Origin of the sequence: Agrobacterium sp. Ap1 (assembly GCF_017313375.1) — a bacterium.
Taxonomy (GTDB): domain Bacteria; phylum Pseudomonadota; class Alphaproteobacteria; order Rhizobiales; family Rhizobiaceae; genus Neorhizobium; species Neorhizobium cellulosilyticum.
Window position 1 is genome coordinate 224,923 of record NZ_JAFLMY010000006.1, and the last position, 110,475, is coordinate 335,397.

117 protein-coding genes, 1 tRNA gene and 1 pseudogene (1 of these 119 only partly in view) are annotated in these 110,475 nt (G+C 59.5%); 70 read left to right on the forward strand and 49 right to left on the reverse strand.

Going from position 1 to position 110,475, the window contains the following annotated elements:
* Nucleotides 1–13 precede the first annotated feature (13 nt).
* The 5 genes from radA to JZX87_RS14685 all read left to right on the forward strand — a co-directional run bounded on the left by radA (nucleotide 14) and on the right by JZX87_RS14685 (nucleotide 5,313).
* Nucleotides 14–1,429 carry a DNA repair protein RadA gene (radA, locus tag JZX87_RS14665; RefSeq protein ID WP_206826424.1) on the forward strand — a complete coding sequence of 472 codons (1,416 nt, stop codon included), beginning with the start codon at nucleotides 14–16 and terminating at the stop codon, nucleotides 1,427–1,429.
* A gap of 114 nt (nucleotides 1,430–1,543) precedes the next feature.
* The gene (locus JZX87_RS14670; protein WP_148145417.1) at nucleotides 1,544–2,131 is read left to right on the forward strand and encodes a CvpA family protein; all 588 of its coding nucleotides are present in this window, start codon (nucleotides 1,544–1,546) and stop codon (nucleotides 2,129–2,131) included.
* Between the two features lie 138 nt (nucleotides 2,132–2,269).
* Nucleotides 2,270–3,772, forward strand: coding sequence for an amidophosphoribosyltransferase (gene purF / locus JZX87_RS14675; RefSeq protein WP_206826426.1), 1,503 nt, complete (start codon nucleotides 2,270–2,272; stop codon nucleotides 3,770–3,772).
* 110 nt (nucleotides 3,773–3,882) lie between these two features.
* Nucleotides 3,883–4,623, forward strand: coding sequence for an SDR family NAD(P)-dependent oxidoreductase (locus JZX87_RS14680; protein WP_206826428.1), 741 nt, complete (start codon nucleotides 3,883–3,885; stop codon nucleotides 4,621–4,623).
* Between the two features lie 99 nt (nucleotides 4,624–4,722).
* Nucleotides 4,723–5,313: a DedA family protein gene (locus JZX87_RS14685; protein ID WP_286194651.1), complete on the forward strand. Its 591-nt coding sequence runs from the start codon at nucleotides 4,723–4,725 to the stop codon at nucleotides 5,311–5,313.
* A gap of 18 nt (nucleotides 5,314–5,331) precedes the next feature.
* On the opposite strand, the gene JZX87_RS14690 is transcribed toward JZX87_RS14685, so the two are convergent.
* A complete protein-coding gene (locus JZX87_RS14690; protein WP_206826430.1) occupies nucleotides 5,332–5,946 on the reverse strand; it encodes a TetR/AcrR family transcriptional regulator in 615 nt (204 codons plus the stop codon).
* Between the two features lie 158 nt (nucleotides 5,947–6,104).
* On the opposite strand from JZX87_RS14690, the gene JZX87_RS14695 reads away from it, so the two are divergent.
* The 10 genes from JZX87_RS14695 (at nucleotide 6,105) to cimA (ending at nucleotide 14,379) form a co-directional block, all read left to right on the forward strand.
* Complete coding sequence (locus JZX87_RS14695) at nucleotides 6,105–6,662, forward strand: hydrolase (RefSeq protein WP_206826431.1); 558 nt, start codon at nucleotides 6,105–6,107, stop codon at nucleotides 6,660–6,662.
* Nucleotides 6,655–7,767 carry an AbrB family transcriptional regulator gene (locus JZX87_RS14700; RefSeq protein ID WP_286194655.1) on the forward strand — a complete coding sequence of 371 codons (1,113 nt, stop codon included), beginning with the start codon at nucleotides 6,655–6,657 and terminating at the stop codon, nucleotides 7,765–7,767. The genes JZX87_RS14695 and JZX87_RS14700 overlap by 8 nt, the downstream gene beginning before the upstream one ends.
* A 204-nt stretch (nucleotides 7,768–7,971) precedes the next feature.
* Nucleotides 7,972–9,369 (forward strand): cysteine--tRNA ligase, encoded by a 1,398-nt coding sequence (gene cysS / locus JZX87_RS14705; RefSeq protein ID WP_206826432.1) that lies wholly within the window; start codon nucleotides 7,972–7,974, stop codon nucleotides 9,367–9,369.
* Nucleotides 9,370–9,427: 58 nt separating this feature from the next.
* On the forward strand, nucleotides 9,428–9,685 hold the full coding sequence (locus JZX87_RS14710; RefSeq protein ID WP_206826433.1) for an antitoxin: 258 nt from the start codon (nucleotides 9,428–9,430) through the stop codon (nucleotides 9,683–9,685).
* On the forward strand, nucleotides 9,682–10,101 hold the full coding sequence (locus tag JZX87_RS14715; protein ID WP_206826434.1) for a type II toxin-antitoxin system VapC family toxin: 420 nt from the start codon (nucleotides 9,682–9,684) through the stop codon (nucleotides 10,099–10,101). The genes JZX87_RS14710 and JZX87_RS14715 overlap by 4 nt, the downstream gene beginning before the upstream one ends.
* Nucleotides 10,098–10,589, forward strand: coding sequence for a GFA family protein (locus JZX87_RS14720; RefSeq protein WP_206826435.1), 492 nt, complete (start codon nucleotides 10,098–10,100; stop codon nucleotides 10,587–10,589). The genes JZX87_RS14715 and JZX87_RS14720 overlap by 4 nt, the downstream gene beginning before the upstream one ends.
* Nucleotides 10,586–11,098 carry a GFA family protein gene (locus JZX87_RS14725; protein ID WP_286194659.1) on the forward strand — a complete coding sequence of 171 codons (513 nt, stop codon included), beginning with the start codon at nucleotides 10,586–10,588 and terminating at the stop codon, nucleotides 11,096–11,098. Before JZX87_RS14720 ends, JZX87_RS14725 begins: the two co-directional genes overlap by 4 nt.
* Nucleotides 11,095–11,586, forward strand: a complete 492-nt coding sequence (locus JZX87_RS14730) for a GFA family protein (RefSeq protein ID WP_206826436.1) — start codon at nucleotides 11,095–11,097, stop codon at nucleotides 11,584–11,586. The genes JZX87_RS14725 and JZX87_RS14730 overlap by 4 nt, the downstream gene beginning before the upstream one ends.
* On the forward strand, nucleotides 11,583–12,542 hold the full coding sequence (pip, locus tag JZX87_RS14735; RefSeq protein ID WP_206826438.1) for a prolyl aminopeptidase: 960 nt from the start codon (nucleotides 11,583–11,585) through the stop codon (nucleotides 12,540–12,542). The genes JZX87_RS14730 and pip overlap by 4 nt, the downstream gene beginning before the upstream one ends.
* A gap of 217 nt (nucleotides 12,543–12,759) precedes the next feature.
* Nucleotides 12,760–14,379 carry a citramalate synthase gene (gene cimA / locus JZX87_RS14740; protein WP_206826440.1) on the forward strand — a complete coding sequence of 540 codons (1,620 nt, stop codon included), beginning with the start codon at nucleotides 12,760–12,762 and terminating at the stop codon, nucleotides 14,377–14,379.
* A gap of 3 nt (nucleotides 14,380–14,382) precedes the next feature.
* On the opposite strand, the gene JZX87_RS14745 is transcribed toward cimA, so the two are convergent.
* Together JZX87_RS14745 and JZX87_RS14750 are read right to left on the reverse strand one after the other, a co-directional pair.
* Nucleotides 14,383–14,964 (reverse strand): hypothetical protein, encoded by a 582-nt coding sequence (locus tag JZX87_RS14745; RefSeq protein ID WP_206826441.1) that lies wholly within the window; start codon nucleotides 14,962–14,964, stop codon nucleotides 14,383–14,385.
* Between the two features lie 143 nt (nucleotides 14,965–15,107).
* Nucleotides 15,108–16,076 carry an alpha/beta fold hydrolase gene (locus JZX87_RS14750; RefSeq protein ID WP_206826442.1) on the reverse strand — a complete coding sequence of 323 codons (969 nt, stop codon included), beginning with the start codon at nucleotides 16,074–16,076 and terminating at the stop codon, nucleotides 15,108–15,110.
* 106 nt (nucleotides 16,077–16,182) lie between these two features.
* On the opposite strand from JZX87_RS14750, the gene JZX87_RS14755 reads away from it, so the two are divergent.
* Nucleotides 16,183–17,091 carry a LysR family transcriptional regulator gene (locus JZX87_RS14755; RefSeq protein WP_206826443.1) on the forward strand — a complete coding sequence of 303 codons (909 nt, stop codon included), beginning with the start codon at nucleotides 16,183–16,185 and terminating at the stop codon, nucleotides 17,089–17,091.
* Here the strand turns inward: JZX87_RS14755 and JZX87_RS14760 are convergent.
* Together JZX87_RS14760 and JZX87_RS14765 are read right to left on the reverse strand one after the other, a co-directional pair.
* Entirely contained in the window at nucleotides 17,088–17,708 is a 621-nt protein-coding gene (locus tag JZX87_RS14760; RefSeq protein WP_206826444.1) for a pyridoxamine 5'-phosphate oxidase family protein, read from the reverse strand. The two genes, JZX87_RS14755 and JZX87_RS14760, sit on opposite strands and share 4 nt — an antisense overlap.
* A 137-nt stretch (nucleotides 17,709–17,845) precedes the next feature.
* On the reverse strand, nucleotides 17,846–18,721 hold the full coding sequence (locus tag JZX87_RS14765; protein WP_206826445.1) for a protein-L-isoaspartate O-methyltransferase family protein: 876 nt from the start codon (nucleotides 18,719–18,721) through the stop codon (nucleotides 17,846–17,848).
* Nucleotides 18,722–18,936: 215 nt separating this feature from the next.
* On the opposite strand from JZX87_RS14765, the gene rarD reads away from it, so the two are divergent.
* Both rarD and JZX87_RS14775 read left to right on the forward strand, forming a co-directional pair.
* Nucleotides 18,937–19,863: an EamA family transporter RarD gene (gene rarD / locus JZX87_RS14770; protein ID WP_148145434.1), complete on the forward strand. Its 927-nt coding sequence runs from the start codon at nucleotides 18,937–18,939 to the stop codon at nucleotides 19,861–19,863.
* A gap of 32 nt (nucleotides 19,864–19,895) precedes the next feature.
* The gene (locus tag JZX87_RS14775; RefSeq protein WP_148145435.1) at nucleotides 19,896–20,225 is read left to right on the forward strand and encodes a DHCW motif cupin fold protein; all 330 of its coding nucleotides are present in this window, start codon (nucleotides 19,896–19,898) and stop codon (nucleotides 20,223–20,225) included.
* A gap of 136 nt (nucleotides 20,226–20,361) precedes the next feature.
* On the opposite strand, the gene JZX87_RS14780 is transcribed toward JZX87_RS14775, so the two are convergent.
* Complete coding sequence (locus JZX87_RS14780) at nucleotides 20,362–20,979, reverse strand: LOG family protein (protein WP_148145436.1); 618 nt, start codon at nucleotides 20,977–20,979, stop codon at nucleotides 20,362–20,364.
* A 158-nt stretch (nucleotides 20,980–21,137) separates the two neighbouring features.
* Here JZX87_RS14780 and JZX87_RS14785 point away from each other — a divergent pair, with 158 nt between their 5' ends.
* The 3 genes from JZX87_RS14785 (at nucleotide 21,138) to JZX87_RS14795 (ending at nucleotide 24,597) form a co-directional block, all read left to right on the forward strand.
* Nucleotides 21,138–22,826 carry a LysM peptidoglycan-binding domain-containing protein gene (locus tag JZX87_RS14785; protein WP_206826446.1) on the forward strand — a complete coding sequence of 563 codons (1,689 nt, stop codon included), beginning with the start codon at nucleotides 21,138–21,140 and terminating at the stop codon, nucleotides 22,824–22,826.
* A gap of 609 nt (nucleotides 22,827–23,435) precedes the next feature.
* Nucleotides 23,436–24,074, forward strand: a complete 639-nt coding sequence (locus JZX87_RS14790; RefSeq protein WP_206826448.1) for a hypothetical protein — start codon at nucleotides 23,436–23,438, stop codon at nucleotides 24,072–24,074.
* 112 nt (nucleotides 24,075–24,186) lie between these two features.
* Nucleotides 24,187–24,597 carry a DUF5086 family protein gene (locus JZX87_RS14795; RefSeq protein WP_206826450.1) on the forward strand — a complete coding sequence of 137 codons (411 nt, stop codon included), beginning with the start codon at nucleotides 24,187–24,189 and terminating at the stop codon, nucleotides 24,595–24,597.
* Nucleotides 24,598–24,749: 152 nt separating this feature from the next.
* On the opposite strand, the gene JZX87_RS14800 is transcribed toward JZX87_RS14795, so the two are convergent.
* Together JZX87_RS14800 and JZX87_RS14805 are read right to left on the reverse strand one after the other, a co-directional pair.
* Entirely contained in the window at nucleotides 24,750–25,058 is a 309-nt protein-coding gene (locus tag JZX87_RS14800) for a hypothetical protein (protein WP_206826452.1), read from the reverse strand.
* A gap of 106 nt (nucleotides 25,059–25,164) precedes the next feature.
* Complete coding sequence (locus JZX87_RS14805) at nucleotides 25,165–25,407, reverse strand: hypothetical protein (RefSeq protein ID WP_148145442.1); 243 nt, start codon at nucleotides 25,405–25,407, stop codon at nucleotides 25,165–25,167.
* Nucleotides 25,408–25,731: 324 nt separating this feature from the next.
* Here JZX87_RS14805 and JZX87_RS14810 point away from each other — a divergent pair, with 324 nt between their 5' ends.
* Both JZX87_RS14810 and JZX87_RS31325 read left to right on the forward strand, forming a co-directional pair.
* Complete coding sequence (locus JZX87_RS14810; protein ID WP_206826453.1) at nucleotides 25,732–27,636, forward strand: ABCB family ABC transporter ATP-binding protein/permease; 1,905 nt, start codon at nucleotides 25,732–25,734, stop codon at nucleotides 27,634–27,636.
* Between the two features lie 42 nt (nucleotides 27,637–27,678).
* Nucleotides 27,679–27,813 carry a hypothetical protein gene (locus tag JZX87_RS31325; RefSeq protein WP_286194669.1) on the forward strand — a complete coding sequence of 45 codons (135 nt, stop codon included), beginning with the start codon at nucleotides 27,679–27,681 and terminating at the stop codon, nucleotides 27,811–27,813.
* Nucleotides 27,814–27,886: 73 nt separating this feature from the next.
* Here JZX87_RS31325 and JZX87_RS14815 read toward each other — a convergent pair whose 3' ends face one another.
* Complete coding sequence (locus tag JZX87_RS14815) at nucleotides 27,887–28,150, reverse strand: hypothetical protein (RefSeq protein ID WP_206826585.1); 264 nt, start codon at nucleotides 28,148–28,150, stop codon at nucleotides 27,887–27,889.
* Nucleotides 28,151–28,532: 382 nt separating this feature from the next.
* Nucleotides 28,533–28,658, reverse strand: coding sequence for a hypothetical protein (locus tag JZX87_RS31330; protein WP_286194671.1), 126 nt, complete (start codon nucleotides 28,656–28,658; stop codon nucleotides 28,533–28,535).
* Between the two features lie 336 nt (nucleotides 28,659–28,994).
* On the opposite strand from JZX87_RS31330, the gene JZX87_RS14820 reads away from it, so the two are divergent.
* From JZX87_RS14820 to JZX87_RS14830, 3 genes are all read left to right on the forward strand, one after another.
* Nucleotides 28,995–29,693: a phosphatidylserine decarboxylase gene (locus JZX87_RS14820; protein ID WP_183827538.1), complete on the forward strand. Its 699-nt coding sequence runs from the start codon at nucleotides 28,995–28,997 to the stop codon at nucleotides 29,691–29,693.
* A gap of 27 nt (nucleotides 29,694–29,720) precedes the next feature.
* Nucleotides 29,721–30,533 carry a CDP-alcohol phosphatidyltransferase family protein gene (locus tag JZX87_RS14825; protein WP_148145582.1) on the forward strand — a complete coding sequence of 271 codons (813 nt, stop codon included), beginning with the start codon at nucleotides 29,721–29,723 and terminating at the stop codon, nucleotides 30,531–30,533.
* A gap of 200 nt (nucleotides 30,534–30,733) precedes the next feature.
* Nucleotides 30,734–30,871 (forward strand): hypothetical protein, encoded by a 138-nt coding sequence (locus JZX87_RS14830; protein ID WP_183685015.1) that lies wholly within the window; start codon nucleotides 30,734–30,736, stop codon nucleotides 30,869–30,871.
* Between the two features lie 5 nt (nucleotides 30,872–30,876).
* Here the strand turns inward: JZX87_RS14830 and JZX87_RS14835 are convergent, their stop codons facing one another.
* Genes JZX87_RS14835 through JZX87_RS14845 form a run of 3 tightly spaced genes read right to left on the reverse strand, consistent with a single transcriptional unit; the run spans nucleotide 30,877 to nucleotide 32,693 of the window.
* Complete coding sequence (locus tag JZX87_RS14835; RefSeq protein WP_183827427.1) at nucleotides 30,877–31,500, reverse strand: LysE/ArgO family amino acid transporter; 624 nt, start codon at nucleotides 31,498–31,500, stop codon at nucleotides 30,877–30,879.
* Nucleotides 31,501–31,547: 47 nt separating this feature from the next.
* Nucleotides 31,548–32,312 carry an SOS response-associated peptidase gene (locus JZX87_RS14840; RefSeq protein ID WP_206826455.1) on the reverse strand — a complete coding sequence of 255 codons (765 nt, stop codon included), beginning with the start codon at nucleotides 32,310–32,312 and terminating at the stop codon, nucleotides 31,548–31,550.
* Between the two features lie 54 nt (nucleotides 32,313–32,366).
* A complete protein-coding gene (locus JZX87_RS14845) occupies nucleotides 32,367–32,693 on the reverse strand; it encodes a YnfA family protein (protein WP_183827433.1) in 327 nt (108 codons plus the stop codon).
* A 45-nt stretch (nucleotides 32,694–32,738) separates the two neighbouring features.
* On the opposite strand from JZX87_RS14845, the gene JZX87_RS14850 reads away from it, so the two are divergent.
* The 20 genes from JZX87_RS14850 to JZX87_RS14945 all read left to right on the forward strand — a co-directional run bounded on the left by JZX87_RS14850 (nucleotide 32,739) and on the right by JZX87_RS14945 (nucleotide 51,307).
* Nucleotides 32,739–33,038 carry a type II toxin-antitoxin system RelE/ParE family toxin gene (locus JZX87_RS14850; protein ID WP_206826457.1) on the forward strand — a complete coding sequence of 100 codons (300 nt, stop codon included), beginning with the start codon at nucleotides 32,739–32,741 and terminating at the stop codon, nucleotides 33,036–33,038.
* Nucleotides 33,035–33,331, forward strand: a complete 297-nt coding sequence (locus tag JZX87_RS14855) for an addiction module antidote protein (protein WP_206826458.1) — start codon at nucleotides 33,035–33,037, stop codon at nucleotides 33,329–33,331. Before JZX87_RS14850 ends, JZX87_RS14855 begins: the two co-directional genes overlap by 4 nt.
* 60 nt (nucleotides 33,332–33,391) lie before the next feature.
* The gene (locus JZX87_RS14860; RefSeq protein ID WP_206826576.1) at nucleotides 33,392–33,670 is read left to right on the forward strand and encodes a type II toxin-antitoxin system RelE/ParE family toxin; all 279 of its coding nucleotides are present in this window, start codon (nucleotides 33,392–33,394) and stop codon (nucleotides 33,668–33,670) included.
* 22 nt (nucleotides 33,671–33,692) lie between these two features.
* Complete coding sequence (locus JZX87_RS14865) at nucleotides 33,693–34,001, forward strand: HigA family addiction module antitoxin (RefSeq protein WP_206826578.1); 309 nt, start codon at nucleotides 33,693–33,695, stop codon at nucleotides 33,999–34,001.
* Nucleotides 34,002–34,017: 16 nt separating this feature from the next.
* Nucleotides 34,018–34,434, forward strand: coding sequence for an NUDIX hydrolase (locus JZX87_RS14870; RefSeq protein WP_148145450.1), 417 nt, complete (start codon nucleotides 34,018–34,020; stop codon nucleotides 34,432–34,434).
* A gap of 73 nt (nucleotides 34,435–34,507) precedes the next feature.
* Nucleotides 34,508–34,945, forward strand: coding sequence for a TIGR02301 family protein (locus JZX87_RS14875; protein ID WP_286194677.1), 438 nt, complete (start codon nucleotides 34,508–34,510; stop codon nucleotides 34,943–34,945).
* Between the two features lie 116 nt (nucleotides 34,946–35,061).
* Nucleotides 35,062–35,319 carry a hypothetical protein gene (locus JZX87_RS14880; protein WP_112457080.1) on the forward strand — a complete coding sequence of 86 codons (258 nt, stop codon included), beginning with the start codon at nucleotides 35,062–35,064 and terminating at the stop codon, nucleotides 35,317–35,319.
* A gap of 14 nt (nucleotides 35,320–35,333) precedes the next feature.
* On the forward strand, nucleotides 35,334–36,122 hold the full coding sequence (locus tag JZX87_RS14885) for a hypothetical protein (protein ID WP_206826459.1): 789 nt from the start codon (nucleotides 35,334–35,336) through the stop codon (nucleotides 36,120–36,122).
* Nucleotides 36,123–36,329: 207 nt separating this feature from the next.
* On the forward strand, nucleotides 36,330–38,045 hold the full coding sequence (locus JZX87_RS14890) for an ABC transporter ATP-binding protein (protein ID WP_206826460.1): 1,716 nt from the start codon (nucleotides 36,330–36,332) through the stop codon (nucleotides 38,043–38,045).
* A 121-nt stretch (nucleotides 38,046–38,166) separates the two neighbouring features.
* Nucleotides 38,167–39,051 carry an AraC family transcriptional regulator gene (locus JZX87_RS14895; RefSeq protein WP_206826461.1) on the forward strand — a complete coding sequence of 295 codons (885 nt, stop codon included), beginning with the start codon at nucleotides 38,167–38,169 and terminating at the stop codon, nucleotides 39,049–39,051.
* Between the two features lie 145 nt (nucleotides 39,052–39,196).
* Nucleotides 39,197–41,365 (forward strand): TonB-dependent siderophore receptor, encoded by a 2,169-nt coding sequence (locus JZX87_RS14900; RefSeq protein WP_286194680.1) that lies wholly within the window; start codon nucleotides 39,197–39,199, stop codon nucleotides 41,363–41,365.
* 112 nt (nucleotides 41,366–41,477) lie between these two features.
* Nucleotides 41,478–42,563: a DUF2218 domain-containing protein gene (locus tag JZX87_RS14905; RefSeq protein ID WP_353654198.1), complete on the forward strand. Its 1,086-nt coding sequence runs from the start codon at nucleotides 41,478–41,480 to the stop codon at nucleotides 42,561–42,563.
* Nucleotides 42,564–42,635: 72 nt separating this feature from the next.
* The gene (ygfZ, locus tag JZX87_RS14910; protein WP_206826462.1) at nucleotides 42,636–43,490 is read left to right on the forward strand and encodes a CAF17-like 4Fe-4S cluster assembly/insertion protein YgfZ; all 855 of its coding nucleotides are present in this window, start codon (nucleotides 42,636–42,638) and stop codon (nucleotides 43,488–43,490) included.
* Nucleotides 43,491–43,534: 44 nt separating this feature from the next.
* Nucleotides 43,535–44,116 (forward strand): YfbR-like 5'-deoxynucleotidase, encoded by a 582-nt coding sequence (locus JZX87_RS14915; RefSeq protein WP_206826582.1) that lies wholly within the window; start codon nucleotides 43,535–43,537, stop codon nucleotides 44,114–44,116.
* A complete protein-coding gene (locus tag JZX87_RS14920) occupies nucleotides 44,113–44,649 on the forward strand; it encodes a tyrosine phosphatase family protein (protein WP_206826463.1) in 537 nt (178 codons plus the stop codon). The genes JZX87_RS14915 and JZX87_RS14920 overlap by 4 nt, the downstream gene beginning before the upstream one ends.
* Before the next feature lie 107 nt (nucleotides 44,650–44,756).
* Nucleotides 44,757–45,590 carry a mechanosensitive ion channel family protein gene (locus tag JZX87_RS14925; RefSeq protein WP_206826465.1) on the forward strand — a complete coding sequence of 278 codons (834 nt, stop codon included), beginning with the start codon at nucleotides 44,757–44,759 and terminating at the stop codon, nucleotides 45,588–45,590.
* A gap of 357 nt (nucleotides 45,591–45,947) precedes the next feature.
* On the forward strand, nucleotides 45,948–48,668 hold the full coding sequence (locus JZX87_RS14930; RefSeq protein WP_210349059.1) for a DUF2339 domain-containing protein: 2,721 nt from the start codon (nucleotides 45,948–45,950) through the stop codon (nucleotides 48,666–48,668).
* Nucleotides 48,665–49,321, forward strand: a complete 657-nt coding sequence (locus JZX87_RS14935) for an HD domain-containing protein (protein WP_206826467.1) — start codon at nucleotides 48,665–48,667, stop codon at nucleotides 49,319–49,321. Before JZX87_RS14930 ends, JZX87_RS14935 begins: the two co-directional genes overlap by 4 nt.
* A 30-nt stretch (nucleotides 49,322–49,351) precedes the next feature.
* Nucleotides 49,352–50,200 carry an MOSC domain-containing protein gene (locus tag JZX87_RS14940; protein WP_206826469.1) on the forward strand — a complete coding sequence of 283 codons (849 nt, stop codon included), beginning with the start codon at nucleotides 49,352–49,354 and terminating at the stop codon, nucleotides 50,198–50,200.
* Nucleotides 50,201–50,410: 210 nt separating this feature from the next.
* Nucleotides 50,411–51,307, forward strand: coding sequence for a DMT family transporter (locus JZX87_RS14945; protein WP_148145458.1), 897 nt, complete (start codon nucleotides 50,411–50,413; stop codon nucleotides 51,305–51,307).
* A gap of 27 nt (nucleotides 51,308–51,334) precedes the next feature.
* Here JZX87_RS14945 and JZX87_RS14950 read toward each other — a convergent pair whose 3' ends face one another.
* Nucleotides 51,335–53,014 carry a flagellin N-terminal helical domain-containing protein gene (locus JZX87_RS14950; RefSeq protein WP_206826471.1) on the reverse strand — a complete coding sequence of 560 codons (1,680 nt, stop codon included), beginning with the start codon at nucleotides 53,012–53,014 and terminating at the stop codon, nucleotides 51,335–51,337.
* Here JZX87_RS14950 and JZX87_RS14955 point away from each other — a divergent pair.
* Both JZX87_RS14955 and JZX87_RS14960 read left to right on the forward strand, forming a co-directional pair.
* Nucleotides 53,013–53,279 (forward strand): hypothetical protein, encoded by a 267-nt coding sequence (locus JZX87_RS14955; protein ID WP_206826473.1) that lies wholly within the window; start codon nucleotides 53,013–53,015, stop codon nucleotides 53,277–53,279. The genes JZX87_RS14950 and JZX87_RS14955 overlap by 2 nt on opposite strands.
* 39 nt (nucleotides 53,280–53,318) lie before the next feature.
* Nucleotides 53,319–54,554 (forward strand): MFS transporter, encoded by a 1,236-nt coding sequence (locus JZX87_RS14960; protein ID WP_206826475.1) that lies wholly within the window; start codon nucleotides 53,319–53,321, stop codon nucleotides 54,552–54,554.
* Between the two features lie 6 nt (nucleotides 54,555–54,560).
* Here the strand turns inward: JZX87_RS14960 and recO are convergent, their stop codons facing one another.
* Nucleotides 54,561–55,316 carry a DNA repair protein RecO gene (gene recO, locus JZX87_RS14965; RefSeq protein ID WP_206826477.1) on the reverse strand — a complete coding sequence of 252 codons (756 nt, stop codon included), beginning with the start codon at nucleotides 55,314–55,316 and terminating at the stop codon, nucleotides 54,561–54,563.
* A gap of 178 nt (nucleotides 55,317–55,494) precedes the next feature.
* Between recO and JZX87_RS14970 the strand changes: the two genes are divergently transcribed.
* Nucleotides 55,495–55,878: a hypothetical protein gene (locus tag JZX87_RS14970; RefSeq protein WP_206826479.1), complete on the forward strand. Its 384-nt coding sequence runs from the start codon at nucleotides 55,495–55,497 to the stop codon at nucleotides 55,876–55,878.
* 56 nt (nucleotides 55,879–55,934) lie between these two features.
* Here JZX87_RS14970 and JZX87_RS14975 read toward each other — a convergent pair whose 3' ends face one another.
* From JZX87_RS14975 to JZX87_RS15020, 10 genes and pseudogenes are all read right to left on the reverse strand, one after another.
* Nucleotides 55,935–56,117: a hypothetical protein gene (locus tag JZX87_RS14975; RefSeq protein WP_206826481.1), complete on the reverse strand. Its 183-nt coding sequence runs from the start codon at nucleotides 56,115–56,117 to the stop codon at nucleotides 55,935–55,937.
* A gap of 27 nt (nucleotides 56,118–56,144) precedes the next feature.
* Nucleotides 56,145–56,450 (reverse strand): PAS domain-containing protein, encoded by a 306-nt coding sequence (locus JZX87_RS14980; protein ID WP_206826483.1) that lies wholly within the window; start codon nucleotides 56,448–56,450, stop codon nucleotides 56,145–56,147.
* A 229-nt stretch (nucleotides 56,451–56,679) separates the two neighbouring features.
* A complete protein-coding gene (gene era / locus JZX87_RS14985; RefSeq protein WP_148145463.1) occupies nucleotides 56,680–57,624 on the reverse strand; it encodes a GTPase Era in 945 nt (314 codons plus the stop codon).
* A gap of 10 nt (nucleotides 57,625–57,634) precedes the next feature.
* Entirely contained in the window at nucleotides 57,635–58,345 is a 711-nt protein-coding gene (gene rnc, locus JZX87_RS14990) for a ribonuclease III (RefSeq protein ID WP_183685013.1), read from the reverse strand.
* Nucleotides 58,345–59,094, reverse strand: a complete 750-nt coding sequence (gene lepB, locus JZX87_RS14995; RefSeq protein ID WP_183827463.1) for a signal peptidase I — start codon at nucleotides 59,092–59,094, stop codon at nucleotides 58,345–58,347. The genes rnc and lepB overlap by 1 nt, the downstream gene beginning before the upstream one ends.
* Nucleotides 59,095–59,219: 125 nt before the next feature.
* The gene (acpS, locus tag JZX87_RS15000) at nucleotides 59,220–59,624 is read right to left on the reverse strand and encodes a holo-ACP synthase (RefSeq protein ID WP_206826485.1); all 405 of its coding nucleotides are present in this window, start codon (nucleotides 59,622–59,624) and stop codon (nucleotides 59,220–59,222) included.
* A gap of 16 nt (nucleotides 59,625–59,640) precedes the next feature.
* A complete protein-coding gene (locus JZX87_RS15005; RefSeq protein WP_183685012.1) occupies nucleotides 59,641–60,165 on the reverse strand; it encodes a DUF2062 domain-containing protein in 525 nt (174 codons plus the stop codon).
* 276 nt (nucleotides 60,166–60,441) lie between these two features.
* A complete protein-coding gene (locus tag JZX87_RS15010) occupies nucleotides 60,442–60,597 on the reverse strand; it encodes a DUF3563 family protein (protein ID WP_206826487.1) in 156 nt (51 codons plus the stop codon).
* A 268-nt stretch (nucleotides 60,598–60,865) separates the two neighbouring features.
* Entirely contained in the window at nucleotides 60,866–62,809 is a 1,944-nt protein-coding gene (locus tag JZX87_RS15015; protein ID WP_206826489.1) for a methyl-accepting chemotaxis protein, read from the reverse strand.
* A gap of 454 nt (nucleotides 62,810–63,263) precedes the next feature.
* Nucleotides 63,264–64,520 (reverse strand): annotated as a pseudogene (locus tag JZX87_RS15020) (methyl-accepting chemotaxis protein); the annotation flags it as partial.
* A 1,047-nt stretch (nucleotides 64,521–65,567) separates the two neighbouring features.
* Between JZX87_RS15020 and JZX87_RS15025 the strand changes: the two are divergent.
* The 3 genes from JZX87_RS15025 to JZX87_RS15035 all read left to right on the forward strand — a co-directional run bounded on the left by JZX87_RS15025 (nucleotide 65,568) and on the right by JZX87_RS15035 (nucleotide 69,148).
* The gene (locus JZX87_RS15025) at nucleotides 65,568–66,611 is read left to right on the forward strand and encodes an SMP-30/gluconolactonase/LRE family protein (protein ID WP_206826493.1); all 1,044 of its coding nucleotides are present in this window, start codon (nucleotides 65,568–65,570) and stop codon (nucleotides 66,609–66,611) included.
* Nucleotides 66,612–67,066: 455 nt separating this feature from the next.
* Nucleotides 67,067–68,017 (forward strand): DUF3829 domain-containing protein, encoded by a 951-nt coding sequence (locus JZX87_RS15030; protein WP_206826495.1) that lies wholly within the window; start codon nucleotides 67,067–67,069, stop codon nucleotides 68,015–68,017.
* Between the two features lie 297 nt (nucleotides 68,018–68,314).
* On the forward strand, nucleotides 68,315–69,148 hold the full coding sequence (locus tag JZX87_RS15035) for an undecaprenyl-diphosphate phosphatase (protein ID WP_183822486.1): 834 nt from the start codon (nucleotides 68,315–68,317) through the stop codon (nucleotides 69,146–69,148).
* Nucleotides 69,149–69,274: 126 nt separating this feature from the next.
* On the opposite strand, the gene JZX87_RS15040 is transcribed toward JZX87_RS15035, so the two are convergent.
* From JZX87_RS15040 to rpoZ, 8 genes are all read right to left on the reverse strand, one after another.
* Nucleotides 69,275–69,472: a hypothetical protein gene (locus JZX87_RS15040; RefSeq protein ID WP_206826497.1), complete on the reverse strand. Its 198-nt coding sequence runs from the start codon at nucleotides 69,470–69,472 to the stop codon at nucleotides 69,275–69,277.
* 99 nt (nucleotides 69,473–69,571) lie between these two features.
* Nucleotides 69,572–69,817 (reverse strand): 30S ribosomal protein S21, encoded by a 246-nt coding sequence (gene rpsU, locus JZX87_RS15045; protein WP_148145475.1) that lies wholly within the window; start codon nucleotides 69,815–69,817, stop codon nucleotides 69,572–69,574.
* Between the two features lie 25 nt (nucleotides 69,818–69,842).
* The gene (locus JZX87_RS15050) at nucleotides 69,843–70,127 is read right to left on the reverse strand and encodes a cold-shock protein (RefSeq protein WP_206826498.1); all 285 of its coding nucleotides are present in this window, start codon (nucleotides 70,125–70,127) and stop codon (nucleotides 69,843–69,845) included.
* Nucleotides 70,128–70,238: 111 nt separating this feature from the next.
* Complete coding sequence (locus JZX87_RS15055; RefSeq protein ID WP_148145477.1) at nucleotides 70,239–70,448, reverse strand: cold-shock protein; 210 nt, start codon at nucleotides 70,446–70,448, stop codon at nucleotides 70,239–70,241.
* Between the two features lie 248 nt (nucleotides 70,449–70,696).
* On the reverse strand, nucleotides 70,697–71,179 hold the full coding sequence (locus JZX87_RS31795) for a DUF982 domain-containing protein (protein WP_353654200.1): 483 nt from the start codon (nucleotides 71,177–71,179) through the stop codon (nucleotides 70,697–70,699).
* Complete coding sequence (locus JZX87_RS15065) at nucleotides 71,136–71,444, reverse strand: hypothetical protein (RefSeq protein WP_206826502.1); 309 nt, start codon at nucleotides 71,442–71,444, stop codon at nucleotides 71,136–71,138. The genes JZX87_RS31795 and JZX87_RS15065 overlap by 44 nt, the downstream gene beginning before the upstream one ends.
* Before the next feature lie 143 nt (nucleotides 71,445–71,587).
* Nucleotides 71,588–73,846, reverse strand: a complete 2,259-nt coding sequence (locus tag JZX87_RS15070) for a RelA/SpoT family protein (RefSeq protein WP_206826504.1) — start codon at nucleotides 73,844–73,846, stop codon at nucleotides 71,588–71,590.
* A 219-nt stretch (nucleotides 73,847–74,065) separates the two neighbouring features.
* Nucleotides 74,066–74,470 carry a DNA-directed RNA polymerase subunit omega gene (gene rpoZ, locus JZX87_RS15075; RefSeq protein ID WP_148145480.1) on the reverse strand — a complete coding sequence of 135 codons (405 nt, stop codon included), beginning with the start codon at nucleotides 74,468–74,470 and terminating at the stop codon, nucleotides 74,066–74,068.
* A gap of 468 nt (nucleotides 74,471–74,938) precedes the next feature.
* Here rpoZ and JZX87_RS15080 point away from each other — a divergent pair, with 468 nt between their 5' ends.
* A complete protein-coding gene (locus tag JZX87_RS15080; protein ID WP_112511088.1) occupies nucleotides 74,939–75,514 on the forward strand; it encodes a LabA-like NYN domain-containing protein in 576 nt (191 codons plus the stop codon).
* Nucleotides 75,515–75,594: 80 nt separating this feature from the next.
* Nucleotides 75,595–76,695, forward strand: coding sequence for a bifunctional transcriptional activator/DNA repair enzyme AdaA (locus tag JZX87_RS15085; RefSeq protein WP_206826506.1), 1,101 nt, complete (start codon nucleotides 75,595–75,597; stop codon nucleotides 76,693–76,695).
* On the opposite strand, the gene JZX87_RS15090 is transcribed toward JZX87_RS15085, so the two are convergent.
* From JZX87_RS15090 to dapA, 3 genes are all read right to left on the reverse strand, one after another.
* Nucleotides 76,668–77,636, reverse strand: coding sequence for a lysylphosphatidylglycerol synthase transmembrane domain-containing protein (locus JZX87_RS15090; RefSeq protein WP_206826507.1), 969 nt, complete (start codon nucleotides 77,634–77,636; stop codon nucleotides 76,668–76,670). The genes JZX87_RS15085 and JZX87_RS15090 overlap by 28 nt on opposite strands.
* A gap of 243 nt (nucleotides 77,637–77,879) precedes the next feature.
* A complete protein-coding gene (gene smpB / locus JZX87_RS15095) occupies nucleotides 77,880–78,356 on the reverse strand; it encodes an SsrA-binding protein SmpB (RefSeq protein ID WP_148145483.1) in 477 nt (158 codons plus the stop codon).
* 234 nt (nucleotides 78,357–78,590) lie between these two features.
* Nucleotides 78,591–79,475, reverse strand: a complete 885-nt coding sequence (gene dapA, locus JZX87_RS15100; protein ID WP_148145484.1) for a 4-hydroxy-tetrahydrodipicolinate synthase — start codon at nucleotides 79,473–79,475, stop codon at nucleotides 78,591–78,593.
* Nucleotides 79,476–79,703: 228 nt separating this feature from the next.
* Here dapA and JZX87_RS15105 point away from each other — a divergent pair, with 228 nt between their 5' ends.
* Nucleotides 79,704–81,821, forward strand: coding sequence for a lytic transglycosylase domain-containing protein (locus JZX87_RS15105; RefSeq protein WP_206826509.1), 2,118 nt, complete (start codon nucleotides 79,704–79,706; stop codon nucleotides 81,819–81,821).
* Between the two features lie 113 nt (nucleotides 81,822–81,934).
* Here the strand turns inward: JZX87_RS15105 and JZX87_RS15110 are convergent, their stop codons facing one another.
* The 5 genes from JZX87_RS15110 to JZX87_RS15130 all read right to left on the reverse strand — a co-directional run bounded on the left by JZX87_RS15110 (nucleotide 81,935) and on the right by JZX87_RS15130 (nucleotide 87,933).
* Entirely contained in the window at nucleotides 81,935–83,047 is a 1,113-nt protein-coding gene (locus JZX87_RS15110; protein ID WP_206826511.1) for a porin, read from the reverse strand.
* A 211-nt stretch (nucleotides 83,048–83,258) separates the two neighbouring features.
* Nucleotides 83,259–84,335: a porin gene (locus tag JZX87_RS15115; RefSeq protein WP_206826513.1), complete on the reverse strand. Its 1,077-nt coding sequence runs from the start codon at nucleotides 84,333–84,335 to the stop codon at nucleotides 83,259–83,261.
* A gap of 283 nt (nucleotides 84,336–84,618) precedes the next feature.
* Entirely contained in the window at nucleotides 84,619–85,716 is a 1,098-nt protein-coding gene (locus JZX87_RS15120; RefSeq protein WP_206826515.1) for a porin, read from the reverse strand.
* A gap of 36 nt (nucleotides 85,717–85,752) precedes the next feature.
* Complete coding sequence (locus JZX87_RS15125) at nucleotides 85,753–86,706, reverse strand: tyrosine-type recombinase/integrase (RefSeq protein ID WP_206826518.1); 954 nt, start codon at nucleotides 86,704–86,706, stop codon at nucleotides 85,753–85,755.
* A gap of 159 nt (nucleotides 86,707–86,865) precedes the next feature.
* Nucleotides 86,866–87,933, reverse strand: coding sequence for a porin (locus JZX87_RS15130; protein WP_206826519.1), 1,068 nt, complete (start codon nucleotides 87,931–87,933; stop codon nucleotides 86,866–86,868).
* Between JZX87_RS15130 and JZX87_RS15135 the strand changes: the two genes are divergently transcribed.
* Nucleotides 87,926–88,177 carry a hypothetical protein gene (locus JZX87_RS15135; protein WP_206826521.1) on the forward strand — a complete coding sequence of 84 codons (252 nt, stop codon included), beginning with the start codon at nucleotides 87,926–87,928 and terminating at the stop codon, nucleotides 88,175–88,177. The two genes, JZX87_RS15130 and JZX87_RS15135, sit on opposite strands and share 8 nt — an antisense overlap.
* A 153-nt stretch (nucleotides 88,178–88,330) precedes the next feature.
* Here JZX87_RS15135 and JZX87_RS15140 read toward each other — a convergent pair.
* The 3 genes from JZX87_RS15140 to JZX87_RS15150 all read right to left on the reverse strand — a co-directional run bounded on the left by JZX87_RS15140 (nucleotide 88,331) and on the right by JZX87_RS15150 (nucleotide 90,631).
* A tRNA-Ser gene (locus JZX87_RS15140) sits at nucleotides 88,331–88,421 on the reverse strand.
* A gap of 133 nt (nucleotides 88,422–88,554) precedes the next feature.
* Nucleotides 88,555–89,355, reverse strand: a complete 801-nt coding sequence (locus JZX87_RS15145) for an aldolase/citrate lyase family protein (protein ID WP_206826523.1) — start codon at nucleotides 89,353–89,355, stop codon at nucleotides 88,555–88,557.
* Between the two features lie 58 nt (nucleotides 89,356–89,413).
* Complete coding sequence (locus JZX87_RS15150; RefSeq protein WP_206826524.1) at nucleotides 89,414–90,631, reverse strand: NAD(P)/FAD-dependent oxidoreductase; 1,218 nt, start codon at nucleotides 90,629–90,631, stop codon at nucleotides 89,414–89,416.
* Between the two features lie 223 nt (nucleotides 90,632–90,854).
* On the opposite strand from JZX87_RS15150, the gene JZX87_RS15155 reads away from it, so the two are divergent.
* Nucleotides 90,855–91,211, forward strand: a complete 357-nt coding sequence (locus JZX87_RS15155; RefSeq protein WP_246435909.1) for a hypothetical protein — start codon at nucleotides 90,855–90,857, stop codon at nucleotides 91,209–91,211.
* A gap of 42 nt (nucleotides 91,212–91,253) precedes the next feature.
* On the opposite strand, the gene JZX87_RS15160 is transcribed toward JZX87_RS15155, so the two are convergent.
* Nucleotides 91,254–91,535: a sunset domain-containing protein gene (locus JZX87_RS15160; protein WP_206826525.1), complete on the reverse strand. Its 282-nt coding sequence runs from the start codon at nucleotides 91,533–91,535 to the stop codon at nucleotides 91,254–91,256.
* Nucleotides 91,536–91,738: 203 nt separating this feature from the next.
* Here JZX87_RS15160 and JZX87_RS15165 point away from each other — a divergent pair, with 203 nt between their 5' ends.
* Nucleotides 91,739–92,860 carry a pyridoxal phosphate-dependent aminotransferase gene (locus JZX87_RS15165; RefSeq protein ID WP_206826526.1) on the forward strand — a complete coding sequence of 374 codons (1,122 nt, stop codon included), beginning with the start codon at nucleotides 91,739–91,741 and terminating at the stop codon, nucleotides 92,858–92,860.
* A gap of 104 nt (nucleotides 92,861–92,964) precedes the next feature.
* On the opposite strand, the gene JZX87_RS15170 is transcribed toward JZX87_RS15165, so the two are convergent.
* Entirely contained in the window at nucleotides 92,965–93,231 is a 267-nt protein-coding gene (locus JZX87_RS15170) for an SEL1-like repeat protein (RefSeq protein WP_148145493.1), read from the reverse strand.
* A gap of 497 nt (nucleotides 93,232–93,728) precedes the next feature.
* Here JZX87_RS15170 and JZX87_RS15175 point away from each other — a divergent pair, with 497 nt between their 5' ends.
* From JZX87_RS15175 to JZX87_RS15190, 4 genes are all read left to right on the forward strand, one after another.
* Nucleotides 93,729–94,067, forward strand: coding sequence for a DUF2147 domain-containing protein (locus JZX87_RS15175; RefSeq protein ID WP_206826527.1), 339 nt, complete (start codon nucleotides 93,729–93,731; stop codon nucleotides 94,065–94,067).
* A gap of 189 nt (nucleotides 94,068–94,256) precedes the next feature.
* The gene (locus tag JZX87_RS15180; RefSeq protein ID WP_206826528.1) at nucleotides 94,257–94,427 is read left to right on the forward strand and encodes a hypothetical protein; all 171 of its coding nucleotides are present in this window, start codon (nucleotides 94,257–94,259) and stop codon (nucleotides 94,425–94,427) included.
* Between the two features lie 74 nt (nucleotides 94,428–94,501).
* Nucleotides 94,502–96,004 (forward strand): AMP nucleosidase, encoded by a 1,503-nt coding sequence (locus JZX87_RS15185; RefSeq protein WP_183822512.1) that lies wholly within the window; start codon nucleotides 94,502–94,504, stop codon nucleotides 96,002–96,004.
* A 60-nt stretch (nucleotides 96,005–96,064) separates the two neighbouring features.
* Nucleotides 96,065–96,295 (forward strand): type II toxin-antitoxin system VapB family antitoxin, encoded by a 231-nt coding sequence (locus JZX87_RS15190; RefSeq protein WP_206826529.1) that lies wholly within the window; start codon nucleotides 96,065–96,067, stop codon nucleotides 96,293–96,295.
* A gap of 270 nt (nucleotides 96,296–96,565) precedes the next feature.
* Here JZX87_RS15190 and JZX87_RS15195 read toward each other — a convergent pair whose 3' ends face one another.
* Complete coding sequence (locus tag JZX87_RS15195; RefSeq protein WP_206826531.1) at nucleotides 96,566–97,522, reverse strand: lysylphosphatidylglycerol synthase domain-containing protein; 957 nt, start codon at nucleotides 97,520–97,522, stop codon at nucleotides 96,566–96,568.
* A 99-nt stretch (nucleotides 97,523–97,621) separates the two neighbouring features.
* Between JZX87_RS15195 and JZX87_RS15200 the strand changes: the two genes are divergently transcribed.
* Entirely contained in the window at nucleotides 97,622–98,641 is a 1,020-nt protein-coding gene (locus JZX87_RS15200; protein ID WP_206826533.1) for a glycosyltransferase family 2 protein, read from the forward strand.
* A gap of 71 nt (nucleotides 98,642–98,712) precedes the next feature.
* Complete coding sequence (locus JZX87_RS15205) at nucleotides 98,713–100,254, forward strand: glycosyltransferase family 39 protein (protein WP_206826535.1); 1,542 nt, start codon at nucleotides 98,713–98,715, stop codon at nucleotides 100,252–100,254.
* A gap of 3 nt (nucleotides 100,255–100,257) precedes the next feature.
* On the opposite strand, the gene JZX87_RS15210 is transcribed toward JZX87_RS15205, so the two are convergent.
* A complete protein-coding gene (locus JZX87_RS15210; protein WP_206826537.1) occupies nucleotides 100,258–101,640 on the reverse strand; it encodes an aspartate aminotransferase family protein in 1,383 nt (460 codons plus the stop codon).
* 79 nt (nucleotides 101,641–101,719) lie between these two features.
* On the opposite strand from JZX87_RS15210, the gene JZX87_RS15215 reads away from it, so the two are divergent.
* The 3 genes from JZX87_RS15215 to JZX87_RS15225 all read left to right on the forward strand — a co-directional run bounded on the left by JZX87_RS15215 (nucleotide 101,720) and on the right by JZX87_RS15225 (nucleotide 106,438).
* Entirely contained in the window at nucleotides 101,720–103,051 is a 1,332-nt protein-coding gene (locus tag JZX87_RS15215; RefSeq protein WP_206826540.1) for a glutamine synthetase family protein, read from the forward strand.
* A 180-nt stretch (nucleotides 103,052–103,231) separates the two neighbouring features.
* The gene (locus JZX87_RS15220) at nucleotides 103,232–103,978 is read left to right on the forward strand and encodes a GGDEF domain-containing protein (RefSeq protein WP_206826542.1); all 747 of its coding nucleotides are present in this window, start codon (nucleotides 103,232–103,234) and stop codon (nucleotides 103,976–103,978) included.
* Between the two features lie 111 nt (nucleotides 103,979–104,089).
* Nucleotides 104,090–106,438 carry a mechanosensitive ion channel family protein gene (locus JZX87_RS15225; RefSeq protein WP_206826543.1) on the forward strand — a complete coding sequence of 783 codons (2,349 nt, stop codon included), beginning with the start codon at nucleotides 104,090–104,092 and terminating at the stop codon, nucleotides 106,436–106,438.
* A 6-nt stretch (nucleotides 106,439–106,444) separates the two neighbouring features.
* On the opposite strand, the gene JZX87_RS15230 is transcribed toward JZX87_RS15225, so the two are convergent.
* Entirely contained in the window at nucleotides 106,445–107,383 is a 939-nt protein-coding gene (locus JZX87_RS15230) for a diacylglycerol/lipid kinase family protein (RefSeq protein WP_148145505.1), read from the reverse strand.
* 265 nt (nucleotides 107,384–107,648) lie between these two features.
* On the opposite strand from JZX87_RS15230, the gene JZX87_RS15235 reads away from it, so the two are divergent.
* The 3 genes from JZX87_RS15235 to JZX87_RS15245 all read left to right on the forward strand — a co-directional run.
* Nucleotides 107,649–108,872 (forward strand): MFS transporter, encoded by a 1,224-nt coding sequence (locus tag JZX87_RS15235; protein ID WP_183822545.1) that lies wholly within the window; start codon nucleotides 107,649–107,651, stop codon nucleotides 108,870–108,872.
* Nucleotides 108,873–108,985: 113 nt separating this feature from the next.
* Nucleotides 108,986–110,002, forward strand: a complete 1,017-nt coding sequence (locus tag JZX87_RS15240) for a zinc-binding alcohol dehydrogenase family protein (protein WP_206826544.1) — start codon at nucleotides 108,986–108,988, stop codon at nucleotides 110,000–110,002.
* Between the two features lie 92 nt (nucleotides 110,003–110,094).
* A protein-coding gene (locus tag JZX87_RS15245; RefSeq protein WP_206826545.1) for a DoxX family protein crosses the window boundary here: on the forward strand, nucleotides 110,095–110,475 show its 5' portion. Its footprint extends 45 nt past the window's final position; 381 of the gene's 426 nt are visible here — the first part of the coding sequence; its start codon is at nucleotides 110,095–110,097; the stop codon falls past the right edge of the window.

Here is a 110,475-nt window from a genome sequence, read left to right on the forward strand (position 1 = left end):
GGCGATCAAATCTATGGCAAAAACCAAAACCCAATTCGTGTGCCAGAACTGCGGCACGGTGCATAGCCGCTGGGCCGGCAAGTGCGACGGCTGCGGCGAGTGGAACACGATCGTCGAGGAAGACCCGATGGGCGGCATCGGCGGCGGCCCCGGCAAGGCGCCGAAAAAAGGCCGCGCAGTGGCGCTGACCACTCTGTCGGGCGAGACGGAACAGGCTCCGCGTATCTTTACCGGCATTTCCGAACTCGACCGCGCCACCGGTGGCGGTTTCGTGCGTGGGTCTGCGGTGCTGATCGGCGGCGACCCCGGCATCGGCAAGTCGACGCTGCTGATGCAGGCGGCAGCAGCACTTTCACGCCGCGGCCACCGGATCATCTATGTCTCGGGCGAAGAGGCGGTTGCCCAGGTGCGCCTGCGCGCCCAGCGCCTCGGTGCGGCGGATTCGGACGTGCTGCTTGCTGCGGAAACCAATGTGGAAGACATCCTTGCCACGATTTCCGAAGGCAAGCGCCCCGATCTTGTCATTATCGATTCCATCCAGACGCTGTGGAGCGATACGGCAGATTCGGCCCCCGGCACCGTCACCCAGGTGCGCACCGGCGTGCAGGCGATGATCCGCTTTGCAAAGCAGACGGGTGCCGCCATGGTTCTCGTCGGGCATGTGACGAAGGAAGGCCAGATCGCCGGTCCGCGCGTCGTCGAGCACATGGTCGATGCCGTGATTTATTTCGAGGGCGATCGCGGCCATCACTATCGCATCCTCAGAACGGTCAAGAACCGTTTCGGGCCGACCGACGAAATCGGCGTGTTCGAAATGTCCGATAACGGCTTGCGCGATGTTTCCAACCCGTCCGAACTGTTTCTCGGCGAGCGCAATGCCAAATCTCCGGGTGCCGCCGTCTTTGCCGGCATGGAAGGCACACGGCCGGTTCTGGTCGAGGTACAGGCGCTTGTAGCAGCCACTTCGCTCGGCACGCCGCGCCGCGCCGTGGTCGGCTGGGACAGTTCGCGTCTGGCAATGATCCTTGCCGTGCTCGAAGCCCATTGCGGGGTCAGGCTCGGCCAGCACGATGTCTATCTCAATGTCGCCGGCGGCTACCGTATTTCGGAACCGGCAGCCGACATGGCGATTGCATCGGCACTCGTTTCGTCGCTCGCCGGTGCGGCCCTGCCTGCCGATTGTGTTTTCTTCGGCGAAATCAGCCTTTCAGGCGCCGTACGCCCGGTGTCGCAGACATCCCAGCGCCTGAAGGAAGCGGAAAAACTCGGCTTTGCCGGCGCCATGCTGCCTGCCACCTCGGCGGAACTGCCGAAGAACGGCAGCGCCCGCTGGACGATGATCGAGGACCTTCCCGATCTTGTCGCCCGCATTGCCGGGTCCGCCAAGAAACTGGGGAAAGGCCATGAAAATGCCGGAGAAGATGATTGATCTTCCGTTAATGAGTTGGCTGATGTAAGACACTGCGCCCAATGCTGGAATGCCGGGCGAAAATGCCGGTTCCTCCGGCAGGTGTGGAACGGCAGGTTCTGGAGTAGAGTTTACATGCCCATTACGATCTTCGACGGTATTGTCATCGGCGTCACCCTGTTTTCTGCGGTGCTTGCCATGGTCCGCGGCTTTTCCCGCGAAGTGCTGTCGATCGCCAGCTGGGCCGGCTCGGTTGCCGCTGCCTATTATCTTTATCCGCTGGCTGTGCCTTATGCGGAAAAATACACGTCCGATCACCGTATCGCGATTGCCGCCTCTGCAGGCGTGATCTTTCTGATCGCGCTGATCGTGATCTCCTTCATCACGTCGCGGATCGCCGATTTCATCATCGACAGCCGCATCGGCGCGCTCGACCGCACGCTCGGCTTCCTTTTCGGCGCTGCCCGCGGCATCCTGCTGCTCGTCATCGCAACGGCCTTCTGGAACTGGCTGGTGCCGGTCAAGGCGCAGCCGACCTGGGTGGTGGACGCCAAGTCGAAGCCTTTCCTCGATACGCTTGTCGGCCGTCTTGAAGCCGTATTGCCCGAGGATATCGAGCCGCAGATCCGCGCGCGCATCACCGGCAAGGAAGAAGCGCCGGCGGATGTTCAGCCCGGCCAGGAACTGCCGCCGGTGGGCGACGCACCTGCTACAAATAATTGACGCTGTGTTGCGCTTGATGCAGCGCAATTCGTCACCATTTGTGGTATGACTTGAATTCAGGTAGAGAGCGGGCTGGCACCGGGGACGAAAATTCCCCGGCCGGCCTTTCCATTTTAAGATCAAGGGCACAGGCTCACGATGGACCAGTCGGCTTCACAATCCTTCGACATCAACCACTCCAATGAGTGGGAAGACGATACGCTGCATGAAGAATGCGGCGTGTTCGGCATCCTCGGGCACCCGGATGCGGCAACGCTGACGGCGCTTGGTCTGCATGCCCTTCAGCATCGTGGCCAGGAAGCTGCCGGTATCGTTTCCTTCGATGGCCTGCGCTTCCATTCGGAACGTCGCATGGGCCTTGTCGGCGACCACTACACGGACCCGGCAACGCTTGCCAAACTGCCAGGCAACATCTCCATCGGTCACGTCCGTTATTCGACGACCGGCGAAGTGGCGCTTCGAAACGTGCAGCCGCTGTTTGCCGAACTGGAAGTCGGCGGTATCGCGATTGCTCATAACGGCAACTTCACCAACGGCCTGACGTTGCGCCGTCAGCTGATCGCCGGTGGCGCCATCTGTCAGTCGACGTCGGATACAGAAGTCGTCCTGCATCTCATCGCCCGTTCCCGTTACTCCTCCACTGCCGACCGCTTCATCGATGCGATCCGCCAGATGGAAGGCGGTTATTCGATGGTGGCGATTACCCGCACCAAGCTGATCGCTGCACGCGATCCCACCGGCATCCGCCCGCTGGTCATGGGCGAGCTCGACGGCAAGCCGATCTTCGCGTCGGAAAGCTGCGCACTCGACATTATCGGCGCCAAGTTCGTGCGTGACGTCGAAAACGGCGAAGTCATCATCTGCGAAATCCAGTCGGACGGCTCGATCTCGATCGACGCCCGCAAGGCCGGCAACGGCCAGCCGGAGCGCCTTTGCCTGTTCGAATATGTCTATTTCGCCCGTCCGGATTCGGTCGTCGGCGGTCGCAGCGTTTATGTCGCGCGCAAGAACATGGGCATCAATCTTGCCAAGGAAGCGCCGGTCGAGGCCGATGTCGTCGTGCCGGTTCCCGATGGCGGCACGCCGGCAGCGCTCGGTTATGCACAAGCGAGCGGCATTCCGTTCGAATACGGCATCATCCGCAACCATTATGTCGGCCGTACCTTCATCGAGCCGACGCAGCAGATCCGCGCTTTCGGCGTGAAGCTGAAACACTCGGCCAACCGGGCAATGATCGAAGGCAAGCGCGTCGTTCTGGTCGACGATTCGGTCGTTCGCGGCACCACGTCTCTCAAGATCGTGCAGATGATACGCGATGCCGGCGCCAAGGAAGTGCACCTGCGCGTCGCAAGCCCGATGATCTACTATCCGGATTTCTACGGCATCGACACGCCGGACCGGGAAAAGCTGCTCGCCAACCAGTATGAAAGCCTGGAAGCGATGTGCAAATATATCGGCTGCGACAGCCTTGAATTCCTGTCGATCAACGGCCTCTACCAGGCCGTCGGCGGCGAGGACCGCAACGACGCACGTCCGCAGTTCACCGACCACTATTTCACCGGCGACTATCCGACCCGTCTTCTCGACAAGGACGGCGAAGCGGTCGGTCGCAAGGTCTCGCTACTCGCCAGCAACGGTTGAGCCGGACGCGAAGACCGGTTTCCAACAACCGATAAACATTCTAGAAGGCTGCGGAAACGCGGCCTTCTTTTTTGGCCTCAAAATCAGATTGTCTAAGCGGGGCGGGAAACATGACCATCGATCTCAAAGGCAGGATTGCGCTTGTAACCGGCGCATCGCGCGGCATCGGCTATTTCACGGCGATTGAACTGGCAAAAGCCGGCGCGCATGTGATTGCCTGCGCTCGCACAGTCGGCGGGCTGGAAGAACTGGATGACGTGATCAAGGCCGCCGGCGGCTCGGCCACACTCGTTCCCTTCGATCTTTCCGACATGGACGCAATCGACAGGCTGGGGGCGTCGATCTATGAGCGCTGGGGCAAGCTCGACATTCTCGTCGCCAATGCCGGCATTCTCGGCGTCATCGCACCGGTCGCCCATGTTGAAGCGAAGACCTTCGATCGCGTCATGACCACCAATGTCACGTCCATGTGGCGGCTGGTCCGCTCTCTGGAGCCGCTGCTGGTCAAGTCTGATGCTGGCCGCGCCATCCTGCTTTCGTCCGGCGTTGCCACCAATCCGCGCGCGTTCTGGGGTGCCTATGCGATGTCGAAGGCCGCGGTCGAGACCATGGGCAGGATCTGGGCCGAGGAAATGGCGCATACGCCGCTGAAGATCAACATGGTCAACCCGGGCGCCACCCGCACCGCCATGCGCGCCCAGGCCATGCCTGGCGAAGACCCGGAAACCCTGCCGCATCCGTCAGAGGTCGCCGCAAAGATCCTGCCGCTCGCCTCGCCCGAAATGACCGACAGCGGCCGCCTGTTCGTCGTGCGCGAAAACCGCTTCGTCGATTACCGGCTGCCGGAGTGAAGAAAGCACAGGGCGATAAGATCCGGCATGACTTTGGCTGCGGCTCCCCTAACTTGAAGGAGCAGACCTGAAGCATCGTGCCATGCCGGAGACTTGTCCTTGCCGTTCGAACATTTCTCGCTTGAACATCTGATTTCCCAATATGGCGTGCTCGCCGTGTTTTTAGGCGCAGCCTTCGAGGGCGAGACGGCGGTCTTTTTGGGCGGGGTCTTTGCGCACCGGCATTTCATGTCCTGGTGGGAAGCGGCGACGGCTGCAGCAATCGGTTCATTTGCGGCGGATCAGGCGTGGTTCTTCGCCGGGCGTTATGCCAACCGGCTGGCGCTGGTTCAACGCTTCCTGAAAACCGATGCGGCGCAGAAGGTCAGTCAGCTTCTCGAAGCCCATCCGACCGGCTTCATCCTCGCCTTTCGCTTCATCTACGGCATGCGAACGGTCAGCCCGATTGCAATCGGGCTAAGTTCGGTGTCGGCACTTCGCTTCGTTATCCTCAATTTCATCACGGCCGTGGTCTGGGCCGTGTTGATCACCACGATCGGCTATCTGTTCGGCAATGCGGTCGAGATGCTGTTCGGGCGATTGAGGCTGCATCTCCATATGCTGATCGCCATCGCCGCGATTGTAGTCATACTCGCTGCCCTCGCCTATCTCATCCGCAGGCAGATGCGCGGAGGGTCGGTCACGCGCTGAAGACGGGCTTGTCTTTTCTTATCCGGTTTTCGTAAGGCCCGCCGCCACAAGCGGCTCGATCAGCAGGCAGGCATCATCGACCAGCCGTTTCGACAGCGAAGGATGTTCCTGATCGAACTGCCTGATCGCTTTCAACGCATAAAGCAGCATCCAGGCGCGCTGGTCGATGTCGGCGGGCAAAGGGCTGCCGTCGATCAACGCCAGGACCGCCGTCAGCTTTTCCAGCATCTGGCTGCGCAGGCCGGCGCGGCGAAGGGAGCCGTCCTCGCGGGCATCGGCCAGAACCAGGGCCGCCGCCCTCTCCGTCTGCAATCCGCGCATCATCGCCACCAGCGCCCGGGCAATTTCATGTGCCGATGCACCTGCGGCAATCGCCACCACCTTTTCCAGTTCGTCGGTGAGATGCGCGCCGTAACGGTCCATGATCGCCTGGGCAAGTGCATCCTTTGTCGGAAAGAAGCGGTAGAGCGAGCCGATCGCCGTGCTCGATTGCGCGGCGACTTCCGACATGGTCACGGCTCGATAGCCGTGCGTGGCAAACAGGCCGATCGCCGTTTCGACGATGGTAGCCACACGTTCATGACCACGTTTGCGCTTGGGTTCCACCGCCTTTGGCGGCTTCGCGGTTGACATTTGCGAGGCGATCCTCAAATAGGAGTTATGCGAGTACATCCTCGCATAACATGATGCAGACCTCTCGTCATCCCGTCGCGGATTTCCCTCGCCGCCCTGCCGATCCGGCCTGCAGTTCATCTTGCACGCACTCGCGCTTCCTCGCCGAAAGACATCCTATGCTCGCACTCGATCCCAAAACCACCGCGCTCGTTCTCATCGATCTGCAGAAGGGTATTCTCGCCATGAACACGGCGCCGCATGCCAGCGCCGATGTTCTCGCCAAAGGCCGCCAACTGGCGGATACCTTCCGCAAGGCAGATGCGCCGGTGGCTCTGGTCAATGTCGATTTCGGCCCGGATTTTGGCGATGCGCCGCGCGGCCTCACCGATGCCGCCGCCGGCCGCAACTATCCGGAGGACTGGACGGTACTGGCTGAAGGCCTGCAACAGCCGGGAGATCTCATCGTGACGAAACATCAATGGGGCGCTTTCCACGGCACCGATCTCGACGTCAAGCTTCGTCGGCGTGGCATTCAAACCATCGTGGTCGGAGGTATCGCTACCAATTTCGGCGTTGAATCGACGGTCCGCGCCGGCTGGGAGCACGGCTACAACATGGTTGTCGTGGAGGACGCATCAACCGGCGTTTCCGCCGAATTGCATGACATGGCTTTCAAATTCATCTTCCCGCGCATCGCACGCGTGACCACCACGGCGGACCTTTCACTTGACTGATCGCCTGATGTCCGAGGATCCCGACGATGATCGGTCAAATCACCGTTGGCTAAAGCGGGCCGCGAACTTGCCGCCGGTGGCGCGCTGGCCGGTGCTTATTGCAGGCTCGCTGCTCTTTGGCTGGCTTCTTGAGCTCCTGCATCTGCCGGCCGCATTGCTACTCGGCCCGATGGCAATGGCTATCGCCATGGCGCTTTCGGGCATGAGTTTCCGCATGCCGAAGGTGGCGTTCAACGGCGCGCAGGCGATCATCGGCGTGATGATAGCATCCAACATGCCGCCGTCGATATTTTCTGAACTTGTAGTGCAGTGGCCGGTCTTTGCAGTTGGCATCCTCGCAACCGTGATCGCTTCTGCGTCGCTTGGCGCGCTGATGGTCAGGGCGCAGATCTTTCCCGGCACGACCGCAATATGGGGTTCCTCGCCCGGCGCCGCCTCGGTCATGGTGCTGATGTCCGAAAGCTATGGCGGCGACATGCGGCTCGTCGCCTTCATGCAGTATTTGCGCGTCGTCTGCGTGGCGCTTGCAGCGACCATGGTGGCGCGTCTCTTCGGCGTGACGCCGGCCGACTCGCAAAGCGTCGAGTGGTTCCCTGCCCTTTCGCCTCTTTCTGTCCTTGCGACGCTGGCTGTCGCCTTCGGCTCGGCCTGGATCTGCGGGTTGATGCGTATTCCCGGAGCAGCACTGCTCGGGCCGCTGGCCGGCTGTCTTGTCGCCAAGTTCGGCTTCGGCATGCCGCTGGTGCTTGCGCCATGGATGCTTGCCATTGCCTATGCCCTGGTTGGCTGGGCGGTCGGCGGGCGGTTCACACGCGAGGTCGTCACTTACGCGGCGCGCAACTTCCTGCGCGTGCTCGGCTCGATTGCCTGCCTTCTTCTCATCTGCAGCGGCTTTGCCGCCATGCTGGTATTTTTCGCCGGCATTGATCCACTGACGGCCTATCTGGCGACCAGCCCCGGTGGTGCCGATTCGGTCGCCATCATCGCCGCATCGACCAATGTCGACGTGCCCTTCGTGATGGCAATGCAGATCGGCCGCTTTCTGGTCGTGGTGCTGACCGGGCCGATGCTCGCCAAGGCGATCGTGCGCCATATGTCCCGCTGACCGCACGGCTCTTCCACTCTTGACCAAACAGCCGACGCACGCCATAACCGAGCCCATGAAAACGAAGATTTCCATTTGTGGGAACATTATCCGCTAGCGTTCGCGCTGGTCCGGCCGTTTTCGTCTCTCGAAAAGCCTTGAAGACAAACGCCCCGGTCCGGTACCGGTTGCGGCATGTCTTGTTGAGGTTGGGAGAATTTTTCGATGAGCGCCACGCTCAAGCTATACAATACCTTGATCCGCGAGAAATCGGCGTTCCAGCCGATCGATGCCGACAACGTGCGCATGTATGTCTGCGGCCCGACGGTCTATGACTTCGCCCATATCGGCAATGCCCGCCCGGTCATCGTGTTCGACGTGCTGTTCCGGCTTTTGAGCCACGTCTACGGCGACACTCATGTCACCTATGCCCGCAACATCACCGACGTCGATGACAAGATCAATGCGCGGGCGCTGCGCGACTTTCCGCATCTGCCCTTGAACGACGCGATCCATGCGGTGACGGAAAAGACGGCGCAGCAGTTCCATGCCGATGTGGCGGCGCTGGGCTGCCTCGAGCCGACCGTCGAGCCGCGCGCCACCGACAATATTGCCCAGATGATCGAGATCATCGAGAAGCTGATCGCCCGTGGCCATGCCTATGTGGCGGAAGGCGAAGTGCTGTTCGACACCAAGTCAATGACGGATTACGGCCAGCTTTCCAAGCGTCCGCTGGACGAGCAGCAGGCCGGCGCGCGCGTGGCCGTCGATGCGCACAAGAAGAACCCCGGCGACTTTGTCTTGTGGAAGCTTTCCTCCCATAACGAACCCGGCTGGGAGAGCCCCTGGGGCCGCGGCCGTCCGGGCTGGCATATCGAATGCTCGGCGATGAGTGGCCGTTATCTCGGCGAGGTATTCGACATCCATGGCGGCGGCCTCGATCTCATCTTCCCGCACCACGAAAACGAGATTGCCCAGTCGCGCTGCGCCCATGGCACTGAAGTCATGGCGAATGTCTGGATGCATAACGGCTTCGTGCAGGTCGAAGGCAAGAAGATGTCGAAATCCGACGGCAACTTCATCACCATCAACCAGCTGCTGGAGACCGACACGTTCGGCGGCCACAAGTGGCCGGGCGAGGTGCTGCGGCTCGCCATGCTGATGACGCATTACCGCGAACCGATCGACTTTTCGGTGAAGCGGCTCGAGGAAGCAGAAAGGCTTCTGGCCAAGTGGCCGGCGGTCGATCCGTCCGAGATCCCGGCAGGCACCGAGCCCTGCCCGATCGTGCTCGAAGCGCTTGCCGATGATCTGAACACGGTGGCCGCCGTACAGCGCATCCACGCGCTGGCGCAGGAAGCCAACGCCGACAGGACGCTTCTGCCGATGTTTGCGGCAAGCGCCGCGCTTCTCGGTGTGTTGCCGAAGAAAACGGAAGTCGATGAAGCGCTTGCGGGTGCCGTCGATGCGCTTGTCGCGATGCGGCTTGAAATGCTGAAGGCGAAGAACTTTGCCGAAGCTGACAAGATCCGCGACGAACTCTCGGCCAAGGGCATCCAGCTGAAGGACGGTAAGGACGCGGCAACCGGCGAGCGGGTCACGACATGGGAGCTGAAGCGGTAGGCTTGCAGCTTCCGGGCGAGCGGCCCTATGCTGCAACCGAAACGTCAAGGAGGAAGACATGGGTGCCGAACGGAATGCAGAGCGTCATGTAAAATTCTTCCGCAACGGCGGTGCTCAGGCGGTCGTGATCCCGGCGGAGTTCGAGATGGCGGGCGAAGAAGCCGTCATGCGCAAGGAAGGTGATCGGCTCGTGATCGAGCCGGTCAACGAACCCAAGGAAAGCCTGATCGAGTGGCTACGTTCTCAGCCTCCGTGGGAAGGTGACTTCCCTGAACTGGATATTGACGAGCCACCGCCCCGTGATGTCGATCTATGAGCAGTTATCTTCACATGCTCGACACGAACATCCTTTCGGATGCGGTCCGCAATCCGTTCGGCACAGTGGCTGAGCTTATCGACAAGGCGGATAAAGGTAGCTTGTGTGTCAGCGCTATCGTGGCATCCGAGTTACGTTTTGGCGCGCTACGTCGAGGGTCGGCACGGCTTACATATCTCGTCGAAAATTCCTTGGCCCGGATCGCAATCCTTGCCTACGAAGACCAAGCATCCCACCACTTCGCTGAAATTCGCGGCACGCTTGAAAAACGTGGCACGCCGATTGGTACAACCGACCTCTTCATCGCCGCGCATGCCCGCTCTCTCGACCTCACTCTCGTCACCAACAACGTTCGCGAATTTTCCCGCGTCGACGGACTACGGGTTGAAAACTGGCTGGAGGAGGCTGCGTCATGACCCAGATCCATACCGGTGGCTGCCAATGCGGCGCCATCCGTTATCGAGCGACAGGCGAGATCGGTTTTCCGCATGTCTGCCATTGCCGCATGTGCCAGAAGGCGGCGGGGAGCTATTTCATGCCCTTCGGCGGGGTGAAGCATGAGAATTTCACGCTCACTCGCGGCGAACCGGCGTGGTTCAAGTCTTCCGACACAGTGCGGCGCGGCTTCTGTCGCGATTGCGGTACGCCCCTGTTTTACGATGGCGGGCACGATCATGTCAGCATCACGCTCGGCTCCCTCGATGCTCCCGAAAACGTAAAGCCGGAGATGCAGACGAATCTTGCCCGCAAGATGCCCTGGTTTAATGAGCTTGACGGCCTTCCTCATGAACCCGGCATGGATACGACGCCGGAGCAGGCCGCCGAGATTGCCAAAAGCAGCCGGCAACATCCCGACCATGATACGCAACACTGGCCGAAAGCCGGATCGGAGCTGTGGATTTGACCCATCATGTCCATACCGGTGGCTGCCAGTGCGGTGCGGTGCGCTTCGTCATCGAGGGCAAGCCGGGCCAGTCGTCCATCTGTCACTGTCGCATGTGCCAGAAGGCGTTCGGCGCGTACTATGCGCCGCTGATCTCCACACGCGGTGCAAGTTTTCGCTGGACACGCGGAGCGCCGAAACAGTTTCCGTCGTCGAACCATGTCGTGCGCGGTTTCTGCGGCAATTGCGGCACGCCGCTGACCTATGAGGCTTCGGACGGGATTGCCGTGTCTGCGGGTGCGCTGGACGATCCCTCGGCGCTGCCGCCATCGATCCAGTATGGCGTCGAGGCCAAAGTGCCGTTCGTCGATCACCTCGGCGCGCTTCCGGCGCATCATACGATGGACGATATCGAGGAAGCCCCCTTCCTTGCCGATATCGTTTCCAACCAGCATCCCGACCACGACACCGAAGCCTGGCAACCGGTTCCGGCCTCAGGCGGAACCACCACCAAGGAGGATGATGCATGAGCGAGACAACAGGAACGGCTGCCCCGCGAACCGGCGGATGCCAGTGCGGCGCCGTGCGTTTCAAAATCCATGGTAAGCTTGGCCGTGCATCCATCTGCCATTGCCGCATGTGCCAGAAGGCCTTTGGCGGCTTCTTCGGGCCGCTTGTCTCGGCACCGCAGGATGGTGTCGAATGGACCCGCGGCGAGCCGACCTATTTCCAGTCGTCGGTCAATATCGACCGCGGCTTCTGCAAGCGCTGCGGCACACCTTTGACCTATCGTCACCCTCAGGGCATCGAGATCGCCATCGGCGCCTTCGATGAGCGCGATGATCTGGCGCCGCAGGTTCAGGTCAACCACGCCTTCAAACTGCCCTGGGTCGAAAAGATCTTCGACGCGCCGGTGCATGGCGACGTCGATTATTACGACCGGCAGGAGCAGATCATCTCCTTCCAGCATCCCGACCACGATACCGAGAACTGGCCCGAGAAAGGCTTGCATCTGTGACCGACATTCTGCGCACGCTCTATCCCGTCTCCACCCCATACGACACCGGCACGCTGGATGTCGGCGACGGGCATGTGATCTACTGGGAACGCCATGGTCGCAAGGGCGCAAAACCCGTCGTCTTCCTGCATGGCGGACCGGGCGGCGGCATCACGCCGATCCAGGCGCGGCTGTTCGATCCGGAACTTTACGACATCCTCCTGTTCGACCAGCGCGGCTGCGGCCGCTCGACACCGCATGCGGGGCTTGAAGCCAATACGACATGGCATCTGGTAGCCGATATCGAGCGGCTTCGCGAAATGGTCGGCGTCGACCAATGGCAGGTGTTCGGCGGCTCCTGGGGTTCGACACTGGCACTCGCCTATGCCGAGACGCACCGGGATCGCGTTAGCGAGCTTCTTTTGCGCGGCGTCTATACGCTGACGAAGCCGGAGCTCGACTGGTACTATCAGTTCGGCGTCTCGGAAATGTTTCCCGACAAATGGGAGGCCTTCATCGCCCCCATTCCGGAAGCCGAGCGTCATGAGATGATGGCCGCCTATCACCGCCGCCTGACCGGCAATGACCGAGCCGAGCAGATCGCCTGCGCCAAGGCATGGAGCGTGTGGGAAGGCTCGACGATTACGCTTTTGCCGGAACCGGACCTTGCTTCTAAACACGACGAGGACCATTTCGCGCTCGCCTTTGCGCGGATCGAGAACCACTTCTTCGTCAATGACGGCTGGCTGGATGAAGGCCAGCTTTTGCGGGATGCGACGAAGCTTGCCGGCATTCCCGGTGTCATCGTGCATGGCCGTTACGACATGCCCTGCCCGCTCAAGTATGCCTGGCAGTTGTCGAAGGTCTGGCTAGACGCGGATTTCCACATCGTCGAGGGCGCCGGCCACGCCGTTTCCGAACCGGGGATCACCGACCGGCTGATCCGCGCGACGGACAGGTTTGCGGGGAAAATCTAGTTTCGGCCGAGTTTTTGGCAGCCCCTCATCCGGCTGCCGCCACCTTCTCCCCGTCCATACGGGGAGAAGGGATATGCCGCTCCCTCACCGCCTGACGCCCCGTCGCGTTGGGCACGTCCCCTCTCCCCACCTGCGGGGAGAGGTGGTGAGCAACTCGTTGCTCACTGGGTGAGGGGCAGCTTCACACATAACAACCAGCTCCATGGGAGGAGCATCCATGACGACCCGAGACCGCCTATATCTCTTCGACACCACGCTTCGTGACGGGCAACAGACGCCTGGGGTCGATTTTTCCGTCGAGGACAAGATCGCGATTTCGGCGATGCTGGACGAATTCGGTTTCGATTATGTCGAGGGCGGTTATCCCGGCGCCAATCCGACCGACACGGCCTTCTTCACCGAAAAACGGACGGTGAAGGCCAAATTCGTCGCCTTCGGCATGACCAAGCGCGCCGGTATTTCAGCTTCCAACGATCCGGGGCTTGCTACGCTTTTGCAGGCCAAGAGCGATGCCGTATGTTTCGTCGCCAAGAGCTGGGATTATCATGTCAAGGTGGCTCTCGGCTGCACCAATGAAGAAAACCTCGCCTCCATCCGCGATAGCGTCGAGGCGGCCAAGGCTCAGGGCAAGGAGCCGCTGGTCGATTGCGAACATTTTTTCGACGGCTACAAGGCCAATCCGGAATACGCGCTCGCCTGCGCCCGCACCGCCCATGACGCCGGAGCGCGCTGGATCGTGCTCTGCGACACCAATGGCGGCACGCAGCCGAACGAGGTGCGCGAGATCGTCTCCGCCGTCATCGCCACCGGTATTCCCGGCGCGTCGCTCGGCATCCATGCGCATGACGATACCGGCCAGGCGGTGGCCAATTCGCTTGCCGCCATCGAAGCCGGCTGTCGGCAGGTTCAGGGCACGCTCAACGGCATCGGCGAACGCTGCGGCAATGCCAACCTGATCACGCTGATCGGAACGCTCTGTCTGAAGGAGGCCTATGCCTCCCGCTTCGAGACGGCGATCGACCCGGAGCGGCTGTCGGGGCTGACGCGCCTGTCGCACGCCTTCGATGAGCTTCTCAACCGCTCGCCCAACCATCAGGCGCCTTATGTCGGAGCATCCGCCTTCGCCACCAAGGCGGGTATCCACGCCTCGGCACTCCTGAAGGATCCACGTACCTATGAGCATGTGACGCCGGACAGCGTCGGCAACCTACGCAAGGTCATGGTGTCAGACCAGGGCGGTAAATCAAACTTCATCAACGCGCTGAAGCGCCGCGGGATAGAGGTTGCCAAGGACGATCCGAAGCTCGATCACCTGATCTCGATCGTCAAGGAACGCGAAGCCTCCGGCTATGCCTATGAGGGCGCCGATGCCAGCTTCGAGCTGCTCGCGCGGCGCACGCTCGGCACGATCCCCGAATTCTTCTCGATCGACGGTTTTCGGGTGATGGTCGAGCGCCGTTTCGACAGTCTCGGACGCATCAAGATCGTGTCGGAGGCGGTGGTGAAGATCGTCATCGATGGCGAGAACCATATGTCGGTGGCGGAAGGCGATGGCCCGGTCAACGCGCTCGACCTTGCACTCAGGAAGGATTTCGGCAAGTACCAGAACGAGATCGACGACCTCGTTCTGGCAGACTTCAAGGTGCGTATCCTCAACGGCGGCACCGAGGCCATCACCCGCGTCCTGATCGAATCCACCGATGGAAGCGGCGTGCGCTGGTGGACGGTCGGCGTGTCGGAAAACATCATCGATGCCTCGTTCCAGGCACTGATGGATTCGGTCATCTACAAGCTGATGAAGAACCGGGAACTGGCGGGCCGGATTGCTGCTGAGTGAACTCTATCGCCGCAGCACATCCGCCAGTGATGCCACCGCGATTGCCACTGTCGTATAGGCTTTGTTCCAGTCCGGCGAGCGTTTGCCGAGTTCGAGCAGGCGCGACTGGTTAGCGTCGAGGGCCTGGAAGGCGTCGGCTCGGGTGGCGTCATGGCTGTCGGCTTTGGTGGCTGCGTAATAGCGCCGTGTCTTGAAGCGCGGATTGGCGCCGGGCTTGACTTCCAACCTGTCCTGATCGCCGTCAGCATGGGCGTTGATGATCGGCGCGACGGATCCGGCACCAAATCTCAGTGCCTCACGCATCGGCCCATAATCGCCGTGATAGGGTATGCGCCGCGAGGTCAGTTCAAGCCCCTGGCGAATGCAATCCAACCGATAGACGGGAGACGCCGCCATGCATTCGCTTCGCACCGAGGCCAGGTCCCGGACGATGCTCTGCGTCACGAGATCATTGAGGCTCTGGTCGTAATCCGACGCCCCGTCACGGCCTTCGGCGCGGGCATCCTGCGCATGGACCGGTGGCGTTATGGACAGCGATTGAACCGACGCCATCACGATGAAAAACAGAAAGCCCCGAACCCCCATTATCGCCCCTTCCGATTGTCATCGGAGCCACATATCCGTGCCCCCGCACGTTACGGCCCCCGCGCATGATGCTACCCTAGAGCTGCGACAATCGGAATGCTTTTCGGGCGGCGAGAGAGACGCCACCCGAAAACAAGGGTTTCCTACTTGAGCAGGGTCCGGTCGAGGAAATCGTTCATCAGCGGCGCGATCTCGTCGAGCTTGTCTTCCAAGGCGAAATGGCCGGTGTCGAGTATATGCATCTCCGCATCCGGCAGATCCTTCAGATAGGGATGCGCGCCGGCTTCCGGAAAGATCTTGTCGTTCTTGCCCCAGACGATCAGTGTCGGCGGCTTGCGGTCGCGGAAGAATTTCTGGAACTGCGGATAAAGCGGCAGATTGGTGCGGTAGTCGTAGAACAGGTCGAGCTGGATCTCGTTATTGCCGGGCCGATCGAGCAGCGCCTGGTCTTGCAGCCAGTTGTCGGGGCTGATGCGAGAAACATCCCTCACCCCGTCGGTATACTGGAATTTGGTGGCGTCCAGCGTCAGTATGCCCTTCTGAACCTCGCGATCCTTTTCCGATCCGCTTGCCCAATAGGCCCTGATCGGGTCCCAGAATTCCTTAAGCCCTTCCTCATAGGCATTGCCGTTCTGGACGACGAGGGCCGTCACCCGCTCGGGGTGTTTCAGCGCCAGCCGGTAGCCGACCGGGGCACCGTAATCCATCACATACAGGGCGTAGTTCGTCGCGCCGATCTGGCCAAGGAGATCATCGACGATATCGGCGTAATGGGCGAAGCTGTAGGTGAACCGGGTGTGGTCCGGCGCATCGCTATAGCCAAAGCCCGGATAGTCCGGCGCGATCACCCGGTAGCGATCGGCAAGCAGCGGGATGAGGTTGCGGAACATGTGCGAAGACGTGGGAAAGCCGTGCAGGAGAAGCACGACCGGCGCATCCTTGCGGCCGGCCTCGCGATAAAAGACCTTGACGCCGTCCACCGTGGCGTAACGATAATGGATGACGGCGGGTGCAGGGCGCGCAGCCGTGATCATGTCTGCTGCAGTCGCAACGCCCGGGAGCGGGGCGAGACCGGCAAGAGACAATCCAAGGGCGATCACAAATCGATTCATTTCACTTCTCCAAGTGGTTGACATTACAATTGAAACTTTCGACGCTGCCGGATGTCCTTCGACCGGCTGCATGGGCGTCCGGCAAAGGCCGGCGAACGGGAAGACGATGGACCGCATAGAAGCGATGACGATGCTGATCAGGGTTGCCGACACCGGCAACTTTTCGGCGGCCGCAAGATCGCTCAACGTCCCTGTCACCACGCTTTCGCGCAAAATCTCGGATCTCGAAGCGGCGCTCGGAGCGAAGCTTCTCGTCCGCAGCACCCGCAGAACCGACCTGACGGATGCCGGCAGCAGCTATCTTGCGGCCGCCCGGCGGATCATCGAGCAGGTGGAGGAAGCCGAACGGGAGGCTGCAGGCGAGCTCACCGAACCGAAAGGCCGGCTGGTTGTCACCGCGCCGATCCAGTTCGGCCAGTTGCATGTGCTGCCGGTCGTCACCGACTTCCTCGCCCGCTTCCCTGAAATCGATATCCGCCTGCTGCTGCAGGACCGAAACCTGCAACTGGTCGAAGACCATATCGACATGGCCGTGCGTATCGGTCGGTTGCCGGACAGTTCGATGATCGCGACTTCAGTCGGATCGGTCCGCATGGTGGTCTGCGCCAGCCCAAGGCTCATGGCGGCGCAAGGCATGCCGGAAACCCCGCTGGATCTTTCCCGTTTTCCCTCTGTCACGATCGAGACACCACTCTCCCAACCCGGCTGGCAATTTCGCGAAGCGGGCGACCGGTCGCCTTTCTCGGTCTCGCCTACCCCTCGCCTGTCGGTCACCACGGTCGAAGCGGCATTACAAGCGGCCATCCGCGATGCCGGCGTCATCCGCCTCTTCCACTATCAAGTGGCCGATGCCGTGAAGGCCGGCGACCTGAAGATCATCCTTGAAGATTACGAGACCGATCCTGTCCCGGTGAGCCTGATCCACGCATCACGGGGACAGATGCCGCTGAAGATGCGCAGCTTTCTCGACTTTGCGGTTCCGAGATTGCGAGCCGTCTTTCCGATCCGGTCTTAAGCTGCTCCCACCCCTGCCCGAAGCGCTGCATTTTCCTTTTCAAGTTCGGCGAGGCGCTCCTGAAGCGGACGGACGGCGGCTGCGACTTCCTTTTCGGTGAAGCGTGGCGTGATGTGCTGCGGGCAGTTCCAGTCGAAGGCTTCCAGCCGCACCTTGAAAATGCGCTCGGCCTTGCCGCGATAGCCTGCGTCGGTAACGAGAGCGGTGATCGCCGGGTCTTCATCCAGCGCCAGTTTTTCGACATGCGCATAGATTTTCAGCCGGGCGCGGCGCGGATAATCCATCAGGAACAGGCAGGCCTTGTCGCTGGAGGCCAGATTGCCGGTCGAGATATACTGGCGATTGCCACGGAAATCGGCGAAGGCAAGCGTGCGGTCGTCGACGACTTTTAGGAACCCTGCCGGTCCGCCGCGATGCTGGATATAGGGCCAGCCGGTCTCGGAAACCGTAGCCATGTAGAAGCTGTCGCGTTCACCGATGAAGGCCTTTTCGCCTTCGGTGAAGCGATCCATCGTGCGGTCACCAGAAAAATCCGACCAGAAATGATCGATGCCCATTTCGGCTTGTGCTGCCCGCACGCTCGGCGTCGAGGCGATATCGAGAAATCCGTAGGACATGGCGTTCTCCCTTGAAACATGAACCGGGGATCGATGGCGATCCCGTGCGGTTCGTTGGGAGAACTATGCCTCTTTTCATTCCTCGTAATAATCAGCCATTTCTGGAGATCATCTCTCCGGAAAATGGGCAGATGAAATCAGGACTCGTCGAATGACAGGCCCCAGTCTTTCTCGCCATACCATTCCTCGCCTGTCGCTTCCGTCTTCCAGCGCAGGCTTCTTACCCTGCGCAGGCCACGCGCCCGGAAAGCGGCTTCCAGCCCGGCATGACGACCTTCCGGTACCGGCCTGGTACTTTCACCCCAGATGAAGGAGACGATCTGCAGGAAGCGCGCGCCAAAACCCTCAGCCTGACGGTCGATCATCAGGTAGGCCGCATGACGGGTGAAACCGATGCGGCTTTTTTCGATCGCCGGAATGCCGAGCGGGAAGATCAGGCGACCATAGGGCGCGAGTTTTTCGATCCAGGCTTCCGGCGGGTGGTCGAGGGCGAAATTGGCGTAGATGACATCGGCTTCTTCTCTCGGCCAGTCGAAGGCATCGCCCTGCACCACCTCGACATTTGCGTATGAGGCGAGATTCGCCGTTGCCCTTTGCGCCAGTGAGGCATCGTATTCCACACCGATCACCCGACCGGATGGGCCGACGAGTTCGGCCATGATCGCCGTATAATACCCGACGCCGGCGCCCATATGCACGACCGTCTCGCCCTCGCGGATCTTGAACGCGTCAAACGCCGCCGCATGCAGCGAGGGGGATCCGTTGTTGATGCCCTTTTCCGTCTTCAGCCCGACAAGCACATCCTGATAGAGCACAATGGGATCGGTCGAGGCGACGGGGCGGTATCCGCTGCCGAAGATATCGTCGAATATCCAGGGCGGCGGGCCGACATAGTCCTCGCGCGGCACACGGGCAAAAGCGGCAAGCAGTCGCGCATTGTCGTCCACCCCGGCCTTGGCGAGGAGCTGGAGCGCATAGTTGCGACGATGCGCGGGCTGGTCTTCCAGGTTCATACGTCATTCTCCGGTCTGTTATCCATCATGCCGCGCTTTCCACCCGATCTGGCCTCTCGATCAGATTTGCGAAACAGCTTCGCGCGTGGGTGGCAGGATGGATGACTTGTCTCAATGCAAGGTTCAAAGAAATGAATTGGTAGCACAGGGCACGATCCTGTAATTGCGCCATGATAATTACAAACACAATTACAACAGAATGCCGGAAGCACCCCATGGCCACCGAAAACGCCGCGTCCCCCGCCAACACGCCTGTTGCGGTCAATGAAGATACGCCACGCGGTTTCGCCTTCGGCTTGACTGCCTATTTCATGTGGGGTTTTCTGCCCTTCTACCTGAAGGCGGTGTCTCATCTTCCGCCGATGGAGGTGCTGGCGCACAGGGCGATCTGGTCCGTCCCTGTGGCGGGTATCGTGCTCATCATTCTCGGCCGGCTGAAGGATGTCCGGGCAGCATTCGCCAATCCGCGCATGCTCGGCATGGCCTGCGTTACCGCGACATTCATCACCCTCAACTGGGGCGTCTATGTCTGGGCGGTTGCCGCAGGACACGCGCTCGACGCCGCTCTCGGCTATTTCATCAACCCGCTGTTCAGCATCTTTCTGGCCGCCGTCATTCTGAAAGAAAAGCTCGCACCGTTGCAGATGGCGGCAATCGGGCTTGCGGTCGTGGCGGTCGCCATTCTTGCCTGGGGCGCCGGCGGGCTTCCGTGGGTATCGCTGGCTTTGACCTTCACCTGGGGCATCTATGCGCTCTTGCGCAAGACGCTGCCGATCGGCCCCAACCAGGGGTTCTTTCTCGAAGTGCTTTTAATCAGCATCCCGATGCTGCCCTATGTCATCTGGCTCGAAGCGACCGGACAGGGCCACTTCCTTGGCGGAACCGGCTTCGACATGGGCATGCTGGCGCTTTCCGGTATCGTGACCGCGGGGCCACTGATGATCTATGCCAACGGCGCCAAGCTTTTGAAACTGTCAACCATCGGCATCATGCAATATATCGCGCCGACGATGATCTTCCTGATCGCGATCTTCGCCTTCGGCGAGCCGCTGAGCCCGATAAAGCTTACAAGTTTCGTCTTGATCTGGGCGGCGCTGGCGCTCTACACCGTCGCCATGCTGCGACAGTTGCGCGGCCGCTGATTTTCGCCACGGGTTCTCAAGGACAGACCTTCATGCAGATGTCAGACATTCCCTTCGGCACGACCGACTGGTCGGAGATCGAACCGACCGTGCACAAGGGCGACACGGGCCATTCGACCTGGCGGACGCAGCATTTCGGCGCCATTCGGGTGCGGATGGTCGAGCACTCGCCGGGTTATCTGGCCGACCACTGGTGCGAAAAGGGTCATATCCTTCTGTGCCTTGAAGGCGAGATGACGACGGAACTCGCCGACGGGCGGGTGTTCGTGCTGAAACCCGGCATGAGCTATCAGGTTGCCGACAAGGCAGAGCCGCACCGCTCCTCGACGACGACCGGCGCAAAGCTGTTCATCGTCGACTGACTACGCGTTCAGACGTAGTCCTCCGGCCTGTCTTTCCATCATCCTCGGGCTTGTCCCGAGGACCTATCCACGTCGCAAAAGCCGATATGTAGCAGATGCTCGGGACAAGCCCGAGCATGACGCAGGATTGAGACTGCTACAGCTTTGAAATAACCGCCTCTTCCCCCTTTGAAGACGCCGTGATCTCGTCGCGCTCCAAAATTGCCGGCACGATGTCGTCGACCTCTGCGATGACCAGCGGCTGGACGAGATGGGCGCGGTGGATGAAGCCTTCGCCGCGCATGTGGTTTACGAGCGACAGCATCGGATCCCAGAAGCCGCCGATATTGGCAAAGACCATTGGCTTTTCATGGCGACCAAGCTGGCCCCAGGTCATGATCTCGACGATCTCCTCCAGCGTGCCGATGCCGCCGGGAAGCGTGACGAAGGCGTCGGAGCGCTCGAACATCTTGTGCTTGCGCTCATGCATGTCCTTGGTGATGATCAGTTCGTTCAACTGGCCGAGCGAATGACGGGTCGCCTCCATGTCGACGAGGAATTCCGGGATGATGCCGGTCACCTGGCCGCCATTCGACAGGACGCCGGCAGCGACTGCTCCCATGATACCCTTGGTGCCACCGCCATAGACGAGCCGCAGACCATGTGCGGCAATCGATTTTCCAAGCGCGCGGCCGGCGGCGATATAGGCAGGGTCACGGCCAGGCTGGGAACCGCAGTAGACGCAGATGGATCGTATTGGCACAGTTTTCTCCATTGGGCATTCAAAGGTGCGTCAGTTGTGGTCGCACCACACAAAATTGACGGGAAAATCCCGCAAGAGCAAGGCTTTATGACGTGAAAAGCTTGTTAAGAAGGGTGGAAAGGGCTAATCGGTAAAGTAGCGGAAACTCAGGCCCTATGAGGCAAAAGACGATGAAGAACCGTGCCGGCTGGCTCGCACTGATTGTACTTGCAATTGCTTCGTTGCTGATGATCTTCGTTGTCATGCCGAGGATTAACCAGGAAAGCAAGCCAGTCGCAGCCGCGATCAATGCTGCCGGCGATGCGGTCAAGGATGCCGTTACCGAGGGTAACAAGCCTCAGGAGACAGCGAAGGTCGAGCCTCAGACGACAGCTCCATCCTCTGCCCCGGCCAATGCGCCTGCAGCCGCCGCTGCGCCTTCGGCTGCGTCCAACGATACACCGACATTCGATGTGCTTCGCGTCGAGCCGGACGGCTCCGCGGTCATCGCCGGCCATGCGGCGCCGAATTCCACCCTCGAGATCACCAACGGCACTTCCGTCATAGCCAAGGTCGATGTCGGCCCGAGCGGTGATTTTGCCGCCGTGCTGGACAAGCCGCTCCCCCCCGGCGACCATCAGATCGTGCTCAAGGCAACGGGCAAGGACGGCAAGGTCTTCACGTCGGAAGAGGTCGCAACGGTTTCCGTGCCCGCCGACAAGAACGGCAAGCTTCTCGCCATGGTGACGAAGCCCGGGAAGGCGAGCCGCCTGATCGCCGTTCCGGAAGAAGCCGGCAAGGCCGCGGCTGCACCGGCAGCGACACAGCCTGCGGCAGGCGTCGAGGTTTCGGCCGCCCCTGCTGCTCCCCAATCCACCAACGTTGCTTCCGCTCCGGCTTCCGGCACCACTGCTCCGGCAGCGGCGCCTGCCATGTCGAGCGAGCTGCAGATCACGGCGGTCGAGATCGAAGGCTCGAAAATCTTCATCGCCGGCGTCACCAAATCGGGCCGTCAGGTTCGCGGCTCTGCCGATGGCTCCGTCGTCGGCCAGGCACAGGCCGGGGGCGACGGACATTTCGTCATTGACGGAAATGCCAACCTCACCGTCGGGGATCACCGTATCGCCGTCGAGGCGCTCGGCAGCAATGGACAGGTTCTGGTCCGCGTCGAAGTGCCGTTCAACCGGCCGGCCGGCGATCAGGTTGCAGCCGTCGCATCGCCCGCGCCGACAAGCCCGGTCACGGTTGCCGATGGTGGCGCCTTCGACAATTTGCGCGGACAGGTGGCCAAGGCATTCTCGCTGCTCAAGGGCCTTTACGACGCAGGCAAGGTTCCCACCCTTGAAAGCATGACGGCAGCCCGTTCGGCAACCTCGATCGCGCTACAGTCGCTTGGCGAATACAGGCTGCCGGCCGGTGCTTCCATCAATGCGACCGAGGCTGTCGGTGTCACGGCCGCCCATGCCAATGCGGCCCGCAAGGTGCTGGAAGACCTGCCGCGTGACGTGGCAGCGGTCGGTGCGGCCCTCGACAATCTGACCAAACTGATTGCCGATACGGTCGGCCCGGCACTAGCGCAGCAGTTCGGCGGCGCACCACAGACCATGGCTTCGGCCGACGGTACGCGCACGTTCCAGCAGGCTCCGCTGACCCAGAGCAGCAGCAACTCCGTCATCATCCGCCGCGGCGACACGTTGTGGCAGATCGCGCGGCGCGCTTATGGCCAGGGCGTGCGCTATACGACCATCTATCTCGCCAATGAGGAGCAGATCGCCAATCCCGACGTCATCCAGCCCGGCCAGATCTTTGGCGTGCCGGAACAGTTCCGGCCGGATTCGGAAGAACTGCATCGTGAACGGCTGCAGCATCGCAAGGGCTGATTGGCCCGCATCGTCGATTTCCCCGGCCGGCGGTCCCAACAGGACCGCCGGCCGAAGTGTTTCTGAGAGCATGCAGTGCAGAGACGGTTGAGGGTCGAAGTATGGTGTGCGGAACTTTCGCACTGGCGTCTGCGCGGGAAAGCGGGGATGGCTGAAGGGTATTTGAAAAAATCTTCGGAGCACGCACAATCGCTTAGGCGTTCCCTCGACGCCTCTTCATCCCCGCACTTAAAGACAGTCCGATAATCACGTCGTCATCGGATGGGAACCGGGTTCGCGAACCGGCCTCCTTCACAACGGGTTGCCACTCGGTCTCCGGTGATGGTCGCGATTGCGATCGAACGGGAACTGACAAGTCCCGCAGGATCAAATGAGCCGGCCGGGGCAGGCGGAAAGCCTGAAATACCAAATACCCGATACCCCACCGCCTGCCCCTTCCTTTTCACCGAACCGGTCTTGCCGGTGCGGCTATCGGTGTTTGACGGATTTCCATTCTCCGAAAGAATTGCGAGCACTGATCAGCTTCACGCATGCCAGTCGCGGGAACCTTGCCGCATTGAGAATGCCCGAATCGATTGACGCCAAGCCGATATTCTTCGCGAGGACAAAATGATTTCCAGCATCAGCTCCAGCCGGATCTGGCCGCAACAGGTCGTGTTCAAGGCTTTTAACGACACGTCCGGCAATCCGGACAATCCGACACCCGGCTCGTCCGCCGCATCGCTTTCGCGGCTGTTCTATTCCGAAGCCGCCGATGAGGACGAGGATTATGGATATGAAAACGAACTGTCGTCGCAGTTCGGATCGATTCAGCGAACGGCAACGGAAAACAGCGCGGATCGATATACTGATGGCGCAATCGACGACATATCCTCGAATGCGTTCATGAAGGCTCTGCAGCAGAAGCTCGATCTATTGAAGGCCAGCGAAGATACATCCGCCATGGCCGAAACGATGCAGGCGGCGCTTGGAGATGGCCGGCTGACCGTCACCGATGTCGTTACCGGCGAGCAGGTCATCGCCCGCGATGTGGCGGGTGGCGACACGACATCCGGTGAGATCATCCAGGTCGCGACATCCGAATGGAGCAGCTTTCTCAGGGACACGCTCTTGCGCGACTCCTACGGCCGGTTTGTCCGCAACCAGGATTCCAGCCATATAGATAAGGCAAGCGGGGCCAGTTCGTATTTCGGTATGATCGGTGAAACGCATTACTATCTCACATGGATGGCAACGTCGAATTCCTGACGCCGAGCACATCCGCGCACTCGGATTGACAACTCCGGCATCGGCTGGAACACAGGTTCCGTCGCCTGCCTGAAACGGAGCCCCTGAAACAGAGCCTATGGGAGTCGTCGTCATGCTGCGCTCGCTCTTTCTCTCGATCGCGTTCTTTTTGCGCGCCACGAATGCACTTCAAGCGCAAGAAGCGCAGGAGAACGTTGTTCTCTCCGTGGAACGGGACGTGGTGCGATGGGCCGCTGTCTACAAGATGCAGCCGGCACGAGAGGCTGATCCCTATTTCCACGTTCGTGTCTTCGAACATAGGAAAGGTTGGCAGCCCTGGAAATTCAGGCAGCTCATCTTCCATATGGCCGTTACACCAGAGGCGCTGCAGGCCAGCCGCATTGACAGGCAGGCAACAATCTACAACTACAAGGATGTTGAGATCCGCGCAGCTTATCGCCGCTGGCTGAATGGTTCTGAAGCACGTACCGAAGTTCCCATATGCGATACGGATATCCTGAACTGTATCGCAAGGCTGCAATAACACTCACGCAGCGCTTCATCGGCTCCATAGTACGTGCCCTTTATCCCCGATCGCCGCCCTCACTTCTGCGACTTTTTCTCATGCCGCAAGCGGCGCCGGGAAAGAAACCGTTTCGACGGGCTGGGGAATAGCGCTTTTACAAGCGCCACCAATCATTGAGCGTATAAACCGGAAGCCAGCAAAACGACGGCGAAGAGAAAAACCGGGACCGACCAGTATTCCATCCTGATGAAAAACAGGTCGTGCCGCGCGCCCGGCAATCCTGTCCTGTTGAGAAAACGTCCGAGCTTCCAGTTGAGCAATCCGGCCACGAGAAAGATTGCCGCGAACTCGAAAATCTTCGTCCAGTCCGGCAGCTGCAGCGTTTCCGTCACCCAAAGCGCGGCGAAAAGCCCGGCAAAGATTACAACTCCGATGAGAGGGATGGTGAGAAAACCCCATCCGCGCCAAATAAAAACCATTTCGGTCCATCCAATTCCATCAAATCCGGTTGCCGTGCCCCTCGTATGTGCAAATCGCCTCCGGCCGGCAAAGCAGCGTCTAAGGCATTGCCGGTGCTTCGGCGGCTCATTGAAGCTCTGCGAGAATATCGTCGTAAAGCTTGCAAGCGCCATTCGGATCGGTTGCCGTCTGAGCCTGTCCCTCCGTCATCTTCTGGGCTACGGCTGCAGCTCTCTGCGGGTCCTTTGCTGCCAGTTCCTGCATCTTTTGAGAGACTTCAGTCGCCTTGGCGGTCAGGTCTTCTGCGGTGCAGGCAAATGAGGGAGTTGCCGCGATAATGAGAGCGGCAGTCAGGAGGTAAGTTTTCATGTTATTCCTTGTCAAATCCCCCGGTTGCGAACGGGGCGCCGCGGTGGAATTCACGCGGTCATTTTCGGTCCAAGTGCGGAGACTAGGCCGCCGAAGCCCATATGGGCTGTAATGGTTATGGGATCGTAGCCACAGCTGGGCCAATTCTTGTGGTCATGAATGCGCTCGGTAAAGGTTCCGTATGGCATTCGCACCTGCGACCCACACCCTCCCCGATCCATAACCACCCTATTTCCAGCGGAAACACCCGGCCTGACATTGCATCCGCCTCCTTTGCCGCCTATGTGCCGAGTGGCGCCTCTTTCGCGCGTCCCGGAGACCTGCATGTCGAACAAGAAGAAGATCGTTTCCGCGGATGACGGCAATCCGCTCGGAACACTCGTCAACCTGTGGCCCTATATGTGGCCGACGGGGCGTGCGGACCTCAAGGCGCGGGTGCTCTGGGCCACGTTCTTCCTCATCCTCGCCAAGCTGGTGCTTCTCTCGGTTCCCTATTTCTTCAAATGGGCGACCGATGCGCTGAACGGCAAGCTGGATATGGCTGGCCTGCTGCCGGCCTTCCTGCTCGGCGCCGTGGTTCTGGTCATCGCCTACAATTTCACCCGCATCCTGCAGGTGGGCTTGAACCAGCTGCGTGACGCGCTGTTTGCCTCTGTCGGCCAGCATGCGGTGCGCCAGCTCGCCAACAAGACCTTCGTGCACATGCACCAGCTGTCGCTGCGCTTCCACCTGGAGCGCAAGACGGGCGGGCTTTCGCGCATAATCGAGCGTGGCACCAAGGGCATCGAAACGATTGTCCGCTTCACCATCCTCAATTCCGTGCCGACGCTGATCGAGTTCGTGCTGACCGCCATCATCTTCTGGGCGGCTTACGGTTTTGCCTATCTCGCGGTCACGGCGATTACCGTTGCCGCCTATATCTGGTTCACCATCAAGGCCAGCGACTGGCGCATCGCCATTCGCCGGACGATGAACGACAGCGATACCGACGCCAATACCAAGGCGATCGACTCGCTTTTGAACTTCGAGACGGTCAAGTATTTCGGCAACGAGGAGATGGAGGCCAGGCGCTTCGACGTGTCGATGGCGCGGTATGAAAAAGCCGCCACACAGGTCTGGACCTCGCTCGGCTGGCTCAACTTCGGCCAGGGCGTTATCTTCGGTCTCGGCCAGGCCGTGATCATGATCATGTCGGCGCTGGCAGTACAGCGCGGCGAACAGACGATCGGCGACTTCGTCTTCGTCAATGCGCTTTTGATGCAGCTTTCGGTGCCGCTCAATTTCATCGGCTTCGTCTACCGCGAAATCCGTCAGGGCCTGACCGACATCGAGCAGATGTTTGAGCTTCTGCAAGTCGAGGCGGAAGTGACCGACCGGCCGGATGCAAAGCCGCTCGTCCTCAATGCTGCGAGCAACGACAAAGGCGCCATCGCCTTCAAGGATGTCCGTTTCTCCTACGATCCCGAGCGGCCGATCCTCAAGGGCATTTCCTTCGAGGTGCCGGCCGGCAAAACGGTTGCGATCGTCGGCCCGTCGGGCGCCGGCAAATCGACGATCTCCCGCCTGCTCTATCGCTTCTACGATATTCAGGACGGCTCGATCACCATTGACGGCCAGGATGTGCGCGACGTGACGCAGAAATCGCTCAGGGCGGCGATCGGCATGGTTCCGCAGGATACTGTGCTGTTCAACGATACCGTCGCCTATAACATCCGTTACGGACGGCCGGGTGCTGCCGACACCGAGGTGCAGACGGCTGCGGAAATCGCGCAGATCGACACTTTTATCAAGCAGCTTCCTGACGGTTATGAAACCAGGGTTGGCGAACGCGGCTTAAAACTTTCCGGCGGAGAAAAGCAGCGGGTGGCGATCGCCCGCACGATTTTGAAGGCCCCGCCGATCCTCATACTCGACGAGGCGACCTCGGCACTCGATACGACAACCGAACACGAGATCCAGTCGGCGCTCGACAAGGTTTCGGAAAACCGCACGACACTGGTCATCGCCCACCGGCTTTCGACCGTCATCGGCGCCGACGAGATCATCGTGCTGCGCGCAGGCGAGATTGCCGAGCGCGGCACGCATGCCGGCCTACTTGCAGAAAACGGTCTCTACGCCTCGATGTGGAACCGTCAGCGGGAAGCGACACAGGCGGAAGAACATCTGCGCCAGGTGCGCGAAAGCGACGATCTGGGTGTCGTCACGCGCGGCACGCCGGCGGCGGAATAGCGAATCCCAACAGAAAGTTAGGCCGAAGCGATGAAACGACGGATGAATTTTTCCTGGAAACGCATGGCGGTGGCGGGCAGCCTCGTGCTCGCCTACCTTCTCGTGCTGACCTTCTGGGGCTCACCGCTTCTGGCGCTGACGACCTGGCTCGGTCTCGTCGACCCGGCGAAAATCTGAAACCCCAGCAAGCCGAGGGGCGCCCGCCGGGCAACGGGACCAATGCTGTGAAGGCCACTTGCCGGATGGCAATCTACCAGCCAAGACATGGAACACCTGCCTTAGGCTGCGTCTTGCCAACCGGAATGCTTTCGCTTCGTTCCGGCGCAAACTCCACCGTCTCGCACAACACGAATGTCGTCTTGTCGGAGCGGCGCGGAGATTTGCCGACACCGTAGATTTCCGCTGCCGCATGCAGCAGCTGCGCAAACTCCGGCGTGGAAATGCCATCTGCCCGCCGAAGCTGGGCGATCAATGGGTCAGATACGACATCTTCGATGGTCAGGTCGCGTTTCATGGTTTTGCTCCTCTATCAAAACCTGTACACGGGGTGGACTACAGTCACATTGCAAAACTACGGCCAAAAAGGGGCATTTTCGATGTGGCAAATTCTCCTTATGCGAGAAATCGCGCGTCAAATTCACGCAGGCGATCCCATCTCAAATATTGCCCATATCTGACCGCGGAACGCTGGTATCTGAACACTGCGATAAAACGCAAAAAGCCGCCAACCGGGCGGCCTTGTTCAAGACAAAGCGGTGTTGGCAATGGCGGCGGAAGACAGATCCACCTGACAGAACGGCGTGGTCAAAGCGAGGAAGAAACCTCAAGCTCAGCCTTTCAACCTGCGCATCAGAGCGACAGAGCATGCTTGTGCGCCCATTCGGGCGCAGGGCGCTCTAGCGGCGCGGCGAACCGAAACGCATGCGTTCGCGATAGCGACGCTGGCTCCAGACCGTATAAGCCACTGCGGCGATCACGATCGCAATATCCGCCGCTGCTATCAAGCACCAAGTAACGCTCATTTCTCCAACTCTTCCGTGTTCCAGCCGAAGCGAATATACGAAAAGTGCTCCCAACAATGGTTTAAGCGCATCCGTAACATTCGACTTTGATGTAAGTCAGCTGCCTCCTGACCGACTTTTGTGACAACCATATGAAAATCGAAGCAAAAGCCATGCCATTTTGCTGCATTGCAGCAAAAATCTGATTCACATTCACATGTGCCAACGTATCCGTCGCGTGATGGTTGCAATCCCCATACGGTTTGGTGAGGAACACGGAACCGCATTGCCGCGAATACCGTTTTTCGATAGTCAGTGCCGCTAACACAGGCCTTACGCCCCAGGGAGAAACAGTTGATCAACCTCTTCGACACCATCCGCAACACGCTCGTGCCGATCCACAAGGAAGGCTACGTCTTCGTTGCGATCTTTTTTGTCGTGTCACTGATCCTTGGTTATTTCGCCGAGCCACTGTTCTGGATCGGCCTCGTGCTGACGCTCTGGTGTGCCTATTTTTTCCGCGATCCCGAGCGCGTCGTGCCGCAGGATGACGATCTGATCGTCAGCCCGGCCGATGGCCGCATCAGCCACGTCGCCATGGTAGTTCCGCCGTCGGAACTGGGTCTCGGCTCAGAACCCATGCTGCGCATTTCCGTTTTCATGAACGTCTTCAACTGCCATGTGAACCGCTCGCCGGTCCGCGGTGAAGTCAAGGTGATCGAATATCGCGCAGGACAGTTCGTCAACGCGGAACTCGACAAGGCAAGCTCCGACAACGAGCGCAACGGCCTCGTGATCGAAAGCCGCCATGGCAATGTCGGCGTCGTGCAGATCGCCGGCTTCGTTGCGCGCAGGATCGTCTGCTGGGTCAAGCCGGGCGAACCGCTCAATGCAGGCGAACGCTTTGGCCTGATCCGCTTCGGTTCGCGCCTCGATGTGTTCGTACCGAATGGCGGACAGGCGCGTGTGTCGATCGGACAGCTTGCCATTGCCGGCGAGACGGTGCTGGCTGAGTTCGGCTCGACCAAAGGCCCGTCGCTCGGCCGTCGCAGCTGATAGATAGCATCAAGGAGAAAACGGATGATGGATATGCCCCCAGGAGAGCCGAACCGCTCGACCGACGAGGCCCGCGGTCCACGTCTGAGGGAAATCCCCATCCGGTTGATGGTGCCAAACCTCATCACGGTTCTGGCCATCTGTGCGGGCCTGACGGGTATCAGGCTCGCATTCGAGGCACGCTACGAGCTGGCCGTCGCCATGGTTTTGCTGGCTGCCTTTCTCGACGGCATTGACGGGCGGATCGCCCGTCTCTTGAAGGCCACGTCGAAATTCGGCGTGCAGATGGATTCGCTTGCCGACATCATCAATTTCGGCGTCGCCCCAGCGCTAGTCTCCTACGCCTTCCTGCTCGACGGTGCCCGTTCGCTCGGCTGGATTGCGGCGCTGCTCTATGCGATCGCTGCGGGCCTGCGACTGGCACGTTTCAACGTCATGGAAGACCGCGGCATCAAGGCGCCCTGGCAGTCGGAATTCTTTGTCGGCGTGCCGGCCCCGATGGGAGCCCTCCTGATGCTGCTGCCGGTCTATCTCGGCTTCCTCGGCGTCGAGCGTACCCCGTTGTTCATCTATGGCAGCGTCGCCTATACGGTCGGCATCGGTTATCTGCTGGTCAGCCGGCTGCCTGTCTGGTCCGGCAAGTCGAGCAAGATCCGCCGGGACATGATGTTTCCGATCATGCTTCTCGTCGTTCTCTATGTCGCGCTCCTGATGAGCTACACATGGGAAGTTCTCTCGGTCACCGTCGTCGCCTATCTTTGCGTGCTGCCATTCAGCGCAAGGGCATGGAAGCGACGCTACGGCACGATCACCATCGAAGACGAACGTACGCACGTCTGACGCGTACTTAGGCAATACGGCACCCGCTGCAATGCACTGAAATTGCTGCATTGCAGCTCCTGCCTGCGGCAAGTTGCCACGCGTAGACTCACCTCATCGAAAAGCAGCGGATAAGCCTTTATTCCGCCCCTATTGCCGGTGATTTCCCGGCGCCCCGCAGCACAGAAGAATCATGCGGGTGAAGTGATGAGGATAAAGACGTGAGCAATACCCAAAAGACCGAAAAGCCGGAACAGAAGCCCGACTTCACTGCACATTTCCGTCCGCTCGGCATCAAGGCCGTTGCAGCAGCAGCCATGATGCTGAAGCGGAAGCCGAAGCTGACGCCGGTCCGGTAAGTCGCTCAGAAGTCGCTGAACGCACTCCACAAAAGACCGAGCGCCAGCGCGCTCATGACAAGGCCGATCAGGCCGTCCAGAACCCGCCAGGCGGCGGGTCGGGCGAAGATCGGCGCCAGAAGACGGGCGCCGTAACCCAGCCCGAAGAACCAGACGAACGAGGCGGTGGCGGCACCTGCCCCGTAAGCGAAACGTTCACGTCCTTCGAAGCCGGCAGACAGGCTGCCGACGAGCAGGACGGTGTCGAGATAGACATGCGGATTGAGGAAGGTGAAGGCAAGGCAGGTCAGGACCGCCGCTTTCAGCGACAGGCCTTCCGTTTTCTCCGCCACCATGGCCGCGGGCCGCAAGGCGCGCTTGAAAGCCAGCGCCGCATAACTTCCCAGAAATATCGCGCCACCGATCGTGACCAGCAGGATCAGCGTTTTCGATTGCGACACGATCGTGCCCATCCCACCGACTCCGGCTGCGATCAATGTCGCATCCGACAGGGCGCAGATCAGGCAGAGCACGAAGACATGCCGGCGCAGCAGGCCCTGGCGCAGGATGAAAGCGTTCTGGGCGCCGATCGCAACGATCAGCGACCCGCCGAGGGCAAAGCCGGACAGACCGGCAGACAGAAGATTCATTTGGGAAGCATTCCGGTGGGAGAAGAAACAGTGAGAGCGGAATCCGCCTAGAACAGCGACATCTGAGATGTGTCTTTGCCGGGTTTCGGAGGTTTGTCCTCAAGCTCCGCGACGGCAACCGGTTTCTGCACATCAGGCCCCATGTTGGAGACCTTGTTGACCAGATCCGAGACGGGGATCGCCTCGAAGAAATCGTCTTCGGCGGGCTTCAGGAGATCGGCGACCTGGCGCGGTTCCTGGGTCTTGCATTCCAGCCAGCGCTCGAAATCATCGGGCCGGATGACGACCGGCATCCTGTCATGAATGCCCCGGATCGCCCGATTGGCTTTGGTCGTCATGATCGCCGCGGTATCGACTTCCGATCCGTCGGCCGACGCGTAGGTTTCCATCAAGCCAGCGAAGGCGATGACGCCGCCGCTCTTCGGCCTGATCCAGTAAGCCTGCGAACTCATCCCGCTTTCCTTCGGCGGACGCTTCCACTCGTAGAAACCGGAGGCCGGAACGAGAATGCGGCGATGGCGCATGGCGGCGCGGAAGGAAGCCTTGTCGATCACCGTTTCGGAGCGGGCATTGATCAGCAACGGAAAATCCCGCATGTCCTTGACCCATCCGGGGATCAATCCCCAGCGTGCAAGCGTTGCCCGGCGATCCGGCAGGTTGCTGCCCGGCTGTCGATCGGCCTGGCCGACCACGAGGACGGGCTGCGTCGGCGCGATGTTGAACCGCGGCGGAAAATCATCCTCGAAATCTGCGACACCAAGAATGCCGAGAACCTCGTCCGGCTTGTGGGTCAGGGCGTAACGTCCACACATGGGCTCTAGATGGCACCGCGTTTGAAAGCGGTCAAGAAATTCGACTGGACGCCATCAGGCGCTACGTGGCCCGAACAGGATGATGGCCCCGCCGACGAGGCAGACGATGGCCCCCGTTACATCCCAGCGATCGGGCGAACGGCCCTCGACGCCCCAGAGCCAGAGCACCGAAGCGACGATATAGATGGCGCCGTAAGCCGCATAAGCGCGCCCCGCAGCCTCCGCCGGCACCAGCGCCAGCGCCCAGGCGAAGGCTGCCAGAGACACCATTCCCGGCGCCAGCCAGAGCGCCGACTTGTCGAGTTTCAGCCAGGCCCAGAAGGCAAAACAACCGGCAATTTCGGCAAGGGCAGCGAAAGCGTAAAGGAGATAGGTCTGCATGAGGTGCCTTGAGGATTTGTAGCTTAAAGGCTACAATTTCATAACATGGAGATCCGGGAAACCAAAATCTATGCAGCATGGTTTGCCCGGATCAAGGACGAGCGGGCGAAGGCTCGCATCAATGCCCGGATTTACCGCCTTGCATTGGGAAATCCCGGAGATGTGAAGCCCGTAGGCTCTGGTGTCAGCGAAATGCGGATCGACTACGGCCCCGGCTATCGGGTCTACTTCATTCGCAGGGGGCAGGTACTCACCATTCTTCTGTGTGGTGGTGATAAATCAAGCCAGGCAGCGGATGTCGTGTCGGCCAAGGCGCTCGCCGCAAATATTGAGGATCAGTCATGACGATCGAGACAAACAAATGGGATATCGTCGACCATCTGGATAGCGACGAGAAGATCGCCCTGTTTCTTGAGGCTGTCTTCGAGGAGGGAGATCCGGCAGTGATCGCCGGCGCAATCGGCGAAGTGGCGCGCGCACGCGGCATGAGTCAGGTCGCCAAGGATGCAGGGCTTTCGCGCGAAAATCTCTATCGGGCCTTGAGCGAAGGGGGCAATCCCGAGTTTGCCACCATCCTCAAGGTCGTCCGCGCAATCGGCTATGATCTGACGGTCGTGCCGCATGCCGCTGCGGAGTAGCGAGCGTTCGGGACAGCCGTCGTCCCTTGACGCCATGTAAGCTTGATGCTTACATCAATCATGATCAAGTCGTTCAGGAGCAAGGCACTGGCAAGCCTGTTCGAGACAGGCAAGACGGGCAAGATCGACGCCAAAATGCACAAGCGCATTCTGGTGCGCCTCGACCGTCTGGATGTCGCCGAATCGCCACAGGACATGAACCTGCCGGGATTTGATTTTCACGCCCTGAATGGTTTCGATCCGACGCGCTACACCATACACGTCAATGGACCGTGGTGCGTCACATTCGAATTCGACGGCAAGGATGCGGTTCGTGTCGATTTTGAGCAATATCACTGATGCCCGCCGGGAGATGGCCGAAATGACCGAATATGAAGTGAAGCGACCTATCGAGCGCAGCCCGTCTCACCCGGGAGCGCTGCTCGAAGACGTCATCGCGGCGACCGGCAAAACCAAGGTCGAGATTGCCGAACTGCTGGGTATCTCGCGGCAACAGCTCTATGACATCCTGCGAGAACGCAAGCCGGTCTCGCCAAACGTCGCGGCAAGGCTGGGGAAGATGTTCGGCGATGGCGCGGCGATCTGGCTGCGGATGCAGGCGAGCTATGACGCTTGGCATGCGGAGCGAGACGTGGACGTGAGCCAGATTCCGACCCTGACTGCGGCTTAACACCTAGATGATACCGATGCCCCTCTCCCCCCAAGCCGCCTCCTCCGCAATTCTCGAACGGGACGGTCGCTTCCTTCTGATCCGGCGGAAGAACCCGCCGATGGCCGATCTGTTTGCCTTTCCCGGCGGACGGGCGGAGCCGGGCGAGACGCCGGCAGAAACGGCGCTAAGGGAATTCTTCGAGGAAACCGGCATCCAGGCGCGCAATCCGACGCTCTTTGCCACCTATGACCTGAAGAGCGAGAAGGATGGCGGAAGCCATTTCTTTCTCTCCGTCTTCAGGATCGAGGCCGATCGGCATGTCGAGGCTGTTGCCGCCGACGATGCGGCCGATCCCGGCTGGTACACCGCGGAAGAAATCCGCCGCCTGCCCTGCCCGCCGAGCGTTCGCGATTGCGCCGAAAAGCTGGCGGCGCTCGCAGCCGACCGGTAATATCGGCGCGTCGGATCGCTGCCGAATCACGAGCATCCGAATCGACTTCGGACGCCAACCCAAGGAATTCCGTTTGAAATCCGCCGCCTGCCTCGCCCTGCCGCTTTTTCTTGTCATCGCGTCCCCGCTTGCAGCGCAGGGAACGAAGAAGCCTGCGGCGGATACAAAGGCCCCGGTTCAGCAACCGGCACCAGCGGAAACCTCCCTGCCGGCGCCCTATGATGTGCAGCTTTTGCGGCTTTCCGAGGTCCTGGGCTCGATCAGCTACCTGCGCGAATTGTGCGGCGCACCGCAGGAGGACTGGCGCCGGACGATGCGGCAGCTGCTCGATTCCGATGCGGCAAACGAGCCAGCGCGGCGGGAGCGGTTGACGGCCGCCTATAATCGTGGATACCGCTCCTTTGCTGCCGTGCACACATCCTGCACAGTTGCGGCGCGCACGGCTGAGGAGCGATACCGTAACGAAGGCGCAACACTTGCGACGGAAATAACCTCGCGTTTCGGAAATTAGCGGATTATTTACCTCTTTCGTCAGGAAGGCGTGTCGTTTCGATAAAAGGCTGATAAAGTTCTTAACGGCGCAGTAATCAAATCGGCCTCATTGGCCGGCACCGAGGAAAGTTCAGTATGCAGTCAGGCCGCAACGAAATCGATGACATGATCGTCCACGAAAAGATGCAGGTCGCGCTCGAGTATCAGAACGACGCCTGGGCAGACGGACGCGCAGACGGTATCGAGCCGGAAATCATCGCAGACGCAGCAATCGCCTTCGCCATGCGCGAAACGATCCGCCAGCGTGGCGAGGAAGGTGCGGAAGCCCTGCTCGAATCACTTCGTCAGCGCATGCTGGCCGGCGAGTTTTCTCCCGAACGCAACATCCAGTAATATTCGAGCTTCCCATGCGGAACGCCATTTTCAAATCCGTCACGACAAGGCTGCTGGCAACGGTGGCTGCATTTTGCGTTTCAGCAAACGCGTTTGCGCTTTCGAATGGACGCATGGCGCCTGTCGCCGAGGATATTCGCCCGCAGGAAACGCCGTTGATGCAGGCATTTGAGGGCGTGACGCAGACGCGTCCCGGGCTTTCTCTGGAAGGTGACAAGCGCCAGCAGGACGCGGAGAATGCAGCGCCGACAGCTGAAGACAAAAGCGCTCCCAAGAGCGACGGGACGGATGCCAACTCGGCGCAGGCCGGCCCCGCTGCTGCGGCTGCCGATCAGCCCTCGGCAGAAATCATCCGCGATCTCTCCGCCCTGCCCGCGCCTGTGAAAGCCATGCGCGAAAGGCTGGTGGAAGCAGCCGCGTCCGGTGATATCGAACGGCTGCGCCCGCTGATCGAAGGCACGCCGAAACCGCCGCAGATCATGAATAATGAGAGCGACGATCCGATCGACACGCTCAAAAACTTTTCCGGCGATGCGGAAGGCCAGGAAATCCTCGCAATCATGCTCGATCTTCTGGCGACGGGAGCTGCAAGGGTCGATGCGGGAACGCCGGACGAAGCCTACGTCTGGCCCTATTTCATCGGCAAGCCGCTTTCCGAACTCACGGCGCCGGAACGGGTCGAGCTGCTGCGCATCGTCACCGCAGGCGACCTGATGGGTATGGAAGAGACCGGCAATTACAATTTCTATCGTCTGGGCATTTCGCCGGACGGACAATGGAAGTTCATGGCCGGCGGCGACTAAGGTCCTCGCTCTAGGCCTCGCATGCTCGCATCGTACGCTTTGAGAGCGGATAGACGCCTTAACGCAACACCATGAGCAGTTTCGGCCTGCCCCCGCGGATATTTGGACTTTCCGAACCCGTTCATTTTCGAATATGGAGGATGTGGCTCAAGTTTGGCTGCTTCCTTCTGGCGTTCTGTCGCCGAACCACATTCCAGAGATGCCGTAATGCTTTCCCGTTTCTTTGCCTATTACCGCCCCTACAAGGGATTGTTCATTCTCGATTTCAGCTGTGCGGTTCTTTCCGGCCTGCTGGAACTCGGTTTTCCCATGGCGGTCAAGCTGTTCGTCGACCGGTTGCTGGTGACACAGGAGTGGTTCCTGATCGTGATCGCATCGATCGCGCTTCTCATCTGCTATGCGCTCAATACCGGCCTAATGGTGGTGGTTACCTATTGGGGCCACATGCTTGGCATCAATATCGAGACCGACATGCGCCGGGAAGCCTTCAACCACATGCAGAAGCTTTCCTTCCGTTATTACGACAATCACAAGACCGGGCATCTGGTCGGGCGGCTGACCAAGGATCTGGAAGAGATCGGCGAGGTTGCACATCACGGGCCCGAAGACCTGTTCATCGCCATCATGACCTTTATCGGCGCGCTGGCGCTGATGATCTCGGTCAACTGGAAGCTGGCGCTGATCACCGCGCTGGTGGTGCCGCTGACGGCCTGGGTGACCAGCCGCTACGGTGCGCGGATGAGCGCCAATTTCCGCCGACTTTTCGACCGGGTGGGCGATTTCAATACCCGTATCGAGGAAAATGTCGGCGGCATGCGCGTCGTGCAGGCCTTTGCCAACGAACCGCATGAGCGGGCGCTGTTCGAGCGCGACAACCAGAATTATCGCCGCGTGAAGCTCGAAGCCTACAAGATCATGGCCGCCAGCACCTCGCTCAGCTACATGAGCATGCGCCTGACGCAGATGATCGTGATGATCTGCGGCGCTTGGTTCGTGCTGCAGGGCGAGTTGACCGCCGGCGGCTTCATCGGCTTCCTGTTGCTCGTCACCGTGTTCTTCCGTCCGGTCGAGAAGATCAATTCGGTGATCGAGACCTATCCGAAGGGCATTGCCGGTTTTCGCCGTTTCACCGAGCTTGTCGATACCGAGCCGGATATCGCCGATGCGCCGGATGCGGTCGCGGTCGGAGCGCTGAAGGGCGCGATCGACTATAACGGCATTTCCTTCGGCTACAGCGCCGACAAGCCTATCCTCAAGAATGTCAGCCTGTCGATCCAGCCCGGAGAGACGATCGCCTTTGTCGGCCCCTCGGGTGCGGGCAAGACGACGATGTGCTCGCTTCTGCCGCGCTTCTACGATGTCACGAGCGGCTCGATCACGATCGACGGCATCGACATTCGCCAGATGACCAAGGCGTCGCTGCGCCAGCAGATCGGCATCGTGCAGCAGGACGTGTTCCTGTTTGGCGGCACGATGCGGGAGAACATCGCTTACGGCCGCCTCGGCGCTAGCGATACAGAAATCATGGATGCGGCGCGCCGGGCGCGTCTCGAAGATATGATCGCCGACCTGCCGGACGGGCTGGACACGGTTGTCGGCGAACGTGGCGTCAAGCTTTCCGGCGGCCAGAAACAGCGCGTGGCGATCGCCCGCATGTTCCTCAAAAACCCGCCGATCCTGATCCTCGACGAGGCAACCTCGGCACTCGATACCGAGACGGAACGGGCGATCCAGCGGTCGCTGTCGGAGCTTGCCGTCGGGCGCACCACGCTGATCATCGCCCACAGGCTTGCCACCATCCAGGGTGCTGACCGTATCGTCGTGATCGATGAAAGCGGCATTCTGGAACAGGGCACGCATCAGGAATTGATTGCGCGTCGCGGCGCCTATAACCGCCTGCATTCGGCCCAGCACGGCGGTTGACGAAAAAGCCGTAACGCTCGGCGTCATGTCCGTCACGGTTGAAGATGCGCAAGAAACTTGATAAAATAAGAATAGTTTTCTCGTGGTCATTTGCACGAGAGTGGAGCCGCGGGGTCGGAGCATGACGTTTCAGCCGAGAATGCGTAATCAGATCGAGGGTTTTTCGGTTCTGGGCGGATTGCGTCGGCGATACTGGAACGGAATTACCGCCGATCTGTGGGACGTGGAATGCGCCGCTTATGCCGGCGGCTATTACGTTGCGCGCGATCCTCGTCTGTTCATCCTTCTCGACCAGCGCGGCCAGGGCCGCCCGGCGCTGAAACGCTCTCCGCGGGAAACCGGGCTGATGCAGGATGCAAGCCTCAGCCCGATCTCCTACATCCCCGCCGAAATGGACCTGTGGATCGATATCAAGGACGTGCAATATGTCCGCCATCTCGACATCCATTTCGAAACGGACACGATGAGCCGGAGGCTGGGCGACAATCTCGATCCGCGCCAGCTGAAGGACCCGCAACTGGTGTTTGCCGATCAACGCGTCATGGCGCTTGCCGAACTGATCGCCGCCGAGATCGCCAATCCCGATCCTCTGCACGATCTTTACGGCGACGGGCTGGCGCTGGCGCTTCTGATCGACGTGCTGAAGCTCGCCAAGTCGGAGCCACGCAAGCGTGGCGCTCTTGCGCCCTGGCAGTTGAAGCGGGCGAGCGAGTTCATCGAACAGCATTGCCTGCGCAATATAAGGCTGGAAGAACTGGCGGTGTTGACCGGCCTGTCACAGTCGCATTTCTCGCATTCCTTCAAGGCTTCGACCGGCATGGCGCCGCACGAATGGCAGATGAATGCGCGGCTTTCGCGCGCCAAGGACATGCTGAAATCCGGTGACCAGCCGCTGACGGAAATCGCTGCCGAGACGGGGTTTTCCGACCACGCGCATTTTTCCCGCGTGTTCCGCAAGCATATGGGGCTGGCGCCATCGCAGTGGAAAAGGTCACAGTCGGAATAAAACATCCGGGCAAACGCGCGAGGGGTGAGAACTTTGCCCAATATCGTTCAAGTCCCGCACATCAGAACAAGCGCCGACAAGAAATCTGAGTTAACCACTCACCTTATTATTTTACCGCAGGAAAAGCGGCGCGAGTGGGGCAAAAATGAAGAAAACCGTCAAGTCTTCCGCAATGAGAGCGGGTGTCGTAAAGACCAGCCTTTGGGCGGGTGTGGCTGCCATCGGGCTTGCTGCCGCCTGGAGCGCACAGGCACAAGAGGCTGAGAGCCAGAACAGCACGACGCTTGCGCCGATCGTGCTTCAGGGCGAGGGCGAACAGGGCGGCACTGGCCCGGTCAAGGGTTATGTCGCCAAGCAGACGACGACCGGTTCCAAGACGGATACGCCGATCAACGAAATCCCGCAGTCGGTTTCGGTTATCGGCACGGAAGAAATGTCCGACCGCGGTGTTGTCGACAAGGTCGACCAGGCGCTACTCTATACGCCGGGCGTATTCTCTCAGCCTTACGGTTCCGACCCGGATACGGACTGGATTTATGTGCGCGGCTTCAACGCCAGCCAGACCGGCCTCTTCCTCGACAATCTGGCTTTGACCAACCACGCGTTCGGCAACTTCCAGATCGACCCGTTCATGCTGGAGCGCGTCGAAGTGCTGAAAGGCCCGGCATCGGTGCTGCTCGGCGGCGCCAATGCAGGCGGTGTCGTCAACATGGTGCGCAAGCAGCCGACCACGCAGCCTTACTTCTATACGGAACTCGGTATCGACAGTAACGGAGCCGGTTACGGCGCGTTCGATCTCTCCGACAAGCTCGGCGGCAGCGATATCGCCAGCTACCGTCTGACCGGCAAGCTTTCCGGCGGCGACGGTTATTCGGACGAGCAGGAAGACATCCACGGTTTCATCATGCCGCAGGTGACGATCCAGCCGGACGACGCGACCAGACTGAATGTCTGGGCCTATGTCAGCCATCTGGACCAGACGCATACGTCCAATGGTCTACTGCCCTATGCAGGCACGGTCGTCAGTGCTCCGGGCTTCGGCAAGCTTGATCGCGATATCTATCTCGGCAACTCCGACTTCGACATCGGCCGTGCCACACAGGCAATGGTCGGCTACGAGTTCGAACATGAGTTCGAGGGGGGCTGGAAGTTCACCCAGAACCTTCGTTACGCCAATCTCGACAAGCGCGAGCGCCAACTCTACCCGTTCGACTATGTCCAGACCGACAATCAGATCTATATGTACGGCGACGACGTCCGCTCGAATGCAAACTCGTTCAACATCGACAACCGTATCGAAAACGAATTCGACCTCGGCGGCGCCAGCCACAAGGTCATGGCCGGTATCGACTACCGCTACTACCGTCTCGACAATGACCAGCTCGCAGCATTCGCGCCCGATCTGAGTGACGGAACAGGGCCGTATGACGGGACGCTGCCGACGCTCGTTCCATCGACCCATCAGGTCTATACGATCAATCAGGTCGGCGCCTATGTGCAGGATCAGATCAAGTTCGGCGGCGGCTGGATCGCAACGCTGAACGGGCGTTTCGACTATCTCGACAGCGAAGTGAACGATCTGCTTGGCACCAATGATTCGTCATTGAGCGATACCGCATGGAGCGGTCGTGCCGGACTTGCCTACGAATTTGCCAATGGCGTTACGCCCTATGCAAGCGTCGCGACGTTCTTCAGCCCGCTTGTCGGCACCAGCGCCGATGGCGCGCTCAAGCCAGAGGAAGGCGAACAGTACGAAGTCGGCGTCAAATACGAACCGACCTCGTTCGACGGCGTGCTGACGGCCTCGGCCTTCAACATCAACAAGAAGAATTTCCTTCTCACGGCTCCGGCTTCTCCCGACAGGCAGGCAGGCGAGGTCCGCTCGCGCGGCTTCGAGCTTGAAGGCAAGGTCAATCTCACCGAGAACTGGAAGGCGATCGCTGCGGCGTCCTATACCGATGTCGAGTTCACCGATAACGGTGTGTATACGGGCAACAGCCCGAATGTCGTGCCGAAGGTACTTACCTCGCTTTGGCTGGATTATACCGTCACACAAGGCGCTCTGGAAGGGCTGAGCTTCGGTGGCGGCGTGCGTTATCGCGGCAAGTCCTGGGCCGACGAAGCGAACACGCTGCGCGTAGACGACGCCACCGTCTTCGATGCCGGCATTCGTTACGAGAAAAACAACTGGAAGGCCGCCCTCAACGTGACCAACCTGTTCGACAAGGAATATGTCGCGGGCTGCAACACCATGTACTTCTGCGGTTATGGCGAAGCGCGAACCGCAACCTTCAAGATCAGCAAGGTCTGGTAAGTCGACCACCCGAAACACTAAGTTGACAACCCCAGTAAAGTTAATCAGGAAGGCCCCGTTGGGGCCTTCCTTTTTGTCTTCGCCAGCCCTCACCCCGCATGGAGGAACGATCGTGAACGCAGCCACATTTCCGCATCGGGAATTCATCCTGACCGGCACGGCCATTCCTACGGATGCGGGCGAGATGCTGAGCGAGATCTGCGAGCATTTCATCGACCATGCAGAGGTGTTCCGTGATGGCGATCATGTGACGCTGTCGAGCGAGATCGGCGAGGCCTATATTTCCAGGGTCAGCGAGCAACTCGATATCGGGCTTGCCTGTTCGACCGAAGACATGCTGTCGATGACGCGTGGCATCATTGCCGAGCATCTCTTCATGTTTGCCGGCGACGATCCGCTGACGCTCGAATGGGCAGACCAGCCGAAGCCGGAAAAGCTTGCCAATCTGAGCGAAATCACCGTGGTCTCGGCCATCAACGTGACGCCAAGGATGCGACGGCTTACCGTCTCCTGCGCGGATACGGCCCGTTTCGGCACGACCGAAGGACTCCATGTGCGGCTGCTGATGCCGCCGAAAGGGCGCGAGCCGATCTGGCCGGTGACGCTGGCCGATGGTCGCATCGGCTGGCCGGAGGGCGAGGACGAGATCGCGGTGCGTTATTACACGATCCGCAGCATCGACCTCGAGCGCCACGAGATGGTGATCGATTTCGTCGTGCATGACGACTGCGGGCGGCGTATGCCGGGGGCTGAATTCGGCCTGACCGCACAGCCGGGCGACCGGGCGGCGCTGCTCGGCCCCGGTGCGGGAGGCATGCCGGAAGCACACGATCTGCTGCTTGCCGGCGACGAGACGGCCCTCCCCGCCATCGCACGGATGATCGAACTCGCCGCTCCTGACATGAAGGTGCATGCGATCATCGAAGTGGCGAACAGGTTAGAGGAACAGGCGATTTCCTGTGCTGCCGGTGATTTTTCGATCGAATGGCTGCATCGTGATGGGGCGCAGCCGGGCACGGCGGGATTGCTGGAGCCGGCGATTGCCGCAAGGCTCGAGACGCTCGGTGCGGAGACATTCGTCTGGGCGGCCTGCGAAAAGGCCGAGGCTCAGGCAATCCGCGCCCGATTGAAGCAAAACGGGCTCGACCGGACGCGGATGACCTCGATCACCTATTGGCGTCGCGGCCACACGGACTGACGGTTTCGCATTCGGCTTGCTCCGCTCACCGCGAAGACTTATCTCCGTGGTGAGTAGAGGGATTCCCGTTCCATGACCAAAGCCTATCTTCCGACCCGCAGCCTGATCCGCATTTCCGGCAAGGATGCCCAGGATTTCCTGCATTCGCTGATCACCACCGATGTCGAGGGACTGCCGGAGAAAGAGGCGCGTCCCGGCGCGCTGCTGACGCCGCAGGGCAAGATCCTGTTCGATTTCGTCATCTGGCGGGATGATGAGGGTTTTGTCGTCGAGACCGACACCGCCCAGCGTGACGCCCTCATGAAGCGGCTGATGATGTACAAGCTGCGCGCGGCAGTCGATCTGGCGGCCCTGCCCGAAGATGGCGTGACCGTGTTCTGGGGTGAAGGGGCGGATCAGGGTGCGGTCGTGGATAGCGCATTCGCCAAGGCGGGGATCGCGCTTTCGCGAACACCGGGCCAGCATGCCGATGAACCGGCTGCGACCTATCAGGCGCTCAGGATAACGGCCGGCCTCGTCGTGTCCGGCGAGGACTATGCGCTGCAGGATGCGTTTCCGCATGACATCCTGCTCGACAAGAATGGCGGGCTTTCCTTCCGCAAGGGTTGCTATGTCGGCCAGGAGGTCGTTTCCCGCATGCAGCATCGCGGCACGGCTCGTCGGCGGGTGGCGCATGTGACGGCTGAGGCGGCACTTCCGGCAGCCGGCACCGAGATTACGGCGGGCGGCAAGCCAGTCGGCACGCTCGGGTCGGTCTCGGACAGGAACGCCCTTGCCATCGTGCGGATCGACCGTGTCGGGGATGCGGTTGCCAATGGCGTTCCGCTTCTGGCCGGCGATGTACCGGTGGCGGTCGAGCTTCCCGCTTGGACCGGCCTCACCGTCCCCGCAGAAGCAGCCGGTGGGGCCGAGGGGGCTGAATCTTGAGTGCGACCACTGGTGCGACCTCTGGCGCGCGCGCATGGCAGCGCATGCTTTCGGGCCGGCGGCTCGATCTGCTCGATCCCTCGCCGCTCGATGTCGAGATTGCCGATATTGCCCACGGGCTTGCCCGCGTTGCCCGCTGGAACGGCCAGACGCGCGGTGACCACGCGTTTTCCGTTGCCCAGCATTGCCTTGTGGTGGAAGAAATCTTTCGCCGCTGCAACGAGGCTGCGTCTTTCGATGCACTGCAGATGACGCTTTTGCATGACGCACCTGAATATGTGATCGGCGACATGATCTCGCCGTTCAAGTCGGTGGTCGGCGGCGGTTACAAGACGGTGGAGGCGCGGCTGGAAGCGGCCGTGCATATCCGCTTCGGCCTGCCGCCGCATCCGACCAAGGAATTGAAGGCGCTGATCAAGAAGGCGGATACGGTTGCTGCCTATTTCGAAGCGACCGAGCTTGCCGGCTTTACCACAGCAGAGGCGCGCAAATTCTTCGGCCAGCCGCGCGGCATTACCCGCGAGATGCTGCCGCTTCAGCCGCTTTCGTCCGTCGAGGCGCAGGCCCTGTTCATCGCAAGGTTCGAAGCGATCGAGGCGGAACGGGCGAAGGCGGTGACCAAGTGAGCACTATCGTCGTCTGCCCGCTTGCCAGCATTGCCGAGACGGCCGTCCGCCACGGCGCGAAGGAAATGGTGAGCCTGATCGCCGAGAAGCAGGATTTTCACCGGCCGGGCGTGATCCGCGCCGAGCGGCACCTGAAGCTGGCGATGAACGATATCGGTTTTGCCGGCACCGGCGGATTGATTGCGCCGAGCGAGGCGCATGTCGCCCAGTTGATCGAATTCGTCCACGGCTGGGACCAGTCGGCGCCGCTTGTCGTGCATTGCTGGATGGGCGTTTCCCGCTCTCCGGCAGCGGCTGTCATCGCCATTCTGGCGCTTCACCCGGAAGAAGACGATGCCGCACTGGCGCAGCGCCTGCGCAAGGTCGCACCCCATGCAACACCGAATACGCGGCTGATCGAAATCGGTGACCGAATGCTTCAGCGCGACGGCCGGCTGATTGCCGCGGTGAAAGCGATAGGGCGCGGTGCGGAGACAGACGGTCGCGCTTCATTTTCGATAGAGACACAGCAGAAAACCTCGCCAAATAGTTGAATAATATGATATCTTCTTGAAATTGAAGAAAACCTTCCGCGATTGCCTTGACCTCTTAGCCCTTTGCGCCAATTACGGGCGCTAAGGAAAATGGAGTTATTTGCGGTATGGATCAGGCTTCCGATTTTGTCGTCGCGACACGAACGGCGCTTGCCCAGCTGACGGCCCTGGCCGTTCAATATTCCTTCTCCGTCATCGGCGCGCTTATCCTGCTGGTGCTCGGCTGGCTGGTGGCGGGGCTGCTCAGTCGCTGGGTCTATAACGGCCTGTCGCGCATCAGCGGCATCGACGCGACGCTGTCGCAGTTCTTCTCCAATATCGTGCGTTATGCGGCGCTGATCCTCGTCGTCGTCATGGTGCTCGGCCAGTTCGGTGTACAGACGGCATCGATCCTTGCCGCACTCGGCGCGATCGGCCTTGCCGTCGGTCTGGCGCTGCAGGGTACGCTGCAGAATATTGCTGCCGGCATCATGCTGCTGGTGCTGCGCCCCTTCCGTGTCGGTGAAACGATCGAGACGGGCGCCGTCACCGGTACCATCGTCGATGTCGGTCTGTTTGCGACCGAGTTGAAGACGGCCGAAGGGGTCTATCGGCTGGCGCCGAACTCCACTCTCTGGAACGTACCGATCACCAATTACAGCCGGCTTGCCTCCCGCCGCCACGAAATCACCATTTCGATCGGCGCGGACGAGAATGTCGATGTGACCGAGAGCAAGCTCATCAAGCTCGCGGCAGCGGACAAGCGCGTGCTGAAATCCCCGGCGCCTGCGGCCTTCATCTCCGATTTCGATGCGGGCAGCGCCAAGATCACCCTGCGCTACTGGATCGGCAGCAAGCAGTGGTGGGATGTCAGCCGCGACATGACCAAGGCCGTCAAGCTCGCCTTCGGCAAGGAGCCGGAAACCGAAGCGCCTCAATCCTCCGAGGAGGTCACGGTCTAACAGGGATCCCTATCCATCGTGTCGCCTGGCAGAGTACCGGCCGAGCGGACCTCCGCGGCCCCTTTCGGGGCGCGGGCGAGCCGGAGCCGGGCGTGGACGATGGCAAGGATGTATCGGGTCCGGTTACGAGGACCGGACCCGATACCTTTTGGATCGATCCGATCCTGATGGACCAGACTTACCGCCTGTCATTTCCGTACTGCCGTGTTGCGGACATGGCCGCCCCACTATGGTCTGTGGAAGGCCAAGTCTGCCCCTTTTTTCGCCCGGTCCTTCCTCTACATTGATTTCGCCGGACGCTGCGACACTCTTGCCCGATACAGGGCTCGCACCGGCATAGGGGGAGTAACCGTGTTCCTGATCGATATCCTGCTGGTCATCCTTGTCTTCTTTCTGGTGTCGCAGAACCGAAAGGTGTCTGCCCGTGTGGAAGGGGTAGAAAAGGAACTCGCTGCACTCAAGCAGATGATCGCCGAGGGTGGCTTCGACCCGGCAGTTGCGCCGCGACCGCTGCGCGAAGAGGCGGCCGACGCGGTTCTGGAGGAGATGCGGGCTGAAGAGCCGGACGCTGCGCAGGCCGCCCATGCGGATCAGGACGCCCCGGAGCCGATCGCCGCCGAGACCCAGGCCGAAGAGGCGATATCGGAGCCAACTCGCCCGGTGCGGGAAAAGCCGTCACGGGAAAATCTCGAAAGCTATCTTGGTGCCCGCTGGCCTGTCTGGGTCGGCGGCGTGGCGCTGGCATTCGGCGGCATCTTTCTCGTGCGTTATTCGATCGAGGCCGGCCTGCTTGGCCCCGCGGCACGGCTGACGCTGGCATCGATGTTCGGCCTGCTGCTAATGGCCGGTGGCGAGATCGTGCGGCGGAAGGCACTGCCGAAGATTTCCGAGCTTTATGCCAATGCGATGATCCCCGGCGCGCTGACGGCGGCCGGTGCGGTGACGCTGCTCGGCACGGTGTTTGCGGCTTACGCATTTTACGAATTCATCGGCTCCGGCACCGCTTTCGTGTTCTTGGCGCTGGTCTCGTTTGCGGTCATTGCGCTCTCCCTGCTGCATGGGCAGGCGCTGGCGGGTCTCGGCCTGCTCGGCTCGCTCGTCACGCCGCTGATGGTGACGACGGACGCGCCAAACGCCAATGCGCTGTTCCTGTTCCTCGGCATCACCTGGCTTGCGGTCAATGCCGCCTCGCGCATCCGCCGCTGGACCGTCGTTCCGATGCTCGCCAATATCGGCACCGGGCTTTGGGTGCTGGTCTATGCCGCGATCGGCACAGGTTTCGATCCGCTGCCGCCCACGCTTACCATGCTGGTGATGATTGCCGGCACGATCTTCCTCTGGCCGGGCCAGCAGTATGCCGCAGCCGCCGGCAGCGGCTGGGTTGCGCTTCTCAAGCGGCCGCCGCTGAAGATCACCCTGTCGCTGTCGATCGTGATCGTGCCAGCTGCGCTCGCCACCGTGGCTGGCAGCACGAGCACGGGGATAGACCCGCAATTCGCCTTCCTTGCGGTCATTGCGGCCTTGGCGGCGCTTGGTGCAGCCCGCGCCTATGCATTCTGGCCGACCGTCCTGTCCGCAGCAGGTGCCGTTCTCGGCACGCTGATCACGGCCCTTGCGCTGCTCGATTACATCGCTCCGGAGGGTGCGGACGGCACGCCGATCCCGCTTCCGCTTTCCGGCAACGAGATCGCGGTCAGCCTGCTACTCGGCGCCATCTTTACCTTTCTGGGTTTCGCTTTCCTGAGGCGCTTCCGCAACGAGGAAAGGGAATACTCGATCGTCTGGGTCTTGCTGATGGGAGCGATGCCAGTGACGCTCGGCTTCATCTCTTTCCTCAACTTCGGCAATTTCTTCCGCGACTGGACACATGGGCTTTATGGGGTGGCGATCGGTGCGACCCTCATTGCCGCTGCCGAATGGCTCTTCCGAAAGAGTGAGGACGACGGGATTGACTGGCCGGCCAATCTTGCCGTTGCCGGTTCCTTCGCAGGCCTGACGCTGGCGCTGCATGCGCTGACCAACGGCATCGTCACAACCGTTCTCGTTTCAGTGCTCGGCTTTGCCTATCTCCTTGCCATGCGGGTCCGCACATGGCCGGCGCTGCCGTGGATGATGGCGGCGGCGATCGTCATCATCTTCGGCCGGATTGCCTGGGAGCCGACGCTCATCGGCGCCAACAGTCTCGGCACGACGCCTTTCTTCAACGCGCTTCTTATCGGCTACGGCATCCCTACACTGCTGGCGGTCGTCTCCGCCTGGCTGCTACGCGACTCGGCCGATTTCCGCGTGCGCAACATCATGCAGGCGCTCGCCTCGCTTTCAGCGCTGATCACGATTGCGGTTCTCGTGCATCACGCGATGAATGGCGGAAAGCTTTCCGGCGATGTGCCGACGCTTGGCGAACAGTCGATCTACACGCTGATCACCATCGGCTTCTCGGGCATATTGATGACGCTCGACCTGAAATCGCCCTCGCCGGTCTTCCGCTTCGGCTCGATGATCGCCGGCGTAGTGGCGACGGCGAATGTGCTTTCGCTGCATGTGTTTGCGCTCAACCCGTTCTTCTCGGGCGAGGACACCGGGCCGTGGCCCTTCGTCAACCTGCTGCTGCTCGGGTATCTCCTGCCGGCTCTGGCTTACGCGTTCGTCGCCTATCTCGCCCGCGGGCGGCGGCCGGCGCCTTATGTGGCTATGCTCGCGGTTTCGGGTGCGGTGCTCGGTTTCCTCTGGGCGACGCTTTCGGTGCGGCGCTTCTGGCAGGGAACCAATATCGCCGACTGGAAGGGGTTCATTCCCGGCGAGACCTATACCTATTCGGTCGTCTGGCTGATCATCGGCGTCGGGCTGCTGGCGCTCGGCTCGAAGCTTGACGCCAAGAGCATAAGGCTTGCCTCTGCCGGACTGGTGCTGATCGCGGTGTTGAAAGTATTCCTGATCGACATGTCGAACCTCGAAGGGATATTGAGGGCGCTCTCCTTCATCGGGCTTGGTGCGGTGCTGATCGGGATCGGGCTTTTCTACCAGCGGATATTGGTGAAGAAGAGCATTGAACCCGATTCCAAGGAAAGCACTGCATGACACTCACCCTCGCCGCCGCGTTTGCCCCTTACGAAGAACTGGCACGGCAGCTTATTGCACACGCGACCGATAGCGACGACGGAAGCCACGACATCGCGCATATCCTGCGGGTGTTCCGGAATGCGATGCGCATCCATGCGACGGAAGGCGGCAATGGTGAGGTTCTGACTGCTGCCGTGCTGCTGCATGATTGCGTTTCGGTAGAGAAGAACTCGCCGCTGAGAGCGCAGGCCTCGCGGCTGGCGGCAGACAAGGCGAGCGGCATCCTGACCGGCATGGGCTGGGAGAAGGCAGCGATCGAGGCGGTCGCGCATGCGATCACGACGCACAGTTTCTCCGCCAACATTCAGCCCGAGACATTGGAGGCAAAGATCCTGCAGGATGCGGACCGGCTGGACGCGATCGGCATGGTGGGTGCGGCGCGTTGCTTCTACATTGCCGGACGGATGGGATCGGGCCTTTATGACCCCATCGATCCGCTTGCCAAAGAGCGTGCGCTGGACGACAAGAGTTTTGCCATCGACCATTTCGAGGTCAAGCTGTTCAAGCTCGCCGACGGGTTTCAGACCGAGGCCGGGCGGGCGCTGGCCGGTGAGCGGCACGAGCGGCTGAAACAGATAAGGGATATGTTCCTGGACGAAATTCAGGGCTGAGATCCGGAAACAGTATTTGAGGACGATATGATGAAGGTCGCGGAGCTGAATTTCTACCCATTGAAGAGCGGCCGCGGCATCTCGCTTAATGAAGCGGTGATCACCGCCGCCGGTATTCCCGGTGACCGGCAGATGATGGTGGTCGATCCGTCCGGACAGTTCATCACCCAGCGGGAATTGCAGGAACTGGCGCAGGTGATGGTCGAGCCACGCGATGTCGGCTACCGTTTTGCGGTCGATGGCAAGGGCGAAATCCTGGTTGCGGTTCCGCCCGCCGACCGGCGCATGGACGTCGTCGTCTGGAAATCTCCCGTCAGCGCCGCAGTCGCGGATGACGGGGCCAATGCCATTCTTTCCACCTGGCTCGGTCGCGAGGTGAAGCTTGTATTTTTCGACAAGAAAGCCGAGCGCATCGCAAGCGCCGAATGGGCGGGGCCGGATACGCCGGTCACCTTTGCCGACGGTTATCAGGTTCTGGTGACCACGACGGGTTCACTTGCAGCGCTCAACGCCGACATGGCGAAGAACGGTGAAGGCTCAGTCGGCATGGACCGGTTCCGGCCGAATATCGTGCTCGATCATGACGAAGCCTGGGCTGAAGACAACTGGGAAGGCATCGAGATTTCCGGCGTCCGGTTCGATTTCGTCAAACCCTGCGCCCGCTGCATCATGACCACGCAGGACCAGCAGACCGGTTCGCGCGAAGGGCCGAGCCCTATCCCGGCGATGGGCCGTATCCGCATGTCGGGCGACCGGCGCGTACCCGGCCCGCTATTCGGCTGGAATGCGGTGCCGCGCGGCGAAGGCACGATCAGGCTCGGCAATGCGGCAACGATTACCGGCACACGCGACGCCTGGGCGATCAAGCGGCGCGCCTGACGCCCATAGGGCGAAATTCCACGGCAGAGCGTACCGGGGACTGCAATAGGCGTCTTGACGCATGGCAGCCATGCGCAATGATATGTTGCCTGCATGGCGTGCTGACGGCCAAAAACGGCTGCATTCTCAAACATCAAGATTCGGGCCTTGCGTTGTCATCGTGCTTCCTGGGCGCTTTCTGACCGGAAAACGCTCAAGAGCATTTATTTCATGACACCACGCACCCAAGGCCTGTTTTTCGCACTGACCGCGGTTTCGATCTTCGCGGTTCAGGACGGTATTTCCAAACATCTTGGCCAAGCCTATCCACCCGTCTTTGTGGCGATGATCCGCTATTGGTTCTTCGCCGCCTTCGTGCTGGCGCTCGCGACCCGCAACCAGGGTGGCATCAAGCAAACAGCCAAGAGCAGCAGGCTGGTGCTGCAGATCATCCGCGGTGCGCTTCTGGTCTTCCAGATCGTCGTGTCGATCTATTCCTTCGCCAATGTCGGTCTTGCCCAGACGCACACGATCTTTGCGGCCGCACCGCTGGTGGTCGCCTGCCTTTCGGTGCCGTTGCTCGGCGAGACCGTCGGATGGCGGCGCTGGGCTGCCATCGGCGTCGGCTTCATCGGAATTCTTTTGATCATCGATCCGCTGCATGCAAGCTTTAGCGCCAGCATCATTGTGCCGATCACCTGTACCCTGATGTTTGCGCTCTATTCGGTTCTGACCCGCATGGTCAGCCGAACCGACACCTCCCAGACCAGCTTCTTTTACACCGGCATTGCGGGAGCCGTTGCGATCACGCTCATCGGGCCGTTCTACTGGAAGACGATCACACCCGACTACTGGTTCTGGATGCTGGCGCTCTGCGTCACCGGCATGACCGGGCACTATCTCCTGATCCGTGCCTTCGACGTGCTGGATGCCGTCGTGGTGCAGCCGATCTTCTACTGGCAGACCGTGCTCGTCTGCCTGATCGGCACGTTCATTTTCGGCGAGGTGATGAGCTGGAACATGATCGGCGGCTGCGTGATCGTCATCGGCGCCGGCCTGTTTACCATCCTGCGCGAAGCACAGCTCGGCAAGCGCCGTCCGCCCGTCCAGCCACCGGGGTCGCTGTAAAAAGGGTCAACCGGTCGAGCGGCGGTTTCAGTTGAACAGGCTGAGGATGTTTTGCGGCTGCGAGTTGGCGATCTGCAGGCTTTGCAGCGCGAGCTGCTTCTGCGTCTGAAACGCCTGCAGACGCATTGAAGCTTCTTCCATGTCTGTGTCGACAAGACGGCTCACGCCGCTCTCGACCTCGTCCATCATTTTTTGCGAGAACGCCGCCTGCATCTCGATGCGTTGCTGAACCGACCCCAGCAGGGCGCCGCTATCGATCGATTGGCTGAGCATGTATTCGACGCCTTCGAGATATTCGTCGATGGTGAAATCGTCGGTTGTGACGTCGATTTCGGAAAGATCGAAGCGCAGCGTAAAGGGCGGATCCGGCCGGAACGAGCTGATGTAGAAATCCACCGCCTTGTTGCCGTAACCCGGATAGATCGCCTGATCCGCCTGGAATGTCAGACGGTTACCGGAAACGGATACGGCAAGGCCTTCAAAGCCTGGAACGATATAGTCGACAATCGCCTTGAGATCGGCACCACTGGTGATCCGGCCGTCGGTTGTTCCAAGTGCTGTGTCAACGGCGGTCCGATCGATCACGAAAGTCTGGAGCGGCGCGTTATCGATACTCAGGTCAAATGAGATCGTCGCGTCCAGCATCACCTTGAAGCTCCAGAGAAAATTCATCGAAGAGCTGGTGATCATGTTGTCATGGTCGATACGAGGCACCGAATCGAGACCAAGCGTGCGCTCTGCCACCGTTGGCCCGAATGTGCTGGTTATGCCGCTGATATAGATGCTGGATCCAACATTCGGAGAAGTTTCCAGCGTGCGGATCTCATAATTGTATGCATCCGCGGGCGAAGTCGCCTGCGTCCCGTAGACGTCTGCGTAAGCGTTGGCTCCGACATTGGTGAAAGCCTGCTGAATGACCGTGCGCAATTGAAAGACATTGTCTATCTCGCCGTCATTCGTTCCAAGTGCCGCATCGATAACGCCCTTGTCGATCGTGATATGGAAAGGCATGCCGGCGGATTCCGGGCTGTTGTCGATAAGCAGATCGAACTGCACGGAATCGGTGCCGCTGAAGATGATCGGTCCGTCGAAATAATGGTCTTCATGCCCTTCGTGATAGAAGCTGCTGGTGGTCATTCCACCGAGCGGCATGTAATAATCCAGATCATCCTTCTGCAGGATGCCGCCGCCGAAATCGTTCAGCATGCTGGTTTTTCTCAGATCAACCTTGCTTGTGTTGATCGTCGTCGCGCCATCCGCGTTGCGGGTGAACGAATCCACGACGACATCGTCCAGCTCGCTGATATTGTTGATGTGATCGCCGCTGTAGGTCTGCAGATAATTAATGCCGCTGAAGCTGGAGGACCTGACGATGCTGTCGGCCTGCTTGCTCAGCTGCGAGATCTGGTTCTGGATCTGAGCCTTGTCGACACTGTCTTCCCTGGCGGTGACGAGTGTCGCCTTCACATCGGTCAGCACATCGATTATCGCGCCGGTGCCAGCATAGGCAGTATCCACCTTCGCTGCACCGACACCAAGCGCATCGCTTGCCGCAGAAATCGATTTGTTGTCCGATCGCATGGTGGTCGAAATCGACCAATAGGCGACGTTGTCGGAAGCCACCTTCACCCGGAGACCGGAGGAAACCTGTTCCTGGGTGTCATTCAATCCGGAAGAGACTGCCCGCAGCGTCTGAAGCGCCGACATGGCAGAAATGTTCGCTAAAATACTTGTCATGACGTACCGGATAAATCGATTGAATTATGGCGTCGTCATGAGCCGGATCGCAGAAATCGCGAGACTTGAACTTTGTCAGTTATGGTTAACAAAAAATTGCCAATTGGCAAGCCTCAAGCCTTCGTACGTAACCGTACAAACCGGCTCGGCGCGTGTCCGAGCGTTCAATTCGAGCCTGGCGCCATCAATTGCGCTGATGGATGACGTTCGCAAAACTCGTTTCACCAACGCGTGATGACAGTATATGAACATCTTCCCATTATGGAGGACACCCATGTCTCAAGCTGCGCCCGTTTCCGCTCGAGCGACGATGCCCTGGCTTATCATCTGCGCTGGCGCGCTCGTTGCGCTTCTGACATTCGGGCCACGTTCGGCCATGGGTTTCTTCCAGCTGCCGATGCTTGCCGATACAGGCTGGGACCGCACGACCTTCGGGCTTGCCATGGCGATCCAGAATCTTGCCTGGGGTCTGGGCCAGCCCGTCTTCGGGGCGATCGCTGACAAATGGGGCACTGCCCGGGTCCTGACCTTCTCGGGTCTGCTTTATGCAGCGGGTCTGGCGCTGATGTCGACAGCGCATTCGGAGAGCATTCTCTATATATCAGGCGGGGTAATGGTCGGGCTGGCGGTAGGTGCCGGCTCGTTCGGCACGATCCTCTCGGCTTTCGCCCGCAACGTGACGCCCGAACAGCGCTCGTTCGCCTTCGGCATCGGAACTGCTGCGGGGTCGGCAGGCATGTTTCTCTTTGCACCGCTGAGCCAGGCCCTCATCTCCACTTACGGATGGTCGGACAGTCTTGTCATCATGGCGGTGATGATGCTGGCAATCCCGCTGCTCGCCATTCCGCTGCGCGGCAATTCAAGCTCGGGGACACAGTCACAAGCCGCGTTCAAGCAGACTGCCGGCGAAGCGCTGAGGGAGGCGTTCGGCCACAAGGGATACCTGCTCCTGACCAGCGGCTTTTTCGTCTGCGGGTTTCAGGTGGCCTTCATCACGGCACACTTCCCGGCTTACTTGCGCGATATCGGCATCGATGCCCGTTATGCGGTGATCGCCATGGCGCTGATCGGCTTCTTCAACGTCATCGGCTCGCTGTCGGCAGGCGTAATCGGCCAGCGATATTCAAAGCCCTATTTCCTCGCCTACATCTATCTTGCGCGCTCGGTGGCGGTGACAGCCTTCCTGCTTCTGCCGCAGACGCCGCTTTCGGTGATCATCTTCGCCATCGTCATGGGGCTGTTGTGGCTTTCCACCGTGCCGCCGACGAACGGGCTGGTGGCGATCATGTTCGGCACACGGCATCTCGGCCTGCTGGGCGGGATCGTGTTCCTGTCGCACCAGATCGGTTCGTTTCTCGGCGTCTGGATGGGCGGCACTCTTTATGACCAGCTCGGCTCCTACGATACCGTGTGGTGGTTCGGCGTGGCGCTCGGCATCTTTGCCGCAATCGTTCACTGGCCGATCCAGGAAAAGTCTGTAGACCGGCCGGCAGCAATCCAGCCGGCGTAATAAGGGTCAGCCGGCCTGACGATCCACAGGGCGCGCAGAGAGCGCCTTCAAGGCTGCCTGAACGAACCCTTCACGGGCGTCGTTCGCGGTGATGCCGCGCGGCTCGTAGACATGCCGGTGAAGGAAGAACTGGGTCAGGCGGAACGCTGCCAGCATGCTGTCGCGGTCGGCTGCAGGTTTTGGCCCCTCCCCGAGAAATGCCGGCAGGGCCAGCATACGGTCGGCATAGGGTGCACCGGCCTCGCCGCAGACCGCCCGGCCGCTTTTGGGCGAGACATATTTGAGGTTCTGCCGCACACCAGTCGCCGCGCATTCGGTAAGATCGAGGCCGTAACCGAGGTCATTCAGCACTGCCAGTTCAAACCGGACGAAAAGCTCGCCCGCATCTGCGGGGTCATCCATCGTGTCGAGAATGATATCGAGCGCATCGAAGAGATGCGGATGCGGATCGCGCTCGGGCAAAAGACGCAGCAGCGCCCCCATGGCCTGCACACCGTAGACGGCGGTGGCGGTTTCCATCAGCTTTGCGGCCCTAAGCCTCAAAGGTTCGAGCTTCAGTTCACCCAGATGCTCGTCGAGCCTTGCGCGCCAGACGGCCTCGACCCGGTTTCCCGGCTGCAGGACCGGCTGCATGGAGCGAGAGCGGCCAGAACGGACAAGGCCCAGATGGCGACCGCGCTCACGCGTCATCAACTCGGCAATGACGCTGGTCTCGCCATGCCGCTTGACGCCAATAATGATCGCCTCGTCCTGCCACTGCATCGATACTTGAAGACCTTTCCGAACCGATTCAGTTCTACCTCATAAGTCGTTCAGATTGAATCTGTTTCGCGATCTGCAACAGATCTCGAAAAACTGCGATCGGGTGTCATCTCCATTGGAACAAATTGACTGTCAGCGGAATTCTCTCGCCAAACAAGAACGGGTTCAGGGAGTTCCCATGAGACATATCGTTTTCGCTGCCACCTTGGCATCTGCGGCCCTTGCCGGTTTCCTGCCGGCACAGGCGCAATCACCGCAGCTGGAGCAGGCGTGCGTGGCGGTGGCAAAGAATTTCCTGCTGGTGCCGTCGCTCAAGACCGGGATCGTGCAATCCTTCCCCGAACTCGATCCGCCCGGCGCGCGGCTGACCTATTCCACCCGCGAGGATGCCAAGCCGACAGACTATAACAACGAGATCGAGTGCCAGTTCGACAAGGCGACACCGCCCTTCGGGCTTGTGCGCTTCTGTATCTCCAAAACCTGCTATGGCCCGGGCGAGCAGGAGCCCGACAACCGCCGCCGCTTCGAGGAAGTCAAAGCGCTGATGGCGCGGCAAAAATAACGGCAAGCGCCGGCGGCACACCATCGCTTGCCGCCGGATCTACTTTTTGGGGTCCATTAACTCTCGGCCCGTCGGCCAAGCGCTCCCAGCGCCGAAGTCAAATAGCGTTCAGCCAAGGCGTGGCGGCGGCGCTTGGCAAGTTTCAGTGCCTCAATGCAATGCGAGGCCAGCCGATCCGCGTCGTTAGATTTCACACCATTTTCCTCGGCGGTCACCAAACCGGTATAGATCGACGGCATGCCTTCGCCATTGCGCAGGCAGCGCCCCTACCCCGTCACGACAATGCTCTTGCCGCTCGGATGACTGATCTTGTAGGTCTGGTGACACGGCTTGCCGGAGACGATGGTCTCGTGCAGCGCCTTGGCCACCCGGGGCATGTCGTCTTCCGCGACATGCTTGATGACCTGCTCGATCGGAGCTCCGATCTCCAGCTCGTGAGGCGGAATACCGTAGATATGGGCGAAAACACTGTCGGCGAAGACTTTGTTTTCGCTCAGATCCCAGCTGAAGAACCCGACAGCGTCCTTCAAATCCACGCTTTTGTCTCGTCCCATATATTTGCTGGTGGCCATGCGGTTCGCAATCCTTGTGGCGCTTTTTTCCATCCCTATCAGCCAACAGCCTGAATCAGACCAGTGACAAATCAGATCAAAGTTCCACAGTTGCGTCGTGTCAAGTTCACCGCGTATAGTTGTGCGTATATATAGGATATATCACGTTTGTCTGTGGACTATTTCCATGCAGATCGGGCGGATCTGAAGGAAATCAAGAGCACGGGAAACGAGAAAAATCGTTGGTCGATCAACCTTTTGGGAATTCCAGGCCCATCTCGCGGAAGCGTTCCGGGTCATCGCCCCAGTTCTCACGAACCTTGACGAACAGGAAGAGATGCACCGGCTGCTCGAGGATTTCGGATAGCTCCTTGCGGGATGCCGTCGAGATTGCCTTGATAGCCTCGCCATTCTTGCCGAGCGCGATCTTCTTCTGGCTCTCGCGCTCCACATAGATGACCTGCTCTATGCGAACCGAGCCATCCTTGCGCTCTTCCCATTTTTCCGTCTCGACGTGAGACGCATAGGGCAGTTCCTGATGAAGGCGCAGGAACAGCTTTTCGCGGGTGATCTCGGCTGCAAGCTGGCGCATGGGCAGATCGGAGATCTGGTCTTCAGGATAATACCAGGGGCCTTCCGGCAGGGTCGTTGCGAAGTAATTCATCAGATCGTCACAACCGGAACCGGTCGTCGCTGAGATCATGAAGGTGCGCTCGAAGTCGGCCTTTTCATTGGCTGCGGCGGCAAGCGCCAGCAGATCCTCGCGCTTGACCTGATCGATCTTGTTCAAAAGCAGGATCTTTGGCTGACGAACGTCCTTCAGGCCTTCGAGGATCGTTTCGGCATCGCCGCGAATGCCACGCTCGCTGTCGATCAGAAGCGCGATCAGGTCGGCATCCTTGGCGCCGCCCCAGGCGGTCGTCACCATGGCGCGGTCGAGCCTGCGGCGCGGCTTGAAGATACCGGGCGTATCCATGAAAACGATCTGGGCATTGTCGTGAATGGCGATACCGCGCACGATGGCGCGGGTCGTCTGCACCTTGTGGCTGACGATCGAGACCTTAGCGCCGACGAGCCGGTTGACCAGCGTCGACTTGCCGGCATTGGTGGCGCCGATCAGCGCGACGAAGCCGGAATGGGTCGGGCCGCCGGCAGCTTCATTTTCTTCGCCGGCAATGTTGTGGTCTTCGGTCATATCGATCCAATCAATCCTGGCTCTTCGGCCAGATGCCCTCGCGCTCGAGGAGCTTCGTTGCGGCAACCTGCTCGGCTGCCCGTTTCGACCGGTCGGTGCCGGTTTCGGGCGCAACGCCCTTTATTTCTACCGTTACCGTGAAGCGCGGATCATGATCCGGTCCCGAACGGTCGTCCACCCTGTAGGACGGGGTGGTATTGAATTTCGCATGCGCCCATTCCTGCAGCTCTGTCTTGGCATCGCGCCGCGCAGCATCGGGCTTGCTGGCACGATCCTGCCAGTAACGCAGGATAAAAGCACGGGCAACTTCCAGACCACCATCAAGATAGAGCGCAGCGATGAGGCTTTCCACCACATCGGCGCGAACATTGAGCATACGCTTGCCGGTCAGCTTCTTGACGTCGGCGCCGGTACGGATGAAACGGTGTAGTTCCAGCTCATCGGCGACGGTGGCACAGCTTTCGGCGCTGACCAGCTGGTTGAGGCGCACCGACAACTCTCCCTCTTCCGCCGAGCGGAAGGTGGTGAATAGGAGTTCGGCGACGCACAGGCCAAGCACGCGGTCGCCGAGAAACTCAAGCCGTTCGTAATTGGCATTCTTGGCGGTGCCGGTGCTGGCATGGGTCAGCGCCCGGTCAAGCCATTGCTTGTCGGCGAAGACATGACCGATCACCGTTTCCAGCTGGCCTCGCTCTTCCGCCGACAATGGTTTCATCTTCATCAGTTGACGCCCTTGAACAGACGATCCCAACGCATGTTGGACGGCCACTTCCAGATTTCGCGGAACGAGGTGTCGTTGCCGAGCGAGAAGAAGATCACGCTGGCGCGACCGACCAGGTTTTCAGCCGGAACGAAACCGACGTCGAAACGGCTGTCGAGCGAGTTGTCGCGGTTATCGCCCATGAAGAAGTAATGGCCCGCCGGAACATCGAATTCCGGCGTATTGTCACCGCGGGAATTGGGGATCTGGTCGAGCGTGTCGTAGGTCTTGCCGGTGTCGAGCGTTTCGCGGAAGACCGGAACGTTGGAGCCGGGATCGAGGCGATAATCCGAGGTGAAGCTGCCGTCAGCCTGCTTCGGAATCGCTTGACCGTTGACGTAGAGAATGCCGTCACGCATCTGGATCTTGTCACCCGGCAGGCCGATGAGGCGCTTGATGTAATCGATATCCGGCTGCTGCGGCAGACGGAAGACGATGACGTCGCCGCGCTTCGGCTCGCTGAATTCCAGAATACGGCCATCGAACAGGTCCGGCGAGAAAGGCAGCGAATATTTCGAATAGCCATAAGCGAACTTGTTGACGAAGATGTAATCGCCGACGAGCAGAGTCGGCATCATCGAGCCGGACGGGATGGTGAAGGGCTGGAACAGAACCGTACGGATGACCATGGCAAGCAGCAGGGCCTGAATGATGACCTTGATGTTTTCCCAAATGGCATTCGGTTGCTTCGTCTCGGCTTTATCGGACACGTCTAAATTCTTTCTATCTCGGGGCGAGTGGCTGAACTGTCTAAACGCTTAGCCAAGCCGCGGCAATGGTGGTGAGATTACTAAACCTTCATGCATTGTCGGAAGCATGCATTTCCGCGCCGGCATCAGGCGGATATCGGTTTCGCCTCGATGATCACGAAAGCCTGGGCGTAAGGATATTCATCGGTGATGGTGATGTGGATGACGGGCTCATGGCCGGCAGGGATCAGTTCGGCCAGTCGGTCGCCGGCACCGCCGGTGAGGACCATTGTCGGCTTTCCGCCGGGCAGGTTGACGACACCCATGTCTTTCCAGAACACGCCATTGGCAAGACCGGTGCCCAACGCCTTGGAACAGGCTTCCTTGGCGGCAAAACGCTTGGCGTAGGATTCGGCCCGGTTCTTGCGGCGCTCCGATTTTGCCCGCTCGATCTCTGTAAAACAGCGGTGGGTAAAGCGTTCGCCGAACCGCTCTATAGATTTTTCCACGCGCCTTATGTCTATGAGGTCGCTCCCCATGCCGATAATCATCAAGCTGATCCTGTACCTAAATTGCCGATCCGGTTTCGGCTGACTTGAGGTGTCTTGCCCTCTCCGTCAAGCGGCCGAGGCGACGATCGCGAAAACCGCGCACGGCAAGATAGGTCACGGCATAGAAGAAAAGCGCACAGAGCAGGCCCAGAGGCAGCGAGCCGACAAGCATCGGCTCAAGCACCGGTCCCCAGAGCTGCGAGACGTCAAGATGGGCGAACAGGGCTTCAAGATCGATATGGCGCGAGGTCGGCTCGGCGCCGAGCATGAACTGACCCACTTCCCAGGTCAGCGGCCAGATGATCGGACAGGTCAGGGGATTTGCGAATGTCGTGCCGATTGCGGCAGCGATCATGCTGCCGCCAAGAAGCCAGGCGATCGGGATGGCGAACAGGACGTGAAACCCCAGAAAAGGAGTCCATGCGCTCAGCACGCCGACCGCCACGCCAGCGGCGACGGCATGGGGAGAACCACCGATGCGCATGACCTTGAGGCGATAATAACCGAGCGTACGGCGAAACCCTCTTTTCGGAACGAACATCCCGAAAAGCCTCTGACTGAGTGAAAGAGGAGTACGACGGCGAAAGGGCATTCCAGTTAACCTGTCCAATCGATCCGGACAGGGCCGGCCGTTCTGGCTATATATGATCAAGCGATATTATAGCGGAAACCGAAAATCGTGGCGAATTTGGGGATAAAGATCCGCGCCAAGCTTCAACCAGCGCCAGGAAATCCCTAAGGGTCGCCATAAGGCTTTCACCCTATCCAGCATCTCGTGCCCCGGCTCGCTGGCCAAAGGCACGACGGCGGTCAAGATTTAGAACTGCGACCTGCGGAACATACCGCGGTCGACCTGGCGCATACGGTATTCGAGATCGATCCGATCACGCGATTCATTGAGATAGGCCATTTCGCGATCCTGGGCCGAGGGAACGCGCAGGGCGCGTGCAAACTTGCGTACTGTGTCAAACATCGTCTTATCTTTCGTTCAGTTACTTTGCTGATGCTAAAATACGACTTCCTCGGCTCTTTTACCAACGCCTGGGAAGCGGTGCAGGCTTGCTCCCAATGCATGGCAAGCGCTTTGACGGCCGTCAAATTGACCAAATAACTGGCGACAACGAGCGCGACACGGCAAAAATGTTCAAAAAACAACCGCAGGAGCCGGCAAGCCCCCGCGGTTGGACATATCGTCGCAGCCAGAGGAGCAAATGCCCCTCAGCTCATCTCAGGTCCGACGCTCAGAACTCTTCCCAACTGTCGTTCTTGAGTGCCGCGTTGCCGGAGAAGGCACCTGCCAGCTTGCGGCCCAAAGCGCGCGCCGGCGAGGCGGCGGGCGCTTCATCCACCTGCGCAGAGCGCACAGGTTTGGTCGGCAACCTTGCCGAACGTTCTGACGAGGCTCCGGAAAGCCTGAACTGAGCCAGCAGGGTATTGAGCGATGCAACGTCGCGGGCAAGGCCGTGGCTTGCCGCCGTCTGTTCCTCGACCATTGCCGCGTTCTTCTGCGTATCCTGGTCCATCTGGTTGACGGCCGTGTTAATCTGCTGGAGGCCCGAGGATTGCTCCTGCGCACTCTCGACGATGGCGGCGACGTGGCGGTTGATCTCCTGGACCTCCGCCACGATCATCTGCAGCGCCTTGCCGGTCTCGCCGACCAGATGCACGCCGTTCTGGACCTGATGGTTGGACGCGGTGATCAGCGTCTTGATCTCCTTTGCGGCATTTGCGGACCGCTGTGCCAGTTCGCGCACTTCCTGTGCGACAACCGCAAACCCCTTGCCCGCCTCACCTGCACGTGCGGCCTCGACACCAGCGTTCAGCGCCAGAAGATTGGTCTGGAAGGCGATGTCATCGATGACGCCGATGATGTTGCCGATCTCGCCGGACGACTTCTCGATCTCTTCCATTGCCTTGACAGCGCTGTGCACGACTTCACCTGACTTTTCCGCGCCCTGACGGGTACGCGTGACAAGCGAGCCTGCCTCGGTGGCGCGACGGGCTGCGTCCTTCACCGTGGTGGTGATCTCTTCCAGAGCGGCAGCCGTTTCTTCGACGGAAGCGGCCTGCTGTTCGGTGCGCTTGGCGAGATCGTCGGCCGCGGAGCGGATTTCCGCCGAACCGGCTTCAATGCTGCGGGCATTGCCTGCAACCTGCTCGAGCGCTTCCTGGAGCTTGGATGCCGAACTGTTGAAGTCGTTGCGCACTCCATCGAGTGTTTCCGTGAAAGGCTGCTCGATGCGATAGGAGACATCACCGTTGGAGAGCTGGCTCAGTGCCTCGGCGAGATTGTCGACTGCATATTTGACGTCGGCGGCTTCGCGGGCCTTCGCTGCTTCGCGTTCGATGCGTTCCTTTTCCGAGAGGCTACGATTGTCGTTAGCCTCCTGTTCGAGACGCTGACGTTCCAGCGCGTTGTCGCGGAAAACAGCGACGGCTTCGGCCATCTGGCCGATCTCGTCCCTGCGGTCGAGACCGTCGACTTCAGCTTCGGTCTCACCGGCGGCCAGGGACGCCATGCGTTCCCGCAAGCGCGCCATCGGCGTGGTGACACCCTTCTGCGCGATCAACATGGAGAAAGCGATGGCAGCGGCAATCCCGATCAACATGCTGACGATCGTGACCCGAATTGCGTCGGTAACACGCGCATTGAGCTGGTCCGAACCATTCTTGATCAGGTCCGCCATGGCAGTATTGTTGGCGCCCGACTTTGCCGAGAAGTCGATGGTGGCCTGTTCGAGCTTGACCGTCATGCTGTCGAACAGTGCCTTGTCACCGACGGCATGGGCCTTGATCATTTCCCCACCGATCTGCCGCATGGCGTCTATGGCGCTCACCAACTCGTCGATTGCGGCCTTTCGGCTGGGAACGATGGCCGGGATCTGCTCCAGACGGCCGCGGGCGCCGCTCAATTCGTTATTGAAGCGGGCAGCGAATTCCGTGAATTTGTCCGACTGTGGATCCTGGCTTACGGTACGGTTCAGCCAGTTGATAGCCGTCCACGCGCCGGCAACACCACGAGGCCCATAAACAGCCGCGGTGCTCTCGTTCTGGAGGAAATTGTAATATGTGCTGTTCGCCTCTTCGAAGCGTAGAGTGACGAAAGCCAGGCCTGCCAGCGAAATGAACGCCAGGATCGCAATCGCCATCAGAAATTTGGTCTTTATTTTTAGGTTCTTGAGCATCGGATACCTCCACAACGCGATGAACTCAGCGCATTGAGCCGGGAACCGGGCTTGGTTCTCGGAGACACTATGCGCAAGTCTATTTGCTGCAGCACCAGCCGCCGCGGGATCCCGCGCTTGGTGCAACAGTGCAGACTCCCGACGAAAGAGCCAACCAAACAGGAGCCGTCCAACCATGTGATCTGGAGGAACGACGCACATCATGCGCGCTTGAGAACAAGGGGGTATCTCGAATGTCCCGGGCAGAGCATAGAACCCGGTCCGATAATAAAATCTTACGTTGTATCGAATTTTATAAAACTCACGGCAAAATGCCGCACCGTCCGTTCAAACGCCTATCACGATACCGGTGGAAGGCGACTTCGGAGAGATTTTGCCGAAAGGAAAGGCCGCAGACGGGTTGCCTGCGGCCTTTCCTGATCTTGGGAATGATCGTCCTCAGGACGCGCCGGACTTAGAACTCTTCCCAGCTTTCGTTCTTGACGGCAGCATTGCCAGAGAAGGCGCCGGCCAGCTTGCGGCCAAGGGCGCGTGCCGGCGAGGCCGCGGGCGTTTCATTTGCCTTCACCGCACGAACGGTCGACTGGTAGGTCTGAACCGAAAGCTTGAACTGGGAAAGAAGCGCGTTCAGCGAAGCGGCGTCGCGGGCGAGACCATGGCTTGCTGCGGTCTGCTCTTCGACCATGGCAGCATTCTTCTGCGTGTCCTGGTCCATCGTGTTGACCGCGGTGTTGATCTGCTGCAGGCCTGAAGACTGTTCCTGAGCGCTTTCGACAATCGCGTTGACGTTGCGGTTGATCTCCTGGACTTCGCCGACAATCGTCTGCAGCGCCTTGCCGGTTTCGCCAACGAGATGCACACCGTTCTGGACCTGCTCATTCGACGCGTTGATCAGGGTCTTGATTTCCTTGGCGGCGTTTGCAGAACGCTGGGCCAATTCGCGAACTTCCTGAGCGACCACTGCAAAGCCCTTGCCCGCCTCACCCGCACGCGCGGCTTCAACACCGGCATTGAGTGCCAGAAGGTTGGTCTGGAAGGCAATGTCATCGATGACGCCGATGATGTTGCCGATCTCGCCGGAGGACTTTTCGATCGCTTCCATGGCCTGAACAGCCTTCTGGACGACCTCGCCGGACTTCTCTGCGCCCTGACGGGTACGGGCAACGAGGTTGCCTGCTTCAGTGGCGCGGCGAGCGGCGTCCTTCACCGTGGTGGTGATCTCTTCCAGAGCGGCTGCAGTCTCTTCGACAGAAGCGGCCTGCTGCTCGGTGCGCTTGGCAAGATCGTCGGCAGCCGACTTGATCTCGGCCGAACCGGCCTCGATGCTGCGGGCATTTTCTGCAACCTGTTCCAATGCACCCTGCAGCTTTGCAGCCGAGGCGTTGAAGTCACCGCGGACACCATCAAGCGCTGCCGTAAACGGCTTTTCGATACGGTAGGAGACGTTGCCATCGGAAAGCTGGCTCAGCGCCTGAGCGAGATTGTCGACGGCGAATTTGACGTCGGCAGCTTCGCGGGCCTTGGCGGCTTCGCGCTCGATGCGTTCCTTTTCCGACAGGCTGCGGTTGTCGTCGGCTTCCTGTTCCAGGCGGGTGCGCTCGAGAGCGTTGTGACGGAAGACTTCGACGGCTTCGGCCATCTGGCCGATTTCGTCCTTTCGGTCGAGACCATCGATTGCAGCGCGGGCATCGCCGGCGGCAAGCGACGCCATACGTTCGCGAAGGCGCGCCATCGGAGCTGTGATACCCTTCTGGGCGATCGTCAGCGCCAACACGATAGCAACGGCGATACCGATCAGCATGCCGACAATCGTGAACTTGATGGTGGATGAGACTTCAGCCGACAGCTGATCGCCGCCGTTCTTGATCAGGTCCGCCATGGCGCCGTTGCTGGCACCAAACTTCGGGGACAATTCAACAATGGCCTTGTCGAGATCACCCGAAAGAGAGGTGACCTTCGCTTCGTCGCGAGCAACATGAGCCTTCAGCAGATCATCACCGATTGCCTTGAGCTTATCTGCGCCTGCGAGCAATTCGTCCGTTGCGGCCTGGCGGCTCGGCACAAGGCCCGGAACCTGTGCCAGACGTGCACGCGCACCGGTGATTTCCTTACCGAAGCGCTCGGACAAATCCTTGAACGCAGCGGATTGCGGGTCCTGTGCAAGAGCGCGGCTGAGCCAGGTGGTGGCGGTCCACATGCCTGCGGCACCGCGCGGTACGAAGGTCGCAGCCGTGCTCTCGTTATGCAAGAAATTCGAATAGGATTCATTGGCGGCGCTGAAACGCTGGGTCACAAATAACAGACCGGCAAGCGAAATGACGCCAAGGATGGCGATCGCCATCAAAAACTTGGTCTTGATTTTTAAGTTCTTGAGCATGGGGGGACCTTCTCAGGAAGACTGAAAACACGCATTCGGGGGAGGAGAAAAATGCAGGAACCGTTTTGACGGCGCGCATCATGCGCGTGAAGGATCGACTAAGGCGATCTCTGTGTCCTTGTCGCACCCTAAGGCGAATTTCATAAAAAAATCTTACATTTGCTGCACTGCATTATAGTTTTTGACAAAGGCGGGAAAACTGCCCTTCCTCTCCGATCATCGGCCTTCATGCCTCCTTAATCATGGGGGGAGAATGCATCAGATTTATATTGCAGCGCACAATGTTACGAAGTTAACAGGGCACCAAGGCGATGATTGCCGCCTCCCGCAGAACGGGCAGATTGATATGAAATCAACGACTATTATCGAAGGAATTTTCCCGTGGATCTTAGCCGCCGCAACCTCATGACATTCGGTGCCGTCGCAGCCGCAACTGCCGTGACCACCAAGATCGCCTCCGCACAGGCGATCAGCTTCACCCCCTCGCCGATCTATCCCGATCCGGCCATTCAGGTTCTCGACCCAAGCTTTGCGAAATACCGTGTTGCCAGCGCTTCGCTGGAACAGGTTGCCACCGGCGCTCGCTGGCTGGAAGGTCCGGTCTATTTCGGTGACGGCAAGTATCTGCTGGTCAGCGATATTCCGAACAACCGCGTCATGAAGTTCGACGAAACGAACGAGACATGGAGCGTGTTCGACGCCAATTCGAACTATGCCAACGGCCATTGCCGCGACCTGCAGGGCCGCCTGATTGCCTGCGAACATCTGACCCGCCGCGTCACCCGCACGGAGCATGACGGCTCGATCACGGTTCTTGCCGACACCTACAAGGGCAAGAAGCTGAATTCGCCGAACGACATCGTCTGCAAGTCGGACGGCTCGCTGTGGTTCACCGATCCGCCATTCGGCATCGGCGGCATGTGGGAAGGCGAAAAGGCAGACCCAGAACTGCCGCATTCCGTCTACCGCATTTCAGCCGAAGGTGAGTTGTCGCTGATCACCGACGAACTGAAGGGCCCGAACGGGATCGCCTTTTCCGAAGACGAGAAGAAGCTTTATATCGTCGAAGGCCGCGCGCAGCCCTACCGTATCGTCTGGGCTTACGACGTCTCGAAGGACGGCAAGACAGTTTCCAACAAGAAGGCGCTGATCACCGCTGACGACAATGGCGGTCTCGACGGCTTCAAGGTCGATGTCGACGGCAACCTTTGGTGCGGCTGGGGCTCGTCCGGTGCTGCCGGCGCAAAGCCGGAAGAGCTGAACGGCGTCAAGGTGTTCAACAAGGAAGGCAAGGCGATCGGCTTCATCAAGCTGCCAGAGCGCTGCCCGAACCTTGTTTTCGGCGGCAAGAAGAAGAACCGCCTCTACATGGCGTCGAGCCACTCGGTCTACGCGCTTTATGTCGAGACCCGCGGCGCCGTCTGATCGCTCTCACCAGCATCATTGAATTGAGAAGCGGGCCGGAGCAATCCGGCCCGCTTCCGTTTCACCGGATAGCAAATGTCAGCGGAAGCCGTTTTCGGGGTGACAAGCCGGAATTGCGCCAATAGGAAACATTCTCACATTCTGCAGATCATGTATTTTCAGATGATCGACGCCTTTCCCCAGCGGACTTAGGGCGCAGATGAATAAGTCCCCAGGCATTTCAACAGATCGAGGGGAGAACGGTGTGTGCCCCTGATAACCATGGCTTGTTGTGAGCCATCGGACGCCACCAGTGAAGAGGAGGTAGTTGGAGCGGATACCAGACCCGAAACAGGATGAAACCTGATCGGTCCGAGACGCCAACCAAGTGATCTCGATATAGCGATCCGATGTGCGAGCCGCCAATGCGGCCGATCCTGCGGTTTCAAGCTGATATTTCAAACGAGGACAATTTGATGAACACCGGAAACATGATCCGGTCGCTGGCTGTTGCGGCCTGCGTCCTGACGCTTTCTGCCTGTGACGAAAGCAAGACCAGCAATAAAGAACAGAACCAGCCATCCGCCGAGCAGGCCGAAGTGCTGAAATACAACGCCTATGTCGAAGTGGCGAACTCGTTCCAACGCTCCTATGCCAAGGAACTGGCGACCTTCCAGAGCTATGTCCAGCCCGTGCTCGACGGCAAGGACAAGAATGACAACCTGTTCTACTCGACCAACAATCTGGACAGGCTGAAGAACGCCCTTGCCAAGGCCCGTGAGATGAAGCCCGACATGGCCGAGCTCGACGGTTCGGCCGATGCCTATCGCGACGCAGCCGAGAAGGCCGAACCGCTCGATCGGGACATGGGCAATTATATCTCCGCCAAGACCTATCTGAGCGACAAGGGCGCGCATGGTCGCGAGATCCGGCAGGCCTTCATCGCCGCGATGGAAACGCTTGCCGCCGCGCAGGGCAATTTCATCAGCGCCATCGACGCCAAGGACCGCGCCCGGATCAAGACCGAGTTCGAAAGTGCGCAGAAGGATACCCGCGACTATTTCCGCATCGGCATGATCTACCACATCAAGGAAAGCATGGACGCCGCCGACGGCTTTCTGCAGGGCAAGGGGCTGGGCGACAGGAAGGATGCGCTGAAGACCTCGCTCGATCAGTTCAACACGATGGCGACAGGTTATGACGCCAAGGTGCGCGAGAAGAACCATGCCGGATGCTCGTCGATGATGCTCAACGTCAACGCCTATCTTTCCACCGGCCGCCAGATCATCCTGCGGACCGAGAACGGCCGCTATCAGGAAGACAAGAAAGCACAGTTCCAGATGATGTCGGCGGAACGGCAGGACGCAACGCAGTTGCTGCAGGACTATAACAACGTCATCAACGCGATCAATTTCAACAAGTGCTGAGGTGACGCGGCGTCAGGTGAGCCGCATCTCCCCGTTTGTGAAAAAAACATGGCGGGCCGGAGAAATCCGGCCCGTTCGCGTTCATGACGGGGCATTCGCAGGCATAGCGCAGATGCCAAGAATAGCCGTGATATGTTTGAGACATGGACGGTCTACCGTAGAATCGTCACATTGAGCGGTTCCAAGCTTTGCAGCTTGACGATCGCAAGCTGCCAGACCTATGCAAACATGACCTTCAGCCTGCCTTCAGAAATCCCTTTTACCCTTTAAATCCTTTCCCCAACCTTCGGAGCTGCCATGAGCGTGAGTTGGACTGATGCCGCCATTCTTGGACTTGTCCAGGGATTGACCGAATTCCTGCCGGTTTCCTCCAGTGCGCATTTGCGCATTCTCGGCGAATTCCTGCCCTCTGGCACCGATCCTGGCGCGGCATTCACGGCCATCACCCAGCTCGGCACCGAGACTGCGGTTCTCGTCTATTTCTGGAAAGACATCGTCAATATCGCCACCGCCTGGCTACGTCAGGTGTTCAGGATCGGCGATTACGACAGGGACGCGGCCCGCATGGGCTGGCTCATCATCATCGGCTCGCTGCCGATCATCATCCTGGGGCTTGGCTTCAAGGACCAGATCGAACACGGCTTGCGCAACATGTATATCACCGCCGTGATGCTGATCGCCTTCGGTCTTATCCTGGGCTGGGCTGACCGCATCGGCAAGAAGAAATATGCGCTTAGGCAGCTGATCTGGCGCGACGGCATTATCTTCGGTTTTGCCCAGGCGATGGCGCTGATCCCCGGCGTCTCCCGCTCCGGCGGAACGATCACTGCCGGCCTTCTCCTTGGCTACACGCGCGAGGCGGCAGCGCGTTATTCCTTCCTGCTCGCTGTTCCTGCCGTATTCGGCTCGGGCTTCTACCAGCTCCTGAAGACGATGGGGGAAGACACGGCGGTCGCGGCCGGTCCGACCGCGCTTGCAACGCTGATCGCCTTCGTCGTCGGTTACGGCGTCATCGTCTGGTTCCTGAAACTCGTATCGACCAAGAGCTACATGCCGTTTGTCTGGTATCGCGTGGTGATCGGCGTGGCGCTGCTTGGCTTGCTCGGCTTCGGCTATGTCAGCCCGATCTGAGCTTGGAGATTCGGCCGTCGAACAGAAGAGCGGTTCCGATCAAACGAAAAACAAAACCCGCCGACGCTGTCGGCGGGTTTTGTTTTAGGTGACGCTTAACGGAGAGGTTAGCCCCGGCCGACCCAATTACTTGCCGAAACGGGAGGTGCCGGATGGGCTTGCAGAGACTTGCGCAAGGCGCAGAGAGCGAAGTTTCTGCGTCTTCTTTTCCCTCTCGGCGACCTCGGAATCGAGAATGTCGCGGACGATGGAATTGGTCGTTTTCGCCTTTGCATCGGCTGAAAGCTTCGTCGGTTTGAAGAAACGGTCTTTCGTCACAGTCATGTCAGTCCTCCTGCGTTTCAGGTCAAAAGCGCACTAAAACAATCTGAAAACCATGCCTCCGGCGACGGGTGCCGCGGGGAACCGATATCGAACCGGCAATCAGCGAGCCCGAGGAGCAATGACCTTCTTCTTCGGAGCAGGCAACAGCCCTTCACGCTGCATCTGCTTGCGCGCCAGTTTGCGGGCGCGCCTGATCGCCTCGGCTTTTTCGCGGGCGCGCTTTACCGACGGCTTCTCATATGCGCTGCGCGCCTTCATCTCCCGGAACAGGCCTTCACGCTGCAGTTTCTTCTTCAGAACGCGAAGCGCTTGATCAACATTGTTGTCTCTTACAAGTACCTGCAAAATATCTCCTGACGCGGCAAAGCCACTATTTCTTGATCTTGATCGTATTCACGTTGATCCACGAACTACCAGATGGAAGCGGTGTCGCGGTCGATGCCTTCGAGACATCCACGGAACCCTCATGACTGATATCGCCATGCGTAATGCGGCGCTCGCAATTCTCACCGTCAAACTGGACGCGATATTGCGTCAGCCCGTAGGCATCCGGCAAAACAGCGACGATCCGGCATGAGCCATTGGTTTCGCCGAAGCGAAATGCACCACTCTTCAAGACGACCACGTCGCCGGCATCATAACGGTGCTTGCTCATCATGACCTCCAAGGGTCAAAACAAAAGGCCGGAGTTTGACGCCCGACCTCCGTTTATCATCAAGCCTTTCGCGTGCCAGTACATCCGTGGTCACGCGAGGGCGATGACATATTATTCTGCGCGCAGGTTGTCTGCGGAGCTTTTGCCGGAGCGATTGTCCTGCACGAGCTCGTAGCTGATCTTCTGCCCGTCGTTCAGACCGCGCAGACCCGCACGCTCCACGGCAGAAATGTGCACGAACACATCCTCGCTGCCATTGTCCGGCTGGATAAATCCGAAGCCCTTCGTGCTATTAAACCACTTCACTGTACCAGTGCTCATAACGATTTCCTTTCAATCGCTGTGTAAGCCGGTTGCCCGGCGCTAAATCGACGATGAGAGAAAATCAAGAAGAGCCGTTAGGCTGCCGACGAGAGTCGCTAGCAAGGTTCGATAAAATCTAAAATAGCGATTAATGGGCCAACAACAAGGCATGCGCGAAAATAAAGGCTTTGCATGGAGATTGCGGGGGCCTTGCTGCACGACGCCGACTGCATAGGAAGCTCAGATCACCCTGCGCAGAGAATTGGCTAAGGATGGAGCTTGATCATGTAGTCAGCATAAGCGGCGATAAAATGCTGTCGCGCGGTCTCGGCGTCTCCCCTGCAGCGCAGGACCGACTGACACGCCCACACGGCAGACAAATAAGATCGCCCGGACTGAAAAACGAAGTCGTTACGCAGGTAATTCAACGCCTGTCCGGGACCATTTATGGCGACCGAATTTCCACTGCGCCTTGCTACCATGACGGGATATTCCCATCGTGTACGAAAGTCGATTTGGATAACGGTGAGCAATGCATGATCCTTCCATGGCGTCGACCGAATATGCTCCAAGTCCAAACGGAGATTGTCGATCGCCGGTGTCTTCCAAATGCTTCCAGGCGATAAATTCACGCCTGATCTCAAGCGCGCGAGCAGACCTGGATTGTGTGGTCCTGCAGATGGCCACCTGTCCGATGCGGAAAGATCATTGCGCGCCGGGAGACTGATACCCCGACAGCCAGGCATCATAGCGCAGACTGCTCTGGTCGAGGATGTACGGGCAGGCCCGGTTGTCGAGGAGAAGGGTACCTGCCTGCTTGCCCTCATCGACCAATTGATCTCTGTATGCGGCACTCATACCGTCCGCGAACTCGCGATAGCCCTCGACCCAGGCAGAGAGACGGTAGTTGCTTTCGTCGCTCAGATAAGGGTTGGCACTCAGGCCTTTTCCATCCTCAGCGTCCCGCCACCCATCGTCGAATATTGCCTGCAAATCGTGAGAGGTATGGCGCAATTGAGCCTCCCGCCTGGAGCGAGAGCCCATCTCATCCCTCAGCCGTCGCTGCTCGTTCCGACACGACGATCAAAGTGAGATAGTGCAGCATAGGCGAATGTCGAGCCTCGAAGGTCAAATCGGCCTAAATCATCAGCCGCACGTCAATCATAAACCCGCTTCAGATTGGCCACGCAGTCCAGTTCTTTCAACTGCGAAAGAAGTTGGTTGAGCTGACGCAGGTCCCAGACCTCGATTTCCATCGCGATCTCGGAAAAGTCGTCGGCGCGGTTTGAGCCCATGGACATGGTACGGATATTGATGTCGAGCGCACCGATCGTCGTGGCGACGGTTGCAAGCGTGCCCGGTTCATTGATCGTGTTGATCTCGATCTTGGCCGGGAAGCGCGACTTGTTGGCTTCGTCGAGATCCCAGCGGACATCGATCCAGCGTTCCGGCTCGTCGTCGAATTTCTGCAGCGCAGGCGCCTGGATCGGATAGATGGTGATGCCCTTGCTCTTACCCGCATCCATGATGCCGACGATCCGATCGCCGGGGACCGCGCCGCTCGGGGCGAAGCGCACCTGGGTATTGGTGGCAAGGCCGCGGATCGGCAATAGGGTCGCCACGAGATCTGCTGCCTGGGCGTTTTCCAGATCGGTCTGGGATTTCGCCGGCAGCTTGAACATCATGCCGGTTGCGCTCGGGACGTTGAACCAGCCCTGATCGGCTGCCGGCTTCACGGTTACGCGTTCGTCCTTGTAATCCGGGAAGACGGCGCGCAGCACGTCGAGCGAAGAAAGCTCACCGCGACCGACAGAGGCGATCGTATCCTCGACATCCTTCTGCGCCAGACGATGCAGCGCCGGCTTCAGCGCGTCGCGGGAAAAAGTCTTGCCGGCGCGTTCGAAGGTGCGCTCCAGAATGCGGTGACCGAGGCCGGCATATTGCTTGCGGATCGCCATGCGTGTGGCGCGGCGGATCGCCGAGCGCGCCTTGCCGGTGACGACGATCTCTTCCCAGGCAGCCGGCGGAACCTGGACGCCGGAACGGATGATCTCGACTTCGTCGCCGTTGTTCAGCCGGGTTACGAGCGGCATGATACGGCCGTTGATCTTGGCGCCGACCGTGGTGTCGCCGATGTTGGTATGAACCGCATAGGCGAAGTCAATGGGGGTTGCACCGCGTGGCAGCGCGATAAGCTTGCCCTTCGGGGTGAAACAGAAAACCTGGTCCTGGAACAGTTCGAGCTTGGTGTGTTCGAGGAACTCTTCGGGATTATCACCCTCGGCCAGCGATTCGATCGTGTGGCGCAGCCAGGAATAGGCGTTGCTCTCCTTCGGCAAAAGCTCGTCACTCTTGGCCGGTCCCTTGCCTGCAACAGACTGGCCGTCCTTGTAGAGCGTATGAGCGGCGATGCCGTATTCGGCGATTTCCTGCATCAGCTGGGTGCGGATCTGCAGCTCGATACGCTGGCGGGACGGACCGACGATGGTGGTGTGGATCGAGCGGTAATCGTTCTGCTTCGGGTTCGAAATATAATCCTTGAACCGGCCAGGAACGACGCGCCAGCGTGTGTGGACGATACCGAGCGCCTTGTAGCAGCAGGCAACGTCGTCAACGATGATCCGGAAACCGTAGACATCCGAGAGTTGCTCGAAAGAGAGCGACTTCGACTGCATCTTGCGGAAGACCGAATAGGGTTTCTTCTGCCGTCCCTTGACGAAAGTTCCATTCAGGCCGTTGGCGACCAGAAGCTCGCGCAGTTCATCCTCGATCTTCTTGATCAGGCCCTCATTACGGGCGGACAGATCCGCCAGGCGCTGCGTGACCGTCTCGTAGGCTTCCGGATTGATATACTGGAAGGACAGGTCCTCCAGTTCGTCACGCATGTCCTGCATACCCATGCGGCCGGCGAGCGGCGCATAGATATCCATCGTCTCTTCGGAAATGCGTGCCTTCTGCTCGGCCTTCATGTGGTCGAGCGTGCGCATGTTATGCAGACGGTCGGCGAGCTTCACCAGCAGAACGCGGACGTCATCGGAAATGGCGAGCAACAGCTTGCGAAGGTTCTCGGCCTGCTTGGCCTTTTTCGACACGAGGTCGAGGCGTTTCAGCTTGGTCAGGCCTTCGACGAGCCGACCGATATCCTCGCCGAACAGTTCGTCGATCTCGGCGCGGGTGGCTGTCGTGTCCTCGATCGTGTCATGCAGAAGCGCGACCGCGATGGTCGACTCATCGAGATGCATGTCGGTGAGGATGGCCGCTACTTCGAGCGGATGGGAAATGTAGGGATCACCGGAGGCGCGCTTTTGCTGGCCATGCTTCTGCATGGCGTAAACATAGGCCTTGTTGAGAAGAGCTTCATTGGCGTCGGGCTTGTATTTCTGCACCCGCTCAACAAGCTCGTACTGCCTCATCATTCCCGGAAATGCCCTTCAAATACGGTGTGGCGACAAAAGAAAATGGCGCGCCAACCATCGGTTAGCGCAGCCATCATTATTGAGACAACCAGATTAGGGCGATAGGATGAACGATACCTTGCCGCAGCGCACTATCGTTCCGATCGGAGCGATTATTCCGACCGTTTTATCCGCGCCAAGCGAATATCGGTTGAAATCCGCTCAGGCACACTATGCCGATCAGTAGTCGTCGCTCTTTTCCGGCGGGACCAGACCTTCGATACCGGCCAGCAGTTCTTCTTCCGACATCTGGTCGAAATTGACGGTTTCCGGAGCATCTTCATCTTCAACGTCGGAGGCAACCGATACACCGCCAGCGGCAATCAGAGCTGCCGGATCGGGCTCGGGCTCGTCAACTTCAACATGCTTCTGCAGCGAGTGGATCAGGTCTTCCTTCAGGTCGTCGGGAGACAGTGTCTCATCGGCAATCTCGCGAAGAGCGACGACGGGGTTCTTGTCATTATCGCGGTCGATGGTGATCGCAGCACCCTGCGAAATCTGGCGAGCGCGATGGCTTGCGAGCAGAACCAGCTCGAAACGGTTGTCGACTTTGTCAATGCAATCTTCTACTGTGACACGGGCCATTGCCTGTCCTTTGCGGTCCTGGATTTCCGGAATTGATACGCCCGATACAGCCATCGGACGGGAAATTCAAGTTTTTCCTAAACCCGGGGCCAATCGAGTGGTGAGTTACGGGGCGTTTACTGAGGAGAAAACGCTCCATTCGAAGGCGCAAAGCACTGACAGCATGATCTCTGTCAAAGCCTGGCGGCGAAGAAACGGGTGAGGTTCACCTGTTTATCCGGATACCAAATCCGGCAAGCGCTGCGCCCGAGAACTCGTAGTCGAATGGTCCGCGCCTTGGACATTAAGACTAAAGTGCTTGGGATGGAGGAATATATTCAATCAGCACGTGCTTGGAATATTGCGAATCGTAACTTACATGACAGATATATGAATAGTTCGTAATGTAAGAATTATTCCGATATCGTCGGTACATATTTCGTTTTACCGATCTGCTCGGAAAACGGGCATAAAAAGGGATGGAGACATATGTTTGACCCGAGAGAGAAAATTGCTCTCTTTATCGATGGCGCGAATTTGTACGCCGCCTCAAAAAGCCTCGGCTTCGATATAGACTATCGAAAGCTTTTGAAGGCTTTCCAGAAACGCGGCTACCTGCTTCGCGCCTATTATTACACGGCGCTTATCGAAGACCAGGAATATTCCTCGATCCGCCCGCTGATCGACTGGCTGGACTATAACGGATACAAGGTCGTGACCAAGCCCGCGAAGGAATTCACGGACAGTCTTGGTCGTCGCAAGATCAAGGGCAACATGGATATCGAACTGGCCATCGATGCGATGGAACAGTCGGAAACCGTCGATCATCTGGTGATCTTCTCCGGCGACGGCGACTTCACCAATCTGGTGGAGGCGTTGCAGCGTCGCGGCCGTAAGGTTTCGGTCGTCTCGACGATGCAGACGCAACCTCCGATGATCGCCGACGACCTACGCCGTCAGGCCGATCACTTCATCGACCTGATGACGCTGAAGGCGGAGGTCGGCCGCGACCCGAGCGAACGCGCGGTACGCCCGACCGAGCCCACAGAGCCGGCCGACGCGTAACTGTCGAAGCAGACATAATCAGAAAAATAGGCGCCCGTTTTTCGGCGGCGCCTATTTTCGTTTCGGGCTAGAAGAGTGTCATGCTGTTTCAACGCCCTTCCGACGACATTCTTTATGATGCGCTGATCGCCCGCGATCCTTCCTATGAAGGATTTGCCTGGGTGGCCGTGAAGACAACCGGCATTTTCTGCCGCCTCACCTGCCCTGCCCGCAAGCCGAAGCGCGAGAATTCAACTTTCTATGAGACGATCGCCGAATGCCTCGAATCCGGCTTTCGCCCCTGCAATCGATGCCGGCCGATGTTGAAGCTTGGCGAGACCGATCCCGTGGTCACAAGGCTGATCGATGCACTCGATGCCGATCCGATGCGGCGCTGGAGCGAAGGCGACGTGAGCGCCTTAAGCGTCGATCCATCCACCGTTCGACGTGCGTTCAAGCGGCAATTCGGCATGAGTTTTCTGGAGATGGCACGCCTGAGACGAATGGGCAAGGCTGCGGAAGTGCTGAATGACGGCGCCAATGTGATCGACGCCCAGCTCGATGCGGGTTACGAATCCGGTAGCGGCTTTCGTGCCGCGATCGCAAGACTGTTCGGGGAAGCCCCGGCTAAGCTGCGGGGCAAGGCCCTGCTGCGTGCCGACTGGATCGATACGCCGATCGGCCCGATGATCGCGATCGCCGACACGCATGCCCTGCATATTCTGGAATTTGCCGAGCGCAAGGCGCTACCCGCGGAAATCCGCAGGCTGCAGAAGGCGAGCGGCAGCGGTATCGTCATGGGACGGTATCCGCCGATCGACGAGATCGAAGCGGAGTTGAAGACCTATTTTTCCGGCCAAAACAAGGGGTTCAGGACGCGGTTGGCCGAGCACGGCTCGTCGTTCCAGCGAGAGGTGTGGCAGGCGCTGCGGGAAATACCGGCCGGTGAGCTTCGAACCTATGGAGCACTCGCGGCCGACATGAACATGCCCTCCTCCACCCGCGCGGTTGCAGGCGCCAATGGCGCGAACCAGATCGCCATCGTCATTCCTTGCCACAGGGTGCTTTCAGCCGATGGCAGCCTGACCGGTTATGGCGGCGGCCTGTGGCGCAAACGCTGGCTGATCGAACATGAACGCCGAATGGCGGAAGGAGTTGGCGGGCGGCAACCCGGCTACCCGGCAGGCACCGCGGTGCGCTGATCTCCGTTTGACTGCGGACGGCTGCCCGACTTTGTCGCCCGGAAGATGGCCTCGACCACGAGCGACAGCGGCAGGCCGATGAAGAGCGGGATAAAGAAATAGATCACCCGGAAGGCGACCAGCGAGCCGATCGATGCCTGATCGCCCATGACATGCCGGACTGTCGCCTCCAGCACACCGAGGCCGCCTGGCGCATGGGTGATGAGGATCGCAACATTGGCGAGCACGAAGGCGGTTGCAGCCTTGAGGTAACTGACATCCGCACCTGCCGCCATCACCTCACGCAGGCAGGCCGAGACAAGAGCGAAGTTGACCGTGCCGATGACCACTTGAGCGACGGCAATTTTCCAGGTGGGCATCTGGAACGTCCAGTTGCGGATTTTCAGCGGCGCCCGCAGGAAGGCGGCAAGCGCGATGTAGAGTGCCGTTGTGGCAAGGCAGCCTGCGCCGATGGCAATCACGACCTCTTGCCTCAGGCGCAGTACCGCGGCAGCATCCTGCGGGTTGATCACCATGACGATGCCGGCAAGCACAGCAATGCCGAGCCCTACCGTGACGCCAGAGAGCAGCACGATCTTCGCCACATCTTCAGTCGTCATGCCCCAGTGGGCGTAATACCGATAGCGCAGCGCACCGCTGCTTAGGCCCGACATGCCCACGCTCTGGCCGATGGAGAGCGCGATGAAAGACGCGAGCGCGATTTTAGGATAGGGCAGATCGTTCTTCACATAACGCACGCCGCACCAGTCAAAGCCGGTGAGGCAGAGATAGGAGCCGAACGCGAAGAGGAGCGCCAGAGCCAGATTGCCAGCTGAGATATCGCGGACCGACTGGACGATCTCGGAGAACGAGTGTTCGCGAAAAACCTGGTAGAGGAGCCAGGCGGCAAGGCCGAAGCCCACAACCAGCATCAGGTAGGTGAAAAACTGCTTCTTCGTCATTATCCGCTTACCCGCATGAACGTGCGGGGAAACGGCGGGGGATGAGTTTGGTTCCGGTGGAGGTTTATCTCGGCGCCAGCTTCAACGCCTTATCTGCCTGCCAGCACCTTCTGCCCGCAGGCGGGGAAAAGGACCCAAGCCACGCCGTTACCGTGCGCCGCAGATCTCGAACAGGGCACGTTCCCTTCGCCCCGCTTGGGGGCAGAGGGTCAGCGATTACGCCGAATGCGCATTTGATCAGTCTCAGCCGTTCTTCAACAGCCGCGACTTCTGCCGGTTCCAGTCGCGTTCCTTCTCGGTCTCGCGCTTGTCGTGCAGCTTCTTGCCCTTGGCGAGCGCGAGCTCCAGCTTGGCCCTGCCCTTTTCGTTGAAATAGATTTTCAACGGCACGAGCGTCATGCCTTCGCGGTTGATGCTGTTACGCAGACGACCGATCTCACGCTTCGACAGGAGCAGCTTGCGGCGGCGGCGCGGCTCGTGGTTGAAGCGGTTGGCCTGCAGATATTCAGGCAGGTGGCTGTTGATCAGCCAGATCTCCTCGCCTTCGTCCGACGCATAGGATTCGGCGATATTGGCCTTGCCGTCGCGCAGAGACTTCACCTCGGTACCAGTCAGAACCAGGCCTGCCTCATAGGTGTCGATGATCTCGTAGTTGAACCGGGCCTTGCGGTTTTCCGCAACGACCTTATTGACCACGCGCTGGCTGCCTTTGGGTGCCATCAGACGAATTCCATTCCGCTTAGAGCGTATCCGCTTTTCTTCGAAAGGCGAAAAGGCTCCAATACTCTGTTTGACGCGATTCCGGACACAAAACCGTTCCCACTTTTGCTGGAATTGCTTTTCCAAATAAGAACCCCGCCCAAAAGCAATGAGCGGGGTTAAGCATTGATATAATGCGGTCAGGACCGAATGTGAAGCTTATGCGTCAGCGACTTCGAGCGCCAAGGCAATGCCTCAGTTCAACAGGCCTGCATGGCGCAGCGCCGCATCGATTGCGGCTTCGGTCGCAGGCTCAAGCTCGGAGACCAGGGGCGAGCGCACGGTACGCTCCATGCCGCGCAGCTTGCTCAGACCGTATTTGGCGCCACAGAGACCCGGCTCCATGAAGATTGCCTTGTGCAGCGGCATGAGACGATCCTGGTATTCGAGCGCCTTCTTGTAATCTCCGGCCAGCGTCGCCGCCTGGAATTCGGCACAGAGGCGCGGCGCGACATTGGCCGTGACCGAAATGCAGCCGACACCGCCATGCGCATTGAAACCGAGCGCCGTAGCATCCTCGCCGGAAAGCTGGATGAAATCGGTACCGCAAGAGATGCGCTGTTCCGAGACGCGCTCGATCTTGCCCGTCGCGTCCTTGACGCCGACGATGTTCTTATGCGCCTTGGCGAGCTTGCCCATGGTTTCCGGGCTCATGTCGATAACGGAACGCCCCGGGATATTGTAGATGAAGATGGGCAGGGAAACCGCATCAGCGATTGCCGAGAAATGGGCGAAAAGCCCCTTCTGGGTCGGCTTGTTATAATAGGGCGTGACGACAAGCAGAGCATCGGCGCCGGCCTGTTCTGCGTGCTGTGCGAGCTCGATCGCTTCTGTCGTATTGTTGGAACCAGCACCAGCAATGACCGGCACGCGCTTGGCAGCGACCTCCACACAGAGTTCGACCACACGCTTGTGCTCATCATGGGAAAGCGTCGGCGATTCACCCGTCGTGCCGACCGGAACGAGGCCCGAGCTGCCCTCTGCAATCACCCATTCGACATGATCTGCAAACGCTTTTTCATCGACAGCCCCGCCAGTGGTGAACGGCGTTACGAGCGCGGGGATCGATCCCTTGAACATGCAAAACTCCCAATGGCCGCAGTCCATGCTTCGGCCGTAATCAATGACTAAGGTGGCGCACCATAAAGCGGAGGCAGATCGCCGACAAGCGCAAAGCTCACGGGAAACTGATCGCCGGCCACCGCTCATTGATGCGTATTTTAGAGGTCGTGGTAAGGTTTCGTTAATGCCGCCGGAGCCTAATGGGAGAACCCGATAGGGGTATATGTCTTTTTCGCGAGTCGCCGGATGAAGAAGCCCGCTCTGATCCTCACCTTAGGATTGGGTGCAGCCAGCATATCGAGCCTTGTGCTCGCCCAGAGCGGTGGCGCTGGCAGCGGCATCGTGCCGCTTCCCTTTGCCCGGCCGAACGCACCGATGAGCGCGCCTGTGCCAACGCAACCGGGCTCCCAGGCTATCCCCACGCCAACCGCCATGCCCATTCCCGAGATTACCGGCTCCATTCCAAGGCTCGACCGACCGCTCGCATCTTCTGCACTCAAAACCGGGCTCGACGCGCTTTCCGGTAATGATGCGGCGCAGGCGATTGCTGCACGCGACAGCCTGCCGGCAGGCTCGCTCGACCGCAAAATCCTCACCTGGGCGATTGCCAGTTCGGGAATGAAGGATGTGCCCTATCGCGAGATTGCTAGCGCTTCACGCGAGCTGACCGGCTGGCCGGGGCTCGGCGGATTGCGCGAGCGGGAAGAGCGCGCGCTTTATCGCGAAAACCCGCCTGCTGCAGCCGTGCTTTCCGCCATGGGCAATTCACGCCCGCAGACGCCGGAAGGTGCAATGATCCTTGCCCGCGCGCAGGCGGCAGCTGGGAAAACCGCTGAGGCCGCCCGGACCCTGCGCGGTCTATGGTCTTCCGAGACACTCGATGTGGCGACCGAAGACAAGCTGCTTGGCGAATTCGGCGGGTTGTTTACCGCAGCCGATCACAAGACCCGCATGGACTATCTCATGTATCGCGGCCGCGTGGCGCAGGCGAAACGGTTTTCCAGTCTCGGCAATGCGCAGTCGCTTTACAACGCGTGGGCGGCCGTTGCGAATAATGCCAGGAATGCCGATGCGCTGATCAATGCCGTTGCAGGCTCGTGGGCGAGCGATCCCGCTTATCTCTTCGCCAAAATAGAATATGCAAGGCGGCAGAACGATTATGCCGGAGCGGCAAAGCTGCTTGAGCGCATACCGCGCGATCCGGCAAAACTCGTCTATCCAACGGAATGGTGGAACGAGCAACGGATCGTCTCGCGCGGGCTTGCGGACCTAGGTCAGTTCAGCGCCGCCTACAGACTGGTCGCAAATCATGTGGCGCAATCTACAGTCGACCGCGCCGATGCGGAATTCCATGCTGGATGGTATGCGCTGAGGGCACTTCAGGATCCGGCGACGGCCGAGACGCATTTCCGCAAGATTTACGAAGCTTCCAACCGGCCGCTTTCCGCGTCGCGGGCGCTCTACTGGCTCGGCCGATCGGCTGAGGCTGGCGGACCGGGAGAGGCGCGTAACTTTTATGAACAGGCGGCGCGTTATTCGGGCACGTTCTATGGGCAGCTGGCTGCAGCCAAGCTCGGCAAATCGGCGCTCGACGTAAGTTACCCCTCCCCCACGGCGCAGGACCGTGAGCGCTTCGCTTCGCGTGAGGTGGTCCGTGCCATCGCGCGGCTTGACGCCGTCGGCCATGACCGGCGATCAGCAGCACTTTATGCGGCACTCGGCGAGCAGATCGACAGCCCGGGCGAACTTTCGCTTTTGACCGCACGCGCGGAAGCACAAGGCGACCATGCACTATCGCTGCGAATCGGCAAGTCGGCCTTTTCCCGCGGTGTCGATGTGGCGGCACTCGCCTATCCTATCGGCGTCATTCCGGCCGGCGCCGATATTGCCGGTTCCGGCAAGGCGCTTGCCTATTCGATCGCAAGGCAGGAAAGCGCATTCAACCCGTCAGCCGTTTCCGCAGCGAATGCTCGCGGCCTTCTACAGCTTTTACCCGGGACGGCACAGGGCGTTGCCAAGCGGCACGGGATGAGCTTCAAGGCGGATCGGCTGACCGGTGACGCTGGTTACAACGCCACGCTTGGCGCGCATTATCTCGGCGAGCAGATCGACGCTTTCGGCGGCTCCTATGTACTGACCTTCATAGCTTACAATGCCGGACCGAAGCGTGTGCCGGAATGGATTGCTCGTTATGGTGATCCGCGTGGCAAGTCGCTCGAAGAGGTGATCGACTGGGTTGAACGCATCCCCTTCCCCGAAACGCGCAACTACGTTCAGCGCGTCTTGGAGAATTATCAGGTCTACAAGACCCGCCTGGGGCAGAAGGCCGATATTGTTGACGATCTGCGCTTCGGCCGGCGGTGAGACCGAGAGCCATAGACAGCCGCGCCTCACCCCGGTTCTCGAACAGTTCGATAGTAGGATACCCTGATAAGCACGAAAAAGCCCGGCCAAGCCGGGCTTTTCAACTTCTGTGATTAGAAATCCCGCTGCAGACGCAGGAAGCCGTCGAAACGGTCGCCATCGCCATAACCGGCAGTGTCGATGTCAACATTATTGTAGTTGAAGGTCGCCTTGGCGAGGAGGTTCGGCGTGACCTGATAATCCGCCGTCACGCCGACGCGCCAGGCACTGCCGCCCGTATAGTCGTCGCTCGTGGGAATGATGTTATCCCAATACTGGACGCCAGGCGTGAGCTTAAACTTTTCGGAAACAGGGAAGGCATACTCGGCACCAATCGTCCATTCCGAATAATCCCAATAGCGGGTCGGGCCGGAAGAATAGACACCGAAAACACCCAGCTTGCCCGGTCCGATCTCGGCCGACAGAGTAGATGCGACGACACCGTCTTCGTGGTCGAACTCATAGGCGCCGAACAGATCGATGGAAAACGCGTCAAACTTGCCGCCTACCAGACCGCTGAGACCGATCTCGTCAGCGCTGCCATCGGCGTCGGTCTTCCAGCCCGCCTGCGAATTGAAGAAATCAGCCTGACCATAGGCCGTGAATGCTCCAGATTCGAACGTGTAGCGAATGGAATTGTTCAGCGTATCTCCGCCAATATAGTCCCCGAAAATATCGGTTGCGCTGCCCGAAAGCGGGCCTTCGTCCGACAGCACGGTCTCACCCGGCAGGCCGGTATCAAAGTAATTGTAGAAGTAGCCGATGCGGAAACCGCCCAGCTCGATATAGGTCTCGTTCAGCGCGAAGTCCGAGCTGTCGGAGTTATTGTTGGCGCGCAACGTGACGCGTGAACCAAGGGGGCCGAACTCGGTGTCGGACTTGGCTTCGAACCGGAGCTGCGCACGCGTATTTGTGCGATAACCGGCATCATCGTCGAGTTCGACCGCGCCAGCACTTGTGTCGATGTCGTAATTGCTGCGGCCATCCAGCTGTAGACGAATATAACCGCCGATCTTGAGACAGGTCTCCGTGCCAGGGATATAGAAATAGCCGGTGCCGAAAGCGTCGCAGACGCGGACATATTCCAGCGGTTCCGGCTCGGCAGCGACAATGGCATCAGCGGCGTGGGAAACAGATGCAGCAACCAGACTTGCTGCCGATGCGATGAGAAAACTCGTCAGCCTCATTGGGATTTCCTCGGTGAGCTGCATTCGCAATACAAGCGAACGCTACTCCTGATCCCCAGGAGCGCAAGCGTCCTCTTACATTCCAACACCCTAAATCACGAAGATGAAAACCGGCAGTTACCAATTTGCCACGACCGGGTCCGAAGCTGCAGCCCAAACGAGAAAAGCCCGGCACAAGGCCGGGCTTTTCAAATCAGATCTGAGAGCCGGATTAGAACGAGCGCTGCAGACGCAGGAAGCCGTCCCAACGGTCGGCGTCGCCGAGATCGTCAGCGTCAACATCGGTGTAGTTGACAGTTGCCTTGGCGGACAGGCCGGTGGTGATCTTGTAATCAGCCGTGATACCAGCGCGCCATGCATTGCCGCCGTCGAAATCGCCATCGGCGTCGAGAACAACGTTATCCCAGTACTGGATGCCCGGTGCGATGGAGAATTTGTCATTCACAGCGATCGCGTATTCCGCACCGATGGTCCACTCAGCGGCGTCGAAGTAACGGTTTTCACCGAAGGAGTAGGCAGCGAAGACGCCGAGCGAGCCCGGGCCGATTGCAGCTGTCAGGGTGGAAGCGAGAGCGGCATTTTCGCGGTCGAAGTCATAACCGGCGAAGAAGTCGAGGGTTACGCCACCGAACTTGCCGGTGATGACGCCGTTGATGCCGATTTCATCCTGGCCACGACCGGTGCCCGGTACGTCGTCCTTCCAGCCGTCCTGCGAGTCGAATGCATCGACCTGACCGTAGACGGAGAAAGCGCCGGCGTCGTAGGTGTAACGGATACCGTTGTTGAGGGTGTCGCCACCGAAACCACCATTGCCGAACGGTGCGCCATCGGAGAGAACGGTTTCGCCCGGAAGTCCGGTATCGAAGTAGTTGTAGAAGTAACCAACGCGGAGACCACCGAGTTCGATGAAGGTTTCATCGAGGAAGAAGTCGGTCCCGTTGTCCGGATTGTTGGTGTTCGCTTCCAGCGTGATGACCGAAGCAAGCGTGCCGTATTCAGTATCCGACTTGGCATCAAGGGTCAGGTGACCACGGGTATTGGTGCGGTAGCCGCTTTCGCCGCCGAAGTCGTCGCTGCTGCGAGCGTCAACCTGAACGCGGACATAACCGCCGATCTTGAGGCAGGTCTCGGTACCCGGAATGTAGAAGTAGCCGGTGCCGAAAGCGTCGCAAACGCGAACATATTCCAGCGGCTCCGGTTCAGCGGCGACGATTGCGTCAGCTGCCTGCGCGACGGTAACGCTCGCAAGCGCCGCGGTCGATGCGATGAGAAGGCTCGTGATTTTCATTTGGGGTTCCCCGGTCAACTCTAGGCTTTACATTCATCAAGGTACAGGCGGGCGGCGGGTGCTTACAAGCACTTCTGCATCTGCGACCGGCAAACATCAGGCAGTTGCGATGCGGTCGTTACTTATTTGTCACAAATTTGACGGGTAAACTGAACCTAAAGCTGCCTGTCCGTGCATTTGCATCCACTACTTATTGCGGGAATTCTGCGTCCGCATCCGACTCAACAGAAACAAAAAAGCCCGGCGCAAGGCCGGGCTTTCCGTTCATATCTGAAAGATCAGATTAGAAAGAGCGCTGCAGACGGAGGAAACCGTCCCACTTGTCGTCAGAGTCTACGCCGGTCTTTACGTCGGTGTAGTTGACGGTTGCCTTGGCAGCGAGGTTCGTGGTGATCTTGTAATCAGCCGTGATACCAGCGCGCCATGCACGACCGCCTTCGAAGTCGCCATCGGTGCCGAGTTCGATGTTATCCCAGTACTGGATACCAGGAGCGATCGAGAGCTTGTCAGTGACCTTGATGGCGTATTCTGCGCCGATCGTCCACTCAGCGGCGTCGAAGTAACGGTTTTCGCCGAAGGAGTAAGCAGCGAAGACGCCGAGCGAACCCGGGCCGATTGCAGCCGTCAACGTCGAAGCAAGAGCAGCATTTTCGTAGTCGAAGTCGTAACCAGCAAAGAAGTCGAGAGTTACGCCACCGAACTTGCCGGTGATAACGCCGTTAACGCCGATTTCGTCGTCGTTACCAGCTGCATCGGTCTTCCAGCCAACCTGCGAGTTGAAGGCATCAACCTGACCGTAAACCGAGAACGAACCTGCATCGTAGGTGTAACGGATGGAGTTGTTCAGAGTGTCGCCACCAGCGCCACCGTTGGAGTACGGGGCACCGTCGGAGAGAACGGTTTCACCCGGAAGGCCGTTATCGAGGTAGTTGTAGAAGTAACCAACGCGAAGACCGCCGAGCTGCAGGTAGGTTTCTTCAAGATAGAAGTCCGTACCACGGGCAGGATCGTTGGTGTTTGCACGAACCGTGATCTTGGATGCCAGCGTGCCGAATTCCGTGTCGTTCTTGGCTTCTACAGCAAACTGACCGCGGATGTTGCTACGGTAACCACCGTCCTGAGCATTGCCAGTGGACTGCGTACCTGCAGAGCCGAGAATGCCGAAGTCCGAACGACCGTCAACCTGCGCACGCACGTAACCACCAACCTTGAGGCAGGTTTCGGTGCCCGGGATGTAGAAGTAGCCGGTGCCGAAAGCGTCGCAAACGCGAACGTATTCCAGCGGCTCGGGCTCAGCAGCCACGATTGCGTCGGCAGCCTGTGCGCCAGAAACTGCTGCGAGGGCAGCAGCGGAGCCGAGAAGAAGGCTCTTGATGTTCATTTTTGACCTCCAGTCAAAATCGGAGGTCTCTGGAGCCTATTTTTCCTCTGCTCCGGGCTCGGGCAGGCGGCGCAGAAGGACGGGCAGACACACGTCCAAGTCGTGGGACGCAAGGTGAGCGTAGCGCATCGTCATCTGCAACGTTTGATGGCCGAGCCACATTTGCACCCGTCGTATATCAATTCCGCCGCGCACCAGCCGGGACGCGCAGGTGTGTCGAAGAACATGCGGCACGACATCGTCGTCTCTTCCGAGGCCCACTTCACCTTTGGCAGAGTTCCATACAGCGCGAAAGCGTTGTTGATCGATGTTAGCAAAAGGCCCATCAGGTGCGCCTGTATGTGCTTGAATAGCGCTAATCGCTCGGGGAGTGAGGGGCACGGTACGGCTTTTGCCGGATTTGGTGATCCAAAAGGTCGCGCGGTTTTCGTAAATATCGTTCCAACGCAGGCCGATGCCCTCGCCCAGCCTAGCACCTGTATCGACGAGAAACACGCATAGATCCGCGTACAATTCATCCCTGCTGCGGATGGCAGCAAAGAGACGGTCCTCTTCGTCATACTCCAGAAAGCGAATACGGCCGGCCTTCTCTCGTTGGCGCCGGAACTCCGGAAGGCTGTGAATGTCACCCATCTTGAACGCTTTCCGCAGCAACTTGCTAAGCGCCGCCATCTTTCGATTGATGGTTGCGTTGCTGTTGCCACGTTTGCGTAGTTCGCCGATGAGCCGGTCCACCATTTCGTCTGTGAAGCTGTCGAACGGTTGAGAAAGAAGAATCTCATCCAGTTCGCTGACGAAGGCGATCACATTCTTCTTGTGGCTTCCTGGCTCCCAGAGGATGTTCCCGTATAGCTCCAGGAGCTTCGTAAGTCGGGTAGATTTAACAACCTTGATAGGACCGCTGGCATTAAACTGATAATTGACAGCGTAAGTTCGACCGATGGAAGAGAGGTCTAGCGCCTCAATCTTTTTGTCGGTTTCCTTGCCCATCCCGCCCTCGCTGATCGACAGCGACAAGAATTACCGGGACACGTTGAACTACAATGGGCATTGCGCCAAAGCAGACGTGCTTTGGGGATGTTTTTTTTGTTCGTGGCTGAACAGCAACAGCCCGCAGTCATATGACTGCGGGCTATCGAGATATTTACATTAGAACGAGCGCTGCAGACGGAGGAAACCGTCCCAACGGTCAGCAGAGTCTACACCGTTGTCGACGTCGGTGTAGTTGATCGTTGCCTTGGTGGTAAGGTTGGAGGTGATCTTGTAGTCAGCCGTTACACCAACGCGCCATGCGTCACCGCCGTCGAAGTCGCCGTCAACAACAGCGATGTTGTCCCAGTACTGAGCGCCAGGAGCGATCGAGAACTTGTCGGTGACCTTGATGGCGTATTCAGCGCCAACAGTCCATTCAGCGAAGTCATAGTAGCCGTTCGGGCCAGTGGAGTAGGCAGCGAAGATGCCGAGCGAGCCCGGGCCGATAGCAGCCGTCAGCGTGGAAGCGAAAGCTGCATCTTCAGTGTCGAAGTCGTAGCCAGCGAAGAAGTCGAGGGTTACGCCACCGAACTTGCCGGTGATGACGCCGTTGACACCGATTTCATCAGCAGTACCAGCGTCGTCGGTCTTCCAACCAGCTTCCGAGTTGAACGCGTCAACCTGACCGTAAACCGAGAACGAACCTGCGTCGTAGGTATAACGGATCGAGTTGTTCAGCGTGTCGCCAGCGAAGCCGAAGCCGCCTGCACCAGGACCACCGTCAGAAAGGACGGTTTCGCCCGGAAGGCCGTTGTCGAAGTAGTTGTAGAACTGACCGACGCGGAGACCGCCGAGCTGCAAGTAGGTTTCTTCCAGATAGAAGTCAGTGCCGCGGACCGGGTCATTGGTGTTGGCGCGAAGCGTGATCTTCGATGCGAGCGTACCGAACTCGGTGTCGTTCTTAGCTTCAACAGCAACCTGACCACGAGTGTTCGTGCGGTAGCCGGCCTCTGCACCGCTCAGGTCGAAGTCCGAACGACCGTCAACCTGGAAACGAACGTAACCACCGATCTTGAGGCAGGTTTCGGTGCCCGGGATGTAGAAGTAGCCGGTGCCGAAAGCGTCGCAAACGCGAACGTATTCCAGCGGCTCGGGCTCAGCAGCCACGATTGCGTCGGCAGCCTGTGCGCCAGAAACTGCTGCGAGGGCAGCAGCGGAGCCGAGAAGAAGGCTCTTGATGTTCATTTTTGACCTCCAGTCAAAGTTACGTATGGGTCTAGGTCTTGATTTACCGAAGGACAAAAATTCCTTGGGCCCATCCCCGTGTTTGAAAGCTGACGAACCACCGCCGCGCTTCGGAGTTGAAAATACAAATCGCCGTGAGCTGCGCAATGCCGAACTGGGGATGAGCGAGAGTTTCAAGGCAGCTTCCCAAAACCATGTTGCCCAAATGACACAAAACCGCAGTCAGCGGTCATTAAAAATTTAGTTTTCGTTAAGAAAACGGTTTTGCGACAGCAACTTAAGGAAAGGTCACATTCGAATACATAGCTTTGCGAGAATGTTGCCGACAGGCAACAGGCATAACTCGCAGGCGCTTCGTGCGCGCACGCTAATGATCCAGTGATTTCATGAAGGATAATGGCGGAGAGGATGGGATTCGAACCCACGATACGCTTTTGACGTATACTCCCTTAGCAGGGGAGCGCCTTCGACCACTCGGCCACCTCTCCGGTGCGGCCTGATTATTGCGGATAAATCCCGAATGCAAGGTCTTTTAGCAAAAAGTGGCGTCGCAGGCTGGGGATGAACCCCAGCCGCAGCATTATTTCGGCCCGGAGCGGACGAATCCACGAGATTGCCGGCTCAATAACCCGAGCCTGCCGGGCCTGCGCCCGGGCCGCGCCCGTAACGGCCGGCAAGGTTTTTCAGCGTCGCGGCAAGCTCGGTGACGTCTGCGCCAACGGCAACAAAGCTTGCACCGAGTTCGAGGTAACGACGATTGAGGGTTTCGTTGAAGGTCAGTATGCCTGCGGGCTTGCCGGCGGCGATGATTCGGCCGATCGCCGATTCGATGACGTCCTGCACTTCCGGCGCCTCGATTCGGCCGAGGCAGCCCAAGTCGGCGGAGAGATCGGCCGGGCCGATGAAGACGCCGTCAACGCCATCTATCGCGGCAATCGCCTCGATATTGTCGATGGCGACACGCGTTTCGGCCTGAACCAGCAAGCAGATCTCGTCATCGGCTGTCTGCGCATAATCGGAAATAGCATTAAAACCCGAAGCGCGTGCGACGGCCGCACCGAGCCCGCGCGTGCCGCGCGGCGGATAACGCACGGCATGGACCAGCGCTTTGGCCTGTTCGGGCGAATCGACCATGGGAATGAGGAGCGTGCGTGCACCGGCATCCAGCAGTTGCTTGATGAACCATGTCTCGCCCGAAGGCGGGCGCACGACGGGTTCGACGGCAAAGGGAGCGAGCGCCCGTAACTGGGCGATGATGCTGCGCAGGTCATTCGGCCCGTGTTCCGAATCGATCACCAGCCAGTCGAAACCCGCACTTGCCGCAATCTCGGCCGGAAGCGCCTCGCCGGTGTTCAGCCATAGGCCAATCTGCTGGCGGCCGGCACTGATCGCAGCCTTGAAGTCATTCTTCGGTACCGGCATTTCTCCTCCTATGCCTTTTCGTCATAAATCCCGACCGCGAAATGCAGACCATATATAATCAAGATAACAGCAACTTGAGATCCGTGGCCGGATCGGCCAGGCGGGACTTTTCCGGGTTGATGCCGGTTTCCAGCATCTTCTTGCCGGTTACATAGGCCTTCGCATCATTGATCGCATCGACAGCAATCAGCATGCCGTTCCGGAAATACCAGACCGAGACGGCTCCCTCGCGGCTGCCTGCGCGCACCAGCGTCTCGTCATAGCCGAGATTAAAGCCGGCGATCTGCAGCTTCACATCGTACTGGTCGGACCAGAACCATGGTTTTGGCACATAGGGCCTAGCGTCGCCGGCAAGCGTCGCGGCAACCGATTCGGCCTGGTCGACGGCGTTCTGTACCGATTCTAGGCGAATGCGCCCCTCTTCCCACGGCAACAGGGCGCAATCGCCCATGGCGAAGATCGACGGGTCGGAGGTGCGGGCAAATTCGTCGACGATGATGCCGTTGCCGACATCGAGGCCGCAATCCTGCGCCAGACGGTCGTTCGGGGTGACACCGATGCCGACGATGACGAAATCCACATCGATGACCGTGCCATCGGAAAGTTCGGCGGCACGTACTTGGTCATCCTCGCCGATCAGGCGAGTAAGGCCGGTCTTTTCGCGAATCACGACACCGCGCTCTTTATGTATCGCGCGCATGATGTCTGCGGTGTCGTTCGAGGCAACACGGGCGAGTATACGGTCGGCCATTTCGATCAGCGTTACGTCGAGACCGAGATGGCGTGCAACGGCCGCCGCTTCCAGCCCGATATAACCGCCGCCGATGATCAGCAGGCGACGACCGGCCTTCATTTCATCGGCCAGCCGATCCGCGTCACGCTTGTCGCGGACAGTATATACACCCTTAAGTTCGCCGCCGATGCTGGCAGGCAAAGTACGCGGGGTGGAGCCCGTCGTCAGCGCCAGGGTTTCATATTCGAGCCCCGAACCATCCTGCATGCGGACGGTCTTTTTCTCGCGGTCGATTTCCTCGACATAGGTGGAGAGTCGGACTTCCACGTCGTTTTCGGCAAACCAGTTATCCGGGCGAAAGGTTAGGCGATCGAAACTCATCTCGCCGAGAAGGTATTTCTTGGAAAGCGGCGGCCGCTGGTAGGGATAAACCTCTTCAGCGCCGATCATCGTGATGGGCCGTGTATCCTTCAATGCCCGAAGTTTCGCCGCAAGCGCAAAGCCCGCCTGCCCTGCCCCGACGATTACCAGCCTGCCTGTCACTTGCTTGCTCCATTCCTGTTCGACCGCCAAGAGATAGCACCTCGAACGGCCGCAAAGGCGTATCGTCGCGACGCGTGGGCGTCAACAACGCGACATTGTGTCCAGTGAGCGGAATGAGGCGGATAAGGACACCATAGATCGAGAAAAATTTACCAATCAACTTTAGAATGCATCAGAATTGCAGGAATAAAATCATATTCGCGGGACAAGTCAGGAGGATACCATGGCCCCATTGATGGACGGGACCAACACGCAAGAACCGGCGGGCCTGCGCCGTGTCTTTGAAAAATTCACGATTGATCGGCCGGGTAAGATTGTGCTCGTCGAACACCATTTAAGCACCAAGACGAGTATTCGCTGCCTGATCCGTACGATCTCTCTGCAGGGAGCCGAACTTGAGGTAACCCCGCACATTCCGGTGCCGTCTCATTTCTTCCTCGCCATCCTCGGCATACGCGACGAGATCGGCTGCACGGTCATGGCGCGCGAAGAGGAGAAGGTGACGGTCGGCTTCAACATGCTGATCAACCCTGAATTCCTCCACCATGTCATTCGGCTGAGCTTCGAGACGAGCCACTGAGTCGGAATACGGAGTTGGTGCCGCAGGCGGTTCCGGCAAAAATCAGCGCCGCGCTCGGCGCCATCCAGCCGCCTGGGCATCCGCCTCGGAGCAGAACCAGCGCTCACCATATTGAGCGCTGATCCTGGTTTCATCGTAATATTCCTGGCCGGGCACATGATAAATGCGCTCACCGGAGTTGATCGAGATATTGCCCTTGATCCGGCATGAGTTGCCGATATTCGCCTCGACGTAACGGGGAATGCCCGGAAGCAGCGTATGCCCGCCCGTGGCGAGGAAACTCGCGGTCGCTGCTCCTAGAACAATCAGCACGAATTTGCTCATTCGACGAAGATGGGCCGAAAAGATTGATTGCTCGCTTCAGCAATTCCTAAAATTGCATATTCCGGATCACAAAACCTCAGGATGCATCGAGGTGTCCGGCATTCCGCGAATCGTCGTCCGGAAGGCTGCCGGTCAAACTCCTACCCTTGCACAGCAGCGAAAGCTTTCTATTGTGTCCCGGCTTTCAACCGGACTTATCCCACATGCCTGCATTTTCTCGTTTTACCCCGCTGATCAATTCACTGCCCTCGACCGTGCCCTTTGTCGGCCCGGAAGCGCTGGAGCGAAAGAGTGGTGCGGTCGTCAAGGCGCGCATCGGCGCCAATGAAAACGGCTTCGGCCCGGCGCCATCAGTAATTGCAGCCATGACGGAAGCCGCGACGGGCATCTGGAAATATGCCGATCCGGAAAATTTCGACCTCAAGGCGGCGCTTGCTGCCCATCTCAACTGCAAGCCGGAAAATCTGGCGATCGGCGAAGGGGTCGACAGCCTTCTCGGCCAGATCGTGCGGCTCGTCATCGACCCGGCAGCGGCAACGCCTATGCCGGTGGTGAATTCCTTCGGTGGCTACCCGACCTTCAATTTCCACGTCGCCGGTTTTGGCGGCCGGTTGGTGACCACGCCTTACGTGAACGACCGCGAGGACCTGAACGGGCTGCTCGATGCCGTGCGCCGGGAAAATGCGCCGCTCGTCTATTTCGCCAATCCTGACAATCCAATGGGAAGCTGGTGGGAGGCCAACGAGGTCGTGGCCTTTGCAAAGGCCCTGCCGGAAACGACGCTGCTGGTGCTCGACGAGGCCTATTGCGAAACGGCACCGGCAAGCTCGACGCCGTCGATCGAGGCGTTGATCGACATGCCGAACGTCATCCGCACGCGCACGTTCTCGAAGGCTTATGGAATGGCTGGCGCGCGCGTCGGTTATGCGATCACGACGGAAGGCACGGCAAAAGCCTTCGACAAGATCCGCAACCATTTCGGCATGAACAGGATCGCCGTTGCAGGCGCAATCGCTGCCCTGAAGGACAAGGCCTATCTCAAGCAAGTCGTCGGCAACATCAAGGCATCGCGCGAGCGCATTGGAGCGATCGCGGCCGCCAACGGTCTCAAGGCGCTGCCTTCGGCCACCAATTTCGTCGCGATCGATTGCGGACGCGATGCGGCTTACGCCCGCGCGATTGTCGATGGGCTTTTAGGCCACGGCGTCTTCATTCGCATGCCGGGTGTCGAGCCTCTCAACCGCTGCATCCGCATCAGCGCCGGAAAAGAGCCCGACATGGCGCTTCTGGAGGCCGCGTTGCCTCAGGTTTTGAAATCGCTCTGAGCTGAATAGGAACCAGGCAAAACCGCGCCGGCCTTGTCTCTGCCGGTCGCGGTTTGATTACGAAAAGCCGGATAAGTGCAGGCTCTTCTGCGAAGTGGTTCTGCTCAGTGCACCGTCATCCATTCGCGGGCGGCGCGCAATGCTTCCGCAAGCTGCATCTTCGTCAACTGCGGGGTGAGATCGGCACGCAGTTCGGCGGCGCGGTCGGAGCCCTTGATGGCGGCAATGTTCAGCCATTTGTGGGCGGACACGAGGTCGATTTCGACCCCGCGGCCCGTTGCATACATCAGGCCCATATCGCAGAAGACTTCTGCGCGGGCATCGCCACCCATGGTGGCCATTTCAGTCATCGAAATTTCAAAGCGTGCCATCGGTTTTGATCCCTGTTTAAGACCTTGTTTCTTCTTCTGCCCTGTTCATCATTCCCTTCCGGACCACCGTCTTATGCGGCTTTGTTAATCCATCAGGGTGGCGGTTTTCCCGCTCGTTTGATGAGACCAATATGATCCCAAGGTTCGAAAATCCGACTAAAAAGAATGCTTAACTTGCGGAAAACAAAGTTCAAATGCTTCGTAAATTTGAGTTTTCGTTAAGCACTACAATGCCTGCACGTTAAGGGTTTTCGGCTTTCGTTTACGAAACGTTAGGATTTCGATCGAAACTCTTTGTTAACCATGTTTTCCGCTTCCGTTTTCAGGAAAGAGAAAGTCGGCCGCTACGCAGTCAGCTGAAAACATCTGAAAAACGGGCCTACTACCAGCACTCCGCAACTTTACCTTTACGTACTAGTAAGCTAATTTAGACACGGGGCGTCGATTGCTGGAGGGCTGTCGAACGCCGCAATAACGAGGATCTGAGGAGGGATCTCATGCTGAATACTTTCGCCGCGGCGGCGGCATTGCTGGTGAGTGCTGCGGCGGGCCACGCCGCGGAGCCGATCGAGGGCAACTGGAAGACCCAGAGTGGCGCGACCGCCGAGATCGGCAAATGCGGATCCGCTTATTGCGTAACGCTGAGAACCGGCAAACATGCCGGCAAGCAGATCGGAAAAATGGCCGGCACCGGCGACGAATATTCCGGCGAGATCACCGACCCTGAAAACGACAAGACCTATAGCGGCTCCGGCTCCGTTGCCGGCAATACGCTGAAGATGAAGGGCTGCGTGCTGAAGGTTCTGTGCAAATCGCAGACATGGACGCGGCTCTAACCTTAATCCCCCGATACGAAGCCGGCTGTCACAGCCGGCTTTTTTTCTACCCGGAATCTGGAGCCCGGCCCGTTAATCACCCTGAACGCCAGATGAAAAGGGCTCTCAGCCTTCATACAGCCGGTCGCCATTATTCTGCCCTCATTCAGCCAGGAACCGATCGGAACCTGACATTACGGGAGCAGGATCATGACGACCATTGCACGCCGCCTGACCATCGTCACCTTGATGATGACGATCTTCGCATTGTCCTTTGCCGCACTTGCCGTGCAACCGTCCAAGCGACCGTTGGGCTTCAACATCAGCACGGGCAGCCTGTGTGTCTACTCCAACAGCGGCGAATGCGTCGCCACGCTTTGAAGAGGCACAATCAAGCTAAAAAGTGGGACGATGATCGCCGTTTGATTGTCATGGAGTTCTCCTTATAATGGCTCATGAACACACGAATCTCTCCCTTTTCTCCGCTTTCCTACATCAGCCCGAGCGCGGTGGAACCGCAGGCTTTCGACAACGCCGAAGCGGCCGTCGATGCCCTGACCGCGCTTTATGAGCGTAATACGAAATTCCTGATCGACAGTTTTGGCGCGCTGGCCAAGAGCGGCACGATGACCGGCCGTTATCGAGCCTTCTATCCGCAGGTCTCGATCGAAACGACCTCGTTCGGCCATGCCGATTCGCGGCTTTCCTACGGCCATGTTGCGGCCCCCGGCATCTACACGACGACCGTGACGCGGCCAAAACTGTTCCGCCATTACCTGATCGAACAGCTGGATCTGTTGATGCGCAATCACGGCATTCCCGTCACCGTGTCGGAATCGACTACGCCCATCCCGCTCCATTTCGCATTCGGCGAAGGCGCTCATGTGGAAGCTTCGGCCGGTCATGCGATGGCGGATATACCGATGCGCGACCTGTTCGACACGCCGGATCTCACCAATACCGATGATCTGATCGCCAATGGCGAATATGAAGCTCCGGCGGGAGAACCGGCGCCGCTTGCACCGTTTACCGCACAGCGCATCGATTATTCTCTGGCTCGCCTCAGCCACTATACGGCCACGGGTGCCGAGCATTTCCAGAACTTCGTGCTGTTCACCAACTACCAGTTCTATATCGACGAATTTGCCGCCTGGGCCCGCAAGCTGATGGCCGAGGGTGGCGGTGGCTACACGGCTTTCGTCGAACCGGGCAATGTCATCACGCTTGCCGGCAAGGATACGCCGGAGACGACGCCGATCACCCGCATGCCGCAGATGCCGGCCTACCACCTGAAGAAGGACGACCATTCCGGCATCACGCTGGTCAATATCGGCGTCGGCCCTTCGAACGCCAAGACCGCCACCGATCATATCGCCGTGCTGCGCCCGCATGCCTGGCTGATGGTCGGCCATTGCGCCGGGCTTCGCAACAGCCAGCGTCTCGGTGACTATGTTCTCGCCCACGCCTATGTGCGCGAGGATCATGTGCTGGACGACGACCTGCCGGTGTGGGTGCCGATACCGGCGCTGGCGGAAGTTCAACAGGCGTTGGAAAGTGCCGTCGAGGAAGTGACCGGTTATGAAGGCTTCGAGCTGAAGCGGATCATGCGTACCGGCACGGTCGCCACGATCGACAACCGCAACTGGGAACTGCGCGACCAGCGCGGGCCGGTAAAGCGGCTTTCCCAGTCACGCGCGATTGCGCTCGACATGGAATCGGCAACGATCGCCGCCAACGGGTTCCGTTTCCGTGTGCCCTACGGAACGCTGCTTTGCGTTTCCGACCGTCCGCTGCATGGCGAACTGAAACTGCCGGGCATGGCGACAGCCTTCTACCGCACACAGGTCAGCCAGCACCTGCAGATCGGCATCCGCGCCGTGCAGAAGCTCGCAGCCATGCCGACCGAAACGCTGCATTCCCGCAAGCTCAGAAGCTTCTACGAGACGGCGTTCCAGTAATAATTCCAGCCACTATGCCCATGGTGTATGATTTCAAAATTCATACACCATGGGGTCAGTATGCGCGCCAATATCGAATTGGATGACGACCTTATCGCCGAGGCCATGGAGCTTGGAGGCTTGCCTACCAAGAAGGCTGCAGTTGATCAGGCGCTGAGAGATTTCGTGCGGATCAAGAGGCAATTGCGCGCGATCGACAATCTCGAGGGTATCGGCTGGGAATGCGACCTTGACGCCTCAAGAGACAAAGCGGGCAGATACTCTAACCGGGGTTTTCAGCAGGACGAATGATCTTCGCGGATAGTTCCGCCTGGATATCGCTCTTTAGAAGAGAATGCCGAGGCTGTCTCCACGCTCAGATCCCTCTTACCGTGCGGAGTTGTCCTGCTCGGCGATGTGATCCTGATGGAAGGGCTTTGGGGGGCATCGGATAGTCATCAGGTCCGTTGGATGGAACAGGATTTCCGGGATTTCCCCATCGCGCAGATATTGTCGGCCGAATTGGCGACAACCCTGCGTGGCGATGGCCGAACACCTCGGGCTAAAATTGGCCTGATCCCGTTACCCCTTCCCTCTCGCAGCAAACAGCGACAGCGCCGTGCCGATCAGCGAAGAGACAATGACGAGAAGGTGGGTGTTGACGGCGGCCTGAGCGAGATCTTCGAAAGCAGGCCCCGAGGCTGCTGCGCCGAAGGCGACGGCACCGGCGCTGATGCCGGCGGGATAGGTTCCGACACCGGCGGGCGCATGGACCGGCAGGACGGAGGACAGTTCGCCGCCGAGCGCACCGCCGAAACCGGGCGCCATCGAAATGCCGCCGAGCAGGCCGAGCACCCAGGCGAGAACCGCGATCTTGGTGAACCAGTTGATCAGCGTTGCGCCCCAGGCCCTCGCAAAGGCTGCGGCATCGACGGGAAGGCCTGCTTCGACTTCGGCAAGCAATCTTTCCGCCTTTGCCGGCAGTATCCTTGCAGCAAACCGAAGGCCGATGCCGCGCAGGACAAAACCTGCGACCGGCAGGATAACGAAGCCGAACCAGAGCGCCCAGGCCCATGACGAATGATGCTGCAGGACCAAACCGATGCCGGCTGCAGCGAGCAGAGCATGAAGATCGAAAAGCCGCATGACGAAAAGAGCGGCGGTGCTTCTCGCCAGCGACAGGTCGAATTCGCGTTTCATCAGCAGCGGAAAGCTTACCTCCCCCGAACGAAAGGGCAGCATGATGTTCAAAAGATTGTGCACCTGGGTGAGACGCAGCAGCGTTCCGAAGCGGCCGCCGGTCTCTGTCGGAAAATAATCATAGATACGCCAGGTGCGCAGGACATAGGTGCCAAGCAGTGCGGCAAACGCGAGGAAAGCCGAGCCGAGGCCGGCACTTTTCCATAGAGCCAGCACGGTCGCCCAGCCCCAAACCCACTGTATGAAGATCGCATAAAGCGCGACGGTCGCCAGCGTCAGCAGCGTCATGGCGTTACGAATTATCCACGCTCTCTGGCTGGCAACGGAATAATTCTTCATATAGTAGGTGGCCCCAATGCGATAAATTCGGGTCTATGCGACCATGCTGCGCCATGGCGCGCCGCCCGTATAAGCCCGCACTTCTAGGAGAAACACACGGTGGGTACAACAGCAGAGTCGGTCACCCGCCTCGTCGAGACGACCAGCCCGGTCGAACTGTCGCTGGTCGTGCCGCTTTTCAATGAAGAGGAAAGCGTCAAGCCCCTGATCGAGCGGATCGTGACGTCGATGGCCGGTTATGCAGCCTCGTGGGAACTGATCCTGGTCGATGACGGCAGCACGGATGCCACAATCGCCAATGCGCGAACTGCGCTCAATCGCCCCGGCCTCGACCTGAAGATCGTTGCTTTGCAGCGCAATTTCGGCCAGACGGCCGCCATGCAGGCAGGCATCAACCAGGCTGAGGGCCGGCTTATCGCCACGCTCGATGGAGACCTGCAGAACGATCCCAAGGACATCCCTGCGATGGTCGCTGAACTTGAGCGCCGTGAACTCGATCTGCTCGTCGGCTGGCGCCAAAACCGCCAGGACGGCCTGCTTTTGCGCAAGGTTCCATCCTTCATCGCCAATCGGCTGATAGGCCGCATCACCGGCGTGCGCCTCCACGATTACGGCTGCTCGCTGAAGATCTACCGTTCAGCGGTCATCAAGCAGGTGAAGCTGATGGGCGAAATGCACCGTTTCATCCCTGCATGGGTCGCCGGTGTCGTACCGAGCTCGCGTATCGGCGAAATGCCGGTAACGCACCACGCCCGCCAGCACGGTGTATCAAAATACGGCATTTCCCGGACATTCCGGGTTATTCTTGACCTCCTGTCGGTGATGTTTTTCATGCGTTTCAAGGCGCGGCCGGGACATTTCTTCGGTTCGCTCGGCCTTGGCCTCGGCGCGATCTCGGCACTGATCCTGTTCTACCTGTTCATAGACAAGTTCATCATGGGCAACGACATCGGCACGCGACCGCTGTTCCTGATCGGCGTGATGCTGTTCCTCTCGTCCGTACAGATGATCACGACAGGTATTATCGCGGAAATGATAGCTCGCACCTACTACCGCGAGGATAGCGCCCTCAGCTACATCGTCAGGGAAGTCTATCAGGCAGACGCACCCGTGGGGTAATGCCTCGACCAAGGCAGTAAATCCGCTGGACCGGTTCACCGTCCGCGGGCGCATTTTGGCTGGAGATAATTATGCCGAAAACCTCTTACCCAATGCATGCGCATAGCGCTCCAGCTGTTTCCGACCGGCTTTGTTCCGGGCAGACCTTTGTGCTGGTGCTTGCCGCCTATTTCATATTTCAGGTCGTCCTACGCTTCATTCTTCCGCACGGGCTGGAACTCGACGAGTCCGAGCAGGTCTATGTGTCGCAATGGCTGCTTGCCGGCTATGGCGCCCAACCGCCCTTCTATAACTGGATGCAGCACGGCGCGATCCAGATTTTCGGCATCTCGATCATCACTCTCTCGGGCATGAAGGCGCTGATGCTCTTCCTGTCCTACATCTTCTATTATCTCGCTGCACGGCAGGTGCTGGAAGACAAGCGGCTGGCGGTCGTTGCCGCACTCGGGCTTCTCACCATTCCGCAGGTATCCTTCGAGGCGCAGCGCGACCTTTCACATACGGTCGCTGCCATTTTCGGCGCATGCCTGTTTCTTTTTACTCTGCTGAGGGTCATTTCCCGGCCAACGCTCGAGGCCTTCCTGCTGTTCGGCATTGCCATCGGCATCGGTGGCATCACGAAATACAATTTTGCCGTCCTGCCGGTTGCCGCCGGACTTGCCGTGCTGATGGACCGCGACATGCGCCGCACGATGCTTTCTTGGAAGCTGATACCCGCCGGTGTCCTGGCTCTGGCGATCGTCGCACCGCATGCGCTATGGCTTGTCGATAATTTCAGCGATGCGAGCCAGAGCACGCTCAAGAAACTCGGCGGTGACGATGCAGGACTGATCGGCGGGATTGCCAGCGGCCTCGGCTCACTGACGATCGGCTTTTTCAGTTTCACAGCCCTCACGCTGATCATCTTTGCAGCCGTCTATCGCGAGCACCTGAAAGCCATCTTTAGCGCTCATAGTCGCTGGACGCGGCTTGTCGGCCGCATTCTCGTGCTCTCGCTTGCGCTGATCGTACTGATGATCCTGTTTGCCGGATTCGAGAACGTGCGTGACCGCTGGCTGACGCCACTTCTGCTCGCCACACCGCTCTATCTCGCGCTGAAGGTGGATGCAGCAAAAATCCCGGTCAAGGTGAGTTTCAAGCGGCTCTGGAGCGTGGCGATCGTGATCATGGTGCTGATCCCGGCCGCGCTGGCGCTTCGCGCCAATATGGGCCGCATCAACGGCAATTACGGCTATGTGAACATTCCATTCGCGGCTCTTTCAAAGACCGTGGCGGAAAAGGCCGCAGGCGCCAATACGGTTGTCGTCGCCTCGGACCGGCAGCTTGCCGGCAACCTGCATTTCAGCCTGCCCGAACAGCCGGTTGCCGTGGAGCCGCCGCCGCCGGGACTGAAAAACCGGCCGCTTGCGGATTTCGACCGGGTGGTTTTCGTCTGGCGCACGAAGGATGGCAGCATGCCGGTCGCCTTCGACAAGGAGTTTTCCGGGTATCTGCTTGAACAAGGGATCACCACCGCACCGCAGGATGTCGCGATCGTCGGCTACCCCTATCAATGGGGCCGGCCGATGGACCAGTACCGCTTCGGTTATGCCGTCATGGACCTGCCGCGTTAAAACCTATTCCTTGACCGTATCGCGCAGGTGATCAAGCGCATTGCGCAGTTTGCCGATCACCTCGTCGATTTCCGATCGCGTGATCGTCAGCGCCGGCGAGGCCAGCATGCGGTCGCCGGTGGCGCGCATGATCAGACCGTTCTCGACGCAGTGATTGCGCACCAACGTGCCGATATCGTCCGGCTTTGCGTAACGGCGGCGGGTGGATTTGTCAGCGGCAAGCTGCAGTCCGCCGATCAGGCCAATACTCTCCGCCTGACCTACGACCTCGTGATCCTCGAGGCTTTTCCAGGCGGAGGCGAAATACGGGCCGATATCGTCGCGCACCCGTTCGACCAGCCCTTCCTCCTCGATGATTCGAAGGTTTTCCAGCGCGGCTGCTGCGGCAACCGGATGACCGGAATATGTATAGCCGTGGGCGAAATCGCCGAATTCGCTGATCATCACTTGCGCCACGCGATCCGAGACCAGTACGCCGCCAATCGGCAGGTAACCCGAGGACAGACCCTTGGCGATCGGTGCGAGATCTGGCTCTACACCGAAATGCTGGTAGCCGAACCATGAGCCAAGGCGGCCGAAACCGCAGATGACTTCATCCGAGATCAGGAGGATGTTGCGGGCCTTGCAGATGCGGGCGATTTCCGGCCAATAGGTGTCGGGCGGGATGATGACGCCGCCTGCCCCCTGGATCGGTTCAGCAACGAAGGCGGCGACGCGATCTTCGCCCAGCTCATCGATCTTGGTCTCAAGTTCGCGGGCCATTTTAAGGCCGAATTCGGCAGGCGTCAGATCGCCGCCCTCGGCATACCAGTAGGGCTGGCCGATATGATGGACGCCTTCGATCGGCAGGTTGCCCTGTTCGTGCATGTGCTTCATGCCGCCGAGCGAGGCACCGGCGACGGTCGAACCATGATAGGCGTTTTTCCGCGCGATGACCTGCGTCTTCTCCGGCTTTCCGAGCGCCTTCCAGTAGACGCGGGCGATGCGAAACCATGTGTCGGTCGCTTCCGAGCCGGAATTGGTGAAAAAGACGTGGTTCATCCTTCCACCGGTCTTCGAAGCGATCTTCTGTGCAAGCAGCGTCGCCGGCGGCGTCGTGGTGCCGAAGAAGGTGTTGTAATAGGGCAGTTCCTGCATCTGCCGGAAGGCTGCCTCGGCGATCGACTTGCGGCCGTAACCGACATTGACGCACCACAGCCCGGCAAAGGCATCGAGATATTTCTTCCCCGTGGAATCGTAGATATGGACGCCCTCGGCGCGTTCGATGATGCGCGTGCCTTTGGCGTTCAGTTCCTTCATGTCCGAGAAGGGGTGGATGTGGTGGGCGGCATCGATGGCTTGAAGATTGGAAATGCCAGGATTGGAAATGGCCGGCTTGTCGTTCATCGCGTCGCTCTCCTGAAGATTGTGCGGTCAATTCTTATCGGCTACGAACGAGGTTCCGCAACCTTAGAGATGATGCTTCATGACCGATCGCATTGAGCCCCATACCGAAATCCTGCTCGTCGGCATGAACGGGGATCTGCGCGGCAAACGCATTCCGAAATCGAAGGAAAAGAAGGTGTGGGACGGGCTTGTTCGGCTGCCCTCCTCCACCCAGTCGCTCGACATATGGGGCGACGACAATGACGATATTACCGGCCTGTCGCTGACGATCGGCGACCCCGACGGGCAGTGCGTTCCAGACCCGCGCAGTGCGGCGCCGATGCCATGGGGGCCTGAAGGCTCGACACAGGTTCTGGCCACCATGCACGAGATGGATGGCTCTCCGAGCTTCATGGACCCGCGCGCCATTCTCGCCAACCTGCTGAAGCGTTTCGAGGAACGCGGGCTGACACCGGTGGTGGCGACCGAACTTGAATTTTACGTGATGCAGGACGACTGGCGTGAGACCGGCCGCCCTCGCCCGCCTGAAAAGCTGATGTACCGAGACCAGCCGAACGGGTTCCAGCTCTATGACATGAGCGCCGTCGACGCGCTTGACGAGTACCTGCAGACGGTGCGCCACTGGGCCAAGCTGCAGGATATTCCCGCTGACGCGACGACAGCCGAATTCGGCCCCGGCCAGTTCGAGATCAATCTCCTGCACCGGGCGGACGCGCTCGCTGCCGCCGATGACTGCATCTATCTCAAGCGCATTGCCGAACAGGCTGCGCGCAAGTTCGGCATGAAATCCACCTGCATGGCCAAGCCGTATGGCGATCAGGCAGGCTCCGGCCTGCATGTGCATGCCAGCATCATCGACCGCGACGGCAACAACATTCTGGATGCCAAGGGCGGTGATCCGGTGAAGCTGAAGTCGGTGACGGCGGGCATGCTCAAGACAATGCGCGATGCGCAGCTGATCTTTGCCCCGTTTGCCAATTCCTATCGCCGTTTCCAGCCGGGGTCATTTGCGCCGGTCGATATCGACTGGGGTTTCGGGCATCGCGGCACGGCGGTGCGCATTCCCGACGCCAATGGGCCGGCTGCACGCGTGGAGCACCGGGTCGCCGGTGCCGATGCCAACCCCTATCTGCTGCTCACCGCCATTCTGGGCGGCATGTTGATCGGATTGGACGAGGTGCTCGATCCCGGTCCGGCAACTGAACCCGGTCAGGAACCGCCCGAAGGCACGAAGCGGCTGACGCATGACTTTCTGACCGCCGTCGAGGATTTCTCTGCCTCGCCCTTCATAAGCGATGCGTTCGGCGAGCGTTACCGGAAACTCTATGGCGATACGAAGCGCAAGGAAGCGATCACCTATCTGCGCACGGTCAGCGACTTCGATTACCAGACCTATCTGCCGAGGATTTGACCCGACAGCAGTTAAGGAATGCGCTCAAGGCAGCGCTAGTCTTTGCGTATATACCTATTATTGCTCACCAATTCTGACAAACAGCAAGAATACGACCAGTCTTTAATCGTTTCATTCAGCCCTCATTAAAATTCCGACCTCTAATCACATCACCATATTTGATTGGTTTGAGGGCGGCGCATGCGCGTTATTCTGGTGAAATCGATACTGATCGGAATATTGGCGACGCTTGCCTCGCTTGGGCTGTCTTTTGCGATCGTGCCGCATCTCGGTGGACAAGTGGCCGGCGCCGGACTGATCATGACGATCGTCTGCCCTTTCGTGATCTCCATTCCCGCCTCGATCCTGCATCTGTGGCAGTCCGACCGGATCAGGCGCGCCAAGGCGGAGACGATGGAGGCTCTGGAAAAGCTCGCAGTCGCCTATGAAGAATTAAAGCAGCTTGCTCGCCATGACGGATTGACCGGCCTGCTCAACCGCACGGCATTTCTCGATGAGTTGGCCTCCCTCAGCCGGCAGGGAGTGACGGGCGGACTGATGTTTCTCGATCTCGACCACTTCAAGTCGATCAACGACCGGTACGGGCACGCCACCGGCGACGAGGCACTGCGCCTGACAGGCAAGCTGCTGGCGGCCCTGCGGACGGAACAGCACGACATTTCCGGCCGGCTGGGCGGGGAGGAATTCGCGCTTTTCCAGGTGGGGCTGACGTCGAAGGCGCTGGCACGGCGCTGCGAGGATGTTCGGCAGGCGATACAGGCGATCGACCTGCACTCCTCATCCGGCGCCCGTATTCCGCTCTCGGCCAGTATCGGAGCGCTGATGTGCAGCCCCGGATTCGATCCGGACGATTGCCTGAAAGGGGCCGACGAGTATCTCTACCAGGCAAAGTCACGCGGGCGAAACCAGGCTGTCGCGTCGATATAGGCTTCGCAAAAGTCCCCATTCGCGCCGGGCCATCTTGCTGATATAAATCGCAGGTACGGATTGTCGCACCGGTCTGTACGGAAGGCGACAGCGTCGTTGAGGACGTTGGCCATGGACATGATATTCGCATTCCTCCGCACCACATTCGCCGCCATCGTCGTGACGATCGCCCTTGGCGGTTCTGCCATGGCGGATGACGCGCCACTGAAGATCATCGTCCATCCCGGCCAGAGCGAGGCCGATGTCGAGCAGATCCTCGATTTCGCGGCACGAAGCGGCAGGCCTGTGGCGATTGAAGTCGGACAGGCGACGACGGTTTCACCCGGGACTGCGACACCTATTCCGGCAGCGGTAGCAGGCAATACCGGCACAACGCCCGCGACATTCTCGCAAGTCACATCCACCCAAGCTGTATCCCAGGCACCCGCATCTTCGCCACCTGCGGCACTGGCACCTGCCGCAGCCGCACCAGCACCCGCGCCTGCCCCCATGACACCGACGCCCGAAATGATGGCGACAGACATGGGTATGGCGAAGTGGAGCCAGTTTTCCGCCGCCTTCATGCGCGGCGCGACGACAGCTCTCTCCGGCGTCGGCAGCCTGCCCACGGCGATGGTGATGGCAGACGAGAAGCTGACCGAGGAAGGCAGCAGCCATGGCCGGGTCCTGCTTCTTGCGCTCTCGACGATCGCAGCCGCGGCCACCGCGACACTCATTCTGCGGCGGCTGATTGCGGCTGCATTCACGCGGGAAGTGCCGCAGGGCGGACGAATGACCGGGATCATCGGTCAAAGCCTGAGGCGAATGATCGGGGATCTCGCCTCGGTGGCGTTTTTCCTTGTCGCCACACGCTTTGTGTTTGATCTGCTCGGACCGCAAGGGGAAGCAACGACCCGCATGGTGAGGAGCATCGTGACGGCCATTATCGTGGCGTCGCTCTATGTCTCGCTTGCGCGGCTGCTGTTCAAGAAAAACCACGGCGGGCGCAGCCTGGTGCCGATCAACAGGCCGGAATGGCATTTCCGCATATTGGTGACCTACGGCCTGATCAGCGCGGCGATTGCCGAAATGGCAAGGCTTGCAGGCGCTATCGGGATAGAAAGCCTGATTATCGACGGCTGGTTCCTGACCGGCAATACGCTGCTGACACTGTTGAAGCTCTACTGGTTCATCGGTGGGCGCAACGATATTCGCGACGCCTTCATCAGCGACAATCCAGGCATTGTACGCCGGGTTGCCGGAAATCTTCTGCCGGAATTTTACGTCGTGACGGCGCTGGCGCTGTGGCTGATCTGTGTGCTGTTTGCCGGAACGCCGAACAGCGCCCGCTGGATCTTCGCCGCCGGCACGACGCAAATGGCCCTGCTGGCACTGCCGATCCTTGCACTCGGCGCACATGCGCTGGTCGATGATTTTACGCGGCACCATGAGCGGGTGCGAGGTGCTGGTCTTGGTTCTTCACTTCTCGCAAGCCTCAGGGTGCTCTGCGCGGGTGCCGTGTGGATCGGTGGGTTGCATCTGATCACCGCCATATGGTCGCCGTTCATGGGCGGACAGGCGGCGGACGCGACGGGCTGGATCCTCTGGCTCGAAAGACTGAGCTTTGCGATCGTGGCAAGCTGGGCTGTGGCGAGTTTCATCTGGCACTATTCGGAAGCGCTTGCCCCTTCGCCGGCCATCATGCTGCCGGGACATGAGGACCAGAACGAGAAACGCCAGACCAGCAGGCTCTCGACGGCGATGCCCGTCGTGCGCAATCTGGCGCTCGGAGCGGTGCTTGCCGTCGGTGCGCTGGTCATATTGAGCGCTCTCGGGGTCAATGTGGCGCCGCTTCTTGCAGGCTTCGGCGTGCTGGGCCTGGCGCTCTCCTTCGGCTCACAGGCACTGGTAAAGGATATCGTGTCGGGCATCTTCTTCATCGCCGAGGACGCATTCCGCATTGGCGAATATATCAGCACCGGCAGTCAGCAGGGCACGGTGGAACAGATCGCCATCCGCTCGGTCAGGCTACGCCACCATAACGGGCCGATCCATACAGTGCCCTTCGGCCAGATCAGTTCGGTCAGCAATTACAGCCGGGACTGGGGCACGATCAAATTCCAGCTGAAGTTCGAGCGGGAGAGCGATCCCGAACTGATCCGCAAGACAGCCAAGAAGGTCGGCATCGCCATGCTGGACGATCCGGAATTCGGTGCGGATTTCCTAGTCCCCCTGAAGATGCAGGGCATTCAGGACATTACCGAAACGTCGATCGTTGTACGCTTCAAGTTCACCTCGCTGCCGGGCAATCCAAGCATCATCAAGCGCGAGGCGATCAAGCGGCTGATTTCCGCCTGCAAGGCTGCGGGGCTGGAATTTGCGTCCAATGCCGTGACGGTGAAATCACGCGGTGAGATGCATGACGATGCGGCGGCCGCTACCATGCTTCAGCCGCTGGCACCGGTCGCATCGTCTGCATGAGTCCTATCAGATGCCGCTGCCCTGCTGTTCGGCGACTTCCTTCTGCGGGATCTGGTCGACGAGGACCTTCAACTCGCCGGCATGGATCTTGAGCAGGATATCCCGATCCATCGGCAGGAGTTCGCCATCGATGACGCAGCGGACATCCTTGCGGTGGCGGGGGAAATGCAGTTCCAGCTCGGTCACGGTCATCGCCGTCACCGCTTCATTGTCTTTCAGCCGGCCGCGCAGGATATCGAGCGTGAGCTTTGCGACACCGGCAGGCGTCAGCGGATCGGCAATGTAGAACCCAAGATGGCCGCGGGTGACATCATCGGCATACATCAGCGCGTCGCTGCCGAATTCATTATTCGATACCGAGATCGCCGAAACCCGGCGCACACCAGTCTTACCCTCGGCATTGAACTCGACCTCGAATTCCGGCGGGTTCAGCATCACACCGATCGCGGCACGGGCGCTGGCGCGGATTTTTCCCAGACGAGAGGCATAGCTCATCGAGTTGCGGTAGCGCACCATGCGGGCATGCAGCCCGGCAGAGAACTGGTGGACAAAGCTCCTGCCATTGGCGCTGGCGATATCGACATTGCGCACATCCGAATGGGAGAGAACATCGATGGCGTCCCAGATATCGAGCGGGATTTTCAACGAACGGGCAAACAGGTTCATCGTTCCGGCGGGGACGATGCCGAGCGCGATGCCACTCTTCCAGGCGATCGAGGAGGCGGCAGAAATGGTGCCATCACCGCCGCCGGCGATCAGGCCGTCAACTCCGTTCAAGGCTGCGGCCTTCTCCATCGTCTCGACAACCTTATCGCCGGAGACGACATGGCACTCAATCTCATGCCCCGCTCCTTCGAACGCCCGCAGGGCATGGGCGCAATAAGCGTCCATGTCGGTGGTTCGAAAGGTGCCGCCATCGCGGTTGAACACTGCATAAAGGTTCATGAACTATCCGGTTTGAAATTTGAGGCGGCGAGACAACGGGTGGATCAGGAAATGGTTGCGGGATGCGGTCTTATCAAGAGCGCCGCGTTGATAGATGAGCAGAAGGCATGTCGATCGCATGTGAAAATTTGACGAAATACAATGTTCATCTACCGCACTGCACAATGACGTGGTAAACTGATATCCGCGGGCGGATTTGCGGCCGCAACGGCCAATCGGGCGGGACGGTTCCTGCCTGTCCCATTCTTCAAGACGATCCGACATCATGACCGATAGCGTACATTCCATGGATGCCGCACGCGCTGCATCCAGCCATCAGACCCTTTCTCCCCTCGCGGTACTGCTTATAACCTTCGCCCTTGCAGTGGGTGGCTTCGGCATCGGTACCGGCGAATTCGTCATCATGGGGCTGTTGCCGGACGTGGCTAAGACCTTCGATGTCAGCATTCCGATGGCAGGCTATGTCATCAGCGCCTATGCGCTGGGCGTCGTCGTCGGTGCGCCGATCATCGCGGTGCTTTCGGCACGGGTGCCGCGCCGCACGTTGCTGCTCTGGCTGATGGGCGTATTTGCGGCGGGCAATATCCTGTCTGCCATGGCGCCCGACTTCTGGAGCTTTACCTTCCTGCGCTTCCTGACCGGCCTGCCGCACGGCGCCTATTTTGGCGTCGCTTCGCTGGTGGCAGCGTCGATGGTGCCGCCGAACAAGCGCGCACGCGCCGTCGGCCGGGTCATGCTGGGCCTGACCATCGCGACGCTCCTAGGCACGCCGCTTGCCACGTTCATGGGCCAGCTTCTTTCCTGGCGCGCCGCTTTCTATCTGGTGGGCGGCATCGGTGCCCTGACGGTCGCGCTGGTCTGGTATTTCAAGCCGAAGGATAAAGTGCAGGAAGGTGCGAGCATCCTGCGCGAACTCAGCGCATTCGCCAAACCGCAGGTGTGGCTGACGCTCGGCGTCGCAGCCGTCGGCTTTGGCGGCATGTTCTCGGTGTTCAGCTACATCGCCTCGACGACGACCGAGACGGCCGGCCTGTCGGCGAGCATGGTTGCCGTAGTGCTGGCGCTGTTCGGCATCGGCATGAATGTCGGCAATATCGTCGGCTCGCGGCTCGCCGATATCTCACTGAAGGGTACGATCGGCGGTTCAATGGTGTTCTACATCATCGTCATGCTGATCTTCGCCAATTTCGCGCAATATCCGATCGTGCTCTATATCACCGTCTTCCTTGTTGGCTGCGGTTTTGCACCCGCGCCTGCACTGCAGACACGCCTTATGGATGTGGCCGCCGATGCGCAGACGCTCGCCGCTGCCTCCAACCACTCGGCCTTCAACATCGCCAATGCACTCGGTGCGGCCCTCGGTGGTCTCGTGATCTCCTGGGGCTGGGGTTTTGCGGCAACCGGTTATGTCGGCGTATTGTTCTCGCTGCTCGGGCTCGGCGTATTCTCCGTCTCGATCTGGCTCGAACGCAAGACCGGTCACGCCTGAGATCTGCCACCACAGGATTTGATAGGGGCCGTACCGAGTGCGGCCCGTCGCTCCTTGCGCCACGCCCAAGTCCGCGCCATCTCTAGTCCTCGATACAGCAAGGGAGATGATCGATGCGCGCCGTGGGTTTCAATCAGAACCAGCCGATTTCGTCCGAAACAGCTCTGGTCGACATCTACCTGCCGATGCCGGAGGCCAAAGGGCGTGACCTGCTGGTCGAGATCAGAGCGATTTCGGTCAATCCCGTCGACACGAAAACCCGCAAAAATGCGGTTCTCGAACCCGGCCAGTACAAGGTACTGGGCTATGACGCGGCCGGTGTGATCAAGGCGGTCGGCCCGGATGTGAAGCTCTTCAAGCCGGGCGACGAGGTCTATTATGCCGGCGCGATCAATCGCCAGGGCACCAATGCCGAGTTTCATCTGGTCGATGAACGGATCGTCGGGCCTAAGCCGAAGACGCTGAGCTTCGAGGAGGCAGCAGCGCTGCCGCTCACCGCAATCACCGCCTATGAGACGCTGTTTCACCGGATGCGGGTGCAGGACAAGGTGGCGAGCGCGTGGAACGCCGTCCTTCTGATCGGCGGCGCGGGCGGTGTCGGCTCGATCGCCATCCAGCTTCTGCGCGAGCTTTCAGACGTCACAGTAATCGCCACCGGCTCACGACCCGAGACGCAGGACTGGATCAGACAGCTCGGCGCGCATCATGTGCTCGACCATTCCAAGCCGCTTGCCCGGCAGATCGCAGAACTGGCGATCGGTGCACCGGCCTTTGTCTTTTCGATCACGGAAACCTCGCAGCATATCGGCGATATTCTGGAACTCATCGCCCCGCAGGGTCGTCTCGGCCTGATCGACGATCCGAAAGAGCCAGTCGACGTGCGCCAGTTCAAGCGCAAGGCGCTGTCGATCCATTGGGAAACGATGTTCGCCCGGCCGGTCTTCCAGACGGCAGACATGATCGAGCAGCACAAGCTTTTGACGCAGGTCGCGGAACTGGTCGATGCCGGGAAGATCAAGACGACGCTGTCTGACGTCCTCGGCCCGATCAATGCGACCAACCTGAAGGCGGCACATGCTTTGATCGAAAGTGGCAAGACCCGCGGCAAGCTGGTTCTCTCTGGATTCTGACAACGCAGCCAGCTCTGTCCGAACTCTCCCTATACTTACCAAAGCGCAAATTTCTCGCTATGATTGTCCCCTTAAGCCTATGGGGGGACATCATGGCGACATCTCAGACATCATCATATGGCAATCCGAACCCGATCAGCGCTCTGACCGGCTCCACCTGGTTCGGTTATCTGGCGCGCACCATCCTGACCTTCATGTTCTGGGCAAGCGGGCTTTCCAAGCTGATCGACTTCAATGCCGGCGTCGCCGAGATGGGGCATTTCGGGCTGGAACCGGCGGTCGCCTTCAACATCGCGACGATCGTCACCCAGCTCGGCGGCTCGATCCTGATCATCCTCAATCGCTGGACCTGGCTCGGCGCAGGCGCTCTGGCAGTTTTCACCGCCTTGACGATACCGCTCGTGCATCACTTCTGGACGATGGAGGAGCCGTTCAAGACGATCGAATTCTATGTGGTGATGGAGCATATCACG

Excerpts from the sequence above, each read along its gene's own strand:
- recO (WP_206826477.1), bottom strand. The coding sequence starts at position 55,316 with ATGCAGTGGCAGGACGAGGCGATCATTATTGGCGTCAAGCGGCATGGC.
- JZX87_RS14750 (WP_206826442.1), bottom strand. The coding sequence starts at position 16,076 with ATGAATCGATTTGTGATCGCCCTTGGATTGTCTCTTGCCGGTCTCGCC.
- JZX87_RS14960 (WP_206826475.1), top strand. The coding sequence starts at position 53,319 with ATGTCTCAAGCTGCGCCCGTTTCCGCTCGAGCGACGATGCCCTGGCTT.
- JZX87_RS14825 (WP_148145582.1), top strand. The coding sequence starts at position 29,721 with ATGGATATGCCCCCAGGAGAGCCGAACCGCTCGACCGACGAGGCCCGC.
- acpS (WP_206826485.1), bottom strand. The coding sequence starts at position 59,624 with ATGATTATCGGCATGGGGAGCGACCTCATAGACATAAGGCGCGTGGAA.
- JZX87_RS14885 (WP_206826459.1), top strand. The coding sequence starts at position 35,334 with ATGCGGAACGCCATTTTCAAATCCGTCACGACAAGGCTGCTGGCAACG.
- JZX87_RS14845 (WP_183827433.1), bottom strand. The coding sequence starts at position 32,693 with ATGCAGACCTATCTCCTTTACGCTTTCGCTGCCCTTGCCGAAATTGCC.
- JZX87_RS15165 (WP_206826526.1), top strand. The coding sequence starts at position 91,739 with ATGCCTGCATTTTCTCGTTTTACCCCGCTGATCAATTCACTGCCCTCG.
- JZX87_RS15180 (WP_206826528.1), top strand. The coding sequence starts at position 94,257 with ATGACGACCATTGCACGCCGCCTGACCATCGTCACCTTGATGATGACG.
- JZX87_RS31330 (WP_286194671.1), bottom strand. The coding sequence starts at position 28,658 with ATGAGCGTTACTTGGTGCTTGATAGCAGCGGCGGATATTGCGATCGTG.
- JZX87_RS15115 (WP_206826513.1), bottom strand. The coding sequence starts at position 84,335 with ATGAAAATCACGAGCCTTCTCATCGCATCGACCGCGGCGCTTGCGAGC.
- JZX87_RS14785 (WP_206826446.1), top strand. The coding sequence starts at position 21,138 with ATGAAGAACCGTGCCGGCTGGCTCGCACTGATTGTACTTGCAATTGCT.
- JZX87_RS15210 (WP_206826537.1), bottom strand. The coding sequence starts at position 101,640 with ATGAACGACAAGCCGGCCATTTCCAATCCTGGCATTTCCAATCTTCAA.
- JZX87_RS14765 (WP_206826445.1), bottom strand. The coding sequence starts at position 18,721 with ATGAACCTGGAAGACCAGCCCGCGCATCGTCGCAACTATGCGCTCCAG.
- JZX87_RS15110 (WP_206826511.1), bottom strand. The coding sequence starts at position 83,047 with ATGAGGCTGACGAGTTTTCTCATCGCATCGGCAGCAAGTCTGGTTGCT.
- JZX87_RS15170 (WP_148145493.1), bottom strand. The coding sequence starts at position 93,231 with ATGGCACGCTTTGAAATTTCGATGACTGAAATGGCCACCATGGGTGGC.
- JZX87_RS14890 (WP_206826460.1), top strand. The coding sequence starts at position 36,330 with ATGCTTTCCCGTTTCTTTGCCTATTACCGCCCCTACAAGGGATTGTTC.
- JZX87_RS15125 (WP_206826518.1), bottom strand. The coding sequence starts at position 86,706 with ATGGGCAAGGAAACCGACAAAAAGATTGAGGCGCTAGACCTCTCTTCC.
- JZX87_RS15010 (WP_206826487.1), bottom strand. The coding sequence starts at position 60,597 with ATGTTTGACACAGTACGCAAGTTTGCACGCGCCCTGCGCGTTCCCTCG.
- ygfZ (WP_206826462.1), top strand. The coding sequence starts at position 42,636 with ATGACCAAAGCCTATCTTCCGACCCGCAGCCTGATCCGCATTTCCGGC.
- JZX87_RS14715 (WP_206826434.1), top strand. The coding sequence starts at position 9,682 with ATGAGCAGTTATCTTCACATGCTCGACACGAACATCCTTTCGGATGCG.
- JZX87_RS14895 (WP_206826461.1), top strand. The coding sequence starts at position 38,167 with ATGACGTTTCAGCCGAGAATGCGTAATCAGATCGAGGGTTTTTCGGTT.
- JZX87_RS14795 (WP_206826450.1), top strand. The coding sequence starts at position 24,187 with ATGCTGCGCTCGCTCTTTCTCTCGATCGCGTTCTTTTTGCGCGCCACG.
- radA (WP_206826424.1), top strand. The coding sequence starts at position 14 with ATGGCAAAAACCAAAACCCAATTCGTGTGCCAGAACTGCGGCACGGTG.
- JZX87_RS15145 (WP_206826523.1), bottom strand. The coding sequence starts at position 89,355 with ATGCCGGTACCGAAGAATGACTTCAAGGCTGCGATCAGTGCCGGCCGC.
- JZX87_RS14695 (WP_206826431.1), top strand. The coding sequence starts at position 6,105 with ATGCTCGCACTCGATCCCAAAACCACCGCGCTCGTTCTCATCGATCTG.
- JZX87_RS15015 (WP_206826489.1), bottom strand. The coding sequence starts at position 62,809 with ATGCTCAAGAACCTAAAAATAAAGACCAAATTTCTGATGGCGATTGCG.
- JZX87_RS14870 (WP_148145450.1), top strand. The coding sequence starts at position 34,018 with ATGCCCCTCTCCCCCCAAGCCGCCTCCTCCGCAATTCTCGAACGGGAC.
- JZX87_RS14780 (WP_148145436.1), bottom strand. The coding sequence starts at position 20,979 with ATGGAGAAAACTGTGCCAATACGATCCATCTGCGTCTACTGCGGTTCC.
- JZX87_RS14815 (WP_206826585.1), bottom strand. The coding sequence starts at position 28,150 with ATGAAACGCGACCTGACCATCGAAGATGTCGTATCTGACCCATTGATC.
- JZX87_RS14835 (WP_183827427.1), bottom strand. The coding sequence starts at position 31,500 with ATGAATCTTCTGTCTGCCGGTCTGTCCGGCTTTGCCCTCGGCGGGTCG.
- JZX87_RS14720 (WP_206826435.1), top strand. The coding sequence starts at position 10,098 with ATGACCCAGATCCATACCGGTGGCTGCCAATGCGGCGCCATCCGTTAT.
- JZX87_RS14955 (WP_206826473.1), top strand. The coding sequence starts at position 53,013 with ATGGCAGAAATGTTCGCTAAAATACTTGTCATGACGTACCGGATAAAT.
- JZX87_RS15240 (WP_206826544.1), top strand. The coding sequence starts at position 108,986 with ATGCGCGCCGTGGGTTTCAATCAGAACCAGCCGATTTCGTCCGAAACA.
- cysS (WP_206826432.1), top strand. The coding sequence starts at position 7,972 with ATGAGCGCCACGCTCAAGCTATACAATACCTTGATCCGCGAGAAATCG.
- JZX87_RS15195 (WP_206826531.1), bottom strand. The coding sequence starts at position 97,522 with ATGAAGAATTATTCCGTTGCCAGCCAGAGAGCGTGGATAATTCGTAAC.
- JZX87_RS14730 (WP_206826436.1), top strand. The coding sequence starts at position 11,095 with ATGAGCGAGACAACAGGAACGGCTGCCCCGCGAACCGGCGGATGCCAG.
- JZX87_RS14680 (WP_206826428.1), top strand. The coding sequence starts at position 3,883 with ATGACCATCGATCTCAAAGGCAGGATTGCGCTTGTAACCGGCGCATCG.
- JZX87_RS14850 (WP_206826457.1), top strand. The coding sequence starts at position 32,739 with ATGGAGATCCGGGAAACCAAAATCTATGCAGCATGGTTTGCCCGGATC.
- rpoZ (WP_148145480.1), bottom strand. The coding sequence starts at position 74,470 with ATGGCCCGTGTCACAGTAGAAGATTGCATTGACAAAGTCGACAACCGT.
- JZX87_RS14755 (WP_206826443.1), top strand. The coding sequence starts at position 16,183 with ATGGACCGCATAGAAGCGATGACGATGCTGATCAGGGTTGCCGACACC.
- JZX87_RS15235 (WP_183822545.1), top strand. The coding sequence starts at position 107,649 with ATGACCGATAGCGTACATTCCATGGATGCCGCACGCGCTGCATCCAGC.
- JZX87_RS14840 (WP_206826455.1), bottom strand. The coding sequence starts at position 32,312 with ATGTGTGGACGTTACGCCCTGACCCACAAGCCGGACGAGGTTCTCGGC.
- JZX87_RS14745 (WP_206826441.1), bottom strand. The coding sequence starts at position 14,964 with ATGGGGGTTCGGGGCTTTCTGTTTTTCATCGTGATGGCGTCGGTTCAA.
- JZX87_RS14710 (WP_206826433.1), top strand. The coding sequence starts at position 9,428 with ATGGGTGCCGAACGGAATGCAGAGCGTCATGTAAAATTCTTCCGCAAC.
- JZX87_RS15160 (WP_206826525.1), bottom strand. The coding sequence starts at position 91,535 with ATGAGCAAATTCGTGCTGATTGTTCTAGGAGCAGCGACCGCGAGTTTC.
- dapA (WP_148145484.1), bottom strand. The coding sequence starts at position 79,475 with ATGTTCAAGGGATCGATCCCCGCGCTCGTAACGCCGTTCACCACTGGC.
- JZX87_RS31325 (WP_286194669.1), top strand. The coding sequence starts at position 27,679 with ATGAATTTTTCCTGGAAACGCATGGCGGTGGCGGGCAGCCTCGTGCTC.
- JZX87_RS14670 (WP_148145417.1), top strand. The coding sequence starts at position 1,544 with ATGCCCATTACGATCTTCGACGGTATTGTCATCGGCGTCACCCTGTTT.
- JZX87_RS14800 (WP_206826452.1), bottom strand. The coding sequence starts at position 25,058 with ATGGTTTTTATTTGGCGCGGATGGGGTTTTCTCACCATCCCTCTCATC.
- JZX87_RS15205 (WP_206826535.1), top strand. The coding sequence starts at position 98,713 with ATGCCGAAAACCTCTTACCCAATGCATGCGCATAGCGCTCCAGCTGTT.
- JZX87_RS15080 (WP_112511088.1), top strand. The coding sequence starts at position 74,939 with ATGTTTGACCCGAGAGAGAAAATTGCTCTCTTTATCGATGGCGCGAAT.
- smpB (WP_148145483.1), bottom strand. The coding sequence starts at position 78,356 with ATGGCACCCAAAGGCAGCCAGCGCGTGGTCAATAAGGTCGTTGCGGAA.
- JZX87_RS14935 (WP_206826467.1), top strand. The coding sequence starts at position 48,665 with ATGACACTCACCCTCGCCGCCGCGTTTGCCCCTTACGAAGAACTGGCA.
- JZX87_RS14810 (WP_206826453.1), top strand. The coding sequence starts at position 25,732 with ATGTCGAACAAGAAGAAGATCGTTTCCGCGGATGACGGCAATCCGCTC.
- JZX87_RS14775 (WP_148145435.1), top strand. The coding sequence starts at position 19,896 with ATGCAGATGTCAGACATTCCCTTCGGCACGACCGACTGGTCGGAGATC.
- JZX87_RS14970 (WP_206826479.1), top strand. The coding sequence starts at position 55,495 with ATGAGACATATCGTTTTCGCTGCCACCTTGGCATCTGCGGCCCTTGCC.
- JZX87_RS15105 (WP_206826509.1), top strand. The coding sequence starts at position 79,704 with ATGAAGAAGCCCGCTCTGATCCTCACCTTAGGATTGGGTGCAGCCAGC.
- JZX87_RS15035 (WP_183822486.1), top strand. The coding sequence starts at position 68,315 with ATGAGCGTGAGTTGGACTGATGCCGCCATTCTTGGACTTGTCCAGGGA.
- JZX87_RS15030 (WP_206826495.1), top strand. The coding sequence starts at position 67,067 with ATGAACACCGGAAACATGATCCGGTCGCTGGCTGTTGCGGCCTGCGTC.
- JZX87_RS14880 (WP_112457080.1), top strand. The coding sequence starts at position 35,062 with ATGCAGTCAGGCCGCAACGAAATCGATGACATGATCGTCCACGAAAAG.
- JZX87_RS15085 (WP_206826506.1), top strand. The coding sequence starts at position 75,595 with ATGCTGTTTCAACGCCCTTCCGACGACATTCTTTATGATGCGCTGATC.
- rnc (WP_183685013.1), bottom strand. The coding sequence starts at position 58,345 with ATGAAGATGAAACCATTGTCGGCGGAAGAGCGAGGCCAGCTGGAAACG.
- JZX87_RS15130 (WP_206826519.1), bottom strand. The coding sequence starts at position 87,933 with ATGAACATCAAGAGCCTTCTTCTCGGCTCCGCTGCTGCCCTCGCAGCA.
- JZX87_RS31795 (WP_353654200.1), bottom strand. The coding sequence starts at position 71,179 with ATGATGCCTGGCTGTCGGGGTATCAGTCTCCCGGCGCGCAATGATCTT.
- JZX87_RS15090 (WP_206826507.1), bottom strand. The coding sequence starts at position 77,636 with ATGACGAAGAAGCAGTTTTTCACCTACCTGATGCTGGTTGTGGGCTTC.
- JZX87_RS14760 (WP_206826444.1), bottom strand. The coding sequence starts at position 17,708 with ATGTCCTACGGATTTCTCGATATCGCCTCGACGCCGAGCGTGCGGGCA.
- JZX87_RS15225 (WP_206826543.1), top strand. The coding sequence starts at position 104,090 with ATGGACATGATATTCGCATTCCTCCGCACCACATTCGCCGCCATCGTC.
- JZX87_RS15175 (WP_206826527.1), top strand. The coding sequence starts at position 93,729 with ATGCTGAATACTTTCGCCGCGGCGGCGGCATTGCTGGTGAGTGCTGCG.
- JZX87_RS15120 (WP_206826515.1), bottom strand. The coding sequence starts at position 85,716 with ATGAACATCAAGAGCCTTCTTCTCGGCTCCGCTGCTGCCCTCGCAGCA.
- JZX87_RS15155 (WP_246435909.1), top strand. The coding sequence starts at position 90,855 with ATGGCCCCATTGATGGACGGGACCAACACGCAAGAACCGGCGGGCCTG.
- JZX87_RS15050 (WP_206826498.1), bottom strand. The coding sequence starts at position 70,127 with ATGAGCAAGCACCGTTATGATGCCGGCGACGTGGTCGTCTTGAAGAGT.
- rarD (WP_148145434.1), top strand. The coding sequence starts at position 18,937 with ATGGCCACCGAAAACGCCGCGTCCCCCGCCAACACGCCTGTTGCGGTC.
- JZX87_RS14950 (WP_206826471.1), bottom strand. The coding sequence starts at position 53,014 with ATGTCGGCGCTTCAGACGCTGCGGGCAGTCTCTTCCGGATTGAATGAC.
- JZX87_RS14980 (WP_206826483.1), bottom strand. The coding sequence starts at position 56,450 with ATGGCCACCAGCAAATATATGGGACGAGACAAAAGCGTGGATTTGAAG.
- JZX87_RS14975 (WP_206826481.1), bottom strand. The coding sequence starts at position 56,117 with ATGCCGTCGATCTATACCGGTTTGGTGACCGCCGAGGAAAATGGTGTG.
- JZX87_RS15220 (WP_206826542.1), top strand. The coding sequence starts at position 103,232 with ATGCGCGTTATTCTGGTGAAATCGATACTGATCGGAATATTGGCGACG.
- JZX87_RS15005 (WP_183685012.1), bottom strand. The coding sequence starts at position 60,165 with ATGTTCGTTCCGAAAAGAGGGTTTCGCCGTACGCTCGGTTATTATCGC.
- JZX87_RS14945 (WP_148145458.1), top strand. The coding sequence starts at position 50,411 with ATGACACCACGCACCCAAGGCCTGTTTTTCGCACTGACCGCGGTTTCG.
- JZX87_RS14865 (WP_206826578.1), top strand. The coding sequence starts at position 33,693 with ATGACCGAATATGAAGTGAAGCGACCTATCGAGCGCAGCCCGTCTCAC.
- JZX87_RS14915 (WP_206826582.1), top strand. The coding sequence starts at position 43,535 with ATGCTTTCGGGCCGGCGGCTCGATCTGCTCGATCCCTCGCCGCTCGAT.
- JZX87_RS14805 (WP_148145442.1), bottom strand. The coding sequence starts at position 25,407 with ATGAAAACTTACCTCCTGACTGCCGCTCTCATTATCGCGGCAACTCCC.
- cimA (WP_206826440.1), top strand. The coding sequence starts at position 12,760 with ATGACGACCCGAGACCGCCTATATCTCTTCGACACCACGCTTCGTGAC.
- JZX87_RS14860 (WP_206826576.1), top strand. The coding sequence starts at position 33,392 with ATGATCAAGTCGTTCAGGAGCAAGGCACTGGCAAGCCTGTTCGAGACA.
- JZX87_RS15185 (WP_183822512.1), top strand. The coding sequence starts at position 94,502 with ATGAACACACGAATCTCTCCCTTTTCTCCGCTTTCCTACATCAGCCCG.
- JZX87_RS14940 (WP_206826469.1), top strand. The coding sequence starts at position 49,352 with ATGAAGGTCGCGGAGCTGAATTTCTACCCATTGAAGAGCGGCCGCGGC.
- JZX87_RS15135 (WP_206826521.1), top strand. The coding sequence starts at position 87,926 with ATGTTCATTTTTGACCTCCAGTCAAAGTTACGTATGGGTCTAGGTCTT.
- JZX87_RS15230 (WP_148145505.1), bottom strand. The coding sequence starts at position 107,383 with ATGAACCTTTATGCAGTGTTCAACCGCGATGGCGGCACCTTTCGAACC.
- JZX87_RS15190 (WP_206826529.1), top strand. The coding sequence starts at position 96,065 with ATGCGCGCCAATATCGAATTGGATGACGACCTTATCGCCGAGGCCATG.
- era (WP_148145463.1), bottom strand. The coding sequence starts at position 57,624 with ATGACCGAAGACCACAACATTGCCGGCGAAGAAAATGAAGCTGCCGGC.
- purF (WP_206826426.1), top strand. The coding sequence starts at position 2,270 with ATGGACCAGTCGGCTTCACAATCCTTCGACATCAACCACTCCAATGAG.
- JZX87_RS15055 (WP_148145477.1), bottom strand. The coding sequence starts at position 70,448 with ATGAGCACTGGTACAGTGAAGTGGTTTAATAGCACGAAGGGCTTCGGA.
- JZX87_RS14855 (WP_206826458.1), top strand. The coding sequence starts at position 33,035 with ATGACGATCGAGACAAACAAATGGGATATCGTCGACCATCTGGATAGC.
- JZX87_RS15040 (WP_206826497.1), bottom strand. The coding sequence starts at position 69,472 with ATGACTGTGACGAAAGACCGTTTCTTCAAACCGACGAAGCTTTCAGCC.
- JZX87_RS14925 (WP_206826465.1), top strand. The coding sequence starts at position 44,757 with ATGGATCAGGCTTCCGATTTTGTCGTCGCGACACGAACGGCGCTTGCC.
- JZX87_RS15070 (WP_206826504.1), bottom strand. The coding sequence starts at position 73,846 with ATGATGAGGCAGTACGAGCTTGTTGAGCGGGTGCAGAAATACAAGCCC.
- JZX87_RS14690 (WP_206826430.1), bottom strand. The coding sequence starts at position 5,946 with ATGTCAACCGCGAAGCCGCCAAAGGCGGTGGAACCCAAGCGCAAACGT.
- JZX87_RS14790 (WP_206826448.1), top strand. The coding sequence starts at position 23,436 with ATGATTTCCAGCATCAGCTCCAGCCGGATCTGGCCGCAACAGGTCGTG.
- JZX87_RS15215 (WP_206826540.1), top strand. The coding sequence starts at position 101,720 with ATGACCGATCGCATTGAGCCCCATACCGAAATCCTGCTCGTCGGCATG.
- JZX87_RS14900 (WP_286194680.1), top strand. The coding sequence starts at position 39,197 with ATGAAGAAAACCGTCAAGTCTTCCGCAATGAGAGCGGGTGTCGTAAAG.